This is a genomic window from Aeromonas sp. 11P, assembly GCF_051920165.1.
Lineage (GTDB): Bacteria > Pseudomonadota > Gammaproteobacteria > Enterobacterales > Aeromonadaceae > Aeromonas > Aeromonas veronii.
On sequence record NZ_JBQBDJ010000004.1, the window covers coordinates 1497991 to 1613333 of the forward strand.

Here is a 115343-nt window from a genome sequence, read left to right on the forward strand (position 1 = left end):
CTCTTCGTGAAGCAATAGAGAATAACCCAGAGCAGGGTGTTGTGTTTATCCAAAAAGCTAAAGATGGCTCAGTTATTCCTTGCAGCCCCAACAAAATACTCCTCACTGAGACCACAACACTAAAACCACACAAGAGATTATTACCTGTTGGATTCCAAACACATAGTAAAGGCAAAACTAGGGATGTCACTGACAAAGTCGACACTATGTTAGCTATTCTTCATCCAAGTGGCGCGAGTAAAGAGCCATTTCTGATCCCAACAACTAAGGCCCATGAAATTCTGACATTAATAGAAGAAGTTATTCTCATGGCTGAGGATGAAGGATACAGCTTTGATTGGCAAAGTGTGCACTCAGCTATTGATTACTTGGATAAACGTTCATCAACTCCAGGTAAAATTTGGTGCTTGTGGCTCACTGACCGTAACAACAGCCGCTTAGCTGGGGAAGGAAGTCACACACGCTATGTCGCAACACCAGATACAGCCACAACCGAAGGCAAAATAGCACGAGAAACAGCAAAAGATTCACCCATGCTAATGCTATTTAGGCAAAATGGAGATGAAGAAAGAGGTTGGAAAGGAGCTCCTTTTTATTGGCCATTACTCTGGGCCCCAGCCAACACTCCAGTTGCTATTTATGCCAATCAAACCAGTGAATAGCTGAATTAACATAAGACAAAATGAAGTAATTAGAACACCCACCTTTCTAAGCAAGCCGCAGCATAGTAAGCACATAGGAAGGTGGATGTTCTGTGTCGATATAAAGGACAAATCATAGTTGGAATGCTGCCTTATACTTACCATACCACAATATTTCCGACATCCATTTCCAATCCCCCCTACCGCCCCCTTCCCCACATCCGCCACCCCATCAAAGTCAGCATTAATACAACCCCCGGCAGCCAGACCCAGTAGAACTCGGAGAGGATCACCGCCTCACCTCGGGCGGTGAGATAGGCCTCCAGCTTGAAGGGGGCGACCCGGATCACCTGCCAGGGGGCGAAGAAACGCTCATCACGCCACGGCCAGAGCCAGCCAACCCCCTTACCGCCGGTGGTGAGGGAATCGAGCAGGCTATGGGAAAGCAGAGAGACCAGCAGAAACGACCAGATGGTGGCGGCGCTGGCCCGAAATTGGCGGTGAAACAGCATGGCCAGTGTGGGCAAGGCAAAGGCAAACAGCAGGGAGTGGGTAAAGCCGCGGTGGCCAAAGACATGGCCGTAGGCGACCCCCAGTTTGAAGGCGAGCACATCGGCATCGGGCAGCATGGCGATGGCGACCCCAGCCAGCAGCAGGCGCGGCGGGATAATCCGACTGCCAAGCCCGAGACCAAGGCAGAGGGGTACGGCAGCGTGGGTGACGATGGTGGGCATAGGATAAAGCTCCAACTGAAAACGTGAGCCTACCTTATCCCCGCTCGGTGAAGTGAAGGTGAAGTGCGCCCACTGTATTGGTTCGCTGTTAGCCAAACGCAGCGCCAATCAGCGTTGGCGCGTTAACTTGAAATGTTCATTTAACAGCGGCTGACATGCAGAACGGGATCGTGATAAGTAGTCTCTTCGATTCACATCACAGGGATAGTGGCAGCGATGAATGTACCAAAAAGCGTCGTGCGGATTGCGAGCGTTATCAGCCTTTGGTTAGTGACTGGGTGCATGGCAGAGGCCGCCTCTGCGCAGCCGCAGCAAGAGCCGTATGCGCTGATCTATAACGGGCCGGTATCTGATGGGGATAGCACCAGAGCGATTGCGGATGTGGTCAGGCTGGTGGGCTTGCCGGTCAGGTATCTCTCCAATATCGAGGCGCTGCCTGCAGCGCTCGATAATGCCAGGGTGTTTATCGTTGGCGGTACTGAGGACGATGTTGAGCCGCTCCTCAATGGGTTTACCCCGCAAGCGCGTTCGGCGTTAAAAACCTATCTACAAAACGGTGGCCGCTACCTCGGGATCTGTGGGGGTGCCTTTGTGGCATCCACCGGCTGGTCTGAAGAAGAGGGCTTTGTGCCGGCGCTGGGCCTTGTTCCTGCGACATCCGATGATTATGACGGCGACTTTAGCGCCAGGATCTTCCCGATCACCTGGCTTGGTGAAGAGCGCCAGATGTATTACCAGGCCGGCCCGCAATTTACGCCGGTGCCAAGCCCAGAGCAGGTCAAGGTTATCGCCCATTTTCAAAACCATCATATAGCCGCGCTGATCAGCTCATACGGCAAAGGCAAGGTGGCCGTTTCCGGGCCACACCCCGAAGCCCCCGAATCATGGAAAGCGAACGCGGTGGACGGCGACAAGATGGAGTCGAATATTCATTTAGCCGTTGGACTCGTCAACGAGTTGCTCTCCGAAGAGCCCGTCATCCATTCGAAGTAGTCGCGTCCCTACGCCCCTGGATTTGACCCCATTGCTCGGCCCGGAAGTCAGGCCAGCCAATCGGCAGCAATCCATAAAAAAACCACCGACCTGCAAAAGGTCGGTGGTTTTTTTATCGGTGGTAGATAACGGGTAGCCGATACGAAGCGTTCGCTACCTCAACTTTCGCCCGGGAGCGAGCACTACTCTTCCTGCTCCTCCGGTTGTCTCTCCTCACCCCGTATCTGTAGCAGCTCCTCGACCCTGGCTTGCCACTTGTCGTGGGCCTGTTTGCGCTCCTGCTGCATAAATGCTTCTCGCATGGTGTCGATTTTCTGGTCAAGTGTTTCCATCAGAGTGTCTCCTTGTATGACCGCGTAAAGACTGGCTGACGGCGCGTTGGCCAACCTGCTCCCCTAATCTGACACCGCTAATGCCGTTACTGTCCAATCAAATAATCGATTGAAAATAGGAAAGCCAATCTAAAAATTCTTTTTCATGTGTGCGCCACCACACCAGCGCAAGGGAAACAGGCCGCTCAGAGCGGAATAATCCGGCACACGGCCAACACATGATTGAGTGCAGTAGTCCCCCTTCTCAGGGGAATGGGGCGCCGTTGCCCAATCCACCCAGTGAGGGGTACCGGAAGATTTCCGGGATGTTGCTGTGCCCATGATCACACAGTCACAACTCTCGCCCTCCTCTCACCGCGCCCCCGCTTTTTATCATCTAGAGTTAGCGGGCAGTCGAAAAGCTGCTGATTTATATACATTCGCCGCCAAGAGGGATCTTTTTTCATGACCGAGCATATCGATCTGCTACCTATCAACACGGATGATGAGCAGGACGCAGGCAACCGTTACCTCTACTACACCGAAGGGGATCTGGCCCGCATTCTTGCCAATCTGGAACAGCTGCGCCACGCGGTGTTTCCGGCCGCCATCGGAGAGAGTGAAACGGGCGCCACCGTGCCCCACAACTTTCCGTCCGTCTGTCTGGTGGGGCTGGGACGCTGCGGCTCCAACATCGCGCAGGATGTCGCCTCGCTGGTCTACAACGCCCGCAGCTTTTATCTCAATGAGTTCAACAGTGAAGAGCAACGCAAGCGGGAGAAGGAGTTTGGTCCGGTAAGCTGGATCCGGCGCAATCTGCGGCTGCCAAACAACGGGGCCCGGCCGGTCTTTCTGATCGAGCCCATGGTGATGCTGGGGGATCTGGACAAGGACATCGATGGCCGCATTCGCCACTCCAATCGCAGCGGCGAAGGTGGCTCCTTGCGTGATTACGCCAAGATGCGGGTGATGGACTTGTCGGAGATCCACGCGGGAGGCGCGGGTAACGCCCCCATCCTTGGCCAGTATCTGGCCAAGATCATCCTCAACAAGAGCCCCCACTACTTCGCCAACTCCGAGTGGCAGGCCATTCATACCTATCTGGTGGACTCCTGCGGCATCAAGGCCAACCAGTCCCGCCTCTATTTCTACATCTTCAGTGCCGGGGGCGGCACCGGCTCCGGCATGGCCTCCGAGTTCGGGCTGGCCCAGCAGTACTCCTACATGAGCAAAACCTTTTCCCCCCCGTCAGAAGAGGAGGAGCACCTCTCCCTCGGGGAGCACTTTATGTTCGATCCCATCTTCACCAGCGGCATCTGCATCCTGCCCAATATCTGTGATCGGGGTATCGAGATCTCGGAAGCGCTGCACATCAACGCGGGGCGCCTGCTGTGCAAATACCTGGCCGAGGAGTGGGACTTCTCCTATCACTTCGACAATGAGCAGGCGTGCGATGCCAGCATGCTCAAGCGGATTAGGCCCTGGAATGCCATGATGCTGATCTCCAACGACATCATGCGCTACGCCGAAGAGAGCGACGATGGCGAGATCCAGCATGTTGATGTCAACACCATGGAGAAGTACGCCAACCAGTACATCTCCCAGCAGATCTTCAACATCCTCACCGCCCAGGCCGTCACCACCGACTACGACGAGAACTACTTTCGCCGGGCGGGCATCGACATCAGCGAGACCATTCGGCTCGATGCCAACGACCTCTTTATGAGTCTGGCGGGGCCGGTGGCGGTGGCGTATGCCGAGTCCATCTCACCCCCCGGCGGCCTGTTTGACAAGGAGGGCGGGCTCAATGTGGACGATCTCTTCACCCGTTCCATCGAGCTGCCCCACTTCAACAAGATGACCCAGGCCATCGAGGGGATCAGTTTGCTGCCCATCGAGGCGGGCAACTATCGGGAGTATCTGGACGACTATGTGAAAAGCGGTCATGACCCGGCCCACCTCAACGAGCTGCACTTCTTCAAGAACTGCTCCTCTGTGGTGTCGATCATCTCCCTGCCCAAGGAGTACAAGCTCTCCTATATGGATCTCAACCGGCTCAAGTCTCACCTCAACGGGCTCTTCCCCAATACCACTCTCAAGCGCTATGCGCTGGTCATCGGGGCGTCGGCCAACATCTCCCTCACCACCCTGATCGTCAAGAGCCCCTGCCTGAGCGATGACTTCCTGACCCTGATCGTGGCCTTTATCAAGCGCTGCTTTGCCAAGGATCACTATCGCTTCGATGAGCATCTGGACAAGGCGGTGATCGAGATGATCAGCAATGAGGAGTGGAACGATGCGCTGCTCGATAGCATGCTCAACGAGTTCGAGAACCCGGCCAAGATCCTCGATACCAACTGGTACGCCATCAAGCCCATGTATGAGAAGAAATATCGGGAGCTTATCCGCGAGAAAGAGAAGTTCGTCTCCATCAACGATATTCGCCTCAGCCGCGAATCGGTGAAAAAGGCGCTGCTCTATCTGAGGGAGATCTATCGCCACCGGGTCAGCAAGACCCGGATCCTCTCTCTCAACCCAAGGCTGGGGGAAGCGAACGCTCGCTAGTACCTTGCCCATAAAGCAAAGCGCCCGCCCCAGATGGGGAGGGCGCTTTTTTACTGGCGCAGCCTGGCTTTATCTCATCAGAGGGAGACAAAGATCCCGGCCAGGGTGGCACTCATCAGGTTGGCGAGGGTCGCCGCCAACACTGCCTTGAAGCCCATATTGGCCACATCGTGACGGCGTTCCGGCGCCATGGTGCCGATGGAGCCGAGCTGCACCGCAATGGAGCCCAGATTGGCGAAACCGCACAGCGCGAAGGTGATGATGATCTGGGTGTGGGCGCTCAGGCCCTCCTTGATGTTGGCAAAGTCCAGATAGGCGACGAACTCGTTCATGATCACCTTCTGACCGATGAGCGAGCCTGCCGCCATCATCTCGCTGGCAGGTATGCCAATCAGCCAGGCCACCGGGGCAAACAGATAACCCAGCAGCTGTTGCAGGGAGAGGTCGGCCCAGCCGAACCACTCGCCGACAGTGGTGAGACCGGCGTTGATCATGGTGATGACGCTGACAAAGGCCAGCAGGATAGTACCGATGGCTACGGCGATCTTCATGCCGCCCATGGCACCGCCAGCCAGCGCGTCAATGGCGTTGCTGTAGTCGCTCTTGTCGAGGGTGATCTCGGTCTGATCGCTCACCTGCTGCTGTTCCGGCACCAGCAGTTTGGCCATCAGCAGGCCACCCGGCGCCGCCATAAAGGAGGCGGCGATGAGGTATTTCAAGTCCACACCCAGACCGGCGTAACCGCCCAGCACCGAGCCCGCCACCGAGGCCATGCCGCAGGTCATCACCGCAAAGAGTTCGGAACGGGTCATACCGGCGAGGAAGGGACGAATAAGCAGCGGCGACTCACCTTGCGACAGGAAGATATTGCCGGTGGCCACCAGGGATTCGGCACGGCTGGTGCCGAGCAGGCGATGAATGGCGCCGCCCAATACCCGGATCACCCACTGCATGATGCCGAAGTGGTAGAGCACGGCGATCAGCGCGCTGATAAAGATCACCAGTGGCAGCACCCGCACGGCGAAGATAAAGCCGTTGCTGGCCAGATCGCCAAACACGAAACGGATGCCGCTGTCGGCAAAGCCGAGCAGGGCGGAGACGCCATTGCTCATGGCACCGAGCATGATTTGTCCGGGAGGGAAATAGAGTACCAGGGCAGCAAAACCGGTTTGCAGGGCGAGCGCACCCAGCACGGTTCGCCAGCGGATGGCTCGGCGGTTTTCACTCGCCAGCCAGGCGATAAACATCAGGGCCAGCATACCGACCAGACTCAATAACAGTGTCATCTTGCACCTATGAAGAGAGGAGTTTCATATGGCAAGTCTGCAGACAGGCGTCGCGGGAGATCCGGCGGGAAAGGTGCCAACCCACGCGACACGCAGACCACAAACCTACAGGTTAGTGGCGGGTCCCATCCTGGGGTCATTCACGTTCCGGGTGACAGCATGTATCGGGTGACGCCAGCGCCGTCGCAGGGGGAGATGCGGCCGGGTGGCAGGTCGGGCGGCGATGGTACAGTGATCATTGTCACAGAAAAAGCGGTAAAACGATTGGCAGCAGTAACTTTTTCAACTTGTTCACACAACGAAACAGGGCCAGCGTGACGCTGGCCCTGTTTCAATCCGTACTTGAGTACTCAGATGATTACTTGAGGCGCTTGCCGCTCGCATCCACCACCTGCTCGCCATCCTCCTTGGCGAAGGCCCCTTTTTGCTGATCGGGCAATATATCGAGCACCACTTCCGACGGACGGCACAGCTTGGTGCCAAGAGGCGTGACCACGATGGGCCGGTTGATGAGGATGGGGTGGGCCAGCATGGCATCGATCAGTTCATCATCGCTGAAACGATCTTCCGCCAGCCCGAGCGCCTCGTAGGGGGGCACGTTCTTGCGCAGCAGATCGCGCACCGGCATGCCCATGGCGGCGATCAGCGCCACCAGCTGGTCGCGGGAGGGGGGCGTCTCCAGATAGTGGATGACTGTGGGCTCGACGCCGCTGTTGCGGATCAGCGCCAGGGTGTTACGGGAGGTACCACATTCCGGGTTGTGATAGATGGTGATTGCACTCATTTGCGTGTCTCTCATTAATCAAGTGAATAGAAAATGGATAGCATCTAGTTCGCGGCCAGCTGTTAGCGGCCATCAGTTAACGGCTCAGCCCCGCTTCGTACCAGGGTTTGCTGGCGTTAACCACCCGCACCACCAGCAGCATGACCGGCACCTCGATCAGTACCCCGACCACGGTGGCGAGCGCCGCGCCGGAGTGAAAGCCGAACAGGCTGATGGCGGCGGCCACCGCCAACTCGAAGAAGTTGGATGCGCCGATCAGGGCGGAAGGACAGGCAACCGAGTGCTTCTCCCCCACCTTGCGGTTGAGCCAGTAGGCCAATCCCGAGTTGAACAGCACCTGGATCAGGATCGGCACCGCCAACAGGGCGATGACCAGCGGCTGCTCGATAATGGCGTTGCCCTGGAAGGCGAACAGCAGCACCAGAGTGAGCAGCAGGGCCGCCACCGACCAGGGCTGGATGCGGGTCATAACGCCGTCAAAATGGGCCTCTCCCTTTTTCAGCAAAGCCTTGCGCAGCAGTTGGGCGATGATGACCGGGATGACGATATAGAGCACCACAGAGGTGAGCAGGGTATCCCACGGCACTATGATGCTGGAGACTCCGAGCAGCAGCGCCACCAGCGGCGCGAAGGCAAACACCATGATGAGGTCATTCACCGCCACCTGCGACAGGGTGAAGTAGGGATCGCCGTTGGTGAGGCGGCTCCAGACAAACACCATGGCGGTGCAGGGGGCCGCCGCCAGCAGGATCAGGCCCGCTACGTAACTGTCGAGTTGATCCGCCGGCAGCCAGTCGGCAAACAGCACGCGGATAAAGAGCCAGCCGAGGAAGGCCATGGAGAAGGGTTTGACCAGCCAGTTGATAAAGAGGGTGACCCCAATCCCCTTCATGTGGCCCTTCACCTGATGCAGGGCGCCAAAGTCGATCTTGAGCAGCATGGGGATGATCATCACCCAGATCAGCAGCCCCACCGGCAGGTTGACCTTGGCCACCTCCATGGCGCCGATCGCCTTGAAGAGATCAGGCAACCCCTGCCCGAGGCCAATCCCCACCAGAATGCAGAGGGCGACCCAGGCGGTCAGATAACGTTCAAAAAAGCCGATGGCAGGCACGGCCTTGGCATCACATGTTGCAGACATCACAGCTCCCGATGCGGCGCAATTTCGCATCTTCTATTGGTTCAAAACACGGGTTTATAACAAGTAACGGCATATTCAAGCCGCCTCGGCAGCAGGCCGGGGCGGCGACTCAATGGTGCTGGCAGAGACGGCGCAGGGCATCGGGCCCCACCGGCTCCTCGGCGAGCAGCGGCACCACGGCGTAGCGGCTGGCATGTTGCTGCTCGACCGCCTCGACATAGGGCTGCTGGCGCTCAGCCCGCAGTTGCAGCAGCGGCGAGCTGACCGCGGCTTGCTGCAAGCTGTGGTTGATGAGCCAACCCCAGGGCTCGATGCCGGCCCGGCGCAGATCGGCCTGCAGATTGGCCGCCTCCTGTACCGGCGTCGGCTCGGGCAACGTCACAATCAACACCTTGGTCTGCTTGGGATCCTGCAACTGCATCATGGGGGTGGTGAAGTGCAGCCCCTTGCTTCCCATCTGGCGAGCGATCTCCCTGTGGTAGGCGCCGGTGGCGTCGAGCAGCAGCAGGGTGTGGCCGGTGGGGGCAGTATCCATCACCACGAAGCACTTGCCCGCCTCGCGAATGATGCGCGAGAAGGCCTGAAACACGGCGATCTCCTCGGTACAGGGGGAGCGCAAGTCCTCCTCCAGCAGTGCCCTCCCCTGCTCGTCCAGCGCCGCCCCCTTGGTGGCCAGCACCTGGGCGCGGTAACGCTCGGTCTCGGCGTGGGGGTCGATGCGGCTCACCTCCAGATGGGGCAAACTAGCTGCCAAGGTCTCACTCAGGTGCGCAGCGGGATCCGAGGTGGTGAGGTGCACCGGCAAACCGCGGCTCGCCAGCTCCACCGCCACGGCGGCAGCCAGGGTAGTTTTGCCCACCCCGCCCTTGCCCATCAGCATGATAAGGCCGTGACCATCGGCGGCAAGCTCGTCCACCAGCGAACTCAACTCGGGCTGGGCTTGCTTGACAGTGGACTGTACTGTCGGGGATTGGGCGGCTGTTCCCTCTGATTGCAGCAGCTGGCGCAAACTGTCGACCCCCACCAGATTGGTGGCCAGCAGCGGGATATGATCCTGCGACAGCCCCTTGATCCCCTGCGGCATCTGGGCGAGAGCCTGTTGCTCACGCTGCCAGAGCGCCATTGCCAGCGGATCTCCGGCAATGGCGCCTTCGGGGAAGAGGCCATTGATCACCAACTGCTGATTCAGCAAGCCGATGGCGGCCAGCTCCTCGTGGGTGCGAGCCACTTCCCGCAGAGTGGATTGCTGGGCCCGCGCCACCAGCACCAACCGGGTGCGGGTGGCATCAGCCAGTGCGGCGACCGCGTCGCTATACTGGCTGCGCTGCTTCTCCAGCCCCGCCAGCGGTCCGAGGCAGGAGGCATCCCCCTTGCCCTGCTCCAAAAATTCGCTCCAGGCGCCCGGCAGTTGCAGCAGCCGGATGGTGTGGCCGGTTGGGGCCGTATCAAAGACGATATGGTCATACTCGGCCAGCAGCGTTTGGTCGGTCAGCAGGGCGGTGAATTCGTCAAAGGCGGCAATCTCGGTGGTGCAGGCGCCGGAGAGCTGCTCCTCGATGCTGCGCACCACGCTCTCGGGCAACTTGCCGCGCACCGGCCCGACGATCCGCTCCCGATAAGCTTTGGCCGCCGCGGGGGGATCTATCTCCAGCGCCGACAAACCGGGCACTGCGGCGATGGTGGTGACGCGATTGCCGATCTCGGTGGCAAACACCTGCCCCACGTTGGAGGCAGGATCTGTGCTCACCAGCAGCACCCGCTTGCCAATATCACAGAGAGCCACCGCACTGGCACAGGCCAGCGAGGTCTTGCCCACCCCGCCCTTGCCGGTGAAAAAGAGAAACGGCGGTGGATTGGTCAGAAAATGGTACATAGCCTCTCCCGAATGGTGCGTCGCGACTCAGCAGCAACCACTGCCGGAGCAGCAGCCGCCCTTGACGATCCCCTTGATGGCCGCTTGCGGCGAAGGCAACCCGGCATAACGGGCCAGCTCGCTGCGGTTCGGGTAACGGCCGGTCAACACCACCTGCCCCTCCACCAGCACCAGCGGCAACCCCTCCTCCCCGGCGTGGGTCAGAAAAGCGCTGACGGCAGGTGTCTCGGCAAATTGCATCGGCTGCTGGGCCAGATTGAAACGCTCGATGGCCACTCCCTGCTCCTTGGCCCAGGCAAGGTCGGCTGCGAAGGTGACCAGTGCCTGATCAACCTCGGTACCGCAGACACCGCTGGAGCAGCAGAGGGCGGGATCAAAAATCTGAATGGAGGGCATGGCATTACTCCTTGTTGCAGCAGGGCTGCGCAGGCAGAACATGGGGGGAGCAGGCTGACTCGGCACGCATCACGCCGCACGCCTCGGGATGGCCGGCGCAGCACTCCTCGGTGAGGTAGGCGATCACATCCAGCATCAGGGGAATATTGGCGCGGTAGCGCAGAAAGCGCCCCTCCTGCTCCACCGACAGCAGACCGGTGTTGAGCATCGCCTTGAGGTGAAACGAGAGGGTATTGGGGGCAATATCGAGCTCACTGGCCAGTTCACCGGCGACTCGCCCCTCCAGCCCGGCCTTCACCAGCAGCCGCCATACATCGAGCCGGATGCCAGATGCCAGCGATTCAAAGACCTTGGTGGCCATCTCTTTGTTCATCTTCACTCCCCTTGGTGTGACCTTTCACTTCAACTATACAAGAATTATTGAAATGATCAAGATACGTACCGAATCGAAGATACGAGGTGCTGGCATCAAAGCGGGCTGACTGGAGAATCGATGAGTGAACAACCGCTGCGGACGACCAAAAAGGGCTCGTCGCAGATAAACAGACGCCCTCCAGAGGGAGGGCGTATCAGAGCGTTTGACCCGCCAGCACAGTCAGCGCTGTCGGGGCAATCAGACAAACGCGTGCCTTATTTGGCAACAGTCACCGCGTTAAAGGTGAGCAGGGCCGCCTTGTTGGCATCGCTCAGAGTCAGCTGGTTGCCGTTGATGGAGTAGGTTGCCACCTTCTCCAGTTTTTGCAGGAACTCGGTCTCTTTGTTCATGGCGTCGCCGATGCACATCATGCGAGTGGAGCCCATGGCGCCCAGCGTCAAGACACCGTCACCCTGCTTGGTGATACCGCCAAAATAGCGGTTGCAGCCGCCCTTGCCCGCCACCTTGCCGTCAACCACTTGCAGGGTGAAGGTATCGCCGGTGGCGCCTTGCAGCTGCCAGCTGGATGCTTGCAGTTGAGCCATGCTGGAACCTGTTGCCATTGCGCAGCCTCCCAGTGCCAGCGCGGCCAGCAGAGTCAGTTTCTTGTTCATGGATTCACCTCTTAATGATTAGAGCCATCAATACGGCAGCCTGTTTATCATGGCTGGCGCCCATGCCAAAGGATTTTATTGTGATCACGCTTCACTTTACTACCAGCTGGCATGTGCCATGCTTAGGCTCAGTTCCGGACCCAGGGAGGGGAAACGAATGGTCAAATCACTCATCATCACACTGCTTGCAACCTGCGCCAGCATGGCCGTACAGGCCGCCGACTGGGCAGTGGTTCAGCCGCAATCCAACCCGTCTCTCTATGTCAAAAGTTACTCGGGTGTGTTGCTCAATGGCCATAGCCATCACAGCGACAGTTTTGATCTCTGGCTGGTCAATAGCGGCTATCAATATCCGGTGGTGGATGATGTGACCCTCTTTATGGAAGCCGGCCCGGCGGTGGCGGATCAGAATCGCACATCCGGTTTCAATATGAGTTCGGGGGTACGCTACCAGCTCTCTCCGGCATTCCATATCGGCAGCCAGATCAAGCATCTCGATCTCAACAAGGCCAGCACCCTGCTGGAGCTCAACTCCAGCCTGCTGCTGACCCCCAGACTCTCCCTCACCGCCAACTACGGCGTCAGCGCCATCACTGCCGATCAGGCACTGAGTCTGGGCGTCGGCTTCAATTTCTGATGATCACAACAGCGGCGTGGCGCTCACCACCACGCCGTTGCGATCCGCATAGACATAATCCCCTTCGTGGATGGTCACCCCGGCAAAGCTGACCACAGCCCCCAGTTCTCCCAATCCCCGCTTCTCGGTCTTGACCGGACAGGCCGCCAGCGCCTTGACCCCGAGCGCCAGTGTCGCCAGGGTGCCCACATCCCGCGCCGCGCCGTGGATCAGGATCCCCTCCCACCCCTGCTCCACCGCCTTGACCGCCAGTTGATCGCCCAGCAGCGCACGGCGCAGCGAGCCACCACCGTCGATCACCATCACCTTGCCGTGACCGGGGCGGGTCACCAGATCCCGCACCAGACTGTTGTCTTCATAACAGGAGAGCGTTACGGCGCGACCATAAAAGAGAGCCTTGCCGCCAAAATCCTGAAACACCGGGTCGGCCACTTGCAGCAAGTCGCCATGTTGATCGCAGAGGTCGGGCAGGAGATCCAGCATGATTTGATTCCTTTCAGATGCATGAAGATGTTTATTCTTTCATCAACAATTGGCTCTGACAATCCAGAAAGCAGCGATATCTCCCAGACAAACTGCTGATTTATCGCTTAATACCGGCACCAGCCAGAGTTGCCCGCCTTCTATCCAGTAGATGGCGTTCTGGCCAAAGCGGGCAGCCAGTGCGCAAGCCTCTGGCAGGGGCAGCGCCACGGCGAGCGAGGACTCGCGCCAGCTTTCGTCCGGTGCGGCTCCCCACACAGGGCCAGCCATATTGACGCCCGGCATGGACTCCAGATGACGCCAAAGTGCCCGCTCGCGACGCCGGTTGCGACGATCTCCGACCCATTGGCTGGCAGGATTCCAGGCTGTAACGATGGCAAATTCAGGCCAGGAAGGCATTCCAAATGGCACTAAAAAGCAAATTTTCTTGTAGTTTTCCCACAAAATCATGTCAATCACATGTTACATTCCATTACATTTTATAGGGGCGAAAACCCGGTTAAGGCCAAGTATGATGCTGTTGTGCCACGGTTTGACCTATATCAAATCAGAGTTAAAAAGTTGCTATCTGACGGCAAAGAGTGTTGTTATGCTCCTGTTAACTGATAAAATGCGGCCACTTTCGTAATGGACGACCTTTCCAGGCTCTGCTCGACCAGACTTGTCGGGAACCTATAAGTGGCACAGGGATACTTGCCGGTACTGATGCCTAATTCGCGATATTCCGACCTGACTCTCATACCCAGGATGACGTAATAAATTTTCAGGATCAGTCAGGAAATCGGTTTGAAACGCCAAAGAGTGTTAAATTTAAGATAATTAACTGATAAGAATCTGGGAATACTCATGCAAACACCACACATTCTGATCGTCGAAGACGAGCTGGTCACACGCAATACCCTGAAAAGCATTTTTGAAGCCGAAGGCTACATCGTGCTCGAAGCCAACAACGGCGACGAAATGCACCAGGCCCTCACTTCCCACACCATCAATCTGGTGATCATGGACATCAACCTGCCGGGCAAGAACGGCCTGCTGCTGGCCCGTGAGCTGCGCGAGAACGACAACATCGCCCTGATGTTCCTGACCGGTCGTGACAACGAAGTAGACAAGATCCTGGGTCTGGAGATCGGCGCCGATGATTACATCACCAAGCCGTTCAACCCGCGCGAGCTGACCATCCGTGCCCGCAACCTGCTGAGCCGCACCATGAACGTGGCTGCCGGTGGCGAAGAGAAGAAGCTGGTTGAGCGCTACCTGTTCAACGGCTGGGCGCTGGATATCAACAGCCGCGCACTGGTCAGCCCGACTGGCGACATGTTCAAGCTGCCGCGCTCCGAGTTCCGCGCCATGCTGCACTTCTGCGAAAACCCGGGCCAGATCCAGACTCGTGCCGAACTGCTGAAGAAGATGACCGGCCGTGAGCTCAAGCCACACGACCGTACCGTTGATGTGACCATCCGTCGCATTCGCAAGCACTTCGAAAGCGTCAACGATACTCCGGAGATCATCGCCACCATCCACGGCGAAGGCTACCGTTTCTGTGGTGAGCTGGAGCAGGAATAAGCTCCCGCTACGCTGTTGATCTGAAAAGGCGCCTCGGGCGCCTTTTCTGTCTCTGCTGTTTGCCTTAAAGCTGAGAAACGGTGAGCGTGACGTCGAACGGCGCACAAGAAAGATGAAAAACAAAAAGCCCACTCGCTGGAGTGGGCTTTTTGTTTTGAAGCTGGAGCGGGCAGCGGGAATCGAACCCGCATCATCAGCTTGGAAGGCTGAGGTAATAGCCATTATACGATGCCCGCCTGGCATCTGAAATTTGGAGCGGGTGATGGGAATCGAACCCACGTATGCAGCTTGGGAAGCTACCGTTCTACCATTGAACTACACCCGCGTCAGGGCTCCTACTATATGCATTTTGCCGCCGAGCGCAATGGCGCCTTTGCCACTTTTTTCAATAAATCAATCTGTTCGGACAAGGATTGAACAGACGGTTGCTTTTTCAATCAAACATTTTCAACACAGATAATTTACAAGGTTGCCAAGGCCAAACGGCAAGGATAGTCTTGCGCCACTCGACGCGAGGATGGTGGTAATGGATAAAAAAACGCAAAAACGTCTCTATGGCTGGTTGCGCAAGCAATCGAGTCACGGTCGCCGCTGGATCACGATATCCATCGCTTTTGGCCTTGGCCAGGGCATTCTGATGGTGGCGCAAGCCTGGCTGCTGGCGACCCTGTTGCACGGCTTTATCATCGAAGGCTCCACGCCTGAGCAATCCATCACGCTCTTTATTACCCTGCTGCTGGTGACGCTTGGCAAGGCGGCACTGGCCTACGGCCGGGAAATGGCCAGTTTCAAGGCGGGCAGCGCGGTGCGCCAGACCATCCGCCAGCTGGTGCTCACTCGCTTGAGTCGCCTCGGCCCTGCCTTTATTCAGCGCCGTCCGGCCGGTAGCTGGGCCAGCCTGTTGCTGGAACAGATTGAAAACATGCAGGATTTCTTCTCCCGCTATCTGCCACAGATGGCCATCGCCGTCTTTATTCCGGTGGTCATTCTGGTGGCTGTATTCCCGGTCAACTGGGCGGCAGGTCTGATCCTGCTGGGCACTGCGCCCCTCATCCCCATCTTTATGATCCTGGTGGGTGTGGGCGCCGCCGATGCCAACCGCCGCAACTTTCAGGCGCTGGCTCGCCTCTCCGGCCACTTCCTCGATCGGCTGAAGGGGCTGCGTACCCTGCAACTCTTTATGCGTACCCAAGCAGAAGGTGACGCCATTAGCGACGCCTCGGAAGATTTTCGCGAGCGCACCATGGAAGTGCTGCGCCTGGCGTTTTTGAGCACCGCCGTGCTGGAGTTCTTCGCCGCCATCTCGGTAGCGCTGGTTGCCGTCTACTTCGGCTTCTCTTATATCGACCATCTGAACTTTGGTAGCTATGGGGTCAAGGTCACCCTCTTTACCGGTCTGTTCGTGCTGTTTCTCGCCCCCGAGTTCTACGCCCCGCTGCGGGAACTGGGTGCCCACTACCACGCCAAGGCGCAGGCCATTGGCGCTGCCGAGCAGTTGCTTGAATTCCTCGAAGCCGAGGTGAGCGAGCCGGCCGCAGGCACGGCGCCATTCCATGCCGACAGCCCGGTCAAGGTCGAAGCCAAAGGCCTTGAAGTGCTGAGCGCCGAAGGCAAGGTGCTGGTCGGCCCCATCGACTTCACCCTGGAAGCCGGTTCGCGCACCGCCCTCATCGGCGTCAGCGGCGCAGGCAAGAGCTCGCTGGTCAATGCCCTGCTCGGCTTTGCCCCCTATCGCGGTGAACTCAAGGTCAACGGGCAGGAGCTCGCCACCCTCGACATGAGCCAGTGGCGCCTGCAACTGGGCTGGCTCTCGCAAAACCCGCAGCTGTTCCACGCCTCCTTGCGCGACAACCTGCTGCTGGCCAAACCAACGGCCAGCGATGCCGAGCTGGAAGATGCCCTGAAACGGGCGCAGGCGTGGGAATTTGCCATGGAGAAGGGGCTCGACTATCCGGTCGGCGATCAGGCCGGTGGCCTCTCGGTCGGTCAGGCCCAGCGCCTCGCACTGGCGCGAACTCTGCTCAAATCAACCCAGCTGATGGTGCTAGACGAACCGACCGCCAGTCTGGACCGCCACTCCGAACGCGCCATCATGACCACCCTCGAGCAGGCGATGGCTGGCCAGACCCTGCTGATGATCACCCACCGCCTCGACCAGCTTACCAAGATGGACAAGATAATGGTGCTGGCCCGCGGCCAGCTGGTGGAGCAAGGCAGCTTCCAGCAACTTAGTTCTGGGCAGGGGCATTTTGCCCGCCTGCTCTCCCAACGTTCCGGAGGTTCTCTCGATGAGTGATCTGTTGCCGTTTCTGCGCCTCTATCGCCAACACTGGCTCAGCCTCACCATTGGTTTGCTGCTGGCGCTGGTAACCCTGGCCGCCGGCATGGGACTACTCTCCCTCTCCGGCTGGTTCCTCTCCGCCGCCGCCGTGGCAGGGATGACAGTTGCGACGACCCATGCCTTTAACTACATGACCCCTGCGGGCGGGGTGCGCTTCTTCTCCATCGTCCGTACCGCCGGTCGCTGGGGTGAGCGGGTCGTGAGCCACGATGCCACCTTCCGGGTATTGACCCGACTGCGGGTCTGGTTCTGGCAGAAACTCTCGCCGCTCTCCACCGGTACTCTGGCCGGTTTTCGCCAGGCCGATCTGCTCAACCGACTGGTGGCAGACATCGATGCGATGGACCACGTCTATCTGCGGCTGATCACCCCCATAGGCGCGGCCCTGCTCAGCACCGCCGGACTGGTCTTCTTCCTGTCGTTTTTCGACAGTCGCCTCGCCCTCACCCTGGGGGCCATTCTGCTGTTTGGCATGATTGCCCTGCCGCTGGTGTTCTACTTCCTCGGCCGTCGCCCCGGTCAGGCGCTGATTGCCGAAAAATCGACCCTGCGCACCCGGATGGTGGACTATCTGGATGGTCAGGCCGAGCTGCAGATGTTTGCCGCCGCCCCCAAGGCGCTGGTTGAGCTGCAACAAGCCGAACAGGCGCTGCTTGCCGCGCAGGCCCGGATGGCCAAGGTGAGCGGGCTGGCCAACTTCTCGGTGCAACTGCTGAGCGGCTGGACCCTGACCCTGATGCTCTGGCTGGCCGGTCATGGGGTAGCGGGTGCTGCGCCCGACCCCATCACCGCACTGATGGTCTTTGCCACCCTGGCAAGCTTTGAGGCACTGATGCCGCTGGCGGGGGCTTTCCAGCACCTCTCCACCAGCCTCACCTCGGCACGCCGCCTGAACGAGATCCTACAAGAGGCAAAAGCCCCCGTGTGGGGCGACGAACAGACCCATGCCAACGTTGGTTCGCTGCAGATCAATGACCTCTATTTTGGCTACCCCGGCAACCCTCAGCCGGTGCTGCGTGGCTGCACCCTGCAGCTGCACGCCGGTGAGAAGCTGGCGCTGCTGGGCCAGACCGGCTGCGGCAAATCGACCCTGATGGGGCTGCTGACCCGTGAGTGGAGCCCGCAGGCAGGCAAGATCCTGCTGGGTGGCAAGCCGCTCACCGACTACAGCGAAGGGGCGCTGCGCGCCTCCATCTCGGTGGTGAGCCAGCGGGTACATCTGTTTGCCGATACCTTGCGGGGCAACCTCAAACTGGCCGCCCCGACCGCCACTGACGAGCAACTGATTGCGGTGCTGACCCAGGTCGGGCTGGCCAATCTACTGGAAGATGAGGCGGGCCTCGACGCCTGGCTCGGTGACGGCGGCCGCCCCCTCTCCGGTGGCGAGCGTCGCCGTATCGGCATCGCCCGCGCCCTGCTGCACGATGCGCCGCTCTGGCTGCTGGACGAACCGACCGAAGGGCTCGACAGTCAGACCGAGCGGGAGATCATGGATCTGCTGTTCAAGCTTGGAGCAGATCGCACCTTGCTGCTCATCTCCCACCGCCTGCTGGGGATGGAACAGATGGACCGGATTGCCCTGATGGAAGAGGGACAGATCCGCCTCTGCGCCCCTCACAACGAGCTGCTGGCGGATGATTACTACCGCAGCCTCTATCAGCGACTGGCTCCGGTTTGATATCAGGCTGATGGGGGTCACACCCCGACAACAGGGCGCAAAACGGGGCTGGTCGCCGCAGGCGGCTGGCCCCTATAATGTCCCCCTCATTATTCAACAAGATGCCGACATGGAGCGCCTGCGCATTTCTACTGTCCTCATCACCGACACAAGATACGAGACGATGAAACGCCTGATCCTGATGATGCCCCTGATTGCCTCCGGCTGTGCCAACTACGCCTTCAACAGCAATCTGGATAAAGAGAACTTCGACGAATACTTCAAACCCGGTAGCGTGCGCATCTATGAACAGGATGAGCTGGCGGACCTCAACTACCTCTACCTCGGCACCATCGAGGGTGAATCCTGCCAGGCCGACGCCAACCAGCCGGTGCCCAACGCAGGTGAAGCGCGCACCCTGGCCCGCCGTCGCGCCGCCGACATGGGTGGCAACGGCGTCACCATCGACAAATGCGCCGAGTTCAGCGACACCCCGGGCTGCCTGAAACAGGTGATCTGCTACGGGCAGGCGCTGAAAGTGGCCGAAGAGAAGTAACCCGCTGTCATGGCCCTCGCTATCGTTCGCCTTGGCAGCCCGCGCCTGCCCGATGAGGGGCTGCGGATCGGCACGGTGCGCCGCCCGCCCCGCGGCGTACCCAAGAGCGAATTTGCCAGCCAGCATTGGTACGATGTCTGGTTTCCCAACCTCGCCCCCAGCAGCGAGACCATGAAGCTGGGGCAGGCAGCCGAGACACCCGCCCAGTGGGCGGCGTTTGGCAAGCAGTACAAGACCGAGATGGCGCAACCTGCCGCCAGGCACGATCTGGCGCTGCTGGCCGCCCTCTCCCACACCACCAATCTATCGGTGGGTTGTTACTGCGCGCAGGAGTCCCGCTGCCATCGCGCCATCTTGAAAGAGCTGCTGGTAGCCGCTGGGGCCGCAATCCGCTAACTCGGTGAGCGACAGCGATGGGACGGGGAATCGCGTCAGCCTCTATTCGGCAACCATCAGGCATGGATAGACAGAGAGGGCATCCCGCAGGATGCCCTCTCTCGTTATGTTCGCGCTATTGCAGCAATTTTCGACAGCAGCGGCTCGATGCACTCTCTCTTATTACAAACTGGGCTCCAGCAGCTGCTGCCGCAGCAAAGCCTCCTCGGCCTGAGTCATGGCATGTTCCGCTACCCCGGCGGCAGGCTCGATGGCCAGCCAGTGGGCAAGGTCGGCGGCGGTCTCCTCCAGCGGCCGGAAGTTCAACCCGTGGACGATGGCCGCCTCGGCGCTTATAGAGCCGTAACCGGCAAACTCCGCCTGCGCGCAGGGCAGCAGGGTGGGATAGCTCTGCCAGGGCTCGATTCCGGCCGCCAGCATGGTCGGCCAGGGCACCCAATCAGCCTCTATGGGGGAGGCAACTCCCACTCTCGCCGCCAACCGCTCGACCCAATCTGTCAGCGCAATGCCCGGTTTGACCAGATTGAAAACTCCCGTCAACTGCTGCTCGGCCGCGCGCAACACAAACTCGGCGCAGTCGCGCACATCGAGATACTGCAAGCGATCCTCGCCACTGCCCGGCAGCAACCAGGGCCCGCCCTGCTGCACCCGCTTAATCCACCAGGCCATGCGCCCGGTAGGATCATGGGGGCCACACAACACGCCCGGGCGCAGGATGCAAAGCCGCTCGCCCCAGTGGGCGCGATACTCCTGCTCGCACAACACCTTGAGGGGGCCATAGTCAGTGGGCATTTCACCTTCGGGGATAGGGTGCAGCGGCGCCGACTCATTCATCCCGGGCATTGAGAAATCGCGATAGACGCTGATGGTGGAGATAAAGATCAACCGCGCGCAGCACCCTAGCAAGGCCGCCGAGAGGCTTGCCGCCTGCTCGGGGCGATAGCAGCAGGTATCGATGACGAGATCCCACTGCAACCCGGCCCCTTGCAGGGCGCTCAGGCTCTTGTCCCTGTCGCCAGCGAGCTGCACCAGATCGCGCCAGTCCGGATGCTGGTGCAGGCCACGGTTGAACAGGGTCACTTCATGGCCCCAATCCAGTGCCAGCGCGGTAAGGTGGCGCCCCAAAAAGCCGGTGCCACCGATAATCAGCAGTTTCATCCCTCTCCCTCCCCCTTCGGCGCGAGTGCGCACATTGCATCCTGACACGCCAATGCCTCCACCCTACGCAACTTGGCGTGCGGGCACAGCCCCCGACTGGCCGGGATGGGACTGGGATCACGGCAGCGCCGTAGAAATTGGCGTAATGAGGCCAAGCCTGCGTTTTGGGGCCGCCTGTGCTAAATTGCCGGGGTTTTCAGTCAGGATCCGCCATGAAGTTCGAAATCGACACCCTCGGGATCATCCGCTCTCCCTACAAGGAGAAGTTCGCCATCCCCCGCCAGCCCGGTCTGGTCAAATCGGCCCGCGCCCGCCTCGAGCTGCTCCCCCCTTACGATCAGCCGGATGTGCTGCGCGGCATCGAGCAGTTCTCCCATCTGTGGCTCAGCTTCGTGTTTCATCAGACCATGGCGCAGGGCTGGCACCCGACGGTGCGCCCGCCGCGCCTTGGCGGCAACGAACGGGTCGGCGTCTTTGCCACTCGCTCCACCTTCCGCCCCAATCCACTCGGCCTCTCGGTGGTCGAACTGCACGGGGTCGGCCGCGAGCGGGGCAAACTGTGGCTGGAGCTGGGGGCGGTGGATCTGCTCGATGGCACCCCCATCGTCGATATCAAACCCTACATCCCCTATGCCGACAGCCTGCCGGGTGCCCGTGGCGGCTTTGCCCCCGACGCCCCCACCCCGCCACTGGCGGTGAGCTTCAGTGCCGAGGCCGAACAGCAGTTGCAACCCTGGCTTAAGGCCCATCCCGAACTGCGCCAGCTGGTGAGCGAAGTGCTGGCGCAAGATCCGCGCCCCGCCTACAAGAAGGGCAAGCCCGATGAGAAGGAGTACGGAGTGCGACTGTTTGACTGCAACGTCCGTTTTCGCATCAGCGAGCCGGATTGCGTGGTGCTGGCCATCGAGCCCGCCTGAACCTGGGCGGGCCGAAGTCACTGATGCTATTTCACACCTTCTTCACGTCACAAGGGGCTTAATGAGCCTGTAAATTGTGTGGCATTGATCAGACTATCCACCCGGTTGCCAGTGATACCATGCAGACAACAGAGGGCATCTCCTCTCTGACTGAGGTCAGCCGCAGGCTGCCGGTTGATGGCAAGCATGGCAAGCATGGCAGCCCGGCTGTTGCCGCCAATGGATATGGCCTCGCCCCGACACGCTTGAGTGCGGGGATGCAACACGGATGTGACAGCACTTCGAAGGAACAAACCTATGCTGATGAACAGTGAACAACGTTATGGCACCCTGAATATCGGGCTGCACTGGCTGACCCTGTGGGCCATGATCGCCGTCTACGCCCTGATCGAATTTCGCGACATTTTCCCCAAAGGAGACCCGGGTCGGGATCTGATGAAGGAGTGGCACTTCATGCTGGGGCTGCTGATCTTCGCACTGGTCTTTGTCAGACTGGCCCTGCGCTGGATGAGCCCGACGCCCCGTATCGTGCCCGAGCTCTCCCCCCTGATGCACAAGCTGGCCAAGCTGGCCCATATCGCCCTCTACGGCTTCCTCATTCTGACCCCGCTGTGTGGCTGGCTGTTGCTGAGCGCCGCCGGCAAGCCCATCCCCTTCTTCGGGCTTGAGCTGCCTGCCCTGCTTTCCCCAAGTCCGGATCTCAAGGGACTGATCAAGGAGGTGCACGAGACGCTGGGCAATATCGGTTACGCCCTGATCGGCCTGCACACGGTGGCGGCCCTCTATCACCACCATATTCTCAAAGACAACACCCTCACCAATATGCTGCCGCCGCGCCGCAGCTAACGGCTAACGAGGAAATGCAGAGGGGGCCATTGTGGCCCCCTCTCTGTTTTCCTGAACAGCACGCTGGCAAAGAGCATTACGCCTGCTTGGCCAGCTCCTCAGTCGGCTTGCCTTTCGGCTCGTGCGGCAGCTTTTTCACATTGCTCTTGCTCTCCGTCTGCTTGCTCTCGGACGAACTGTTTTCAGACAAGGCTTGCAACACGGGATCGGCCTTGCCGGCCACGGTGGGCTGGGACTGGCCAACAAAGTTGCCGCCTTTGCAGATGGAGAGACTGCCCCCCTTGAAAATCCCCTGCATCTTGCCGCTCTCCAGGATCTCCACCTCGGCGGAGGTACAGGTGCCTTCCAGCAGGGCATTGATGATCACGTGGGGCGCACTCACCTCCCCCTCAACGCTACCGCCCTGCATGATGTGCAGCACACCACCGATGAGCTGGATGGTGCCATTGATCTGACCGCGCACCTCCAGATCCCCCTCCACCTGCAACTCGCCCTTGAAGCGGGCACCGGCTGCAATCACGGTGGCCCCCGCCGACGCAGTAGCCTCACCACCTTTGTTTCTTCCAAACATCCGTACTCTCTCCACCAACCACACAAGCAGAACCAGCGGCATCGGCGCCACTGGCCACAGAAAACAGGGCGACCCCAGCACGTAGAGCAGCAAGGCTGCCCCCCAGCAGAGCCAGACAATATAAAGGAGGTCGCTGCGCTCACGCTGTTGCAGTCGCGCCAGCAGCCTCTCGGCCATCTCTCTCATCACATCAAACCTTTCGCAACATGACTGCCGACCAGCATGCCATCGACAACCCGGACCATGGTTAAACGACCAGTTGGCGCGAACTCTGAAGTCCCGCTGATTCAGTCCCGATACAGCCGGGATGCATTAGGATTCGAATTGACTCGAAGCGACATACACTTTCTAATTGACAGCCTGGATCCCTATGACCGCTCACATCATGAAAATTCTGTTGGTCGAAGACGACAAGCTGCTCAATCACCACCTCTCCTCTCTGCTGACCGAAGCCGACAATCAGGTCTACAGCACCGACCAGGCCGGGATTGCACTGCACTACGCCGCCGACTATCCCATTGATGTGGCCATCATCGACCTCGGTCTGCCCGATATGGACGGCCTGCAACTGATCCGGCAACTGCGCGAACGGCAGATCCCCTTCCCCATCATTGTGCTGACCGCCCGTGGCAACTGGCAGGACAAGGTCGAAGGACTGGAAGCAGGTGCTGATGACTATCTGGTCAAACCGTTCCAGAAAGATGAGCTGCTGGCCCGACTCAATGCGCTGGTGCGCCGCAGCGCCGGTTTTATCTCGCCCAGGGTGAAAGCTGGTGATTACGAGCTGGATCTCTCCCGCAAGGAGCTGACCATCGCCGGTGAAGTGGCGGTGCTCACCAGCTTTGAATACCTGATTCTGGAGTACCTGATGCGCAACGCCCGTCAGGTAGTCTCCAAGCAGCAACTGCTCGACCAGCTCTACGGCGACGGCGAAGGTGATCCCAACACCATCGAGGTGATGGTGAGCCGCCTGCGCAAGAAGCTGGATCCGGAAGGGACGATTCAACCCATCTCCACCATCCGGCGTCAGGGTTACATCTTCAACCTCTCCTGTAACTGATGCAGTTTCATCTGCCGCGCCCCATCAAGATGATCCGCAGCTCACTGCACATCAAACTGCTGCTCAGCTCGCTGCTGGTCATCGCGCTGATCATGGGGTTTGCCGTCTACGCCCTCTACCTCGGCCACGTCGAGGAGCAAACCCAGAAGGCCAGCGCCCGGATGCAGGAGAACCTGGCCAAGCTGTTTTCCTCCACCGAGCCGGATGACAAGGGGTCGAACGTCGAGCTGGGGCGGATATCACGTGGTGCGGGGGATCGCAACCTCGATACCCTGATCTGCCGCGCCGATGGCGATCTGGTCTGGTCGAGCCTCCATATGCCGGAGGTGATCAAGGCCAAACAGACCATCTGCGGCGATCTGATGAAGTATCTGGGGGGGATGGATCTCGACTACTTCTTCAAGAAGCACACCATCAAGAACGGCGAGAGCTACTTCGTCTACAGCTTGCGGTTTATCCGCAATCCCGGCAGCGGCACCACCGCCTACTATGTGGTGATGATCGACTCGGCCAAACGCTATCACGAAGAGTCCCGTACCTACCTCTACCAGACTGCCAAACAGGCGCTGCTCGCCTATATGCTGCTGGCCGGGCTGCTGCTGCTCACCACCTTCTGGAGCCTCAGCTCCCTGCGCACCATCGCCCGCCAGATCGACGATATCCGGGCTGGCAAGCGCGATGCGCTGTCAAACGAATTCGAACGGGAACTGGCACCGCTGACCGACTCGGTCAACCAACTGCTGGAGAACGAACGCCAGCAGACCCAGCGCTACCAGCACGCCCTCAACGATCTCGCCCACAGCCTGAAAACCCGGCTGGCGCTGATCCAGATCACCACTCGCGAAGTGAAGCTGGGGCGGGAGATCCACGACAACATCAACGAGCAGATCCTCACCATGGATCAGATGATCCAGTATCAGCTCAGACGGGCCGTGACCGGCCGCCAGCGCCTTGCCAGCAAGGGCACCGAGCCGGTGCCGCTGATTGAAAAACTGCTGGCCAGCCTGACCAAGGTCTATCGCCACAAGAAGCTGCAAACCCACTTCAAGTTCGACGATGACGCTCTCTTCCACGGCGAACAGGGCGACTTGATGGAGCTGATGGGCAACCTGCTCGACAACGCCTGCAAGTTTGCAATCAGCGAAGTGAAGGTGACGGTGCGCCGCCATCTCGAGCGGCTGCGTATCGAAGTGGAAGATGATGGCCCGGGTATCGACCCGGCCAAATCGGAGCAGATCTTCCAGCGCGGCGTTCGGGCTGACAGCTCGCCGGGTCAGGGCATAGGTCTGGCGGTTGTGACCGAAATCGTCCACAGCTACGGCGGCCAGATCCGGGTCGATGAATCCCCCCTCGGCGGCGCCCGCTTTACCCTGGATCTCCCCTGACAGCACGCCAGTCTGCCCCCTTGAAATCTCTCCGTTGCGGGCCCTTTAGCGGCCCGCAGCCCTTTGCTCATCAGACCACATATTGGTCGCATTCATGTCCCTCGATGTTACAATCCGGTCACAAAAAATCGGGAAAGGTAATGAAAACATGAAGATCCGAATGCTATTGCTGGCCGCCCTGCTCTGCCACGGCGCCGCACAGGCGCAAGAGAAGGCCCCCGATGGCTGGCAAGATGGCCCCATGACCCGTCTCAAGGCACAGGCCCTGCTGCAAACCCTCAACGCCACCTTGCTGAGCAACCCGAGTGCTACCGTCACCCTGCAAAACTGGTGCGCCAACCACAAGATGGCGGGCGAGCCGCGCATTCGCGCCCGGCGTGACCAGACAACACGCAAGCCAGCCGATGCCGCCACCCGTGAGCTGTTCAAGATCGGCGCCGATGAGCCGGTGGGCTATCGCCGGGTGCAGCTAACTTGCGGCGATCATATCTTCTCGGAAGCGGACAACTGGTATGTCAAAAGCCGCCTCACGCCGGAGATGAACCAGCTGCTCGACCGCAGTGACACCCCGTTCGGGCTCGCGGTCAAGGCGCTCAACTTCAGCCGCAAGACACTCTCCTCCACCCTGCTCTGGTCACCCCTGCCGGATGGCTGGGAGATGAAGATGCCCGTCATTGCCACCAGCAAGGCACCGCTGACCATCCCCGATCAGGTATTGCAGCACCGCGCCCTGCTTTCACGGGAGGATGGCACGCCGTTCAGTCTGGTGGTCGAGACCTACCGCCGGGATCTGTTCGCCTTCCCGCTGGATGCGGACAACGGTCAATAACCCGGCACTGATACTGCAAGCGGTTGTCGACATACGGATATGGCAGAATAATGGCCATCGGCAATAAGTAATATCCCTCTCGCAAGCGACCAATAAAAGAGGCCGGACTATCTCATTTCGTCCGGCCGGCTTGCTACACGGGAGAGCTTTCTGTCGGTGTTTACTCAGATAAAAGGGACGGCACCATAGCGATTTGAATAGGGATTGCCGCGCTTTGCCTTGAAAAAAAGCACCATCAGCGGGCCGATAATCGGGATTAATCCCAGCAGCAAAAACCAGCCATTGAGACCAATGTCGTGCAGACGGCGCACGCTCAATGCCCAGCAGGGCACAATAATAAAGAGACCATATACGCCCATCAGTTTGTAGCCATAATCCAGCTGCTTGGTCAGCAGTGAGAGGATGACACAAATAATGGTATTGATAAGAACGAACATCCAATATTCTTTGCGCGAGGCCCGTCCTTTGAAATCAGCAAATTTCTGAAATGCACGAAAATACCAGTTCATAAAAACTCCAGCTTCTGCGTCTATGTTGATTTTGCACGAAGGAGACAGAAATAAGCGATAGCAAAACCATCGGTATTGGTGTTGGTCGCTTGTCATAACCTGCTGCGGCCAGACAAAGATAATTGGACATTGTGATAATCAGCAAGGCAATTTGGATTATAAAATATAAAAGAACATACCCCGTTAATAGTGATTATGACCAATTAGCACCGCCAGCGGTGCCAGCTCTGGCTTTGCGCAGTGTGACAGGCCGCGGGTTTTAAAGATTTTTGATAATTTTTGATAACTTTTCATCGTGTAAACACGCACAATAAGGGCTTTGCAGCGGAGCCATAGGCAGTGCTTACGGCAGATACTGGCCCCGAAAGCCGCAAAGGGAGTTACGGTGACGAATGGCAGCGGAAGAATGGAAGCTGGAAACGGCAGCCAACAGTACGGTAACTGGATAAAAGCTACGTTGGCAGGCAAGGCTCAATAACAGCGCATGGATATCAGGGATGACCAGATGAACAAGACAGCGGCTATATTCTCCATTCTCTTAAGCATGAATCTCCATGCAGGCCAGAACCTTACGACCATTAACAGCGATGCTCATCCGGTTATCGGGGTATGGCGCCTCAATTTTGCCGATACCAGCTGTTATGAAGAGTACGACTTCAGGGCGGATGGTCGTCTCTATACCGCGTCAAATCAACAGCAGATCGAATCATCCTATATTATTGAACGCGAACCATCTGCCTCCGGATTTTACCGACTGGAAGAACATATTCTCAAAGAAAATGGTGGCAAAGACTGCCTGGATATGTCCCAGAATGAGGATACCGACTACGTCTACTATCTGAAATTTTCACCGTCGGAAGATCAGTTTTTAATCTGTCTCGATGAGAGCGATGAAGAGTGCATTGGTTATTTTATTCGCCAGTCCAGTCCGCGCCAACAAAAACTACAGCAGATAGCGGCAACCACCATGTAGCCCCTGTCTTTATGGATTCCTTTTATTTTGTGCTGGCCAGATATTTAAAATATAAAAAGAGGTTGGGTGAGTTCACAGCAAATAAAAACATCCGACCTTGATTCGATAATACATCCAACAATGTTGCCCACCAAAGAGAGAAATATGGTTGTGCTAACCGGTTATATCATTGTTCCCGCCTCCGATTTACCAGCAGTCATCGGGGAACTTGATAACCATATCCAGCTGACTAGACAGGAACATGGCTGCCTGCAGTTCGAGGTGACGCAAAGCAGGCTAAACCCCTGCCGCTTCGAGGTCTGCGAGACCTTTCGCGATCCCGCCGCCTTTGCCACCCATCAAGCCCGGGTCAAAGCCTCCCGCTGGGGGGAGATTACGGTCAATGTCGAGAGACACTATACCGTGACGGGACTTGGCGAATAGCCCTAGCCTCTCGCCTATTTTCCACCTTCGACGATTGAGAGACTTATGATCCGCCCATTATCCGCATCTGATTTCGATGCCGCAGTCGAGCTCTGGTATCAGGCCTCGGTCAAGGCACACGGCTTTATTCCCGCCGACTTCTGGCATGCGCAGCGTGCAGCGATGCGGGATATCTATCTGCCTGCCAGCGAGAGCTGGGTTTATGAGGAGCAGGGGCAGCTGGCCGGATTTATCTCTTGGCATCAGGGCTCGGTTGCCGCCCTCTTTATCACCCCGCGCTGGCAATCACAGGGGCTGGGTCGACAGCTGCTAGACCACCTCAAGTCACGGCATGAGCAACTTGAGCTCACCGTCTACGCCGAAAATGAGCAGGCGCGACGCTTTTACACCCGCAACGGCTTTCACGAGGGGGAGCAGAGAATATGCGAGCATAGCGGCCACGCCGAGATCCTCATGCAGTGGCAGCGGGGCATCTGAAGTCAAAAACAGTGGCTGATTGCTGACATGCTGCGGCAGGGCGGGCAGGCGTTGCCTTGAATGCCATGACGCCATTCTCTACAATGGCCCACTTTATATCCATTTCGGGTCATAGCCATGAGCGATACCAGCACCAAGCCGGCACTGCCGGATCACCTCTCCTGCAATCCCCGCAGCCCCCACTATGTGGCGGCCTGCTTCGAGCATCCGATCGGTATTCGCCTGAACGGCAAAGAGCGCACCGACGTCGAAGAGTACTGCATCAGCGAAGGCTGGGTGAAGATCCCCTCCCCCAAGGCGCTGGATCGCCGCGGCCAGCCCATCCTGATCAAGCTCAAGGGCACCGTCGAAGCCTATTACAGCTAATTGCAGCTGCCCGCTTCGGTTAAAAACAAGGCCACCCTCGCGGTGGCCTTGTTGTTTGCGTCGGTCAGCACGACGACAAGCTGGTCGGGTTTATACCCCCAGCCGATCGCGCAGGGTGTACCAGGCGGCGCCCGCGGCGGTGAAGGGGATGCGGAACAACCGACCACCCGGGAAGGGGTAGTGCGGCAGTTTGGCAAAGGCATCGAAGCGCTCCGCCTGACCGCTCAGCACCTCAGAGAGCAGCTTGCCCGCCAGATGGGTGCAGGTGACACCATGGCCGCTGTAGCCCTGCATGTAGTAGATGTTGGGGCCGATGCGGCCAAACTGCGGCAGGCGCGACAGAGTGAGCAGGAAGTTGCCGGTCCAGGTGTACTCCACCTTGACGTCGGCCAGCTGCGGGAAAGTCTTGAGCATCTTGGGGAGGATCAGCCGCTCGATATCCGCCGGATCCCGCGCGCCATAGACCACGCCACCGCCATAGATCAACCGGTGATCGCCGGAGGTACGGTAGTAGTCGAGCAGGTAGTTGCAATCCTCCAGACAGTAGTTCTGCGGCAAGAGTGAACGGGCCCGCTCCTCTCCCAGCACTTCGGTGGCGATCACCTGGGTGCCGCAAGGCATGCTCTTGCTGGCCAGTTCCGGCACCAGATTGCCGAGGTAGGCGTTGCCGGCCACCACGATAAAGCGTGCCTTCACCGCCCCTTTGGCGGTCTTGACCAACGCCGGCTGACCCGGAGTAATGCTGGTGACGGCGGACTGCTCGAAGATCTGCCCCCCCTGGATGCGGATCGCTTCCGCCTCCCCCAGCGCCAGATTGAGAGGGTGAATATGGCCGCCGCTCTTGTCGAGCAGGGCGCCGACGTAGCGATCGCTCGCCACCACCTCGCGCACCCCCTTGGCATCGAGCAGCTCCAGCTGCTCATTGCCCCACTTCTCCCAGCGCGCCTTCTGCGCCTTGAGCTCGTGGAACTGCTTCTCGGTCTCGGCGGCAAAGACGCCCCCCTCCTGCAGATCGCACTGGATGTTGTAGCGCTTGATCCGCTCGCGGATGATCTGGCCCCCCTCAAACAGCATGGAACCGAGCAGCCTGGCCTGATCCGGCGGGCAGTTCGCTTCTATGGTGTCAATGTCGCGGCTGTAGGAGTTGACGATCTGGCCACCGTTGCGGCCGCTGGCACCAAAGCCGACTCGTGCGGCCTCCAGCACCACCACCTTGTAGCCCTTCTCGACCAGATGCAGGGCGCTGGAGAGGCCGGTATAACCCGCCCCGATGACGCAGACATCGCACTCCAGCTGTTCGGTCAATGTCGGGTAGGGCGCGTGTTTATTGGCACTGGCTGCGTAGTAACTGTTTACATGTTCGGTCATGATCCCTGTTTCCTTACCGGTTCTGTTGCCAAACTACTGTCAGGATTAAAAGCTCGCCGGGGTGTGGGCGCTGACGATGCGGCAGGTCTGCCCCGACGGATTGCTGAAACTGTGGGGCTCGCCGGTGTCGATCACATAGCTGTCGCCCGCTTCGAGTTGATAACTCTGGCCTGCCACCGTCAGGGTTACCGACCCCTCCAGCACAGTGCCGACCTCCTCTCCCTGATGCTTGACCTGCCCGCCGGTGTCAGTGCCGGGGGGATAGGTCTCCAGCATAAAGCCGAGCTGGCGGCGGTTGTTGCCGTTGTGCACCAACTTCATCGAGACCCCCTGACTGCCCAGCTCGATAAGCTGTTCAGCCTTGATCACCACGCTGCAGGGGCGGCTCTCCTCCTCGGCGAAAAAGCGCGACAGCGGCAGGCCATAGACGGTGAGCAGCTTTTGCAACGACGCCACCGAGGGGCTCACCTTGTCCTGCTCTATCATGCAGATGGCGCCGTGGGTCAGGCCGCTCAGCTCCGCCGCCCGCCGCTGGGAGAGCCCCAGCTGGTGGCGCACTGCCGCCAGCCGCTCGCCCATGGTACGGGCACCACTCTGCGGCACCAGCTGCAGGCGAGCCTCGCTCTCACTGCTCTGTGGCCCGCTCATGGCAGGCCCCCTCTCATCTTCTGCCTGCACTCCCGCAACATGGGTCATCTCCCTCTTCCCTCTGGTTAAAATAGCGGACCAGCACCATCCCTGGCTGTTTGCGATGCTACACACTCATCGTTAATTATTTTGCACACCCCAACCATCACACCAAGCCACCGGATCGGGGTAAACTGCGCTACACAGCCCATTTTCTAGCACGCAGCACACCAACAATTCAAATATATTTAACACTTGAAAAACATTTCAGCTCAATTTATGGTCTCCCTGTGCTTATTATTTTATACGGCAGCACCACAGGATGAGCCGCATCATCGCCACCTTGCTGCCAGGTTTCACCATTGAGGCTTGCCATGTCCGCTACCAGCTCCAATCAAAGCTTGATCAAATCCCGCGCCTATATAGATGGTCAGTGGTGCGAGGCCGCCAGCGGCCGCACCTTCGAGGTCACCAATCCGGCTACCGGTGCCGTGATCACTCAGGTGCCCGACATGAATGAAGAGGATACCCGCCGCGCCATCGCGGCCGCCCATGCGGCGCAACCCGCTTGGGCAGCCCTCACCGCCAAGGAGCGCAGCAACAAGCTCTACGCCTGGTTTGCCGCCATCACCACCCACAGCGACGAGCTGGCCCGCATCATGACCTGCGAGCAGGGCAAGCCGCTGGCGGAAGCCAAGGGGGAAGTGACCTACGGCGCCAGCTTTATCCAGTGGTTCGCCGAAGAGGGCAAGCGCGCCTATGGCCGCACCATTCCGGGCTTTAGCGGCGATCGCCGGCTGGCCACCATCAAGCAGCCGGTAGGGGTGGTCGCCGCCATCACCCCGTGGAACTTCCCGATTGCCATGATCACCCGCAAGGCGGGCCCGGCGCTGGCCGCCGGTTGCACCATCGTCATCAAGCCGGCCGCCGAAACCCCGCTCTGCGCACTGGCGCTGGCGGTACTGGCCGAGCAGGCGGGGATCCCCGCCGGGGTCATCAATATCGTCACCAGCCACCAGCCGAGCGCGGTGGGCAACGAGCTGTGCAACAACCCGACTGTGCGCAAGCTCTCCTTCACCGGCTCGACCCGCATCGGCAAGCTGCTGATGCGCCAGTGCGCCGACACCATGAAGCGCCTCTCGCTGGAGCTGGGCGGCAATGCGCCCTTTATCGTCTTTGACGACGCCGATCTCGACGCCGCCGTGGCCGGGGCGCTCGCCTCCAAATACCGCAACGCCGGGCAGACCTGCGTCTGCGCCAACCGCATTCTGGTACAGGCCAGCGTCTATGACGCCTTCGTCGAGAAGCTGACTGCCGCCGTTGCCGCCTTCAAGGTGGGAGATGGCATGGCGGAGGGCACCCAGATCGGCCCGCTCATCAACCCGGCTGCCGCCAGCAAGGTGGCCGAACTGGTGCAGCAATCGGTTGCCGCCGGTGCCGAAGTGCTGCTGGGTGGAGAACCCCACCCTGCCGGCCCCCTCTTCTACCGCCCCACCATTCTCGGCAAGGTCGCCAGGGACAACCCCATCCTGCAGGAGGAGATCTTCGGCCCGGTCGCGCCGCTGGTGCGTTTCGAGAGCGAAGCCGAGGCCATCGCGCTGGCCAACGATACCCCCTATGGTCTGGCCGCCTACTTCTATGGCCGCGACATCGCCCGGGTATGGCGCGTCGCCGAGCAGCTTGAATACGGCATGGTAGGTATCAACGAGGGGATCATCTCAACCGAATTGGCCCCCTTTGGCGGCATCAAGGAGTCGGGTCTGGGTCGGGAGGGGGCAGCCGAGGGGCTGGAGGAGTATCTGGAGACCAAATACCTCTGCTTTGGCGCCATTCGCTAGAGCAATAGCAACAAAAGGCATCGCATTTACAGATGCCTTTTTGCTGCAACCCATCGTTTTGATAGATAGAGGCAGATAGAGCCGAGCAGTCTGATGGGCTGCTCGGCGAGCACGGGCGGTTTGCCGCCCGCCACCAATTCAGTCAGGGAATTTCGGGGCTGCGGCCCCTCAGGGAGGAAAGATGAGTCAATCAGAATCAAACAAGGCGTGGCAAGCGCGCCGCGAAGCGGCCGTGGTCAACGGCGTTGGTACCCTGCTGTCGGTCTTTATCGACCGCGCGCAAAATGCCGAGCTGTGGGATGTGGAGGGCAACCGCTACATCGACTTTGCCTCCGGCATCGCCGTGCTCAACACCGGCCACAACCATCCGAAAGTGGTGGCAGCGGTGCGCGAGCAGCTGGAAAAGTTCAGCCACACCTGTTTTCAGGTCACCCCGTACCCGGGCTATATCGAGCTTGCCGAAAAGCTCAACGCCCTGGTGCCCGGCCCGACTCCGAAACGCACCCTGTTTCTCTCCACCGGCGCCGAGGCGGTCGAGAACGCCATCAAGATTGCCCGCGCCCATACCGGTCGCAGCGGCACCATCGCCTTCAAGGGGGGCTTTCACGGTCGCACCATGATGGGCATGGCGCTCACCGGCAAGGTGGTGCCCTACAAGACCGGCTTTGGCCCCTTCCCGGGGGAGGTCTACCACATCCCCTTCCCCGCCGACTATCTGGGGGTGAGTGAAGAGGATGCCCTGCACGCCCTCGACCTCTGCTTCAGCGCCGACATCGAGCCCTCCCGCGTTGCCGCCATCATCATCGAGCCGGTACAGGGCGAAGGGGGCTTCTACCCCGCCTCCCCGAGCTTTATGCAGAAGCTGCGCAGCATCTGCGATCAGCACGGCATTCTGCTCATCTGCGACGAGATCCAGAGCGGCTTCTGTCGCACCGGCAAGACCTTCGCCACCGAGTATGCCGGCATCGAGCCGGACATCATGACGTTGGCCAAGAGTCTGGCGGGCGGCTTCCCCCTCTCGGCCGTGGTGGGCAAGGCAGAGATCATGAACGCAGCCAAGCCGGGCGGCCTTGGCGGCACCTATGCCGGTTCCCCCATCGCCTGTGCCGCCGCGCTGGCGGTATTGCAGGTGATCGAAGAGGAAAAACTCAACCAGAAAGCGCTGGATCAGGGTGAGCAGATCAAGGCGGGGCTGCAACGCATAGCCGAGCGTTTTGACTGCATAGGTCAAATTCGCGGACCCGGTGCCATGGTTGCCATGGAGCTGGTGAAACAGCGCAATGCCGACCAGCCCGATCCCGACCTCACCAAACGTCTGGTGGCCGAGGCGGGCAAACGGGGTCTGGTCCTGCTCTCATGCGGGGTGCGCGCAAATGTCATCCGTTTTCTCGCCCCGCTGACCGCCCCGGCGGCAGTGATTGACGAAGGGATGCAAATCCTTGAAAAATCACTGGAGGCCGCGCTGGCCTGACCAGCAGGAAAGTAACCGCTAACCTGTGCAAAAAAATGCAGTTTTGCCCCCTTTTTTTCTTGTCAAGGGGGCCCTGCAAATGCACAATGCGCCGCCACTGCAAGGACCGGTATTACCACATCTCGCCGGTCCTTTTTTGTACAGTGAACAAACCCATAAACGAGGCCGGATCACCCCCGGAAAAGATAGCGAGATTGGCAGCAATCTCCCGACACCACATTCAGTGAGGAACAACATGGGGCATCTCAATGCTTTCCGACCGGCTCTGCCCGGTGCGCGCCACCCCGGCGCCCTTGATTCCCGGGCCTCTTTCCCGGTTTCGTTGATGGAGTGTGCCGCCCCGGCACCGCGTGAGGAACAGGCATGATGAACGCCCAACCGGTTGGTCTGAAAAAGACCCTGAAACTGTGGCAGGTCGTGGTCATGGGTCTTGCCTACCTCACCCCCATGGCAGTGTTCGACACCTTCGGCATCGTTACCGAGATCACCGAAGGCCATGTCCCTACCGCCTACCTCTTTGCCCTGATCGGCATGCTGTTCACCGCCCTGAGCTACGGCCATCTGGTGCGCAAGTTCCCGTCGGCAGGCTCCGCCTATACCTATGCCCAGAAGGTGTTCCACCCCTATGTCGGCTTTATGGTGGGCTGGACCTCCCTGCTCGACTATATGTTCATGCCGATGATCAACATGCTGCTAGCCAAGATCTATCTGCAGGCGCTCTTCCCGAACGTAGAGCCCTGGACCTATATCTTCGGTCTGGCGGCGGTGATGACCGCCCTCAACCTGCGCGGCATCAAGCTGGTGGCCAACTTCAACAGCGTCATCGTCATCATGCAGTTCAGCATCATCGCCGTCTTTATCGGCCTGATCGCCTGGGGCGTGCACAATGGCGAGGGGCTGGGCACTGTGGCCAGCAGCCGTCCCTTCTTCTCCGAGCAGATCAACATCTCGCCGCTGCTGATGGGGGCCTCGATCCTCTGTCTGTCGTTCCTCGGCTTTGATGCCATCAGCACCCTGTCGGAAGAGACCCCGGACGCGGATCGGGTTATCCCCCGCGCCATCGTGCTGACGGCACTGATCGGCGGTGTGCTGTTTGTCACCACCTCCTACTTCCTGCAGCTCTTCTTCCCGGACATCTCCCGCTTCCAGCATCCGGATGCGGTGCTGCCGGAGATCGCCCTCTATGTCGGTGGCAAGCTGTTCCAGGCGGTAGTGCTGGTCTGCACCACAGTGGCGGTACTCGCCTCCGGGCTCGCCTCCCACGCCGGCGTATCGCGCCTGCTCTACGTGATGGGGCGGGACCGCGCCCTGCCGAGCCGCTTCTTCTCCTATGTGCATCCGAAGTGGCAGACTCCGGCCTGCAATGTGCTGCTGGTCGGCCTGCTCGCCCTCTCCGCCGTCTCGTTCGATCTGGAGATGGCGCTGGCCCTGATCAACTTCGGCGCCCTGGTGGCCTTCACCTTCGTCAATCTGGCGGTGATTGCCCACTTCTATGTGAAGCTCGGTCGCAACAAGAGTCTCAAGGATCATCTGGTCTATCTGCTGCTGCCGCTCTGTGGCGCCGCCTGCATCGGGGTGCTGTGGCTCAACCTTGAGCCCTCCTCCTTCGAGTTGGGTCTGATCTGGGCTGCGCTCGGTGCCATCTACCTCTTCCTGCGCCTGACGGTGTTCCGCATTCCGCTGCATACCGCAGACAAGGTGGAGATCGCCCAGTAACCGCGGCTCAACCATACCGTCATACAAAACAAGGAGCCTGCGGGCTCCTTGTTGTTTTTGCGGCGCTCTGGTTGCCAGCAGCACGGGTTGCCAGAAATGAGGTTTCTGCAGGAAGTGTGACTGATTTCAAATAACTACCCAGCCGGGCTGCTCGCCGTGCCATGGCTCAAGCCGCATCGCCCCCTATCCCCAGTCATTAATATGAATGGATATGCAATAGATCTTTTTCCACTCCACCCCCTCCCATCCCCCGCCAGCCGATAAGCTCGCTGGACTCGAGCCCGGGGGAGCTCCGCCAAATATGATCAGGATCAATGTTGAGGCGCTATGCACCCTGCAGCCCCGATTTGCCGATTTTTCATACGCCATGACAGGGTTCTCTTCCCCCCGAAAAAGGGGGAGTGGCTCGGGGACGGCTGCAGGGGGCGAGTGACCACTTACCTGCCCCGTGCGTATGCAAAAAAATGCGTGAATTAGCCCTTTTTTGCTTGTCAAGGGGGCTGACCGAATGCACAATACGCCGCCAATAAAGGACCGATGTTCACTGCGACATCGGTTTTTGTATTTTTGAAGTGCAGTACAAACCCACCACAAGAGGCCGGAACGTTTCCGGAAGTGATATTCGAGATTGCCAAACAATCTCCCGACGTTGAGAGGATAACAATGGGGCGTTTTAATGCTTTCCTGCCGGTACAGCCCGGTATGCGCCTCCCCGGCGCCCTTGATGTACAGGCTTGCGAATCCATCGTATCCCTGCGCTCGTTGCAAGCACGTGCTGCGGCACTGATTGAGGAGAAAGCGTAATGGCATCTCAAGGCGCCAAGCTGCTCAAGACCCTTACCCTGACACAAGTGATTGTGATGGGTCTGGCCTATCTGACCCCCATGGCTGTCTTCGACACCTTCGCCATCGTCGGTGACATCACCGATGGCCGGGTCGCCACCGCCTATCTGCTGGCTCTGGGTGGCATCCTGCTCACCGCTTTCAGCTACGGACATCTGGTACGCAAGTTCCCCTCTGCGGGCTCTGCCTATACCTATGCCCAGAAGGTGTTCAACCCCTACGTCGGTTTCATGGTCGGCTGGTCCTCCCTGCTCGACTATATGTTCATGCCGATGATCAACATCCTGCTGGCCAAGATCTACCTGACCGCCATGTTCCCGGGCGTCGAGCCCTGGGTGTTCATCTTCGGTCTGGTGACCGTGATGACCTTCCTGAACCTGCGCGGCATCAACTTGGTCGCCAACTTCAACGGTCTGATCGTGGTGATCCAGCTCGCCATCATCACCCTCTTTATCGGCCTGATGGCGTGGGGCATCTACCACGGCGAAGGAGCTGGCACCCTGATGAGCAGCCGTCCGTTCCACTTCGAGTCAGCACAGCTGGTACCGCTCTTTACCGGTGCCACCATCCTCTGCTTCTCGTTCCTGGGCTTTGATGGTCTGAGCTCCCTCTCCGAAGAGACTCCGAATGCCGGCAAGGTGATCCCCAAGGCGATCGTGCTGACTGCCCTTATCGGCGGCATCATCTTCGTGGTGGTCTCTTACTGCCTGCAGCTCTACTTCCCGAGCCTCGCCCGCTTCCAGCATCCGGATGCGGTACTGCCGGAGATCGCCCTCTACGTTGGCGGCACCTTCTTCCAGTCCGTGGTTCTGGTCTGCACCACGGTGGCGGTGCTGGCCTCCGGCATGGCGGCTCACGCCGGTGTCTCGCGCATCCTCTACGTGATGGGGCGTGATCGCATGATCCCGGAGCGGGTGTTTGGCTACATCCACCCGAAATACCGCACCCCGGCCATCAACGTGCTGATGGTGGGCGGTCTGGCCCTCTCCGCAGTCTCCTTTGATCTGGATACCGCGCTGGCGCTGGTCAACTTCGGCGCACTGGTGGCGTTCAGCTTCGTCAACCTGTCGGTGATCGGTCAGTTCTGGGTACGCGAGAAGCGCAACAAGACCCTCAAGGATCACGTCATCTACCTGTTGATGCCGCTGCTCGGTGCCGCCACCATCGGTGCCCTCTGGATCAACCTGGAGCAGAGCTCGCTGGAGCTGGGCCTGATCTGGGCGGGCCTCGGCGCAACCTATCTGTTCCTGCGTCTGGCGGTGTTCCGTATCCCGTTCCGTCAGTACGAAGAGGCAGCCGACGCCTGATCCTTTGCGGATAACGGATAGACAGAAGGGGAGCCATGGCTCCCCTTTTTGCTGCCGGTCTGTTGCCGGTCACACGGACTTGGACCCGGTCTGCTTACTGCTTATCCAGTACGGCGGTCGCCGCAGCCTTGAGCGGATCGCGAGCGATGGTCTTGGCATCCTGCTCCGCCTTGTGCAGCTGCTGGTTTGCCTTGTCCATCTTCTGCTGCATACCGTTGCCGCTCTCCTTGAGGTCGGCACGCTTCTCGCCCAGCAGGTCGTTGCGGCCTTTTTGCACCTCGGCTTTCACCTTCTCTTTCTCCTGCTTCACCAGCTTGCTGGTATCACAGTTGCCCTTGACTCCCAGAGTGGCATTCACCGCTTCGTTTTTGAGGGCCTTGTCGAGGTTGCAGTCGGTTTTCAACAGGCTGGCCTGTGCCCCTGCCGAGAGCAGCCCCAGCGACAGAGAGAGGATCCATGCACGCATCATCTAGTTTACTCCTGCTTGCCAATAAAGGGGCGCAGTGTAGCGATCACATTCCGGCTGACAAGGCGGCAGTGCTTTCGTCCCCCCTTTTGCCACACCAGAGCCAACCGGCTCGGTCAGCGCCTGTCGCCGCAGTTCGTCGTCATAAAAACATCATCGAAATGTCACGTTGTCATATTTCTGTCATTAACCATTGATTAAATGCGCGGGTCATCAACAACCCAAGACGGAACGACCGTCTCAAGAGGCTTTATGCAACACCATCACTCCTTGTCACAGCCGCCCGCGACCCGCGCCCTGTTCAACTGGATGAGTGTCATCGTACTGGTCTACCTGATCCTGGTTGCCGTGGGCGCCATCTCCCACGGCTTCAAAGATTTCTCCGGCGGCGCCGAGGGCGCAGCCCAGATCTTCGCCTTTGCCAACAACCCCTTTGTCGCCCTGCTGCTGGGTATTCTCGCTACCGCGCTGGTGCAATCCTCCAGCACCGTCACCTCGGTGATCGTCGGTCTGGTGGCTGGCGGCCTGCCCATCAGCATGGCCATCCCCATGGTGATGGGTGCCAACCTCGGTACCACCATCACCAACACCATCGTCTCCATGGGCCATGTGCGGGATCGTGCCGAGTTCCGCCGCGCCTTCGCCGCCGCCACCGTGCACGACTTCTTCAACCTGCTGGCGGTGTTCATCTTCCTGCCGCTGGAGCTGATGTTCGGTCTGCTGCAACACAGCGCCGAGTGGCTGGCCAACCTGCTGGTAGGCTCCGCCAACATGTCGATGAAGGGCATGGACTTCATGAAGCCGCTGACCGCACCGGCCCAGCAGCTGATTGACAGCGCCGTTGTCTTCCTGCCGGGCAAGGGTGCCGCCATCGCGACCATCATCATCGGTATCCTGCTGATCCTCGCCTGCGTCACTTATCTGGGCAAAGTGCTGCAACAGGTACTGGTTGGCCGTGCCAAAGAGGTACTGCACAAGGCGCTGGGCCGTGGCCCGCTGACCGGCATCACCTCCGGTGCGCTGGTGACCATCATGGTGCAGTCCTCCTCCACCACCACCAGCCTGATGATCCCGCTGGCTGGCGGCGGCGTGTTCAGCACCCGTCAGCTCTACCCCTTCACCCTGGGGGCCAATATCGGCACCACCATCACCGCCCTGCTGGCTGCCACCGCCATCAGCGGAGCCGGTGCCCAGCTGGCCATGACCATCGCGCTGGTCCACGTGCTGTTCAACCTCTTTGCCGTGGTGCTCATCTATGGCATCCCCTTCCTGCGTGACCTGCCGGTTCGCGCCGCCGAGGGGCTTGCCCGGGTAGGCAGCGAGAACAAGCTGCTGGCACTGGGTTATGTGGCGGGTCTCTTCTTCGCCCTGCCCGCCCTGATGATGGTGGCAGCCAAGTAAGCGTCACAACCATGACAAGGGGCGAGTCAGCGACTCGCCCCTTTTTGCGTCCAAGTCGCCGAGCTTTGCCTGCCCGCACACATCCTCCTGCCCTGTGGCTCGCCATCAGGGGCGGTGCGCGATAAGATGGCGTCCTCATTGCACTTTTTACATTTCATGGAACAGGAAAAACCGATGAAATTCATACTGATCGCGCTGCTCATCGCCGGTGTGGCCTACTACTTCTACTCCAGCAGCAACAACAAGAAGCTGGCGGCCGACAACGTGCGGATTGGCGCCGAGTTCCTCGCCAGCAACAAGGACAAACCGCTGGTAACCACCACCGCCTCCGGCCTGCAGTACGAAGTGCTGACCCCGGGCACCGGCACCGTTCACCCCACTGCCACCAGCAAGGTGAAGGTGCACTACGAGGGCAAGTTGCTGGACGGTACCGTCTTTGACAGCTCGGTTGCCCGTGGCGAGCCCATCGAATTTGGCCTCAATCAGGTGATCGCCGGCTGGACCGAAGGGGTACAGCTGATGGTGGAAGGTGAGAAGACCCGTTTCTACATCCCCGCCAACCTCGCCTACGGCGACCGCGCCGCGGGCAAAATCCCGCCGGGATCAGTCCTGATCTTTGACGTGGAGCTGTTGGGTATCCAGTAAGCGCTCCGTCACGCTCCATCAACAACAAGGCCAGCATCATGCTGGCCTTGTTGTTGATGGGAACCTCACTCCCCCTTGGCGATCCCTTCCCGGCGCGGATCCGCAGCGCCAAACCAGCCGCCAGCATTGCGCTCAACCCCCTGCAGGCCGGAGGTCTGTTCGTTCAGCACCACCTCATGTCCCCTCGCCTTCAATCCCTCGACCACCGACATGGGGGTGCGCCCCGCTTCCAGCTCGGTGGGGCCGTTGCGGCTGCCAAAGTTGGGCAGGTTGATGGCCTGTTGCAGGTTCAGGCCCCAATCCTGGGTACCGAGCAGGGTCTTGCCCACGTAGTTGATAATGGCGGAGCCCCCCGGCGAGCCCAGCGTCATGGTCAGCTCGCCGCTTGGCTTGTCAAACACCAGCAGGGGTGACATGGAGGAGCGGGGCCGCTTGCCCGGCTCCACCCGATTTGCCACCGGCAGACCGGCGGCATCCACCGAGGTGAAAGAGAAATCGGTGAGCTGGTTGTTGAGCAGGTAACCGTTGACCATCTGACGCGATCCAAAACCATCCTCGATGGAGCTGGTCATGGAGATGGCCATCCCCGCCTTGTCGACGATCGAGACATGGCTGGTAGAGGGGAGTTCCGGGGTCGCATCCTTGCCGCGCGCCAGCGCCAGTGGCGGCGTACCGGGCTTGGCAATCCCCATGGAGTGCTGACCGACAAGCTTGCCCCGCTCGGCCAGATAACCCTTGTCCAGCAACCCCTTCACCGGCACGCTGACAAAATCGCTGTCGGCGACGTACTGGTTGCGATCGGCGAAGGCCAGACGCGCCGCTTCGCTGTAGAGATGGATAGCCTCGCTGGAGGCTGCCAGTCCCCCCTCCTTCGTGGTGATCGGCTTGAGGGCCGCCATATCGCGGCTCTCCAGCATGCCGAAGATCTGGCCGAGTGCCAGGGTACCGGACGAGGGGGTGGGGAAACCGCAGATCTTGCTCTGGCGATAGTCAAAGCAGAGGCCATCCCGCAGTTTGGCCTGATAGTTGGCCAGATCGGTGGCCGCCAAAACCCCGGGGTTGGTGGGATGTTGGCGTACCTTGGCCACCATGGCATCCGCCAGCGGCCCCTGATAGAAGGCGTCCGCACCCTCTGTGGCCAGGGTACGCAGCACCTTGGTCAGCGCCGGGTTGGTCAGCCGGGTACCCGCCGTTTTGGGGCTGCCATCCGCCTGATAGAAGTAGGCTCGCGCCTGCGGATCCCGTGCCAGATAGGGATCCTTGGCCAGCAATGTGGCCAGCCGTGGACTAATCACAAATCCTTGTTCTGCCAGCGTGATGGCAGGCTCGAACAGCGCAGCCCAGGGCAACTTGCCATAACGCTGATGGGCCAGTGCCAGAGCGCGCAGGGTACCGGGAACACCGACCGAGCGGCCTCCCACCACCCCGTCATAAAACGCCAGCGGCTTGCCATCTTGCATAAACAGCTGGTCGGTGGCGGCAGCCGGCGCCGTCTCGCGGCCATCCACCGCGCTCACCTTGCGGCCATCCCACACCAGCAGCAGCGTTCCGCCACCGATCCCGGAAGATTGCGGCTCCACCAGCGTCAGCACCAGCTGCACCGCAATGGCGGCATCGACGGCACTGCCACCGGCCTTGATGATTTGGTAACCCGCATCCACCGCCAGCGGGTTGGCGGCCGCCACCATGAAGTCATGGCCCTGCCAGCCCTGCTTGTCGGTCCAGCCACTGGCGGCTTCGGGTGCGATCAGGGTCTGGGCTGGCGGGGTGTAGTGAAAGCCGTTGTCACTGGCACAACCGGCCAGCAGGGCAAGGGCGATAGCGAGCCCCAGCGGTTTGCGCAACATGACACTCTCCTTGTCTGTTTTATGACCATGAAGAGGGACTATGTCACGATTGGCGCTGGTAGCTCAAGTTATTGAACAAGATCAATATCTTACTTATCTATCAATAATGGCTATCCGTAACAGACATAAAAAAACCGCCCGAAGGCGGCTTTTACGATGGGATGGCAGAGGCCAAACAGGCGCATGTCCGGTTAGATGGACTGCTCTTCGCCACCCAGGGCGGCAAACAGCGCCGGGATAAACTGGGACAGCTCGGCGGTGACCAGCGCGAAATCCGCATCCAGACGGGCGGCCGGATCTTCGCTGGTGACGTCGTCATTCTGCTCACGCAGCTCTTCGCTGAACTTCAGGCGCTTGATGGAGAGATCATCCCCCAGCACGAAGCTAACGGTCTCGCCCCAGTTGAGGGCCAGCTTGGTCACCAGCTTGTCGTTGGCCAGGTGGTTCTTGATTTCATCCGTCATCAGATCCTGCTGCTTGCAGCGGATGATGCCGCCGTGCTCCATGGCACTGCGCAGCTCGGCTTCATCTTCCAGCGTGAAGGAGGCGGGCAGATTGCCCTCGTTCAGCCACTCGGTCATGGTGATCTCCGGCGGGTTCTTGAGGGCCACCGGCACCACCGGCAGGGAGCCGATGGATTTACGCAACAGTGCCAGCAGATCATCCGCCTTCTTGGCAGAACCTGCGTCCACCACCATCAAATTGTCGGCCGGATTGATCCAGGCGAAGGTCTGGCTGGTACGACTGAAGGCACGGGGCAGCAGGGTGTGGAGGATCTCCTCTTTCAACGCCTCCTTCTCTTTCTTCTTGAGGGCGCGTCCCTGTTCGAACTCGATCGCCTCTACCTTCTCGGCCAACATCTCCTTGACCACGGTACCGGGCAGCATCTTCTCCTCCTTGCGGGCGCAGATGAGGATGTGGCCGGAGGCAGAGTGGGTCAGAGTTGAGCCGAATTTGCCAAGGGGCTTGACCCACCCGAAACGGGAGATGTCCTGACTGCCGCAAGGGGTGAAGGCACAGGCTTCCAGCTGGGTTTCCAGCTGATCCACGGTCAGGTCAAAGGGGCGGGTAAAGCGATAAATCTGCAGGTTTTTAAACCACATGGCGTCCTCGGTCTCTAGATTGTCCGGCGGGCATTGTACTAGAGAGGCGCTTTGTGATCAGCCAATCATTCTCGCTAAATAAAGGGCGATCGACCTCACAGGGTCTCATTTATATCACCTGAGCGGTCACCAAGTTCCCCTAGACTGCGAGTTGTGCAAGTTGTTAACAAGGATGAAATTATGTTACGGCCCAGTCGCCCGGAAGACATGGAAGAGATCGTCGAAATCTGGTTGCTGGCCTCCCTGCAGGCTCACGATTTCGTCGATGCCTCCTGCTGGTGGCAGGCACAGGAGGATCTGCGTACCCGCTATCTCGATCGCGCCGCCATCTGGGTGTTTGAGGAGCGCGGCGATCTGCTCGGTTTCATGGCACTGGTGGACAACTATCTCGCCGCCCTGTTCGTGCGCCCCGACCGTCAGGGTCGCGGCGTCGGCCACGCTCTGCTGCAGGAAGCCAAGCGTCAGGGGGCGTCGCTCCACGCCAGGGTCTTCGTCGAGAATGATCAGGCGGTGCGTTTCTATCGCCGCCACGGCTTCGTCATTGAGGCCGAGGAGTCCGATCCCCTTACCGGCCACCCCCAATACCGGATGTGCTGCGAACCGGCCTGAATCGATGCCAGCCCCCTGTTTTACTTGAAAAAAGCACGGGGCATCCTCATCTTGTCCTCATCGGGTGCCACAGGCACCGTCCCTGCAACCGGGCTGCTTTCCAATGAAAATCCTCCATACCGCCGACTGGCACCTTGGCCATCAACTCCATGGTCATGACCGCCGTTTTGAACACGATGCCTTCCTAGATTGGCTGAGCGACACCCTCAAGGTGCGCGAGATCGACGCCCTGCTGGTGGCGGGCGATCTGTTTGATACCGCCAATCCGCCCGCCAGCGCCTGGCAACAACTCTACCGTTTTCTGGCGCGGCTGCGTGCCGAGATGCCCCACCTCAACATGGTGCTGATCGGCGGCAACCACGACTCCCCCTCCAAGCTGGATGCCCCCCACGAGCTGCTGCGTGCCTTTGACCTGCATCTGGTGGGCAGCATCAGCCGCGACAGTGAGGGCAAGCTCGAGACCGACCGTCTGCTGGTTCCGCTGCAAGACCGGGAGGGCAAGATCGCCGCCTGGTGCGCCGCCGTGCCGTTCCTGCGCAGCAGCGATCTGCGGGTAGAACAGCTGGCTGAGGGGCAGGACAGGCTGATCGAAGGGGTTCGACAGGTCTACGCCGAGGTGCTGGCCGAAGGGCGCGCCCGCTGCGGGGAGGCGCTGCCGCTGATCGCCATGGGCCACGCCTATCTGGCGGCGGGCCAGCTCTCGGAGCTGTCGGAGCGGCGGGTGCTCGGCGGCAACCAGCACGCCCTGCCTGCCGAACTCTTTGCCGGTGCCGACTACACGGCGCTCGGTCACCTCCATCTGGCCCAGAGCCCGGCCGACGGGGTGCACTACAGCGGCTCACCGCTGCCGCTTTCGCTCGCCGAAGCCAACTACAACCATCAGGTGCTGGAAGTGACCTTTGCAGAAGGCAAACTGGCCGGGCTGGAGCGGATCCCGGTGCCCCGCGCAGTGGAGATGATCCGCCTGCCCCAGAGCACCCTCGACGACGCGCTGAACGCCATCGCATCGCTCAAGCTGCCTGCTTGTCCACAAGAGGCACAGCCCTTCCTCGAAGTGCGGCTGCTGCTGCCCAAGCCCGAGGCCCGCATCCGCGAGCGCATTCTGGCGGCCATCGCCGACAAGCCAGTGCGGTTGGCCCGCATCAGCACCCAGTATCAGGGCTCGGGGGAAGGGCTGGCCGATGGCCGCGAGCGGCGCAGGCTCGATGAGCTCTCCCCCACCGAGGTGTTTCGCCTCTGCTATCAGCGCCAGTTTGAAGGGGAGCCCGAGGCTGGGTTGGTCGCCTCGTTTGAAGAGATCCTGGAGCAGGTGAAGGAGTCAAACCAATGAAAATCTTGTCTCTGTCAGGTGAGAATCTGGCCAGTCTGACCGGCCCCTTCACCATCGACTTTACCAAGGGGGCGCTCGGCGCCGCCGGTCTGTTTGCCATCACCGGCAATACCGGCGCGGGCAAGAGCACCCTGCTCGATGCCATTTGTCTGGCCTTATACGACGAGATGCCGCGCTTTATTGCCAATCGCAAGAACGTGGCCGAAGTGGGCCGCATGGATGACGAGGAGAAACTCAAGGCCAACGACGTGCGCGGCATTCTCAGTCGCGGCCACGCCAGCGGTTTTGCCGAGGTGCAGTTTCGCGGCTGTGATGGCCGCATCTGGCTGGCCCGCTGGGCGGTGCGCCGGGCGCGAAACCGCTCGGAGGGGCGTTTTCAGGCGCAGGAGCGAACCCTGACCGATGTGGAGTCCGGGCAGGTCTTCTCCGGCAGCAAACGGGAACTGCAGGATCGCATCGACGAGCTGGTGGGTCTCTCCTGGGAGCAGTTCCGCCGCGCGGTGATCCTGCCGCAGGGGGAATTTGCCGCCTTCCTCAAATCGGACGCCAACGAGCGCTCCGCCCTGCTCGAACGGATGACCGGCACCGAGCTCTACTCCGCCATCTCCATCCAGACCTATGAACGGGCGCGGGAAGAGCAGCAGAAGCTGGCCACCATCGCCCAGCGCCTCGGCGACGTGGCGCTGATGGACGAAGCGACCCGCGAGCATTGGGTAAGCCAGCAGGTGAGCCTCTCCACCACCCTCAAACATGAACAACAACAACAGCTGCTGATGCAGGACTTGCGCGATCTCAATAGCCGCATTGCCGCCCAGCTGCAGGGCTGCGCCGAGGGGCAAGCGGCGCTCGATGCCGCCCTGCAGGCCCACGGCGCCGCGGCCCCCGAGCGCGAGGAGTTTGCCCGTGCCGAGCAAGCCCAGGTGGCCCGCGCCGATCACGACGAGCTGACCCGCCTCACTCTTGAGGTGCAGCAGCAGGAGAAGGTGATCGCCGAGCTGGGGCCGGAACTTGCCAAACTTGAGGAGCAGACCCAGCAGAGCGCGCTGACCGAACAGCAGTTGCTGGCAGAGAAGATCGCCGCCGAGCGGGAATGGGGTGCCCTGCAACCCGAACTCAAGCGGGCGCAGGAGCTGGACACCCGCATCCGGGAAAAAGTGCAGCAGTTGCAGAAGATCCAGCAGGAGGGGGCGCAGGAACGAGAAGTGCAGCTCACGCTGGAGCAGGGCTGGCGCGAGCAGAGCCGACAGGTGGAGCTGCTCAAGCAGCAGCACCAGCAGTGGGGGCTCTGGCTCGAAGAGCACAAGGAGCTGGCACCGGTTGCCCGCCAGTGGCAGCCCCTGCTCACCGCCATGCAGGATTGGGCCGAGGATGCCGACAAGCTGCAGCAACTGCTCATCCTGCGGGATCACAAGCTGCGCGCCCTGCAACAGTTGCAGCGCCAGCTGGAGCAAGGCCAGCAAGAGCGCGACTACTGGCAACATGAACAAGCTCGGTTGCAAGAGCAACAGAACGAGTTGCAGGAGCAGCAGTGGGAGAGCCGCCTCGCCAAGGCGCAGGAGCAGTGGCAGCAACAGACCGAACAGCTGGGCCAGCTCCGCCAGCTGCTGGAGCTGGCCGATTATGGCCGCAACCACGGCGAACAACATGGCCGCTTGCAGCAGGAGATTGCCCAGCTGGAGCAGGCGCTGGGCAAGCTCGCCACCCTTGGCGAAGAGCTGGCCCCCGCCCGCGAGCGGCTCGCCCTGCAGCGGGACGAGGCGCGCCATGCGCTGGAGCAGTCCCGTGCCATCGCCAGCTTCGAGCAGTATCGCCATATCCTGAGCGATGGCGAACCTTGCCCGCTGTGCGGTTCCGGGGAGCACCCCTACAGCCAGAGCCAACCACAAGTGGCGGGGATCCTAGGTCAGCTGGCGGAGCGGGTCAGAAGCCTCGAACTCGAATGGGATCGGCTCAATCATCAATACATCCAGTGCGAGAGCGAGCGTCAGGAGCTGGCCCGCCAGCTGGCGGTGCGTCAGCAACATCTGCCGGAGCTGGAAACCCGCGCCGAGCAGTTGACCCAGCGCTGGCAACAGCTGGGGGGCGATACCCTGCTGGGTCATCCGCTGCCGCTGCGCCAAAGCCCCATTGAGTGGAACGAGCTGATGAGCACCCTGCTTGGCCGTGGCCAGGCGCTGGAGCAGGGGCTGGCCCGGAGCCAGCAGCAGCTGCGTCAGGCCCAGCTTGGCCAACAACAGCTGCAAGGGGTGCGTCAACAACTGAGCCAACTGGCTGCCCAGCACCAGCAGTTTGACCAGCAGTGGCAAGAGGCCGACCGCCAGCGCATCGCGCTGGAAGGGGAAGTGAAGGGGATGGGCGAGCAGGAGGCGACCCTGCGCCAGCGCCTCGAGCAAGGCGCCCACCGCCTCGATGAGCAGATGGGCGGCCAACCGTGGCGCCAATGGCTCGGCAGCCAGCAGTGGCACGAGTGGCAGCGGGCCTGCGAAGCCTGGCTGCACGGCCAGAGCGAGTGGGAGCGGCTGGCCAGCGAGATCGCCAGCCTCACCCCTGCCCTGAGCGCCCAGGAGGCTCGCCTGCAGACCCAGCGCGAACTGCTGCACAAACTCGAGCGGGACTACAAGGAGCACGAGCAGCAGCGTCAGGGGCTGCTCACCAGCCGCGCCGCCTGTCTGGGTGGCGAGGAGATCCCGCTGGTCGAGAGCCGCTGGCAACAGCGGCTGCAACAGCTCGCCAGCGAACTGGAGCTGATGCAAAGCAGCGCTCGTGCTCTGCGGGAGCGGCAGACCGAACTCAAAACCCGCCTCACTCATGTGGAGCAGGAAAAGCAGACCAGCAGCCGCCGCAAGCGGGAGGTGCTGGGGCGCTGGGCTGCCCATGCCAGCACCCTCGGCATTGCCGAGTATGACCTTCGCCGCCTGCTCGCCATCAGCCCCGATGAACTCAAGGCTCGCCGCACTGCCCTGCAAGGGCTGGAAGATGCCCTTGGCGAGGCGCGCACCCGCCTTACCGAGCGGCAACGGGCGCTGGCACTGGAGGAGAGCAAGCGGGATCGCTATCGCGAGCATCACCCCGAGCTGGCTGCCCTGCCGGATGCAGAGCTGAGCGATCAGCTGGCGGCACTCGATGCCCGTTGTCGCGCCCTTGAAGAGCAGCTGTTCGAGTGCAAGAGCAAGCTGGCACAGGCCGAAGCAGCTGCCCTCAAGGCGGGCAGCCTGCAACAGGAGCTGGCCGCCCAGCAGGCAGTGGCCGACCACTGGCAGCAGCTGTGCGATCTGATCGGGCAGGCCAACGGCGCCAAGTTCCGCACCTTCGCCCAGAGCCTCACCCTCGAGCGTCTGCTGCTGGAGGCCAACGCCCAGCTCGCCGAGCTGTCGCCGCGCTATCGGCTGGAGCGGGTACCCGGCACCGATCTGGCGCTGCAAGTGGTGGATCTCGACATGGGGGATGAGGTGCGCTCGGTGGACTCCCTCTCCGGTGGCGAGAGTTTTCTGGTGTCGCTGGCGCTGGCGCTGGCCCTCTCCAGCCTCTCGTCACGGCAGACCCAGGTCGAGTCGCTGTTTATTGACGAAGGGTTTGGCACCCTGGATCCGGACAGTCTGGACCTGGCGCTCGCCAGCCTCGACTCCCTGCAGGCCGCCGGTCGCCAGATCGGGGTCATCTCCCACGTCCAGACCCTGGTGGAGCGGATCGGCGTGCAGATCAGGGTCGAAGCCCTCGGCGGCGGCGAGAGCCGGGTAGTGGTTCCCTGAGAGCCTTCGGCTCAATCACCAGTACCATCGGTCCACCACGCTGTAAATAACAAGACCCCGCCAATTGGCGGGGTCTTGCTGAGAGGCTATCAACCGAAGCGGTATGCGCCCATATAGAGGCTGCCACCATCCCAGCTCTCGTGCAGCCGGGTTGGTGCCACACCATCGGCCGCCCCCAACGCCACAAAGAGCGGGCGCAGGTGGTCATCGTGGGGATGGGACTCCACCGCTCCGGGGGCCTGCTGGCGATAGTCGAGCAGCGCCAGCCGATCCTCGTCGGCCATCTTCTGCTCCAGCCAGTCGACAAACTGGCTGGCCCACTCCGGCACTGGCGAGCCTTCCGGCGCCAGCGCCCGCAGGTTGTGGGTGATGGCCCCGGAGGCGAGGATGCCAATCCTCTGACTGCGCAGTGCCCCCAACACCTCGCCCAGTTGCCACAATTGGGCCGGAGTGAAGCTCGCGGGAATGGAGATCTGCACCAGCGGGATCTCGCTGTTTGGGTCGATCAGGGAGAGTGGTGACCAGACCCCGTGATCCAGCTCGCGCCGCACCGGGGTGGCGGTCAGTCCGGCCAGTGCCAGCTGGTCGCTCACCCCTTGTTGCAGCCACTCGGGGCTACTGGCAGGCCAGCGCATCCGGTAGAGGGGCTCTGGAAAGCCGTAAAAGTCGTACATTAGCGCCGGTTTGGGCTCGACGTTGATCTGCAGCTCGCGGCTGAACCAGTGGGCGGAGATGACCACCAGCCCCTTGAGCTCACCCAGACGCAGGGTTCGCAGAAAGCGGGTGGCGGGTTGCTCACGCAGCACCAGATCCGGTGCGCCGTGAGAGATAAACCAGACGGGGGCGAGGGACATAAAGCGGACTCCAACAAAGTATCAGGGGGCGATACCGGAGGGGATATCGCTGTTGGAATCGATTATCCTCCCGCCATGAAAGGTGGACAATCCAGCAAGATAGATAAGAACTATCAACTAATGGTTGATAATTTCACGCCTTCACGACCGGTAAGCAGCAATAAATATCAAGGCTGCGGCGCATCCGGCTGCGGTCGGGCTGCACGAAACGCCATCCGGGTCGCTGCACTGTGATCCTGCCACTCTCGCCACGCCAATCCCTCGGCGGCCGCCTCCCCTTTCACCGGATGGGAGAAGATCGCCAGCAGACCGGCATTATCAGGCCAGTAGCGGGCTGGCAGCGTCTGAACCAGCAGCAAGGCGGCGCCCAGCAAGAGCAGAGCCCATCCGGTTTCATGGCTGTTTTTCATCCCGGCCTCCTTCACCCGTGCGCCAATGAACTAACATTTTTGCGCAAGCCGGTGACAAGACGGTGACAGCGGACGGGTGGTCATTTTACAACATCTGAACCTCAACCCGGCCAAACAACCACAGATGGCAACATTTGTATCCCTTCAGCCCGAACCTGTGACCGTATGCTCTAAAATGTGACTCACAGGAAAACGTTATCCCTGAAAAGAAAACGTTATCTGGTCAAAACGTTGTTTCTGGATCATAAAAAGATTCCAAAAACTGGTGTATATTGCTCGGCGGAAATTCCTTAACCATGAAGATTGACATGAAAAAGACCAAAATTGTCTGCACCATCGGTCCGAAGACCGAATCCAAAGAAATGCTGGCCAAAATGCTGGACGCTGGCATGAACGTCATGCGCCTGAACTTCTCCCACGGTGACTACGCCGAGCACGGCAGCCGCATCAGCAACCTGCGCGCTGTGATGGCCGAGACCGGCAAGCACGCAGCTATCCTGCTGGACACCAAGGGTCCGGAAATCCGTACCATGAAGCTGGAAGGCGGCAACGACGTCGCGCTGGTCGCTGGCCAGACTTTCACCTTCACCACCGACCAGACTGTGGTTGGCAACAAAGACAAAGTGGCCGTGACCTATGCAGGTTTCGCCAACGATCTGCGCGTCGGCAACCGCATCCTGGTTGATGACGGCCTGATCGGTCTGGACGTTATCGAAATCACCGAGCGCGAAGTTATCTGTAAAGTGCTGAACAACGGTGATCTGGGCGAGAACAAAGGCGTTAACCTGCCGGGCGTCTCCATCAAGCTGCCGGCCCTGGCCGAGAAAGATAAGCGCGACCTGATCTTTGGTTGCGAGCAAGGCGTTGATTTCGTTGCTGCTTCTTTCATCCGCAAGAAAGAAGACGTTCTGGAAATCCGTGAGCACCTGAAAGCCCACGGTGGCGAGAACATCCAGATCATCTCCAAGATCGAAAACCAGGAAGGTCTGGACAACTTCGACGAGATCCTGGCTGTTTCCGACGGCATCATGGTTGCTCGTGGCGACATGGGTGTAGAGATCCCGGTTGAAGAAGTTATCTTCGCCCAGAAGATGATCATCGCCAAGTGCAACAAAGCCCGCAAAGTGGTTATCACTGCCACCCAGATGCTGGACTCCATGATCAAGAACCCGCGTCCGACCCGCGCCGAAGCTGGTGACGTGGCCAACGCCATCCTGGACGGTACCGACGCAGTGATGCTGTCCGGTGAATCCGCCAAGGGTAAGTACCCGCTGGAAGCCGTGACCATCATGGCCACCATCTGCGAGCGTACCGATGCCGTGATGCCGTCCAACCTGTCTGCTGCCAACGACAGCAACAAGCTGCGCATCACCGAAGCCGTATGTAAAGGCGCCGTAGAGACCTCCGAGAAGCTGGACGCCCCGCTGATCGTGGTTGCTACCGAAGGCGGCAAATCTGCCAAGGCCATTCGCAAGTACTTCCCGAAAGCCTGGATCCTGGCTATCACCACCAACAAGAAGACTGCTGCACAGCTGGTTCTGACCAAGGGTGTGGTTGCTCACGTGGTTGACAGCATCGCCTCTACCGACGATTTCTATCGCATCGGTAAAGAAGCCGCGCTGGAAATCGGCATGGGTCTGAAAGGTGACGTGGTTGTGATGGTCTCCGGTGCTCTGGTACCGAGCGGCACCACCAACACCGCTTCTGTTCACGTTCTTTAATCAGAGCTGAACGAGTTGAAAACGGCGCCTGCGGGCGCCGTTTTTTTTGTCCCTCCCCCCTGCTTACCTGACAAGCCCGGTGTTAGAATCCACGCGAATTTAATCTATGCGGGAAATCTCCCGAATATCGCGTAATAACCCGGAAGTTATATGCCCTCAATACGTTTTAAAAGAGTCTCGGCCACCCTGTTGCCGCTGCTCTGTCTCCTCGCCAGCCTCTGCGTCCCGCAAGCCATGGCGCAAGATGTCCCCTCTCGCAACGCAGTTCAGCGAGCGCTGGATGGTCTGGGTAAATCAGAGACCCTGACCGTCAGTCAGCAAGCGGATCAGAAGTTGCTGACCGAAACCCTCGCCCTGCTCGACAGCATCGACAAGGAAGAGGCCAAGGCCAAGACCCAGGCCCAGCGGATCCGCAACCTGCCCACCGAACTCAGAGAGATCAGCGCCAAGCTCGATGCCCTGACCAAGGGCAAGAGTGCCGAGCAGATCAAGAGCGAATACGCCAGCATGAGTCTGGCGGAGCTCGACAGCCGTCAGCCGGAAGTGCTGGCCAACATGCAGGCGGCCCAGGAGGCCCTCGGCGCCATCGGCAGCCAGCTCACCAGCTTGCAGACCCTGCCGGAGCGGGCCCAGGCCAGCATGAGCCGTGCCTACCAGCGCAGTCAGGAGATCCGTACCCGCCTCAACGCCGGTGAAAGCGTCTCCAGCGCCGAGAAGATGAAGCTCGGTGCCGAGCTGGCCCTGCTCGACCTGCAACTGGCCCACCTGCAAAAGGAGCTGGATAACCGTACCAGCATGCAGGATCTGGCGATCAAGCAGCGCGACTACCAGAGTGCCCGTCTCGCCAGCGAAGAGCAGAAACTGCAGCTGTTGCAGGATCAGAGCAGCGCCAAGCGCCTCGGCGACACCGAAAAAACCGCCGAGCAGACCGGTGAACTGGTGGCGACCGAAGACAGCCCGCTGGTGCAAAAAGAGCAGGAACTCAACCACCAGCTCAGCCAGCAGCTGATCGGTGCCACCACCAGCCTCAACTCGCTGGTCCAGAAAAACCTGCAAGCCAAGAGCTGGCTGGAGCGCGGCATCCAGACCGAACGCAACCTCAATGAACAGGTGCAGATGCTCAAGGGCAATCTGCTGCTGTCGCGCATCCTCTATCAGCTCTATCAGCAGCTGGAAGCGGCACCCACCATCGCCGTCAAAAACCTGGAAGAGCAGATTGCCGACCTGCATCTGGCCCAGTTTGAACTGAGCCAGCAGCGTGACCAGCTGTTCCAGAAGAACCTCTATCTGGACAATCTGATCGCCGGCAGCAAGGATCCGGTGACCGAGGAGGACAAGGAGAGCCTTGCCAAGCTGCTCGATACCCGCATCAATCTGCTCGATCAGCTCAACCGCCAACTCGACAGCCAGCTCACCAACGCCATCAGCCTGCAGCTGACCCAGCAACAACTGGCGCGGGTCTATGCCTCTATCGAATTTACCCTGCAGCAACACATCTTCTGGGTAAGCAGCAACAAGCCCATCGACAGCAAGTGGTTTATCAGCTGGCCCGCCCAGGCCTATAAACAGGCCTCCGACTGGGTATTGAAACCGGACTGGAAACGCTGGCGCGAAGAGCTGCTGGGGATCTCCCTGCTCGCCTTCCCGCTGCTGCTGATCGGCGGCCTGCTGGTCTGGAAGCGTCCGGCGCTGGTTGAGCGCGAGAAGAAGATCACCAAGGACCTTGGCCGTTTCCGTCAGGACAGCCAGTGGCACACCCCGCGCGCCCTGCTCTATACCGTGCTGCAACGCCTGCCGGGCAGCATGTTCATTCTGGCTGGCGGTCTGCTGCTGACCTACTGCGGTCTGCTCAGTCCCAAGCTGATGTTCCAGATCACCCTGAACCTCGCCCTCGGTTATCTGGTGTTCAGCGTCTATCTGGCCGTGATGCGCCCGGGCGGCATCGCCGAGACCCACTTCCGGATCCCGAAAGCGGAGCTGCAGGCCAAGCGCAACAGCATGCGCTACATCTGGTTGCCACTGCTGCCGCTCATCATGCTCGCGACCAAGGCGGTAGTTGAACCCTCCACCTTGGGCAACGACGTGATCGGCCAGGCCATGACCCTGACCCTGCTGGGGCTGGCCGCCTATCTGGTGTTCCCCATCTCCCGCGCCCGCATCAAGGGCGAGGCGAGCATGCAGAAGTCGCTGATCGCCATCGCTCTGGCGCTGGCGCCGGTGGCGCTGATCGTGCTGGCCGTGCTCGGTTACTACTACACCGCGCTGAAGCTGACCGGTCGCCTGATCGAATCCTTCTACCTCATCATCATCTGGAGCCTGGTCTACCGCACCGCCCTGCGTGGCCTGGAGCTGGCAGCCCGTCGTCTGGCCTACCGCCGTGCGGTGGCCAAGCGTGAGCACAAATCTTCGGAAGATGCGGAAGGTGGCGAGTCCATCGAAGAGCAGCCCATGGATCTGGAGGATGTCAGCCAGCAGTCCCTGCGTCTGACCCGTACCGTGCTGATGCTGATCTTCGGCGTCGCCTTCTACTGGCTCTGGTCCGATCTGGTCGCGGTATTCTCTTACCTCGACAGCATGGTGCTGTGGCACCGCAGTGAAGGCACCGGCGCCAACGCCGTGCTCTTCCCCATCAGCCTGAGTGACGTGCTGATCGGCTTCCTGCTGCTCGGCGGTGCATGGTCACTGGCGCGCAACCTGCCGGGCTTGCTGGAGGTGCTGGTGCTCTCCAAGCTCAACCTGGCTCAGGGTACCGCCTACGCCATCACCACCATGCTCAACTACGTGCTGATCGGCTTTGGCTCCCTGACCGCTCTCTCCATGATGGGCGTGCAGTGGGACAAGCTGCAGTGGGTTGCTGGTGGTCTGTCAGTCGGTATCGGTTTCGGCATGAAGGAGATCCTCTCCAACTTCGTCTCCGGCATCATCATCCTGTTCGAGCGTCCGGTGCGGATCGGTGACACCGTCACCATCGGCTCCTTCTCCGGTACCGTCTCGCGGATCCGCATTCGCGCCACCACCCTGACCGACTTCGACCGCAAAGAGGTGATCATCCCCAACCAGCAACTGATGACAGAACGGCTCATCAACTGGTCGCTGAGTGACACCGTCACCCGGGTGATCGTACGGGTGGGCGTGGCGTATGGCTCGGATCTGGAACTGACCCGCACCCTGCTCAAACAGGCGGCCGACGAAAACAGTCGGGTACTGAAAGATCCGGCCCCCATCGTCTACTTCCTCACCTTTGGCGCCAGCACCCTGGATCACGAGCTGCGCTTCTTCGTGAGCGAACTGGGGGATCGCAACCCGGCGGTGGACGAGTTGAACCGCAAGATAGACCAGCTGTTCCGCGAGAACGGCATCGAGATCGCCTTCAACCAGATGGATGTCTACATCAAGAACATGCAGGGCGAAGAGCAGAAGGTGGAGTCCAACTCCGCCGCTCTGCCGCCGCCCGCGGAAGATGGCAAGCAGCCAGCCTGATAGCGAACTGCATTAATCTGATAGCAACAGCCGCTCACCCAGGTGAGCGGCTTTTTTATGCCAGTTTATGGCGATAGAGACAGTTCCCCATTGCCAGCATGGCTGGCCGCCGCACAACAGGCAGCCATCACCCTTGATAAAATATAAAGAGAAATAAAACCATAAAAACAATAACTTAAGTCACCAAGCAACTGACTACTTGGATCAACCCCATGCTCTTCTCCCCTCACCACTTACCCCATACCGCGCTCGCTCCGGCTCCCGGACTTTTATAACTTTTTTTAATTTTATTTGAGTGTCCTCTTCATCCTGACCATTGCAAAGTGGCGCCATTCCAGTGCCGGGCCCTGTGACCACCACCCGGCTGACATCGACTTGCTCATTTGATAATTGAAAGGATCCGAGAGATGAAACACTCCTTGATGGTAATGGGAATAGCCGCCTGTCTTGCATTGAGTGGCTGCCAGAATATGGATACCAAGAAAGTCCTGATAGGTGCAGCTGCGCTGGGGGCCATCGGCGCCGCTGGCTATTACGCCGGGAAAAAGCACAGCGATAACAAACACGAGCATGATGGCCAGCATGACGATAGCGATGACCAGCATATGGCCACCAGCAAGATGCCCCGTTACTGCTCGGGGGAAGCAGCCAGCAAATTCCATGTCTCCCCGCGCGATATCACCACCGAGTCGGCAGAAGAGAGTGGCCACAGATACAAGGTCTATGGCCAGTACGAGACCGACGATGATGCTGTCGACTTTACCTGCACCTTCAATCACGACGGTCGCTTCCTCTCGGTCGTTCGCAGCTGATTGGCCAGCGGTTACAGCCAATCACCACAGCCTCCCCATACAGGACACTCACGATGAAACAGCAACGCAGCATGATCGCCAGCCTCATTGCGCTGGCCCAGACACGGATACCGGATGACATGCCTGCGTTCTGCCACGCCTTTGCCATCAAACCGGAAGATACGCTTTATCTGCCACCTTCCGAGCGCGTGAAGATTTGGTGACCACCAGCCCGAAAAGCTCCAGCAGATGGATCTCCTCCACCTGAGCTGAAGATGACCGACACAGGAAGTGTCTGTTTTACCCTGTCTGGTTTTTCCCGACCCACAGGTGCCTGACCATGTGGGCTTTTTTGATCTTATTGCCCCTCCCCCCCCTGCCCAACCAGCTTTCACCCGGCACCGTCGCAGCAAGCCACACCGACTCTTTTTCGCGTTTGCCATTGGCTGAAAAACCGGCGGAGGAACCGCTATAAATCGGTTTACCACCAAACAGGTCTGACCTATGGTAAAGCATGTAAAAGATGCATCGTGGAGCCGCTTTTCCTATGAATGACCGAGAACTGCAACAGATCCTGTTTCGCTCCTTCGATGTGATCCCGCTGCCTATTCTGGTGTCAGAATCCATTGCCCGTCACGATGACTGCTCACCCGACATGATCCCGCAGCGGCGCCACCGCTTCCTGAATAAAGCCTTCATTGAGCAACTGGGCTACAGCCTTGACGATCTGCCGGACATGGCCTCCTGGTTTCAGGTCGCCTACCCGGATGAAGGGTATCGCCGCACCATCATCGACTCCTGGCACTCCCAGGTGGAACAGAGCTTGTCGCAAGGGCTAGAGGTCGCCGAGATGCCTGCGCTGATCCGCTGCAAGAGCGGTCAGTCGCGCTGGTTTATCGTCACTGCCCAGCTGGGAGCCGATGCCATCCCGGATGGCCATATCGTCACCTTTCGCGATATCCACGACCTGCAATGCATGGTGGAGGAGGTGAGCCGCCTATCCTGCACCGATCCGCTAACCGAACTGACCAACCGGCGTGGCGCCCAGCAACAGTTGCAGGCCCTTTGGTTGCAAGGTGAGCCCCTCTCGGTGGTGCTGGGAGATATCGACCATTTCAAACAGGTCAATGACCGCTACGGCCACCCTGCGGGTGATGCCGCGCTCTGCGCCGTCGCCCACGCCATGGCGAGCCTGCTGTTGCCGGGAGAGAGTCTGGCCCGTTGGGGTGGAGAGGAGTTCCTGCTGATCCTGCCTGGTTGCGATATTGAACAGGCGGCACGGCGCGCCGAACAGCTGCGCCAGCATGTCAGTACCACCCGCTTGCCATGGCAGGGGAAGCAGCTATCCCTCACCATCAGTCTGGGGTGTGCCAGCATGAAGGGACAGGAGGGCATCGACTATCTGCTGATGATGGCAGACCGGGCCCTTTATCAGGCCAAGGATCAGGGCCGTAACCGGGTTGTCATCTCGACGGAATAGAGTGGTAACCAGAATGGAAAGCCGACTCGCGGCCATAAAAAAACCGAAGCACAAGGCTTCGGTTTTTTACTGCGCAACTGGCGTGAGCCAGCCGGGCATTACTTCTTGATACGGATAACCGGGGTCTCGCCCACAGTCACGGCACCAGTCATTTTGATCAGCTCTTTGATCTCGTCCATGTTGGAGATGACAACCGGAGTCAGGGTAGACTTGGCTTTCGCTTCCAGAACGGCCAGATCGAACTCGATGATGGTGTCGCCACGCTTGACCTGTTGACCTTCCTGAGCGATACGCTTGAAGCCTTCACCTTTCAGTTCAACGGTGTCGATACCGAAGTGAACGAACAGCTCGATACCGGAGTCGGATTCCAGAGAGAACGCGTGGTTGGTCTCGAAAATCTTGCCGATGGTACCATCGCACGGCGCAACCATCTTGTTGCCAGCCGGCTTGATGGCGATACCGTCACCAACGATCTTCTCGGCGAAGACAACGTCAGGCACATCTTCGATCGGCACGATTTCGCCAGACAGCGGAGCAAAGATTTCGATGCCGCCGGTGTCAGAGCTATCGTCGGAAACCAGTTTCTTCAGTTTATCAAACAGACCCATATAAAGCTCCTAGAGATGATTTGTCGCTGTTTGCAGCCGATCTTAGCAGACTGCTTTCTGCTTAATAAAGTTATCTACGCACGCTTCGATTTCAGCAGCGGTGGCAAAGCTCAGTGCTTGATCAGCCATTGCCTTCACATCTTCGAAGTTGGTGTTGCGGATAAGCTTCTTGATACGCGGTACAGAGATGGCGCTCATGGAGAACTCATCCAGACCCATACCCAGCAGCAGCAGGGTAGCGCGCTCGTCACCAGCCAGTTCACCACACATACCGGTCCACTTGCCTTCGGCGTGGGACGCATCGATAACCATCTTGATCAGGGTCAGGACGGAGGGTGACAGCGGGTTGTACATGGCGGAGATCATCTCGTTACCACGATCGACAGCCAGAGTGTACTGGGTCAGGTCGTTGGTACCGATACTGAAGAAATCCACTTCCTTGGCCAGATGATGAGCCATCACGGCAGCGGCCGGGGTCTCGATCATGATACCCACTTCGATGGATTCATCAAAGGCTTTGCCTTCGGCACGCAGTTCGGCTTTCAGCGTCTCTACGGTAGCTTTCAGGCTACGAAACTCTTCGACAGAGATGATCATCGGGAACATGATGCGCAGTTTGCCGAAGGCAGACGCACGCAGAATGGCCCGCAGCTGAGCGTGCATGATGTCTTCGCGGTCGAAGAAAATACGCACGGCACGCCAGCCCAGGAAGGGGTTCATCTCTTTCGGGAAATTCATGTACGGCAGCTCTTTGTCGCCGCCAATGTCCATGGTACGCACGATGATCGGCTGATCCGGCATCGCTTCGGCCACTTCTTTGTAGGCTTTGAACTGCTCTTCTTCGGTCGGCAGCGCGTCACGGTCCATGAACAGGAACTCGGTACGGTACAGACCCACGCCTTCGGCGCCATTGCGGATGGCACCTTCGGTATCCTTGACGGTACCGATGTTGGCGCACACTTCGACCTGGTGACCATCCAGCGTGATGGCAGGCAGATCTTTCAGCTTGGCCAGCTCATCTTTCTCGGCCTGGAACTGAGCCTGGAACTTCTTGGCTTCGGTCAGCTGTTCAGCAGTCGGATTGATGATGATCTGGTTGTTGATCGCATCCAGCACCAGCATGTCACCATTCTTGACGCGCTCGGTGATGTCGTTGGTGCCTACCACGGCCGGCAGCTCCAGAGAGCGGGCCATGATGGAAGTGTGAGAGGTACGGCCACCGATATCGGTGACAAAACCCAGCACATATTTCAGGTTGATCTGAGCGGTTTCAGACGGGGTCAGGTCTTTGGCGACCAAGATCACCTCTTCGTCGATGGTGCTCAGGTTGACAACGGCGATGCCCAGTACGTTCTTGACCAGACGGGTACCGATGTCACGGAAGTCGGTAGCGCGTTCGCGCAGATAAGGGTCATCCAGCTCGGCCATCATCTTGGCGTACTGTTCGATCACCTCATAGATGGCTTTGTCAGCGGAAGCCTTGTTGTCTTTGATGAAGGATTTGATATCCCCTTCCAGCTCCTCATCTTCGAGCAGCATGATGTGGCCTTCGAAGATGGCCTCTTTTTCCTCACCGAAGGTACGACCGGCCATCTCTTTGATGGCTTCCAGCTGGGCAGCTGACTTGGTACGAGCTTCGAGGAAACGGTTGATCTCGGCATCAATCTGATCAGCAGAGATTTTGCCCTGATTGATAACGATTTCATCTTCTTTAAGAAGAAGCGCCTTACCGAATGCGATACCGGGGGACGCAAGAATGCCAGATATCATAATCCTTCCTATTAAAACGACTGTGGGGGAGGAATCTAAAGCTGGATTACTCCAGCTCGTCCATCAGGGCAACCAGCTTCTCAACAGCTTGCTGAGCATCCGGACCATCAGCCTGGATAGTTACGTTGGTACCCTTGGTCAGGCCCAGGGTCTGCAGCTTGAACAGGCTCTTGGCGCTGGCGGACTTGCCACCGGAGACCACAGTGATCTCGCTTTGGAATTCTTTGGCTTCTTTCACGAACTGAGCTGCCGGACGGGTGTGCAGGCCGTTTTCAGCAGTAATAACAACAGACTTCTCGTACATGGTTTCACCCCATATTATTGATATTTTTTGGTGGATTGGTCGTTTTTGAAGCAACCTGACCCACCGTGTCAGTATGGATATGTTGTAAAGTAACGAAAGCAGACCCGCAATGGTTTAATCCAGGTCAAGTTTCTGTGCAGTAATCGGCGCGCTGGTTGGCAATTTTCAGTTATTGGGCTACAAGCCGCATCAGGACTGGCCTGAAATTATTTTATAACGAAAAATAACACTTTGTTACTTTGTGATACCCAGCCAGCAAACACCGCGTGACGCCGCACAGGATATGAGATTTAGAGCGGAATGTCTGCTTTTTTTCTCACTCCGGAACTTGTTATTTTACCCCAAAAAATAAGGATCAAGTGACACTAACAGGGGTTGAGTCTAGCCCATAAAGAAGCGGCGCTCCTGGGAGCGCCGCTGTTTTGAAAGATTCCGATCAGTTACTGCTGCAGTTCCTGCTCGCTGAACACCCCGGCAAACAGGGCGCTGGAGAGGTAACGCTCCGCCGCGCTCGGCAGGATGACCACAATGGTTTTACCCGCAAATTCCGGCAGATCGGCCAGACGGCTGGCAGCCACCACCGCAGCACCGGAGCTGATACCGGCCAGGATCCCCTCTTCCTCCATCAGAAGGCGGGCCATTTCGATGGCTTCGTCACTGGTCACCTTCTCCACCCGATCGATGAGGGAGAGGTCGAGGTTGCCCGGGATAAAGCCGGCGCCGATCCCCTGGATCTTGTGGGGACCCGGTTTGATCTCTTCCCCGGCCAACTTCTGACTGATGACCGGCGACTCGGCCGGTTCGACCGCGACAGAGACCACCGCCTTGCCTTTAGTCTGCTTCAGATAGCGGGAGACCCCGGTAATGGTGCCGCCGGTACCGACCCCGGCCACGAACACATCCACTTCGCCGTCAGTGGCATCCCAAATCTCGGGGCCTGTGGTCTTTTCGTGGATCTCCGGGTTGGCCGGGTTTTCAAACTGTTGCAGCAACACATACTTGCCCGGCTCGGATTCGAGGATCTCGTTGGCCTTGGCAATGGCCCCCTTCATGCCGAGGGGCCCTTCGGTCAGCACCAGATTGGCACCGAGTGCCTTGAGCAGCTTGCGGCGCTCCAGACTCATGGTGGCTGGCATGGTCAGGGTGATGGGATAGCCGCGAGCTGCCGCGACAAAGGCCAGAGCAATACCCGTGTTGCCGCTGGTGGGCTCGATGATCTCCTTACCCTTGGTCAGGATGCCGCGCTTCTCGGCATCCCAGATCAGGTTGGCACCGATCCGGCACTTGACGCTGAAGCTGGGGTTACGGCTCTCGATCTTGGCCAGCACGCGGCCTTTGGTAACACGGTTGAGACGAACCAGCGGGGTGTGACCGATAGTCTGGCTGTTGTCCTCAAAAATTTTGCTCATGGTGCTATCCCTGTGTTTGTTACGACGATGAAACAAGATTACCCTGTGGTTTCTGAATGAGAAGTGACTATTCGTTATAACCATATGGTATTACAACATATAGAACTTATTCTCTCTGGCCCCTGACTCCGGGCGCCAATCGTCAAAGGAACCGACGTTATGGGATTTTCAGGAAGCAGCCAGTATCTCGCCTCCGATGCATTGAAGATGGCGGTCAATGCCGCCATCACCCTCGAAAAACCGCTGCTGATCAAAGGTGAGCCAGGCACCGGCAAGACGGTACTGGCGGAAGCGGTCGCCGACCATCTCGGCACAGACCTGATTGCCTGGCATATCAAGTCCACCACCAAGGCCCAGCAGGGGCTCTACGAATATGATGCGGTGGCCCGGCTACGCGACTCCCAGCTCGGCGACCCCAGAGTGGCCGATATCAGCCACTACATTCGTAAAGGCAAGTTGTGGCAGGCCTTCAGCGCCGAGCAGCGACCTGTGCTGCTGATCGACGAGATCGACAAAGCCGACATCGAATTCCCCAACGATCTGCTGCTGGAGCTGGATCGGATGGAGTTCGATGTCTACGAGACCGGCGAGCGAGTCAAGGCGCGCCAGCGTCCGGTGGTCATCATCACCTCCAACAACGAAAAAGAGCTGCCGGATGCCTTCCTGCGCCGCTGTTTCTTCCACTACATCCGCTTCCCCGACAAGGCCGAGATGCAGGCCATCGTCAAACTCCACTACCCCGACCTCAAGGAGAGCCTGCTCGGTGAAGCGATGGACCTCTTCTTCGAGCTACGCGAGGTAGAGGGGCTGCGCAAGAAGCCCTCCACCTCGGAACTCTTGGACTGGATCCGCCTGCTCTTGGCCGACGATATCGCCCCCGAGGCGATGCGCGCCCGCGAGCCCGGCAAGCTGGTGCCCGCGCTATATGGCGCCCTGCTCAAGACCGAGCAGGACCTGCATCTCTTCGAGAAGCTCGCCTTTTTGGCCCGGCGCGGCAGCTGACCCATGCTGATCGACTTTTTTACCCACCTGCGCCGCCACAAGCTCCCCTGCAGCCTGCGCGAGCTGCTGGACTTGCACGCCGCACTGGCGGCCCGACTGGTCGCTGTCGATATGGACGAGTTCTACCAGCTCTCCCGCTGTCTGCTGGTAAAAGACGAGGCCCACTACGATCGCTTCGATCGCGCCTTCGCCGAATACTACGAGGGACTGGAAGCCATCCCCCTGCTGCCGGAGAGCCTGCCCGAGGAGTGGCTGCGCAAGGAGTTCGAACGGCTGTTGAGCCCAGAGGAGAAGGCGTTGCTCAAATCCCTCGGCGGACTCGACAAGCTGCTTGAAACCCTTAACCAGCGGCTGAACGAGCAGAAAGAGCGCCACGCCGGCGGCAGAAAATGGGTGGGGACTGGTGGCAGCAGCCCGTTTGGCCACGGCGGTTTTCACCCTGAGGGCGTTCGCATGGGTGGAGAGGGGCAGCACGGCAAGGCGGCCAAGGTGTGGGAAGCCCGTCACTATCGCAACTTCAGCGACGACTCACCGCTCGGCCAGCGCGCCATCCAGCTGGCATTGCGCAAGCTCAGACGCTGGGTGCGCAAAGGTAATCCCGACGAACTGGATCTCGACGACACAATAAAAAGTTCTGCCCGCCAGGGCTGGCTCGATGTGAAGCTGCGGCCCGAGCGCCACAACGGGGTCAAACTATTGGTTTTCTTCGATGTGGGAGGCTCCATGGATGCCCATGTGGCCGAGGTACAGCGCCTCTTCTCGGCTCTACGCCACGAGTTCAAGCATCTGGAGTACTTCTATTTTCACAACTGCCTCTACGACTTCGTCTGGAAAGATAACGCCCGCCGTTTTGAGGAGCGGTTCGATACCCTGCGGCTACTGCGCACCTACGGCAGCGACTACCGGGTGATCCTGGTGGGGGATGCCACCATGGGCCCCTACGAGATCACCTGGCCCGGCGGCAGCGTCGAGCAGTGGAACGAGGAGTCGGGTCAGGTGTGGCTTACCCGCTTACAGCAGCACTTTCCCAAACTGGTGTGGATCAACCCCACCCCGCGGCGGGAGTGGCTCTGGCATCCCTCCATCAAACTGATGAATGACGTGGTTGGTGGACGGATGCATCCGCTGACCCTGGCGGGTCTCGCTGCGGCGATCGACCAGCTGTAACCCTCTCTACCCTATAAACCGACAAGCCGGGAACGCACCCGGCGAGGAGCAAAGATGACCTCTATCGTGATCAGTGGCTCAGGCCTCTATACCCCACCCTTTGCCGTCAGCAATGAAGAGCTGGTGGCCGCCTTCAACCAGTATGTGGATCTCTACAACGAGGAGAACGCCTCCGCCATCGACGCCGGCCAGCTCCCCGCCAAGCAGCACTCCAGCTGCGAGTTCATCGAGAAGGCGTCCGGCATCAAGAGCCGTTATCTGGTGAGCCGCGAAGGGGTGCTCAACCCCGACATCATGCAGCCGCTGCTGGCGGAGCGACCCGACGAGATGCCCTCCATCATGGTGGAGATGGCAGTAGCCGCCGCAGAGCAGGCGCTGATCGCCGCCGGTCGCGAGCCGGGGGAGATCGATTTGGTGATAGTGGCCGCCTCCAACATGCCGCGCCCCTATCCGGCACTGGCCATCGAGCTGCAGCACTATCTGGGGGCGAGCGGCATGGCCTTTGACATGAACGTGGCCTGCTCCTCCGCCACCTTCGGCATCAAGACGGCAGCAGACATGCTGGCGGCAGGCACAGCCAACGTGGCGCTGGTGGTCAATCCGGAGATCTGCTCGGGGCACCTCAATTTTCGCGATCGTGATAGTCACTTTATCTTCGGCGATGCCTGCACCGCAGTGCTGCTGGAGCGGGAGGCCGATTGCAAGGTGGCCAATCCGTGGCAGCTGGTAGCCAGCAAGCTGGTGACCCAATACTCCAACAACATCCGCAACAACTTCGGCTTTCTGAACCGGCTGAGCCCGCGTACCCGCTACAGTGACGACAAGCTGTTTCGCCAGCGGGGGCGCAAGGTGTTCAAGGAGGTGTTGCCGCTGGTGTGCGACCAGATTGCCAACCAGCTCGATGAGCAGGGCTGGCCCGCCGAGAGCCTGAACCGGCTCTGGCTCCATCAGGCCAACCTCACCATGAACCAGTTCATCGGCCGCAAACTGCTCGGCCACGATGCCAGCCAGCAGGAGGCGCCGGTCATTCTTGATAGCTATGGTAATACCAGCTCGGCGGGTTCCATCATCGCGTTTCATCTGTACAATCGCGACCTTCCTGCGGGGGCTCGCGGCGTACTGTGCTCCTTTGGCGCTGGCTACTCCATCGGTAGCCTGCTGCTGCGGCGCCTGTAATGGCGGGCCTCCCGCCGACATAACAATAACCAGCAACATGGGTGGAAATATGCAGAGGATCACGGGGCGCTGCGCCCTGCACTACGGGGTAACCCTGTCACTATTTTGTCTCTATGGCTGGCAGGTTTGCCCGTTTCTCGAGAGTCTCACCCTGCCCCAGTTGCTGGGGCCGACCTTGGTGACGTTCGCCATCATGTTCGCCGTGCGCAACCGGCTGCTCTCAAGGCGGCCCCTGCCGCGCAACGAGCTGAACGGGTTCGGCCTGGAGGTGGGTTTCTACCTGCAGGGGGCGCTGCTGCTCTCGGGCTACAACGCACTGGCCCACGACTTTCCGCTGGAGAGTCACCTCAAGGTGCTCCTGGGGATGACCACCCTCGGCTTTCTGGTGGCGGCCGATCTGACCCTGGAGCGGGATTGGAATCGGGCCAGAGCACGGCAAGCCGAGCAGAGCCTGGCACTGAGCCACCCGCTGGCCATGCCGCTGCCACGCAAGTTTACCCTCTTTACCCTGGCGACCCTCACCCTGCTGGGGGGCGTCTTCTTCTTGCTGTTCAACAAGGATCTGGAGTGGCTGGTGACGGTGGAGCGCAGCCTGCCGAGGGTCGATGCTCAGCACTACATCCTGTGGGAGATCGCCTTCGTGATGACGGTGACCTTCTGTTATCTCGCCCTCATTATTCACGGTTATGGTCGCAATCTCGGCCTATCCCTGCGCCAGCAGACCAGCACCATGGCCAGAGTGCAGTGCGGTGACTTCGACGCCCGGGTGCCGGTCACCCGGGATGACGAGTTTGGCCTTATCGCCGCCAGCACCAATCAGATGATCGGTGAGCTGAAATCCCGCAGCGACGAGCTCAACCTGACCCGCGACGTGGCCATCCTTGGCCTCGCCTCGCTGGCGGAGACCCGGGACAACGAGACTGGCGCCCATATCATTCGCACCCAGCACTACGTCAAGGCGCTGGCGCAATACCTCAGTCGCAGCGATTGGGATCGCTATCCGCTCGATGACGCCACCATCGACCTGCTGTTCAAGTCGGCTCCTCTGCACGATGTGGGCAAGGTGGGCATTCCCGATGCCATCCTGCTCAAACCGGGCAAGCTGACCGACGAGGAGTTCGCCATCATGAAGCGTCATCCGCAGATCGGCGCCGATGCGCTGGCGAGTGCCGAGGCGCAGCTGGGCTCCAACTCCTTCTTGCGGCTGGCACGGGAGATCTCCCTCACCCACCACGAGAAGTGGGATGGCAGCGGCTATCCGGCAGGGCTGGCGGGTGAGGACATTCCTCTCTCCGGGCGCTTGATGGCGGTGGCGGATGTCTACGATGCGCTCATCTCGAAACGGGTCTACAAACCGGCTTTCAGCCATGAGGAAGCGAAGGAGATCATCGTGAAGGGGAGCGGCAGCCATTTTGATCCCGGCATTGTCGCGGCGTTTCTCGCCTGCGAGGCACAGTTCAGGGAGATTGCCGCGCAGTTTCAGGATCACCACTGAGCAAGCACATCCCGACCAGCTTGCCGTGATGGCTGACAGGGCAACCGGCGTCATAAATTGTACACAAACAGGTCTGACCATAGCCGATTCAGCGCCATGCTGACGGCCTTTGCCACGCCGCGCCCATATTGATATTTCCCTTTATTTACAGCTATTTTTTGTCATTTTGTGATCCGGATTCGTGCCAATGACGCAACCGGGATCACAAGATGGCAGGAAAAGGCCGCAATTTGCCCTCCGGCGCCAATGATGGCTTCCAATGAAAGCGAGGTTTGCTATCATCCGGAGACATTTTTCATCTGTCGCCGGCTACAAAAGAATACCCTCATGTACACACAGTTCTTCGGCCTCTCGGAACACCCGTTTTCCATCTCGCCCAATCCCAAGTACCTCTATATGAGCGAGCGCCACGGCGAAGCCCTTGCTCATCTCAACTATGGATTGCAGGATGGCGGCGGCTTTGTGCTGCTGACCGGCGAAGTGGGCACCGGCAAAACCACAGTCTCCCGCTGCCTGCTGCAACAGCTGCCCGCCGAAACCGAGATCGCTTATATCCTCAACCCCTCCCTGACCGAACGGGATTTGCTGGCTGCCATCTGCGACGAGTTTCAACTCCCCTATCCCGAAGATGCCGGGATCAAGCGGCTGTTCGACCTTATTCGCGATCACCTGCTGGCCAACCTGGCGGCAGGCAAGCGCAGCGTGGTACTGGTGGATGAGGCGCAGCACCTGCTACCCGGTGTACTGGAGCAGCTGCGTCTGCTCACCAACCTCGAAACCGACGAACGAAAACTGCTGCAAGTGGTGCTGATCGGCCAGCCCGAGCTGCAACAGATGCTGCGCCAACCCCTGCTGCGTCAGCTGGCCCAGCGCATTACCGCCCGCTATCACCTGCTGCCGCTCTCTCACAGCGATGTGGATGCCTACGTCCGCTTCCGGCTGCAAGTTGCAGGCTGCGTACAACCCATCTTCACCCCTCGCGCCATCAAGACGCTTCATCGCCTGAGTGGCGGCATCCCCCGTTTCATCAACCTCATCTGCGATCGCGCCCTGATCGCCGCTTTCGCCCGTGGTAGCTACAAGATTGTCCACAGCGATATCAGCCAGGCTGCCTTCGAGGTCAATGGCGTTCGGGACGAAGGAAGCTGGGCCTCCGGTCTGATGGTGACGCTGGCGGGCGCCCTGCTGGTGGCCGCAGGCTGGTGGGGTTGGCAATTTTTCGGCGTGTTCCCCACCCGTCCGGTGGTCAAGGTCGAGGTGCCGGTCACCATCGACGAGACCGCCGAGCAGCAGGAGCAGCTGACCGAGGCGATCAATCAGGCCATCGACCCCGACAGCGCCATGCAGAATCTCTATCGGGTCTGGGGTTATGAACCGGAACCGTTCGAGGCAACCTGTGACAATGCCCCCCGTGCCGGTCTGCGCTGTCAGGAGGGAGAGGCAAGCCTCGACGAGCTGCGCGCCCTGCAGTATCCCGCCATGATCACGCTCACTGACCAGACTGGCGGCCTCTACTATGCGACCCTGGTCAATCTGGGGCCGAACAAGGCCAGCCTGATGATCGGTGACCAGAGCTGGCAGGTGGATCGCCAGTGGCTCAGCGACAACTGGGGCGGCAGCTACACCCTGCTCTGGCGCATGCCGAAAGGGGGCGTCAGCCTGATCGCCAGCAATGCCGGTCAGACCCAGATCCAGTGGCTCGACAACGCCTTGAGCCGTGCGCTGCAACAACCCGAGCGCAAGGTGCGCCGTTTCGATGGCGAGCTCAAGAACAAGCTGCAGCAGTTCCAGCGAGATCAGGGGCTCACCCCTGATGGCATCGCGGGCAGCAACACCCTGCTGCGTCTCAACGCCCTCTCCGGTGAACCCATGCCCAGATTGGAGGAGGCCTCCTGATGTCTACCCTGCTCAAGGCGCTGCGCCGTGCGCAGCAACCGCAACTCTCCGCCCATATTCCGGCCATGGGCTTGCCCATGCCCCGGGAAGAGGAGCGCAGCCCACGCCGCATCGGCTGGCTGCTGGCTCCCCTGGCCTTGCTGCTGGGGGCGGGCGCCAACTATGGCTGGCATCTAATCCACCTGCGCCCCATCGAGGAGAAGGTGGAGGTGAAAGAGGTGATCACTCCGCCCTTCGTGCGGGTCGAACCCAAGGCGATGGTGACCCGTCCACTACCGCCCCCCCTGCCGGAGCCGGTGGTACAACCCAGAGCAGTGGCCAAAAACGAGGGGACCAGTCAGGGGAATACCCCCGCGCTGAGTCTGGCCGAGCAGCTGATGAAAGCCCTCAATGAAACCCCATTGCAGGAGACGCCACACGCCACCGGCCAGAACAACGTGCAACCGGCCCAGTTGATGGCGCTGGGCTCGGCACCCCAATCGGTGCGCCAGCAGGTACCGCAATTGAGCTATGGCTCTCATGTATTCTCCTCCAACCCCGCCAAGCGGGCCGTGGTGCTCAATGGCCGGGAATACCGGGAGGGGAGCGAAATCGCCCCGGGAGTCGTGCTCGCTACCATCGACCAGCAATACATAGTGCTGCAGGTCGCCGGACAGAGCGTGACCCTCAAGGCGCTGCAGGATTGGCGAGGGTGAGTACGCACCGAGCCCTGATGTTCGCAGGCAAGCAGGATGCACCTCACCTGAGTGCCACTTTTGTGAGCATTCAAAGGTTTACGGTGTGATGAAATATCCATTTTTACGGTTTGGTGCGCCCGGACCCGTTGTGTCACAGCCACCGGCCGTACACAATACGCAGCCGCCCCAGAGCCTGGAATTTGTTGATTAATATGACGCTACGATTCAGGGATGACATCTTGACCATGCTGCTGGCCCAGTGCCGACGGCTTCCCATGACCAGAGTCACCCAGGTGGCCTTTCTGGCGCTGCTGATCATGCTGGCCCAGCAGAGCGCCGCCCTCACCTGGCGTCTGCTCACCCTGGCAAGCCCGCAAACCAGCCAACCGTGGCAACCCTCCGCCGTGGCGGTCAACGGCCAGAGCAACCCGCGCCTTGAACTGGGCGAGGTGAGCCGACTGGCGCTGTTTGGCAAGGCGATCCCCAAAGCACAGGCCAAAGCCGCCGTGGCTGCCAATGCGCCGCGTACCCAGCTCAATGCCCAGCTCAACGGGGTGCTGGCCAGCTCTGATCCCGCCAAATCCATCGCCATCATCGCCATGTCCGGCATCCAGAACTCCTATGGGGTCGGTGACATGATTGACGGCACCCAGGCACGGATCCGGCAAGTCTATCCGGATCGGGTGATCATCGAGCGGGATGGCCGCGACGAGACCCTGATGCTGGATGGCGAGGAGTATGGCAAACCGCTGCCGCAGACCAACACAGCCCCCCTTGGTTCCCTGCGCAGCGAGCTGATGGCCGATCCGGGCAAGATCACCGATTACCTCAATATTTCACCGGTTCAGGTGGATGGCCGCATGACCGGTTATCGCCTCAATCCGGGCAGCAATCCTGAGTTTTTCAACCAGAGCGGGCTGCAGGCCAATGACCTGGCCATCAGCATCAACGGGCTGGATTTACGGGACAACATGCAAGCCATGCAGGCGATGCAGCAGATGGCTGGCGCAACGGAAATGACAGTGACCGTCGAGCGACAGGGCGAACAGTTCGACATCTATGTGCGCTTGTCAGAATAATGATTTGGAGTCGTACCAATAATGACCACTAAAGGGAAAAGCTGGCGTCTGGCCACTATCGCAGCGGCACTGATGATGGCGGGCTCAGCCTGGGCCACCGAATACTCTGCCAGTTTCAAGAACGCCGACATTGAAGAGTTCATCAATACGGTGGGCAAGAACCTCAATAAAACCATCATCATAGAGCCATCGGTGCGCGGCAAGATCAACGTGCGCAGCTACGACCTGCTCAATGAGGAGCAGTACTACCAGTTCTTCCTGAGCGTGCTCGACGTCTACGGCTTTGCCGTGGTGCCGATGGACAACGGGGTGCTCAAGGTGCTGCGTTCGCGGGATGCCAAGACCTCCGCCATTCCGGTGGTGGATGGTAGCAACCCGGGCATGGGCGACGAGATGGTGACCCGGGTCGTGCCGGTGCGCAACGTCTCGGTCCGTGAACTGGCGCCGCTGCTGCGCCAGCTCAACGACAACGCCGGCGGTGGCAACGTGGTGCACTACGAGCCCTCCAATGTGCTGCTGATCACCGGCCGCGCCGCCGTGGTCAACCGCTTGGTGGAAGTGGTGAACCGGGTCGACCGCGCAGGCGATCAGGATGTGGACATCATCAAGCTCAAGTTTGCCTCGGCGGGTGAAATGGTGCGGCTGGTAACCAATCTCAACAAGGATGGCAACCCCCAGGGCGGCACTGCCTCCCTGCTGCTCTCCCCCAAGGTGGTGGCCGACGAGCGCACCAACTCTGTGGTGGTGAGTGGTGAGCCGAAAGCGCGCGCCCGCATCATCCAGATGGTGCGCCAGCTCGACCGCGATCTGCAAAGCCAGGGTAACACCCGGGTCTTCTACCTCAAATATGGCAAGGCCAAAGACATGGTCGAGGTGCTCAAGGGCGTCAGCTCCAGCATCGAGGCCGACAAGAAGGGCGGCGGCGCAACCACAGGTGGCGCCAGCATCGGCGGTGGCAAGCTGGCCATCTCAGCCGACGAGACCACCAATGCGCTGGTCATCACCGCCCAGCCGGACGTGATGTCCGAACTGGAGCAGGTGGTGGCCAAGCTCGATATCCGCCGCGCCCAGGTGCTGGTGGAGGCGATCATCGTCGAGATGCAGGATGGCGACGGCCTCACCCTTGGCGTCCAGTGGGGCAATGCCAACGGCGGCGGCACCCAGTTCACCAACTCAGGTCTGCCTATCGGTGGCGCGATCGCCGCCGGTAAGGATTACCAAGATGGCAAGACCGACACCGCAGCCAATCTGCTGAAAGAGTTCAACGGCATGGCCGCCGGTTTCTATCACGGCGACTGGGCCATGCTGGCCACGGCGCTGGCCTCCAATACCAAGAACGATATTCTCTCCACCCCGAGTAGTCACCATGGACAACAAGGAGGCCTCCTTCAACGTCGGTCAGGAGGTCCCGGTCCAGAGCGGTTCGCAAAGCTCCACCACCAGCGATCAGGTGTTCAACACCATAGAGCGCAAGACGGTGGGCACCAAGCTGGTGGTCACGCCGCAAATCAACGAAGGGGATTCGGTGCTGCTCAACATTGAGCAGGAGGTCTCCAGTGTCGCCCAGACCCAGGCGACCGGCACTGCCAACCTTGGCCCCACCTTCGACACCCGTACCGTCAAGAACGCGGTACTGGTCAAAAGCGGCGAAACCGTGGTGCTGGGCGGTTTGATGGACGAACAGACCAAGGAGCAGGTCTCCAAGGTGCCCTTGCTTGGCGATATTCCGGTGCTGGGCTATCTGTTCCGCTCCACCTCCAACACCACCTCCAAGCGCAACCTGATGGTCTTTATCCGGCCAACCATCTTGCGTGATGCGGATGTCTATACCGGTGTCTCCAGCAACAAATACAGCCTGTTCCGCGCCGAGCAGCTCAATGCCGCCTCGCAGGAGGGGTATCTCACCTCCCCCGCCCGTCAGGTATTGCCTGCCTATGGCCAGGATGTGATGGTGTCGCCCGAGCTGCAAAAAGAGATCCAGAAGCAGATCAACGAGATGCGGAGCAGACAGCAAAGCACTGTCGAGACCACCACCCCGTTTGTGCAGAGTAAGCCCTGATGAGTGCCTACCATCTGGATGGAAGCGCCGGGCCTGCGCCACTGCCCGAGCTCCCCTTTGTCTTTGCCCGCAATTTCGGGGTGATCCTGATTGAGCGGGAGGGCGCCCCCGTGCTGCAGTGCCGCCCCGGTGTCACCCCGCAGGCCCTGCTGGAGGTGCGGCGGGTCGCGGGTTGCAGCTTCGCGGTGGAGCAGCTCGATAACGAAGCCTTCGAAGAGCTGCTGATGGCCCACTACCAGCGCGACTCCTCCGAGGCGCGCCAGCTGATGGAAGATCTCGGCAACGAGATGGACTTCTTCGCCTTGGCCGAAGAGCTGCCGCAAAGTGAAGATCTGCTGGATGCCGATGACGACGCCCCCATCATTCGCCTCATCAACGCCATGTTGAGCGAGGCGATCAAGGAGGAGGCCTCCGATATCCATATCGAGACCTTCGAGCGGGCGCTGGTGATTCGTTTTCGCATCGACGGGGTACTGCGGGAGATCCTGCGCCCCCATCGCAAGCTGGCATCGCTCCTGGTCTCGCGGATCAAGGTGATGTCACGAATGGATATCGCCGAGAAGCGGGTACCGCAGGATGGCCGTATCTCGTTGCGTATCGGCGGCCGCGCCGTCGACGTGCGGGTCTCCACCATGCCGTCCAGCTACGGCGAGCGGGTGGTACTGCGTCTGCTCGACAAAAACAACGTGCGCCTCGAGCTCAAGCAGCTGGGGATGACCGCGGCCAACCGCACCATCATCAGCGAGCTTATTCGCAAGCCCCACGGCATTATTCTGGTCACCGGCCCGACCGGTTCCGGTAAATCCACCACCCTCTATGCGGCGCTGTCTGAAATCAACTCGCGGGATCGCAACATCCTGACGGTGGAAGACCCTATCGAATATGACCTCGAAGGGGTGGGCCAGACCCAGGTCAACACCAAGGTGGACATGACCTTCGCCCGCGGCCTGCGCGCCATCTTGCGTCAGGATCCGGATGTGGTGATGGTGGGGGAAATTCGAGATCTGGAAACCGCCCAGATTGCGGTGCAGGCGTCGCTGACCGGTCACCTGGTGATGTCGACCCTGCACACCAACACCGCCATCGGCGCCATCACCCGCATGCGGGACATGGGGATCGAGCCCTTCCTGCTCTCCTCGTCGCTCTTGGCGGTACTGGCCCAGCGGCTGGTGCGCACCCTCTGCCCCGATTGCCGCGCCCCGCGTCCCATCACCGAGCAGGAGCGCCTCGCCATGGGCATCGAGCTGGCCCCCGACCAGCAGGTGTGGCGTCCGGTCGGGTGCGAGCTGTGCAACCACACCGGCTACCGTGGCCGGACCGGCATCCACGAGCTGGTGGTGATCGACGAAGCGGTGCGTGAAGCCATTCACAGTGCCAGCGGTGAGCTCGCCATCGAGCGGCTGATCCGCGGCCACACCCCCAGCATCCGCCGTGACGGCATCGACAAGGTCCTCAAGGGGCAAACCAGCCTCGAAGAGGTGCTGCGCGTGACCCGGGAAGATTGAGATGGCGGCATTCGAATACAAGGCCCTCGACAACAAGGGACGCAGCAAGAGCGGCGTAATGGAGGGCGACTCGGCCCGTCAGGTGCGCCAGCTGCTGCGCGAACAGGGGCTCACTCCCCTCGAGGTGAACGAGACCACCGAGAAGGCGAAACGGGAAGCGACCCGCTTCGCCCTGTTTCGTCGTGGTGCCAGCACTGCCGAGCTGGCCCTGATCACTCGCCAGCTGGCCACTCTGGTGGGCGCCGGTCTCACCATCGAAGAGGCACTCAAGGCAGTGGCCGAGCAGTGCGAAAAGGCGCACTTGCGCTCTCTGGTGGCGACCGTGCGCAGCAAAGTGGTGGAAGGCTATTCGCTGGCCGACTCGCTGGGGGCTTTTCCACATGTATTCGACCAGCTGTTTCGCTCCATGGTGGCGGCCGGTGAAAAATCGGGCCATCTGGAGAAGGTGCTCAACCGCCTTGCCGACTACACCGAGCAGCGCCAGCACATGCGCACCAAGCTGCTGCAGGCGATGATCTACCCTATCGTGCTCACCTGCGTCGCCATCGGGGTTATCTCGATCCTGCTTACCGCCGTGGTGCCCAAGGTGGTGGCCCAGTTTGAACACATGGGTCAGCAGTTGCCGGGCACCACCCGTTTTCTCATCGGCACCAGCGAACTGATGCAGGCCTATGGCCTCTGGTTCCTGCTGCTGATCTTCCTTGGCAGCTTTGTCTGGCGCTGGTGGCTCACCGATGAAAAGCGTCGCCGACGCTGGCATCAGGTGCTGCTCGGCCTGCCGGTGATTGGCCGAGTCAGTCGCGGTCTCAACACCGCCCGCTTCGCTCGCACTTTAAGCATCCTCAACGCCAGTGCGGTGCCGCTGCTGGAGGGGATGAAAATCTCCGGCGAAGTGCTCTCCAACGACTTTGCCAGAATGCGCATTCTTGAAGCCGCCGAACGGGTGCGCGAGGGGACCAGTCTGCGCAAGTCGCTGACCGAGACCAAGATTTTCCCGCCCATGATGCTGCACATGATCGCCTCCGGCGAGCAGAGCGGCGAGCTCGACAGTATGCTGGAGCGGGCGGCAGACAACCAGGATCGGGAGTTTGAATCCCAGGTCAATATCGCCCTCGGGGTGTTCGAACCCATGCTGGTGGTCTCCATGGCCGGGGTGGTGCTGTTTATCGTGATGTCGATCCTGCAGCCGATCCTCGAGCTCAACAATATGGTGAATATGTAAGTTTCCGGCGTTCGATAGCCCCGCTGGCGGCCCGTCGAACCCACCCAGTGATCACTCTCTGATGGGCTATCCCATCTCATTCGTTACGGAGCAACTCATGAACAAACGTCGTCAATCCGGTTTTACCCTGCTGGAAGTCATGGTGGTCATCGTGATCTTGGGCATTCTGGCCAGTCTGGTGGTGCCCAACCTGATGGGCAACAAGGAAAAGGCTGACCAGCAGAAAGCGGTCTCCGACATCGTGGCGCTGGAAAATGCCCTCGACATGTACAAGCTGGACAACAACCGCTACCCGACCACCGAACAGGGTCTGGACGCACTGGTGACCAAACCCTCCATCGACCCGGCGCCGCGCAGCTACCGCGATGGCGGCTACATCAAGCGCCTGCCGCAAGACCCCTGGGGCAACCCGTATCAACTGCTGAGCCCGGGCCAGTACGGCAAGATCGACATCTTCTCCATGGGTCTGGATGGCGAAGCCGGTACCGATGACGACATCGGCAACTGGAACCTGAAGGATTTCCAATAAGTGATATGTCGCCACCGCACTCCTTGTGAGCTGACTGCATGAAGCGATCTCTCTCCTTTCATCGCCAATCCGGCTTTACTCTGCTGGAAGTGTTGCTGGTCGCCATGCTGATGGGGCTGGTGGCTACCGCCGTCACCCTCAGCATGGGAGGCGCCAGAGGGGATCGGGAGCTGGACAAGCAGGCGCGCCGCCTGATGGCGACCCTGCAGCTGGCGCAGGAGTATGCGGTGATGGATGGTCGGCTGGTGGGCATTCGTATCGAGGATAACGGCTGGCAGTTTATGCAGCGTCAGGCCAAGGATCGCAAGTGGCTGGCCCTGACTGGCGACAAGCAACTTGGGCCGGTGCAACTGGCCGAGAACATGACGCTGGCGCTGGAGCTGGAAGGCTTTGGCTGGCAGCCGGACTCCGACGAGAAAACCGAACAGAAGCGCGACGAGAAGGAGCGCACGCCGCAGTTGCTCATCTTCCCAGGCGGCGAGCTGAGCCCGTTCGTGCTCACCTTCACCCAGCAGGATGAGGATGCCCGCTACACCCGCATCGTAAGGGGGACGAGTTCGGCCGCCTCACCCTGCTCACCGGCGATGAAGATGAAGAGGTGAGCGAGTGAACGCCCGCGGTATGACGTTATTTGAGAAAGGAGTGATGGTGGCGCCACCTCTGTGCCAACAACATGTGCAACGGGTGGCACGATGAACGCACGGGGCATGACATTACTAGAAGTGATGGTGGCGCTGGCGGTCTTTGCCATCGCGGGTCTGGCGGTAATGAAAACCGCCAGCGAGCACCTCTCTGCCCTCAACTATCTGGAGCAGAAGACACTCGCCACCTGGGTGGTAGAGAACCAGCTGGTGCAACAGAAGCTCGAGAACAAGTGGCCTGGTGACAGCTGGGTGGAAGGGGATGAGCAGATGGCGGGCAGCACCTGGTACTGGCGCTATCGCGGCGTCGCCACCGCCGACAACAACTTCCGGGCGCTCGATATGGAAGTGCGTACCGAGGCCAAGGCCGAGAACCCGGTCGCCATGATGCGGACCTATATCAGCCGATGACCCAGCTATCAGCCCGCACGCCTCGCCCCGTCCGCCATGCCGGTTTTACCCTGCTCGAAATGCTGGTGGCCATCGCCATCTTCGCGACTCTCAGCATGGGCGCCTATCAGGTGCTGCAGGGGGTGCTCACCAGCGACGAGGTGGCCAAGCGCAAGGAGGCCCGCCTCAACGAATTGCAGCTCGCCTTCACCCTGCTGGAGCGAGACATCACCCAGATGGTGCCGCGCAGCGGTCGCATCGAGGGGGAGAACAACAAGGTGCTGCTGGCGGCTTCCCGGTTCGGCCAGCAGAGCGATGACTGGGGCATGGCCTTTATGCGCAGCGGCTGGCTCAACCCGGACGGCATGCTGCCCCGCTCCCATCTGCAACGGGTCGGCTGGCGCCTCAAGGATCAGAAGCTGGAGCGCCTGAGCTATTTATATCCGGATCCGGTGATCGGCACCGAGCCGCGCATCCAGCCGGTGCTGACAGGGGTCACGGCATTTCGCCTCTACTTCTTCGACAAGGGCAACTGGAAAGAGGAGTGGAGCCAGCGCAGCGTGCTGCCCCACGGGCTGGCAGTGGAGCTGGATCTGGAAGATTACGGCACCATTCGCCGTCAATTCCTGATTGGTGCCGGTGGCCAGCGCGCCGAAGAGAATAGCCAGAGCAGCAACCCCGACCAAGGTGGCAACAACAACGGGAACAACGGCGGCAACGGCAATACCAATGGCGGTAATGGTGACAGCCAGAACGGAGGGGACGCCAATGCGGGCTAATCTCGCCGCTCCCGGTCGCCAGCGCGGCATGGCGCTGCTGGTGGTGCTGCTGATCCTCTCGGTAATGGTGATCATCGCCAGCAATATGAGCGGCCGCCTGCAGCTTGAGCTGCGCCGCACCGCCAACATCACCACAGGCAAACAGGCGTGGTGGTATGCCCTCTCGGCAGAAGCGCTGGTAAGCAAGGTGCTGACGCAGGATTTCAAGGACAACCCCGAGGTGGTTAACCTCAGCCAGAACTGGGCTCGCAAGAACACTGTGTTTCCGGTGGATGATGGCCAGCTCAAGGGCGAGGTGACCGACCTGCAATCCTGCTTCAACCTCAACAGCCTGAGCGTGGCCTTCAAGGCGGGGAGCGGCGAGGAGCTGGCGCAGCAGCCCTATCCGGTGCAGGTGTTTCGCGAACTGCTCAAGCAGCTGGCGATGGATGATTACGAGGCGGCCCAGCTCACCGATGCCATCCGTGACTGGACCGACAAGGATACGGTGCTGGTCTCCAGCCTTGGCGCAGAGGATGCCTATTACGAGGGGCTCAAGCCACCCTACCTCACCGCCAACCAGTGGATGCTGGGCAAGGATGAGCTGCGGGCGGTGCGCGGGGTGACGGCCAGGGTCTATGCCAGACTGGCCCCCTACGTCTGCGCCCTGCCCAACGACAAGTTGAAGATCAATATCAATACCCTTGCCCCCCAGCGCCCCGAGCTGCTGGTCGCCCTCTATCTGGGCAAAATAGGGCTGGATGATGCAAAACGGGTATTGAACGAGCGACCGCAGAAAGGGTGGAAAGAGAGCAAGCTGATGACGGACTTGCTCGCCCCGCCCGATACGGTCAAAGGACTGAAAGAGGCGCTGGTTGTGAAAAGCGACTTCTTCGAAGCCCGCATGGTGGCGGAAGTGGGCGATAACCGGGCCTGGCTCGAGACCCTGTTCCAGCGGGGCAAGGACAATAAACTGGTCATGCTGCGCCGCCTCAGTAGCGGCGCCGAATAAACCGCGCACCTGCAGGCCATCGCCTGCGGGTACGAGAGATGTTGGATGCAGCCTGCGGGCTGCGCACCGGTGGCCATGGCGCACAACGCCCTTTGCAAACCGGTATCGCAGGAGAGAGATGCGTGAGCGAAAGTCTGGTCATCCGACTGGGGACCAATAAACAACAACCCGTGGCCTGGCTGGTCTGGTCGAGTCAGGAGCAGGAGATCATCGCCTCTGGCACCCTGCCCTCGGCCGATGCCCTGAGCGAGCTGCAGGAGCGGGCCGGTGGCCGCCCCGTGGTCACGCTAGTGCCGGGCAGCGATCTGATCTTCCGGCGCGTCACCCTGCCGGGTCGCTACAACCGCCAGTCGGCAGCGGCCCTTCCCTACCTGCTGGAGGAGCAGATCGCCTCCGATGTGGACGAGCTCCATCTGGTGGTGCTGGCCCACGAAGGTCAACAGGTCGACCTGATGGCGGTGGATCGGCAGAAGATGGGCGAGTGGCTCGGCTGGCTCGATGCCGCTGGCCTCAAGAGCCTGCAACTGCTGCCCGATGTGCTGGCGTTGCCACAGGCCGCGGATGGCTGGTCTGCCCTGCAACTCGGCAATGAGTGGCTGGTACGCCAGGGCCCCTGTCAGGGGATCGTCGCCGACGAGCCGCTGCTGGATATCTTACTGGCGACTGAAGCCGAGCCAGTCACCATCCACAGCCACACCCCGGTGCCCGCCATTGCCGCCGCCAACTGGCAAGCGGCGGAGCCCGAACTCCCCATGCTGCTGCTGGCCAAAGGGGCCCTCACCTGCCGAGCCAACCTGCTGACCGGCCCCTACCGGCCGCAGACCGAATATGCCCGCTACTGGTTGCAGTGGCGCAAGGTAGCCATTACCGCGGGTCTGTTGCTGCTGGTGGCCCTCGGCCAGCGCGGGGTGCAGCTCTATCAGCTCACCGAGCAGGACAAGGCGCTGAAAGCGGAGATCCGCGCCGTCTATACCCGCATCTTCCCGGGGGAGAGCCGCATCGTGAACGTGCGCAGCCAGATGAACCAGCATCTGCAACAGATGGGACAAGCCCCGCAAAACGGCGTGCTGCTGATGCTCACCGAGCTGGCCCCCACCTTTGCCGAAGTACCCGGCCTCAAGCCGCAGGTGATGCGCTTTGATGCCAGTCGCCGCGAGCTGCGGCTGCAGGTGACCGCCCCCGGCTTCGCCGAGATCGAGCGGTTCCGCGAGCTGGCCGGCAAGCAATTCGAGGTACAGCAAGGCGAGGTGCGCAGCACCGAGGGCAAGGTAGAGGGCGCACTGGTGCTCAAGGGTAAATCATCATGATGGAAAAATTGCAGAGCTGGTGGCACGGCATCACTGCACGGGAACAGCGGCTGGTGGTCGCGGGTGGCGTTCTGCTGCTGGTCGGTCTCTTCTACTGGAGCGTCTGGCAGCCCATCGCCAACCGCATCGCAGAGCGGGAGCGGCAGGTGCAAAACCAGCAGCAGACCCTCGCCTGGCTTAAGGAGAAGGGGGAAGAGGTGCTAGCCATGCAGGGTGGCTCGGGTCGCCAGATCGACACCAGCGGCACCCTGGAAGGGGTGGTCAACCGCACCGCCTTCAACCACAAGATCAAGATTGCCCGGCTGCAACCCCAGGCGCAGGAGCTGCAAGTGTGGATCGACACTGTCCAGTTCGATGACTTGCTGCTCTGGCTCTCCACTCTGGTGGAGCAGCACGGTATTCAGGTTCAAATCATCGAGATCGCCCGCGAGGATCTGGCCCCGGGTCTGGTCAAGGTCAGACGTTTGCAGTTGAGTCGTCCACAATGAAAAAACGCATCCTGATTGCCAGCCTGTTTCTGGCCGCCTATCTGGTCTTCCTGCTGGCCACCCTGCCCGCGGCACTGGTGGCTCGCCATCTGCCGCTGCCTGCCAACATTGCCAACCTGCTGAAACTGGAAGGGGTGAGCGGCACCCTCTGGAGTGGCCAGATTGCCCGACTGCAATATGCCAGCGAATCGGTGAACCAACTGCGCTGGGATCTCAACGGCTGGTCGCTGCTGCGCTTCGCCCCCGAAGTGGCCATACGCTTTGGCGATCGCAACGGGCTGAACGGTCAGGGCGTTGTCGGCTGGAATGGCTCTGCCTTCGGCCGGGACCTGACCCTCAACGCTCCCGCCCCCTGGTTGCTGAGCCGGGTGCCGATGCGCCTGCCGATCCCGATCACCGTCAGCGGCCAGCTGCAGCTCAAAGTGGAGCAATTTGCCCAGGGCAACCCCTGGTGTGACAACCTCTACGGCAACCTCGACTGGTACAACGCCAGCGCCGATACCCCGGCGGGCAAGCTGGATCTGGCCGACCCCGAGCTGAAACTCACCTGCCTCGACTCCAGACTGGTGGCCGAACTCAAGCAGGGCTCGGATGCGGTGCAGACCATGGGTCGCCTCGAGCTGCAAGCCAATGGCCAATACCTGTTCCAGGGCACCCTGAAACCGGGCCCCGAACTGCCGCCACAGATGCAGCAAGGACTCCCCTTCCTCGGCCAGCCCGACAGTCAGGGCCGCTTCCCCCTGCGCTATCAGGGGCGGATCTAACCCCATCCCCCACCGACCCCGGAGACACTCCGGGGTCGGTTCCCCCTCCCCTTTGTGACCTCACCTCTCACTGTACTGACTGCCTCAGCCCTCACTCATTCAGCACTCACTTAGCGCAATAACCTCTGCAAGGCACCTGTTTACCCTCTCCTTCAACCCGCTCTGTGCGGCAAAAGCCCGCCTCCCTCGTCAATCCATTTGCCGTAAATGGTCAATGAGCGCACACCTTGCTCAAAAAGTGGCAACTCGCCACAGCTAAATTAAATATCAATAAGATTGCATCATTTGATAAATGTGAGCTGTCACCCGTTATTGATCTTTTCCAACCACATTACAGCCGCCCACAAAAGCATAAAAATAACTATCTGAAAAATAACGATTAAAAAAGAGAACCATCCTCTTCACGCCCCATTCAATCTCATTTCCTTTGTGCCAATCCATCAGAAATGTGAGCGACGGCAAAACAACAGGTCAACCATAAACTATTGATAAAAACATCGAAATACCAGATGGAACCCAGAGGCCGATACAATGAAGTCAACTGGAGATGATTGATGTGTCTTGATAACACAACAGGCAACCATCTCGACCGATCTGTTCATTTGGTTTTCAAGCGTTGAGGGAAGGGTTATGGAAAAGAAGCGTATCTACCTGTTTTGCTCTGCCGGAATGTCCACTTCACTGCTGGTTTCAAAGATGAAGGCCCAGGCGGAAAAATATGATGTGCCGGTGCTGATCGATGCCTATCCGGAGACCCTGGCTGGCGAGAAGGGACAGGATGCCGATCTGGTGCTGCTGGGCCCGCAAATCGCCTACATGCTGCCGGAGATCCAGCAGCAACTGCCGGGCAAGCCGGTCGAGGTGATCGACACCCTGCTCTACGGCAAGGTCGATGGCCTCGGCGTACTGAAGGCGGCGGTCGCCTCCATCAAGAAGAGCCTCGCGCAGTAAGGAGATCCCTGTGAGCAACATCATCGCATCGTTGGAGAAGGTCATACTGCCCATAGCCGTCAAGCTGGGCAAACAACCTCATGTCAACGCAATCAAGAACGGTTTTATCAAGCTGATGCCCCTGACGCTGGTCGGGGCCATGTTCGTGCTCATCAACAACGTCTTTCTGAGCTTTGGCGAAGGCTCCTTCTTCTACTCCATCGGCGTGCGGATCGATCCCGCCACCATCGCCACCCTGGATGGCCTCAAGAGCATCGGCGGCAACGTCTATAACGGCACCCTGGGGATCATGTCCCTGATGGCCCCCTTCTTTATTGGTCTGGCACTGGCCGAAGAGCGCAAGACCGACCCACTGGCCTCCGGTTTGCTGTCGGTGGCAGCCTTTATGACCGTCACGCCGTTCAGCGTGGGCGACGCCTATGCGGTCGGCGCCAACTGGCTGGGCGGAGCCAACATCATCTCCGGCATGCTGATCGGTATCGCCGTGGCCGAAATGTTCGCCTTTATCGTCCGTCGCAACTGGGTGATCACCCTGCCTGACAGCGTGCCGGCCTCGGTCTCCCGCTCCTTCTCGGCTTTGATCCCGGGCTTTATCATCCTCTCCATCATGGGGGTGCTCTCCTACCTGCTGAACAATGCCGGTACCAACTTCCACCAGCTGATCATGGACAGCATCTCCACCCCGCTGGCCAACATGGGGGGACTGGTGGGCTGGGTCTATGTGATCTTCTCCTCCTTCCTCTGGTTCTTCGGTGTACACGGCATGCTGGCGCTCACTGCGCTGGAGTCTGGCGTACTTTTCCCCTTCGCCCTGGAAAACGTAGCCCTCTACAACCAGTACGGTTCGGTCGAAGCGGCGCTGGAGGCAGGCAAGCAGTTCCACTTCTGGGCCAAGCCGATCACCGACTCCTTCGTCTTCCTCGGCGGCACCGGTGCCACGCTGGGCCTCATCATCGCCATCTTTATGGTCTCCCGTCGCGATGACTACCGTCAGGTCGCCAAGCTGGGTCTGCCCTCCGGCATGTTCCAGATCAACGAGCCCATTCTGTTCGGCTTGCCGGTCATCATGAACCCCATCCTGCTGGTGCCCTTCATCCTGGTGCACCCGGTACTGATGGGGATCACCATGGCCGCCTACTACGCCGGGATCATCCCGCCCATCACCAACATAGCGCCATGGACCATGCCGACCGGCCTGGGGGCCTTCTTCAACACCAACGGCAGCGTGGCTGCCTTCTGTCTGGCGATATTCAACCTTGGCGTCGCGACCATGATGTATATCCCCTTCGTGCTGATTGCCAACAAAGCGCAGAACGTCATCGATGAAGAAGAGGAGAGCGAAGAGGATATCGCTCTGGCTCTGAAGTTCTGATAACAGCCATTCCAATGACAGCAAGGGAGGAGCAAAACTCCTCCCCTAACAGCCTGGAGAAGTAACCCATGCAGTATCGTTTTCCGGATAACTTCTGGTGGGGCAGCGCCAGCTCGGCCCCGCAGATGGAAGGCGCCGCCAACCGCGGTGGCAAATCCGCCAATATCTTTGACTACTGGTTCTCCATCGAGCCACAGCGTTTCCACAACGGGGTCGGCCCGACCGACACCTCCACCTTCTATGACAACTTCGAGAGCGACATCAAGCTGCTCAAGCAGCTGGGGCACAACAGTTTTCGCACCTCCATCTCCTGGTCACGGCTGATCCCGGACGGGGTGGGCGAAATCAACCAGGAGGCGGTCAGCTTCTACAACGCCGTCTTCGATCGGCTGCTGGCCGAGGGGATCACCCCGCTTATCAACCTCTACCACTTCGACATGCCGATGTGCATGCAGGAGCGTGGCGGCTGGGAGAGCCGGGAAGTGGTGGCCGCCTATGTGCGCTACGCCACCCGCTGCTTCGACCTGTTTGGCGGTCGCATCAAGCACTGGTTCACCTTCAACGAGCCAATTGTGCCGGTCGAGTGTGGCTACCTTGGCCACTACCACTACCCCTGCGTGGTCGATTTTGGCCGGGCGGCCACCGTCGCCTACCACACCGCGCTGGCCCATGCCGGTGCCGTGCAGGCCTATCGCGCCTGTCAGCATGATGGCGAGATCGGCATCATCCTCAACCTGAGCCCGACCTATCCCCGCTCACAGGATCCGGCTGATCTCGCCGCCTCCCGCATCGCGGATCTGCTGCTCAACAAGAGCTTCCTCGATCCGGCCCTGAAGGGGAGCTACGACCCCGAGCTGGTTGCCCTGCTGGCGCAGTACGACTTGCTGCCGCAGATCGAAGAGGGTGACAAGGCGCTGCTCGCCGCCGGCAAGGTGGATATCCTCGGCATCAACTACTACCAGCCGCGCCGGGTCAAGGCCAAAGAGGTGGCGTGGCAGGGTGTACCGCGCACGCCGGAAGATCTGTTCGACTACTACGAGATGCCGGGCCGCAAGATGAACCCCCACCGCGGCTGGGAGATTTACGAAAAAGGGGTCTACGACATCCTCACCGACCTGCGAGTCAACTACGGCAACCTGCCCTGCTACATCTCGGAAAACGGCATGGGGGTCGAGGGGGAAGAGCGCTTTATCGGTCCCGAGGGTCGGGTGGAGGATGACTACCGCATCCAGTTCATTCGCGAGCACCTCCAGTGGCTGCATCGCGCACTGGAAGAGGGCAGCGCCTGTCGCGGCTATCACCTGTGGACCTTTATCGACAACTGGTCGTGGCTCAACGCCTACAAGAACCGTTACGGCTTCGTCCGCCTCGATCTGGAGAGCCAGCAGCGCACCATCAAGAAGAGCGGCTACTGGTTTGCCGAGGTCGCGCGCAACCATGGTTTTAATTAACGGCTTCGACTAACGGTTTCAATCAACGCATTTACGTAAGGAACGACACATGTTCGATCTGGACAACATCACTGAAGAGGCCACCACCAGCAACGATCTGGAAGAGGTGGTAATGGGGCTCATCATCAACTCCGGGCAGGCCCGCAGTCTCGCCTACACCGCACTGAAAAAGGCCAAGGAGGGGGATCTGGCCGCCGCTCACCAGCTGATGGCCCAATCCCGCGAGGCGCTCAATGCCGCCCATCTGGTGCAGACCCAGCTGATCGAGGACGATCAGGGGGAAGGCAAGATCCCGGTCACCCTGGTGCTGGTCCATGCCCAAGATCACCTGATGACCTCCATGCTGGCCCGTGAGCTGATCAGCGAGCTGATCGAGCTGCACGAAAAGCTGCAGAACCAATAACCTCCGGACGGGGCGAGAGGCCCCGTCATCGGCCCGCAGATCAGGAAGCGACTCATGAGCGTTAAAACAATCCGGGAAACCGAACTGTTTAACAACAAACCATTCCACATGTTCATCTACAACAAGCAGGTGAGCGGAACCGGTTTGCACCAGCACGACTACTACGAGTTCACCCTGGTACTGACCGGTCGTTACTATCAGGAGGTCAACGGCAAGCGGGTACTGCTGGAGCGGGGGGATGTGGTGTTTATCCCGCTCGGCTCCCGCCACCAGAGCTTCTACGAGTTCGGCACCACCCGCATCTTCAACGTCGGGATCACCCGTACCTATTTTGACGAGCACTTCAAATACCTGCTGCCGGAACACTTCGTCGCCTCACAGGCCTATGCGCTCAAGAGCGAGTTCCTCAGCTACATCGAGTCGGTGCTGGTCTCACCGGGCTTTAGGGAAGAGGCGCTGACCGAATTTCTCGAAGTGGTGACCTACGCGGTGATGAACCGGCTGCGTCACTACAAGGACACCTCCGCCAGCGATGATCTTCCGCTCTGGCTCCACGAAACCGTGGAGCGGATGCACGATCGCCCCCTCTTTGCCGAGGATGCGCTGGCCAACATGGTCTCCCTCTGTGGCAAGAGCCAGGAGTATCTGACCCGGGCCACCCGGCGTTACTACAACAAGACGCCGATGCAGATCATCAACGAGATCCGGATCAACTACGCCAAGATGCAGCTGGAGGTGACCAACAACTCGGTGGCCGATATCGCCTTCGAGACCGGCTACAACGACGTCAGCCTCTTTATCAAAAACTTCAAGAAGCTCACCTCGTTTACCCCGGGCAGTTACCGCAAATATCTCTACCCGAAATTTGAAAGCCCGGCCTGATGCCGGCAGTGAATGCCATGTAAATAGAACAGATTGCAATACCGAGCACCGAACATGACCAGCCCCTGCCACAGGCGGCTGCGGCCCCTCTCACCCTGATGACAGAGCGGCCACCATCAAACCGATAAAGATCGATGAAGAGGGATTTATGAGCGAGAAGATCAAGGTAGTCACCATAGGCGGCGGCAGCAGCTACACCCCCGAGCTGGTCGACGGTTTCATCAAGCGCTATGCCGAGCTGCCCATCAGCGAACTATGGCTGGTGGATATTCCCGCTGGCGAAGAGAAACTGAACATCATTTTCGACCTCTGCCAGCGGATGATCCGTCAGGCAGGCATCCCCATGACCCTGCACAAAACCCTGGATCGCCGCGAGGCACTGGTGGGCGCCCACTTCGTCACCACCCAGCTGCGGGTCGGTCAGTTGCAGGCGCGAGAGAAGGATGAGCGCATCCCGCTCAGTCACGGCATGCTGGGGCAGGAGACCAACGGCGCAGGCGGCCTGTTCAAGGGGCTGCGCACCATTCCGGTCATCTTCGACATCATCCGCGACGTCGAAGAGCTTTGCCCGGATGCCTGGCTGATTAACTTCACCAATCCGGCCGGCATGGTGACCGAAGCGGTGCGCCGTCATACCAATTTCCGCCGCTTTATCGGGGTGTGCAACATTCCGGTCGGCATGCAGATGTTTGTGCGCGATGCCCTCCAGCTCACCGAGCGGGATCACCTCTCGATGGACTTGTTCGGCCTCAACCATCTGGTCTTTATCGGCGATGTGCTGGTCAACGGCGAATCGCGCTTTGACGAACTGCTGGAAGGGGTCGCCGATGGCAGCCTGACCCGCGCCAGCTCGGTCAAAAACATCTTCGATCTGCCGTTCGACCCCGGCTTTATCCGCGGTCTGCGCCTGCTCCCCTGCTCCTACCTGCGTTACTACTTCAAGGAGAAAGAGATGCTGGGGATCGAGATGGGCGAGTTCTACAAGGGCGGCGCCCGGGCTCAAGTCGTGCAGCAGGTCGAGAAGAAGCTGTTCGAGCTCTACCAGAACCCCGCGCTGTGCGAAAAGCCCAAGGAGCTGGAGCTGCGTGGCGGCGCCTATTACTCCGATGCAGCCTGCGAGGTGATCAGCGCCATCTACAACGACAAGCAGAGCGAGCACTACGTCATCGTGCCCCATCAAGGCCATGTCACCAATATCCCGGCCGACTGGACGGTAGAGATGAGCTGCCTGATCGGGCGTGATGGCGCCATTCCCCATCCGCGCCTCACCCGCTTTGACGACAAGGTGAACGGGCTGGTACATCTCATCAAGAGCTTCGAGATCGCCGCCGCCAAGGCCGCCATCAGCGGCGACTTCGATGACCTGCTGCTGGCGATGAACCTCAACCCGCTGATCCACTCCGACAACGATGCCCGCATCGTCGCCCGCGAGCTGTTGCTGGCCCACCGCGAACACCTGCCCAACTTCGCCGCCGCCATCGACGCCCTCGCCTGAGGCCAGCACGCCCCGCCCGAACCGGCGGGGCGCTTAACCGCAAGGGAACCCTCATGAGCAAGAGATTGATCATCAACGCCGACGATTTCGGCCTCTGCCGCGCCCAGAACTACGGCATCATAGAGGCGTTTGAACACGGGGTCGTCAGCTCCACCACTGCGATTGTCACCTCCCCCGCCATCGAACACGCCGCCTGGCTGGCCGGGCGCTTTCCCGAGCTGCCAGTCGGGCTGCACTTTATGCTCAGCTGGGGCAAACCGCTCACGCCGCTCACTTCACTGGTGAACGAGCAGGGCGAGCTCAACAAGGGGATCTGGCACAAGAGCGAGGCGGGAGAGCTGGATCTGGCCGAGATATCCGGCGAGCTGGCGAGTCAGTATCAGCGCTTTGTCGCGATCTTCGGCAGAAAGCCGACCCATATCGACAGCCACCACCATGTTCATATGCTACCGACTATCTACCCGCTGGTGGAGGCTTTCGCCAAGACGCATGGACTGCCCCTGCGCATCGACCGGAGTGAAGTCGCCCGCCACGGCCTGACCGTCACCCACTCGCAAAGCTGCGATCGGTTCGACGACCGCTTCTACGGCGAGCAACTGACCCGGGCCGACCTGCTGCAACTGCTCGATGAAGCCAGTGAAGAAGGTGCCAATTCTCTTGAGATCATGTGCCACCCCTCCTTTATCGATCTGGAGATGCAGGACAGCTCCTACTGCCAGCCCCGCCTCAACGAACTGGCGATCCTGACCGACCAGTCCCTGCCCGCCCTGATCGCGGAGCGCGGCTACCGCCTTACCAGCTATCGGGAGTGGCAACCGTAATAGTGATGACAGGGGAGCCGGTACGGGGCCAGGGAGTGGCCTGTGCTTTTGTGACGGGGCTGGTAAATTCACTGCTGCGTCACATTTGAGTGAGGTATATCCTTGTATATTCTGCATATTTCCTTCACAACCTGCCTGATTGGGCAAACGCCGTGATCCTTCCCCCAGTGACCTTTCAGCATGGAGCATGTCACATGAAAATCACCCCTATCGCCATCGCATTGCTGGCGGCAAGTTCGGCCAATGCCGCAAGCCCCGCCAAACCCACCGCCCAGACCATTTATCTCGGTGGCGATATCGTTACCGTCAATGATGCGGCGCCGACGGCGCAGGCGCTGGCCGTCAAAAATGGCCGCATTCTGGCGCTGGGCAGTGAGGCCGACATTCTCAAGCTGCGTGATGAAGGAACCCGGGTGGTCGACCTGCAGGGCAAGACCCTGATCCCGGGCTTTATCGATGCCCATGGTCACGTATTCAACACCGGGATCCAGGCGCTTTCGGCCAACCTGCTGGCCCCGCCTGATGGCACCGTGACCGGTATCGCGGACCTGCAGCAGGCGCTGCGAAACTGGGTCGCCAAGCCGCAAAACAAGGCGCACGGGATCATCCTGGGTTTCGGTTATGACGACTCCCAGCTCAAGGAAAAACGCCACCCCACTCGTCAGGAGCTGGATGCCGTATCACAAGAGCTCCCGGTGCTCATCATTCACCAGTCGGGTCACCTTGCGACACTCAATAGCAAGGCACTGGCGCTGGCCGGATTCGGCCCGGACAGCAAGGAGCCGGAAGGGGGCAAGATCCGCCGTGAAGAGGACGGCAAGACCCCGAACGGCGTTCTGGAGGAGACCGCCTTCTTCGGCGCCTTGCTGCCGATGTTCGCCAACTTGAACGACAGGGAAAACGAGGCAATTTTCAAGGCAGGCATGACACTCTATGCCAGCTTCGGTTACACCACGGCTCAGGAGGGACGCGCCTCTACCTCCGCCGTCAAGACCATGTACCAGCTGGCCCAAAAAGAGAAGCTGCCCCTCGACGTGGCGGCCTATCCCGACATCCAGATCGCGCGGGACGTTATCGCCCCGCCTTACTACGCCCAGAAGTACATGAACGGTTTTCGGGTCGCCGGGGCCAAGCTCAATCTTGATGGCTCCCCCCAGGGCAAGACTGCCTGGCTGACCCAGCCCTATTTCGTTCCTCCTGCCGGACAAAAGGCCGATTACAAGGGCTATCCCAGCATGAGCGACGAGCAGGCCGCCCACTACATCGAACTGGCCCAGCGCAATGGCTGGCAGCTGCTCACCCACGTCAACGGTGATGCGGCCATCGATCAGCTGATCAAGGGGATTGAGGCCAGCGAGAAGCAACATGGCAAACCGGATCGCGGCTTCGTTGCCATCCATGCCCAGACCGCCCGCAAGGATCAGGTCGCCTCATTCCAGCGACTCGGCATCTTCCCCTCCTTCTTCCCGATGCACACCTTTTACTGGGGGGACTGGCACAGTGATTCCGTGCTCGGCAAGGAGCGGGCGCAGCATATCTCCCCCACCGGATGGGCGCGCGAACTGGGGATGATCTTCACCTCCCACCACGACTCCCCGGTGGCGCTGCCTGATGCCATGCGGGTCTATTATGCGACCGTCAACCGGATCAGCCGTACCGGACGCCCCATCGGGCCGGATCAACGGGTCTCCGCTCTGGATGGACTGAAGGCACAGACCCTGTGGGCGGCGACCCAATACAAGGAGGAACACGACAAGGGTTCTCTGGAGGTCGGCAAGCTGGCAGACCTGGTGGTGCTCTCGGCCAATCCGCTCAAGGTCAAACCCGAGACCTTGGCCGATATCCGGATCGAAGAGACGATAAAGGAGGGGGTCTCCGTCTATCGGCGTGACGGGCAGAGCGCTCAGGAGTCGACAGGCTGTACGGAATCTACACGCTGCAGTGCGGTAGCCACGACAGCCATTGTGGCAGCAGGCCTATTGCATCATCAGCCACACTAGACCCCATGGCCTGACGCCTTCCAGCGTTGGGCCATGCCTTTAGCGCCAAAATGCAGATACAAAAAAGCCCAAGCGGGTGACCGCTTGGGCTTTCTCTTTGAATATGGCGGAGGAGGTGGGATTTGAACCCACGGATGGTCGCCCATCGCCGGTTTTCAAGACCGGTGCATTCAGCCGCTCTGCCACCCCTCCGAACGGCGTGCATACTACGCTAAGCCCTTGTTCATATGCAATACATATTTCCTGTGGGATAGTGTGCGGGAGCAAAATGGCAGGTGGCTTGAAATTGTTCCTCGTCATCCCTATTTGTTCTACATACAATGCGTAAACATGCAGTAACAAACAGCGATCACGAGACGGCTGCTCGCTGTCTCACCCGGACATCAAGAGGACACCCAAGATGGATACCCGTTCTATCTACACTGGCACCCAAAGTGCCGTACGCGATACCAACAAGGTGCTGCGTAACACCTATATGCTGCTCTCCCTCACTCTGGGCTTCTCTGCCGTGGTGGCGGGGGTCGCTACCGTGATGAACATGCCGCCGCTGCACTGGGCCGTGTTCCTGATCGGCGTCTACGGTCTGATGTTCCTGACCGAGAAGAATCGCAACAACGGCATGGGGCTGGTCTTCACCTTCGCCCTGACCGGTCTGCTGGGCTATAGCCTGGGCCCCATCATCAACATGTACATGAACAATGGTGGTGGCGAGATCGTGATGACCGCCCTTGGCGGCACCGCGCTCACCTTCTTCGGTCTGTCGGCCTATGCCCTTACTACCAAGCGTGACCTCTCTTTCATCGGCGGCATGCTGTTCGTCGGTTTCTGGGTACTGCTGGTGGCCATGATTGCCAACATCTTCCTGCAGATGAGCGCCCTGAGCCTGGCTCTGTCCGCCATGTTCATGCTCTTCTCCTCCGGTGCCATCCTGCTGACTACCCAGCAGATCGTGCGCGGCGGCGAGACCAACTACATCTCTGCCACCGTCACCCTGTATGTCTCCATCTACAACATTTTCCTGAGCCTGCTGAGCCTGCTTGGCGGCAACCGCAACTAATCAAAAACCCCGCTTCGGCGGGGTTTTTATTGGCTCCTGTTTCTGTCAGGATAAGTTGCAAATCAAGGATATGATGCGAAGCGGCCCTGATCCAAATCAGGGCCGCTTCTCGCTTGGCGGGGTAACATCCTGCCCTCGTTTCGTTCAAGGGTTGTTCCTGTTTCATGCCGATGGATCTCTCTGGCCTGCTGCGCCGACTGCTGACCGATAGTCACATCTACTTCGCCCTAAAGGTGCTGCTGGCCATTCTCGGTCTGCTCGCCTTCACCCTGGCCACAGGCAATATCCAGCTCACCGTGCTGCTCTCCCTCGGGGTAGTGGCAGGTGCCATCGCCGAAACCGATGACAGCCTGTGGGGACGCCTCAAGAACCTCGCCATGACGCTGATTTGTTTCATGTTTGCGTCCCTGTGCGTGCAGTATCTCTACCCCACCCCCTGGCTGTTTGCCATCGGGCTCGCCAGCTCCACCTTTATCTTCGTGATGGTGGGGGCGCTCGGGGCCCGCTACGCCACCATCAGCTTCGGCTCGCTGCTCATCGCCATTTACACCATGCTGGGGGCCGCCAAGGCGCCGGATCTCTTCTACCAACCGCTGGCCCTCGGCGCTGGCGCCCTCTGGTACGGGCTGGTCTCGTTTATCTGGCTCTGGCTGCTGCCCTACAAAACCCTGCACGAGCAGCTGGCCCAGAGCTACTTCGCCCTTGGCCGCTACCTGCTGGAAAAGTCCCGCTTCTTCCCGGCGGACGAGCACGGCGCTCAGGCCATTCGCCACAATCTGGCCCAGCTCAACATCAATCTGGTGAGCGCGCTGACCCTCACCAAATCGGCCCTCAACGCCCGCCTGAGCCGCCGCCATCCGGCGAGCCCAGAGCTTGCCAGCCTGCTGCGCCTCTATCTGCTGGCGCTGGAAATTCACGAGCGTGCCACCTCCAGTCACTACCCCTACAGCCGGCTGGAAGCGGAGCTCAAACAGGGCATCGTACTGGAAGGATTTCAGGAGGTGTTCCTGCAACTCTCCGAGGCGTGCCAGCGGCTCGGTTACGCCATTCTGGTCCACAAGCCCTACGCCCATAACAAGCGCATCCACTGGACGCTGGAGGCCCTCGGCGATCAGCTGGAGTTCACCAATCTCAAGCAGCACTACCCGAAAACCCTGCTGACGCCGATGAAGTTCCTGCGCCGCAATCTGGCCAGCATCAACCAGCTGCTCGGCAGCGCCGAAGTGCTGCAAAACCCCGAGCAGCCGGAGCAAGAGCTGCCCGCATTGGCGCGCCCACCCCGCCTGCCGCTGCTGACCCAGCTCAAGCAGCACCTCACCTTGCACTCCATGGTGTTTCGCCACGCGCTGCGCCTATCCTTGGGGCTGGTGATTGGCTACGGCATACTGCAAGCCTTTGATCTGGAAAAGGGCTATTGGATTTTGCTGACCGTGCTGTTTGTCTGCCAGCCCAGCTACAGCGCCACCCGCCGCCGACTGGTGCAGCGGATGCTCGGCACCTTCGCGGGTATTCTGGTGGGCATTCCGGTGCTCTGGCTCTTCCCCGAGCTGCACGTCCAGCTGGTGGTGATGGGGCTGGCCGCTTTCCTCTTCTTTACCCAGGTGCGCAACAACTACAGCGCTGCGGTCTGCTTTATCACCCTCTACGTGCTGATGGCGTTCAACCTGCTCGATGGCATCGGCTTTGCGATCCTCGGGCCGCGGCTGCTCGATACCCTGCTCGGCTGCCTCATCTCTTACGGGCTGGTGGCCTGGCTCTGGCCGGACTGGCAGTACAAACGGCTACCAACGCTTATCGCCAATTCGCTCTCGGCCAACGCCCGCTACCTCTCGGCGGTGCTGGCAAGCCTCAAGCAGCAGCGGGACGAGTCCATCGACTATCGGGTGGCGCGCAAAAGCGCCCATCTGGCGGACAGCGAGCTGGCCACCGCCTGGCAGAGCATGCTGGTGGAGCCGCAAAAGCGCCGCCGCTTCCTCGATCTCTGCTTTACCCTCACCTGGCGCAACCACGCCCTGCTCTCCTACATCTCGGCGCTGGGAGCCCATCGCGACAAGCTGGAGGCCATCAGCGGGCTGGATGAGGTACGCCACCACATCTGCCACACCCTGGAGCAGGCCGCCGGTCATCTGGCGGGCAACCCCTCCAGCTCCATCGGTGGTCAGTGTCCCATTCTTTGCACGGACAGCAGTCCCGACAGCAGCGAGGAGCAACTGATGCTGACTCAGCAGCTCAACCTCATTAGCGAGCTGGCGGATCAGCTGCTGCATCTGGCCAACGAGAGCCGGTTGCTCACCGGGGATCAAGGCGCTACCATGCCCGCCCAATCCTGATAGCCCCATTAGCGAGGAGCCCCCATGTCTGCGTCCGAAAAACATCAGCTGGAATTCAACGGCCAACTCATCGAGACCGATGCCAAGGGCTATCTGCTCAACAGCAACGACTGGAGCGAGGAGCTGGCGCTGGTGCTGGCAGCGCAGGAGGGGATCACGCTTGAGGAGCCGCACTGGGAAGTGGTGCGCTTTGTGCGTGCCTTCTATCTGGAGTTCAACACCTCCCCCGCCATCCGCGCGCTGGTCAAGGCGATGGAAAAACAGTACGGCCCCGAGAAGGGCAACAGCCGCTACCTCTACAAGCTGTTCCCGGAAGGGCCCGCCAAGCAGGCGACCAAGATTGGCGGCCTGCCCAAACCGGTGAAGTGCATCTGATCCCATGCATCTCATCCCATAACAACGGGGGGCCGCAACTGCGGCCCCCCGTTGTGTTTGGTGCGCTATCTTCGCGCACCTCCCATTCATATATCTCAGGCTTCCGCCAGCCTTAACTCCGCTTGTCAGCCAGCGCCACCAACTGCTCCGCCAGCCAATGACCGTGCAGGTAGGAGGTAATCAGCTCGCTATCGGCCTTGCCCGATTCAATCTGTTGATACCAGTGCTCCAGCATGGCAGCAAAGCCGCGCTGGGCCAGCACCGGCTGCCAGTCGTTGGGGGCTAGCGCCTGCGCTGTCTTGTCGCGGGCGATGCTGCCGCGGGTGCAGTTCTCAAGGTGCAGGGAGAGATTGTCGCCGTAGGCATCGATGCGCTCCTCGGTGATCCCGGCGCTGCGGTTCATGCTGCCGCTGATGGCGCGATCGCCGCTCTGCCAGCTGACGCTGACCCCGGCCAACAGGCTGTTGTCCTTCATATCCGGTCGCAATACCGCATGGAACTCCCCATCCGGCGTGCCGCCATAGAAGCAGAGGCTGTCGAGCACATGGATAAAGTCGTCGAACATAAAATCCCGCGCCTTGCCCGGCAGGGCGAAGCGGTGCTTTTGCCAGTTCAGCTCGGTGATCGGCCGGGCGCGCGCCTCGGCCATGGCGGGCAGATAGCGGCGGTTAAAGCCGGTAAAGAGGGCGCAATCTTGCGCGATGGCGAGGTTGGCCAGCGCCTCGGCCTCGGCCAGATTGTCGCACAGGGGCTTGTCGACAAAGGTGGGGATCCCTGCGCGCAGACACTGCTCGGCCAGCTCGCGGTGAACGACGGTTGCGGCGTGGATCATCACGGCGTCGGGGCGGCTGGCCAGCATGGCCGCCACATCGGTAAAGCACTCGGCGACCCGATACTGGCGGGCCAGCTTTTCCAGCACAGATGGATTGCGGGTGCAGAGCAGCGGGGTGACCCGCTCGTCGCTCGCCAGCAGCGGCAGATAGGCTTTCTGGGCGATATCCCCCAGACCAATCATGGCAATGCGCATCTCAACTCCTTTTCACTCGATAACGGGACAAGCGGATAACTGCCCGCACCATCTCAGGATTTGTCCCGCAGATCCAGCCTGCCGTTAGCAAACTGGCTGGCGTGTGCAGCTCTCGGCAAACGGTGGCGTTATCTGGGCATAGCAAGATCGCAGACCAACTTGATTACCTCGGCCAGCCACTCGATGGCGAGATTGCCCTGACTTTTGCGGTGTCTGCCGACCACCACCTCGAACGGCTGCGGCGCTCCGGCCAGCTCCAGCACGCGAAAATCGCCGAGGGCGGCGATGGCCGACGGAATGCAGGCCGCCACGTCATTGACCGACATAAAGGCTTGCAGCGAGGTGTAACAGGGGAGCGTCGCCACCGCCGCGCTGGCAACCTGCTGCGGGCTCTTCTGCCCTTCGAAATTGCCGACGCTGTTGGCGAACTGCACAAAGGGGATGGCCGCCATATCCTGCGGAGTCTTGTCCGGAAGATATCGGGAGTCGCGGCGCAGCACGCAACAGTAGTGATCCCGGCGCAGGGTGGCGCGCAGCAACCCCGGGTCGAGATAGGCATCAAAACCAATCACCAGATCGACCTCGCCGCTGGCCAGCGCCTCCAGATGCGCTTCGGCCTGAAAGTCCACCACATCGAGCCGGATGGAGGGCGCCTGAGTGCGCAGGGCGCTCGCCAGCCTTGGGATAATGGCGAGCTGGGCATACTCGTTGGCCATCACCCTGAAGGTGCGCTCGCTGCTGGCGGGATCGAAGGGAGCAGCCACAAAGACCCCGTCGATATCGGCCAGGATCTGCTCGAACCTGGCGGCCAGCTCGCAGGCGTAATCGGTCGGCTGCAATCCGGCGCTCTGGCGGATAAACAGCTCGGCGGGAAAGAGATCGCGCAGCTTTTTCAGATGGCTGCTCACCCCCTGTTGGGAGATCTCCAGCAGCTCGGCCACCCGCGACACACTCTTGTATCTGACCAGCAGCACCAGCACCCTCATCTGCCTGATATCGATCTTCTCCACTCTCACCTCACCAATTTCAGTTGTATCACATACAAATTACCAATGATTTACATTGTATCAGTGGCCCTCTAACCTTGCAGCTCTTCCAGCAAAGCGAGGTTAACGATGAAGACAGTCATTCTGATTGGTGCTCAGGGGAAAATGGGGCAAGCCGCCCTCAGTGGTCTGGGCAAGCACAAAGTGATTACCGCCAGCCGCTCCGGAGAAGGGTGTGATTTTCAGGTGGATATCACCAGCCGAGAGTCCATCGAGCGGCTCTACCAAAACGTGGGCTCCTTCGATGCGGTGGTCAATACCGCAGGATTTTGCGAATACGCCCCCTTTGGCGAGATGAGCGACGAGCAGTGGCAAACCACCATCCAGAGCAAGCTGATGGGGCAGATCAATCTGGTCAATATCGGCCTCAACTACATCAATCAGGGGGGCTCCTTCACCCTGATCTCCGGCATCCTCAATATCAAGCCGATCCCGCTGGCCATTGCCGATGCCACCACCAGCGGCGCCATCGATACCTTTGTCCAGTGCGTGGCCCACGAGCTGCCCCGCGGCATTCGCATCAATGTGGTCAACCCGACCGTACTGGAAGAGGCGTGGGACGTATATGGCGAGATGATGCCGGGCTTCCAGCCGGTGCCGGGCGCTCTGGTCGGCAAGGCGTTTGAGCGCTCCGTCGATGGCTTTATTAGCGGCCAGGTGCTCTATGTCGATGCCTAATCCCATTCAGGCCTGACCCCAATGCTTTGGTAATTCCTTGTCGATGTTTTTCCTCTTCCCCGAAAGCGCCAGCTCTCGGGGCTTTTTGTATGACGGGGACAAAGCCGCACAGAAGATAGAAAAAAAGGAAGGAAGCCGAGACTTCCTTCCTTTTGGCTTGCGCAGCGCGCCTGTGACTCAGTTGATCTTGCCCATTTCAACGGCAAAGCTGGTCGCCAGCTGGGCAAACTTGAGAGCGTGGCCAGCCGAGGGATCCGAGTTTTGCAACGTATCCTGCGCCGTGTGGATCCTGGGGTTGTATTCGCTAAAGCGTGACTCGAACGGCATGGCGGCGGGGTAGCCCTGATTGTGCCAGGAGGCGTGATCCGAGCAACCATAACCACAGCTGTCATAGCCATAGCTGACTTGCGGCAGGTAGGCATCGATCAGCTGGGTGAGGTAGCCGGTCAGCCCCTTGTCGGTGTAGTCGGTCATAAAGACGATGTCGTTCGCCGAGCCCTTGTAGTTGGTCATGTCCAGCTGGAGCGCGGCCAATACTTTGGTGTTGGCCGCCTTGTAGCGGCTGGCGATATCCTTGGAGCCCCGCAAGCCCACCTCCTCCGCCGCATAGCCGATAAATTGCAGGGTGCGCTCCGGCTGGCGGCCCTGTTCGGTGATGACCCGCAGCACCTCGGTCAGGGTGGCGATGCCGGAGGCGTCATCATCGGCGCCGGGGGCCAGTGTCTTGCTGTTGGGGGCCGAGCCGGCGGTGGAATCGAGATGGCCACCGAGCACCACCACTTCGTCCGGATAGCGGCTTCCCTTGAGGGTCAGCACCACCGATTGTTGCGGGTAGCCGCTATGTTTGACACGGCTGACGCTGGCCCATGGCAGGGTGCTGCCGAGGCTCTGCCACTGGCTGGCCACCCAGTCGGCGGATTGCGTGCCGGTAGTGGTGGTGTAGTAGCGGTTGCGCCAGCCGGATAGCTTGCTGATGGTGCTGGCGATATTGCCTTGATCCAGATGGGGCAGCAGCCGGTTGACACTGGCCCCCTGGGTCAACGGCGGTGCGCTGAACAGGTTTTGGCTGAGGGGCTGGGCCATGCTCTGCAGCGCATCGGCCAGGGTCGTGTGCACCACATAGCCACCGCAGCGCTGGTGCCCTTCGTGCATCAGGTGCGAGAGGGAGCCAAGCTCGCTTGCCTCAATCTGGGCCAGCTGGACGGGCGCCCCGCTGGCACTGAACAGGGGGGAGAGCTTGGCATTGACCTGCTTGAGTTCAACCCCGCTATCGGCCCCAATGGTGATCCACACGGGCGCCCCCGCCTGAACGGCAAGGGGAATCAGGGGGAGCAAAAGGGCTGCAGTCATCGCTTTCATGTCGGATCCTTCCGGTTATGGTTAACAGTAAGCAGGCTTAATGGGCCTCATAGGAATACCAACCTAGTCTAGGCACTCACTGCTGTCAAAAAGGTGGATGTCCCGAAAAAAGGGCGCTTATTAGCGGCTAGGTGCTCTATGTCGATGCCTGCTCCCGTTCAGGCCTGACCCAATGCCTTTGTAATGCCTTGTCGATGTTTTTCCTCTTCCCCGACAGTGCCAGCTCTCGGGGCTTTTGCATGGCGGGGGCCAAAGCTGCAACAGAATGGGTTTCGTATTGAGCCCATTTTGGCTAACATGCCGCACTTCACGAAACGACAAGGGCAAGGACGCGATGAGCAACAAGACACTGCAATCTCTCTTTCACTACAAACGCTGGGCCGATGGCGAACTGCTGGATGCGATCGCCACACTCGATGCGCAGCAATATGGCGAGGCACACCACGCCTGCCTCAGGATCTTCAACCATATCCATGTGGTCGATGCCATCTTCCAGGCCAATCTGCTGGGGGAACGCCACGACTTTACCGCCACTAATACGCCGGAGACACCGACCCTCACCGCCCTGCGCAGCGCAGTCACCAAGCTGGATAACTGGCTGGTGGATTACGTCACGTCGCTGAGCCAACAAGAGGGGACAACCCCGCTCTCGTTTCGCTTTGTCGATGGTGACAAGGGGCAGATGAGCCGCGATGAAATGCTGCTCCATCTGGTGACTCATGGCGGCTATCACAGGGGAGCCATCGGGCGGATTCTGGTGCAGTGCGGCATCACGCCGCCGCGCGATACCCTGACCACCTTTTTGCATCGCAGCGAGCCCGGGCGGAGGGGTGATGCGCCTCTGGCAGAGGGCGGGACCCGCCCATGATACGCGCCTGCCTGCGGCTCACACCGCTGCTGCTGATTTGGCTACTAAGCGGCTGTGCTGCCGCCATCGATCACTACGCGGGGCGCTTTCGCAACACCCTTGTATCGGGGGAAACCCGCGCGACCATTCGCGCCGAGCTGGGCGAGCCCCAGCATTGCCAGCAGGCCGCCTTTCTGACCGAGGATAAGGTGCAGGGCTGCGATCGCTTTACCGTGCTCGGCAAGATCCACAAGCGCGCTGACGGCAATGGCCAGGCCACGGCGAGCGCCGTGACATTGGGGCTGGGGGAGCTGATCCTGGTGCCGATGACAGTAGCTGGGGTCGCGGCGGACTATACCCAGCGCCACACCATTACCGTCTATTACGATCGGGACGATCACTACCTGTTTCACACCCTGCAAAACGCCAAGGGGCAGGAGGTAAGACAATAAGGCCCCATCCCAAACGCGCTCACTGACCACTCAGCCGTGACCGGCGCAGTGGTTGGTTGAGCCTCTATTGCCCTCCCTATAACCATCCTCTCTCCCCTCCCCTTGCTTACTGCTTTATCAGAAGTCATCAGCCTGTCATCTGGCTGACATCCCGCGGTCATTTTCAAGTCATAGAGTTTTTCACTTATTTTTCATATGGATAGATAAGGAACATCATGACTTTCCCGCGCTCTTCTTATGTGGCTGTTGCCGTCTCGCTGGTCTTGCTTGGCGGCTGCCAGTCAGAGAACGAATCGTCTGCCGACAGCCAGGGCAAAACTGCCTACCAATACAGCACCAAAGCGGTCTACAGCCCGCAACAGCAGGCGGAGAGCTACGAGCCAGCGCCTCAGGGGTTCAGCCCGGTCTTTACCGAGATGGTGGCGCGCCACGGCTCGCGCTCCCTCTCCAGCCCGAAATATGACGTGCTGACCAAGCTGGTCTGGGAAGAGGCGCAGCGTCAGGGGGCGCTCACCCCCCTCGGGCAGGGGCTGGGAGGCAAGGTCGATCTGGTGACAGCCGCCAACCAGAAGCTGGGCTATGGCCTGCTCTCGGCGCTGGGCAAGGAGGAGCACGCTAATCTCGCCACCCGGCTGGCGGCGCGGCTGCCGACCCTGCTCAACAGCAGCGAGCCCCACTGCATCAAGGTGGTCACCTCGGGCAAGGACAGGGCCAACGAAAGCGCCTTCTACTTTATGGAGAGCCTCAAGCGCAACGTGAGCTATGTCAGCGACTCGGCGCAGTGCTACCTCACGCAAGATGACCCCTCGAAGATCGACAAAAAGCTGGTCAACAAGTTCGAGCTCTACTTCCACAAGACCACGCCCGAGGGGGATTACGCCCGCTACCTGCCCGCCTATGAGAGCTACCAGCGCTTTATCGGCGACGAAGATGCCGCAATCGCCCCGGCCCCCGAGCTGGCCAGGGCGCTGGATCAGCTTAAAAACCTGAGCAAGACCAAAGAGATGGCCCGCAGCATGCTGGAGCGTATCTACAGCAAGGGCTTTGTCGACTATCTGGCGGGCGGCGTCGAGTTTGTCGCCGTCAACCCGGAGGATGGCGGCATGACCTATGTGCGCGACGAAGTGGATGCCGCCCTGATGCTCTACAACCTCTTTATCATCGGCCCCGGCATGATCCGCGAAGCGCAGGCACAGGGCAGCGAGCCCTGGGCGCTGGAGCAGTTCCTCACTCCGGAGGAGTCGGCCTGGTTCTCCTACCTCTCCGATGCGGAAGATTTCTACGAGAAGGGGCCGAGCTTTACCAACCAGAGCGCCCCCTACGCCATTGCCCAGCCGCTGCTCGACGGCCTGTTTGGCGAGGTGCAGCGTCAGGTGGTAGAAGGCGAGCAGAGCCGACGGGCCACCCTGCGCTTTGCCCACGCCGAAGCCATTATCCCCCTCGCCGCCCTGATGAAGCTGGAAGGGAGCCGTCAGGGGGCCAGTGCGGATCAGCTGTTCAGCCAGCAGAACAACGAGTGGCGCGGCGGCTGGGTCTCTCCCTATACCGCCAATATTCAGTGGGATATCTACCAGAACGGGCAGCGGCAGGTGCTGGTCAAGATGCTCTACAACGAAAAGGAGATCGCCTTTAAAACCGGCTGCCAGCCCTACCAGAGCGGCAGCCACTACTACGACTTCGAGGAGCTCAAGCGCTGCTACGGCTATAACGGCTAACCCCTAGCGCACCGGATATGGCAATCACAAGGGGCGACCAGCAGGTCGCCCCAATTCACACCCCTTCCCTGCTTGCCAAAGCGGGATATGGCGATAAAGCCGCCTTCCAGTTCCATTTGCTGATCAAGCGCAAAAAATGATTAATTTCTGACGGTTATATCACTTAAAGGCTCGCCTCGGCAGTTTCGTTTGGCTTACCATGGCCATTCAGAACCTGTTGAACTGCGATGGGTTGCTGCCATCGCTGGTCAAGGGAGCATATTGGAAGCTGTAATCCACGGGCGGTAGCGTATTTTCATTTCGTAGGTTGGCGCAGAGCGCAGCGAAGCCCAACAGGTGAGTATTATTGCGCAACCAAAGTGGGATGAGCATGGAGGCAGCAGTTCGGTAAAGCAAATTCCAGTTACATTTTTCAGTATACTAGTTGGGCTTCACTTCGTTCAGCACAACCTATTTTTTAGCCCAACATGCGGAATAATTGAAATAAATATATTGACCCAAGTGAGGACATTGTTTAAGGTTTACTAGCACGAGCGTATCGCTCTGTATGCTGCACCCGATATAAACGCCAATAGTATCAGCCCTGTTCACAGGGCGCCTGCTTTAGCAGGCTTTTCGCCGGCTCACCCTCCGCCGTCTCCAAAAGAGACTGTAGCCTGCGGTAATTGGCATTGGTTCGAAAAGAGATGGCAGAAGCTATTGGTTTTCGGGGTAGGCATCATCTCTTTTTATCCCCTAGAGCTATGGGGCAACCATGTCAATTTTACAGTATATGAATGAAAATCAACCTATTCAGGCTCCCATAAAGCCGACCCTCAAGACTTCCAAGAAAATATCCTCTCCAGAAAACCTACTAGTTGCATTAGGTTTGAGTGCATCTGAACTCAATTGTGCACTTTATATGACATCTGCAGAACGGTACACAGCTAAAAAAGTTCCAAAGAGCAGTGGAGGAGAAAGAATAGTTCATATACCTCACCCTTTAATAAAAAAAATACAACGCAGAATAAATAATCGTGTCCTTTCAAAAATTGTTGTTTGGCCATATTACTTGTTCGGTTCTGTTCCATCAGACATTGATGTCCTCTATGAAGAGGCTATCCTAAAACGTGACTATATAAGCTGTGCTCAGCAACATTGCAAAGCAAAAAGTATATTGAAATATGATATTGAAAACTTTTTTGATAATATACACTATGATTTAGTCTATGATATTTTCTTTAACTTTTTTAAATTTGATTGTGATACGGCTAGAATACTCAGTGACTTATGCTGCATTGATAGCGAAGATGGTTCTCATATAGTTCAGGGGGCTCCAACATCAAGCTATTTAGCGTGCTTGTGTTTATGGAATATTGAGCATGATATAGTACAGCGCCTAAAAAGAAAGAATTTAATTTATACTAGATTGGTTGATGATATTACGGTCTCATCAAAGATATATGACTATAATTTTGAAAATGCAAAAAAAAGCATTGAGGATATGATTCATGAGAAAGACTTTCCAATAAACAAAGCTAAATCAAAGACTTTGAGTACATCCAGTGAACCACTATTAGTCCATGGTTTAAGAGTTAATTTTCATACCCCACGGCTGCCATCTGATGAGGTAGGAAGAATTAGGGCATCCGTAAAAAATGTAGAGCTAAGAGCTGCAACTAATAATTTTAGAACCAGTAAAGCATACCGAAAAGCATTTGAACGATGTTTGGGAAGAGTGCATAAACTAGCTCGTGTAGGTCACAACGCACACACGAAACTAAGAGACCGGCTACTGAAAATTCAACCTCTCCCATCTCAAAGAGATATTGACCGAGTCAAGCACAATGTGACACGTTTAGAGATATTAGCTGCGAATGGTTGTGATGATCTCAAATATTCACGTTCATATTATATAAGCATGTACATTCTCAACATTATAAACAGAACGGAAAGATATAAACCTTTAGTTTCCGAATTAAGGGCTCGATTACATGCGATAGCTCCAAGCAAGGAAGTTGGAGGGACATACTTTGACTAAAAAAAACCTTAACACGTTTCTTTTAATTATTTTTATTGTTGCTGGACTAGTATTAATTCTTTTTTTGTGTTCAGCTTCCACTATCGTATACCAAGATTTGCGTCATAAAGATTTTTGTTTTTCTTCTGAGTGCTATACTTTTGCTTTTAAAAAAATAGAGCCTGCAACTCAAATACTATTGGCAGGTGGTTGGTTTTTAACTCTTTTTGGTACCTTAGGTGGCGCGCTAATAGCATTAACTAGTTATCTTACTGGTATTAAACATAATGCTTTTAATAACCATCTTAGCCATATTAGATTGTTCTCTGATTTTGTAAATGCTGAGCTAATAAAACATTCAGGCATATCCAAAAACAAAATTGACGTTTTTCACTGGTATGATCTCATATTCCCAAATTCATCAGATGGGAACATGAGTATATCTCAAGGTTATCATAATCAAATTAATGATATTAAGCAGGAAATTGTCACTTCGAACAATATAGTTGCAGAAAAAGCCAATATTTACATGATTGACCATCAAAAAAGAATGCTGCCTAAACTTGAAGGTGTTTTTGGTATAAAATTGGATATTTTGCCAAAAAATGATTATATAAGGGTTGAAGAAGAGATTTTTATATTCATAGACAAAGTAAATAAAACATTTACTAAGAATCCAATTTCATTATCAGGCCAAAAACGTTTATACACTTAGAAATGAAAAGGCGACCATCCGGTCGCCTTTTTTATTTCTATCGCTTTCCAATCAGGGAATATTACCGAGCCGGTCGCTTGGCACCATTCCCTTTGGCCGCTGGCTTGCCGCCTTGAGCTGCGGGTTTGGCACCTGGCTTGGAGGAACCTGCGCGGGTCGGGGTTTTCCCCTTATGGGCGGGTTTTCCGGCAGGTTTGCTTTTACCTGCATTCTGGCCCGCACTCTTGCCTTCGCCCTGTGCGGCCGGTTTGCCGTTAGCCGCGCCTTTGTGCAGCTGGGAGCCCACCGGCTTGCCGCCGGTCGGCTTGTTGCCAGCGCCGTTGCCGCGCTGATGGGCAATGTTACTGTGGCGAGTCAGGGCCGGTTTCAGCCCCTTGCCGCTGGCGGCGCGCTCGTTGCGTCCTTCCGCAGGCACCAGACAGCCGGGGCCACTGCCAATCAGGTGGCCCTTGCCCATGGCGAGCAGGGCTTCGCGGATCATCGGCCAGCCAGCGGGGTCGTGGTAGCGCAGCAGCGCCTTGTGCAGGCGGCGACGGCGCTCGCCCTTGGCAACAAACACATCGCCACCGGTGCGGCTCACCTTGTTTAACGGGTTTTTCTCCGTGTAATACATGGTGGTGGCGTTGGCGAGCGGCGACGGGTAGAAGTTCTGCACCTGATCGAGCTTGAAGCGGTTCTCTTTGACCCAGAGCGCCAGATTGATCATGTCTTCATCCGTGGTGCCCGGGTGGGCAGAGATAAAGTAGGGGATCAGGTACTGCTGCTTGCCCGCCTCTTTGGAGTATTTGTCGAACAGCTCCTTGAACTGGTAGTAGCTGCCCATGCCCGGCTTCATCATCTTGGAGAGTGGCCCCTCCTCGGTGTGTTCCGGCGCAATCTTGAGGTAGCCGCCGACGTGGTACTTGGCCAGCTCCTTGATATAGCGGGGATCTTCCACCGCGATGTCGTATCGCACGCCGGATGCGATGAGGATCTTCTTGATCCCCTTGAGGTCGCGCGCCTTGCGATAGAGGTTGATGGTCGGGCTGTGGTCAGTGTCCATGTGCGGGCAGATGGTGGGCCAGACACAGGAGGCGCGACGGCAGGTCTGCTCGGCCTTGGGGCTCTTGCAGCGCAGCTTGTACATGTTGGCGGTGGGGCCGCCGAGATCCGAAATGACGCCGGTAAAGCCCGGCACCTTGTCGCGGATATCTTCGATCTCTTTGAGGATCGACTCTTCCGAGCGGCTCTGGATAATGCGCCCTTCGTGCTCGGTGATGGAGCAGAAGGAGCAGCCGCCAAAGCAGCCGCGCATGATGTTGACCGAGGTCTTGATCATGTCGAAGGCCGGGATCTTCTCCTTGCCATAGGCCGGGTGCGGCACCCGCTGGTAGGGCAGGCCGAATACGCCGTCCATCTCCTCGGTTTCGAGGGGGAAGGCGGGCGGGTTGACCCAGACGATGCGATCGCCGTGGGCCTGCGACAGGGCGCGGGCACAGCCGGGGTTGGTCTCGTGGTGCAGAATGCGCGAGGCGTGGGCGTAGAGCACCTTGTCCTCTTTGACCCGCTCGAACGCCGGCAGCTTCACATAGGTTTTTTCCCACGGCTTGGGTTTGGCCGGCTGCACCAGCACGGGTTTGGCCTCCTGCGCGGCCGGTGCCGCTTCGGTCGCATCATCCGCGCAGGGCGCCCCTTCCATATAGGGGTTGGGGATGGGATCGATGCGGCCAATCTGGTCGAGCTTGCTCGAATCCACCCCTTTCCAGCCCGGCAGCGGCTCCTTGCGGATAACGGCGGTGCCGCGAATATCCTGCATGGTGTCGATGGTCTCCCCCGCTGCGATGCGGTGGGCCACCTCCACCAGCGGCCGCTCGGCGTTGCCGTAGATGAGGATATCGGCCTTGGCATCGAGCAGGATGGAGCGGCGGATGGTCTCGGACCAGTAGTCGTAGTGGGCGATGCGGCGCAGGGAAGCCTCGATGCCGCCGATGACGACGGGGACCTCCTTGAAGGCCTCCTTGCAGCGCTGGGTATAGACCAGAGTCGCGCGATCCGGTCGCTTGCCACCCACATCCCCCGGGGTGTAGGCGTCGTCGTGGCGCAGCTTTTTGTCGGAGGTGTAGCGGTTGATCATGGAGTCCATGTTGCCCGCGGTGACCCCGAAGAAGAGGTTCGGTTTGCCCAGACGCATAAAGTCATCCTTCGATGACCAGTCCGGCTGGGCGATGATGCCGACCCGAAAGCCCTGCGCCTCCAGCATGCGGCCGATGACCGCCATGCCAAAGCTCGGGTGATCCACGTAGGCATCCCCCGTCACCAGAATGACGTCGCAGCTATCCCAACCGAGCTTGTCCATCTCTTTGCGGGACATGGGCAGGAAGGGCGCCGTGCCGTAGCACTCGGCCCAATAGCGGGGATAGGAGAAAAGGTTGGGTACCGGCTGCATTTTGAACACCTGGAAAAATTCGGGTCGCGCATTATACCGATTGCGGCCAAGGGGAGCGATGGCTTTTTGTCCCTATAGATCCCGCGGAATAGGCCGCCGCCCGCAATAGCAAGGGCGCCCGCAGGCGCCCTTGTGATGATGAGGCTGATAACCGGCCCCCGTCAGGATTGAGGTCAGAGCGCCGGAGGCTGTGACTCCCCTGCCCCCTTGGCGGCCAGCGCTTCGTCTACCTGTTGATCCCGCGCCCCTGTCATGCCGGCGTGACGGGCGATCAGATGGTAGATGGCGGGCACCACCAGCAGGGTAACCAGAGTTGCCAACGACAATCCGAAGAAGACCACGGTCCCCACCGCCATCCGGCTCTCGTAGCCTGCCCCCATGGAGAGCATCAGCGGCACAGCGCCGATAATGGCGGTGAGCGAAGTCATCAGGATGGGGCGCAAGCGGCGCACCGAGCCTGCGATGATCGCCTCCTCGAACCCTTCGCCGCGCTGGCGCAGCTGGTTGATGAACTCGACGATGAGGATGCCGTTCTTGGTCACCATGCCGATCAGCATGATCATCCCGATCTGGCTGTAGATGCTCATCTCCTGCCCCGTCAGCCAGAGGCCTAGCAGACCACCGAAGATGCCGAGTGGCACCGTCACCATCACCACCGCCGGGGTCAGGGTGCTCTCGAACTGGGCCACCAGCACCAGATAGACCACCAGCAGGGCGAGGCCAAAGACCAGCACCATCTCCCCCTGATTGTCACGGTAATCCTTGGAATCACCGGCGTAATCCACCGTCATGCCGGTAGGCAGGTTGGCGTTGGCCCAGCCATCGAGGAAATCGAGGGCCTCCCCCAGGGTGTGGTCGGGGTGCACGTCGGCGGTCAGGGTAATCGCTTTTTGCCGCTGGTAGTGGTTGAGGCGGTTGGCGGTCGCCACCTGCTTGACAGTGGCCAGAGTCGAGAGACTGACCATCTCGCCGTTGGCGGCCTTTAGATAGATGCGACCGAGATCCGAGATGCCGTTGAACTCGGTCTGATTGCCGCGCAGGTAGACGTCATACTCCTCGCCCCTGTCCACATAGGTGGTCTTGCTCGCCCCGCCCAGCAAGGTCTGCAAGCTGTTGGCCACGGTGGAGACCGGAATGCCGAGCTGGCTGGCGCTGTCGCGATTGATGGTCACCTGCAGCTCCGGGGTCTTCTCGGCGTAGTCGAGATCCGGGCTCAGCATCAGGCCGCTGCCCTGCGCCGCCTGTTGCAGCGCCAATCCTTGCTGGTAGAGCTCGGCATAGTCGTTACCCTGCAGCACGAACTGCACCGGCGCGGTGGAGCCACCCCGGAAGCCGGGCTGGAAGGTGCGGATCATCACATCGGGAATGCCGGAGAGCTTGGCACCCAGCGAGCGGGAGAACTCGGTGGCGGTGATGTCGCGCTCGGCCCAGTCGGTGAGCTGGATGATCACCATACCGGTCTGATCGCCGCCACGGCCAAAGGCGGGGGTACTGAAGCTCAGCGCCTGCACCACCCCTTTGCCCAGCATCGGCATGATGGCGGACTCCACCTGCTGCATGTTGCGCTTCATCCGCTCGATGCTGGTCCCCTCTGCCCCCTTGACGAAGACATAGATGACGCCGCGATCCTCGGTCGGGGTAAGGCTGGTCGGCAGTTGGGTAAAGAGGGCACCGATACCGCCCAGACAGAGCAGCAGCACCAGCGGCGTCCAGCGGGAGCGACGCAGCATCCACGCCAGCAGGTGGCGATAGTGCCCCTCCAGCCAGCCCAGCCCGCGGTCGAGCCCGGCGGTGAGCCGGTTCGGTTTATCCAGCGGGCGCATCAGCCAGGAGCCCATGGCCGGAGTCAGGGTCAGCGCCACCAGCGAGGAGCAGAGCACCGCAAGCGAAAGCAGAATCGCAAACTCGGTAAAGAGCCGCCCCACCATGCCATCCATAAAGGCGATGGGGACAAACACCATCACCAGCACGGCGGTGGTGGCGATCACCGCAAAGCCCACCTCGCGGGTGCCGTGCCAAGCGGCCAGCAGCGGCGGTTCACCCCGCTGCAGATGGTGGTGGATGTTCTCCACCACCACGATGGCGTCATCCACTACCAGACCGATGGCGAGAATAAGGGCCAGCAGGGTGATGAGGTTGATGGAAAAACCGAAATACCAGGCGCCGATAAAGGCAGAAATAAGCGACACCGGCACCGTAATGGCCGGAATGAGCGTGGTGCGCCCCTGCCCGAGGAACAGATAGAGCACCGCCACCACCAGCACGGCGCAGATGGCCAGGGTCTCGTACACCTCGTCGATGGCCTGCTTGATAAAGATGGTGGAGTCGTAATCCACCTCGAGCTTGGCCCCCTCCGGCAGGAAGCGCTGCATCTCGCCAAGTTTCTTCTCGATCCCCTGCGCCACCGCCAGCGGGTTGGCGGTGGACTGGGCGACGATACCGATACCCAGACTCTCTTTGCCGTTGCGCTGATAGGCGCTGTCTTCGTTCTTGGCTCCCACCTCCACATCGGCGATATCGGCCAGATAGACGCTCTGGCCGTTGGCGGCGGTGGTGACTTGCAGTTGCTGGAAATCTTCCGCTGTGTGGTAGAGACGGGCGATCTGCACCGCCATGGTCATGGAGTTGTTGCGGATCTCGCCACCCGGCAGCTCGATATTCTCCCGCTTGAGGGCCTCTTCCACATCGCTCACCGTGATGCCTCGGGCCGCCATGTCGGCCGGGCGCAGCCGCACATACATCACCTGGGTGAGATCGCCGGAGAGCGCCACTTCGCTCACGCCATCCACCAGACTCAGGGGGTCAACCAGCACGCGGTTGGCGTAGTCGGTCATGGCGGTGCGATCCATCTGGCTGCTGCTGAAGTTGAGCCAGATCGCCACATCGCCGTTGCCGCTGTCCTTGGTCACCAGCGGCTCGTCCACATCATCGGGCAGCCGGGGCCGAGCGCGGGAGAGGGCATCGCGCACATCGGAGATCCCCTCCACCATGTTCCAGCCGAGCTTGAACTCGACGGTGATCATCGAACGCCCCTTGCGGGTCATGGAGTTGATGTTCTTGATGCCACTGATGCCGGAGAGCTGATCCTCGATGGGCTTGGTGACCTGACTCTCCATCACCGAAGGGGCCGCCCCCTCATAGGTGGTGGTGATGGAGACCGACGGGATCTGCACATCGGGCATCTCCCGCACCGTCAATTTGCTGAAGGCGACCAGACCAAACACGGTGAGCAGGGCGCTGAGCACCACCGCCACCAGCGGGCGGCGAACTGAGATATCGGAGAGCCACATCAGCCGTTCACCTCGGCCAGATCACGCACCTGCACCCCATCACGCAGATTGACCAGCCCCTCGACCACGATGCGATCGCCGACCTTCAGCCCCTCGGTGACCCAGACGGTCTCCCCTTCGGTCTCGCCGAGCACCACAGGCACCCGCTTGACCCGGCCATCGGCCTCGAGACGGTAAACAAAACGCTGCTCACCGGCATACTCCACCGACTGGGCGGGGATCAGGGTGAGCTGCTGGGCAGGCAACGCCAGCTCCACATTGAGCAGCATGCCCGGACGCAACTGGCCGTTGCCATTGGGGATCATCACCCGCGCCTTGATGTTCTGGGTATCGTTGGAGACGCGGCTGTCGAGGGTGGTCAAGGTGCCGCTGAAGTGCTGATCCGGCCAGGCAGTACTGGTGGCGGTGACCGCCATGCCCGGTCGCAGCAGGGAGAGGTAACGCTCCGGCACCGCCAGATCGAGACGCAGTTTGTCGAGTTCATCCAGATGCAGCAGGGTGTCGCCACTGTTGACCAACGCCCCTTCGCTGAGATCAATCAGGCTCACGGTACCGGCAAAGGGCGCCTGCAAGGTACGCAGGGAGAGCTCGTAACGGGCGGCATCGAGGCGTGCCTGCACCTGGGCCACGGTGGCCTCCTGCCCCTCCAGCTCGGATTGGGTCACGGCGCCACGGGCCACCAGCTTGCGCATATCCCCCAGCTTGCGGTTCTCGTCACGCAGACTGGCGCTCTGCTCGGCCAGCTCCGCCTGCTGCTTGCCCGCATCCAGCGCGATCAGGGTATCCCCTTTCGCCACGCTCTGGCCAGATTGCACCGCAATCTTGACGATGCGACCGGTCACTTCGGGGCTGATGATGACGGAACGATTGGCTGCCAACTTGCCCACCAGCTTGAGGGTCGGCTCGGCCAGACTCTGTTTGACGGTTTGAGTGCGGATATTGACCTGTCTGGTCGGTGCTTTGGCGGCGGGTTCGCTGTGACGCAGCGCCCAGACGCCGGCAACCACGATTAGAAGAAGGCCCAAGCCGAGCCAGATACGCATTTTCATCGAACAGTCCATGAAGAGTGAAAGGGTAAATCCAGATTGGGGCCATTTTAGCCCCAGACTATGCCGTGACTATGTATAAATGTGACAAAACGTAACAAGAGCGGGGTAAGCTCACTCTGTTTCAGGTCGCGCCGTTTGTTTTCACGCCACATCGCATACACTAACGACAATTTCCTTCGCAACCCGACTGACTGCCTATGCCCAAAACGTCTGACCCCCGCTTTCTCACACGTCTGACCTGGCTGCTGTTCGCTTTGGTCATCCTGCTGGTTGGTCTGACCTTGCGGCAAAACCTGAAACAGATAGAAAACCTCTACCAGACCGATACCCTCAACAGCGCCATTCACCTGCGGGATCAGTTCAAGCAAACCGAAACCTTTCTCGAAGCGATGCGTGGTCAGGCCGAAGAGCGACTGCGCAGCGATCCCCAGTCGGTACTCACCCGCCAGCTCTATCGCCATCTTCAACAGCTGCCGGGTGTGGGACTGGTGCTCGACCACCTCCCCGCCGACTTGCCTGCAGGGCTGGCAGGCAACCTCACCGGTGACGGGCCGCTGCCATCCCCCGGCAGTGCGCGGGAAGCGCAACTTCATTTGGCGCTGAGCCTCTCCCCCTTGCTGGCCACCGCCAGCCAGCGCCTTGGCAAGGAGATCGCCTGGGTCTACTTCACCGGCGTGGACAACTTTATCTATCTCTATCCCTGGATCCCCTCCAGTCAGTTTCGCTTTACCCGCAGCATCTATGACAAGCACTACTGGCAGGATGCGCTAATGTCGCCCAACCCCAGCCGGGACACCATTATCTCCCGCCCCTACGAAGACTTCGCCGGACTGGGCACCATGGTCACCATGTCACAGCCTCTCTACAAGGACGGCTCACTGGTGGGGATGATCAGCATGGATATCCTGCTCTCCCGCTTGCAGTTGCAACTCGATCGGCTGACGCCAGCGTTGGGGGAGTATCTACTGCTCAATCAGTACCATCAGGTGCTGGCCAGCAGTACCCCGCAGCCAGAGATCCCCCGGGATCTTGCTCCCACAGCACACTACCAGTGGCGAGAGGGGGCATTGCAACTGACTCTTGCAGTCCCCGATACCCCGTTGCGGCTAGTTCACAGTGTCACTCTGCTGCCACTGGCATGGGCCCTTGCCTGCCAGTCCGCACCGACCCTGCTTGCCATTCTCTTTATGCTGCTGGCCGCCCTCTCCAACCTGAGATCCCATCGTCTCAACCAGCGGCTCAATTACCTCTCCTGCCACGACGCCCTCACCGGTGCCTTCAATCGCCACTATCTGGTGCTGCTGGAACAGACGGGCGATCTGGCCCGGCTGCAAGCGGGGATCCTGATGTTCGATGCGGATCACTTCAAACGGGTCAATGACAACTTCGGCCATGCCGTCGGCGATATGGTGCTGATCCGGCTGGTGCAGATCTGCCAGCAGCAGCTTAGGCCCACTGATCGCCTGATCCGCTGGGGAGGCGAAGAGTTTCTGCTGCTGATTGGCCGCAGTAACGCCGCACAGATCGGCGAACTGGCGGAGCGGCTGAGAAAAGCGGTGGCAGATCACGACTGGGCCGCCATCGAACCCGGGCTGGAGGTCACCATCAGCCTCGGCTATCTGCCCCACCAGGAGAACCTTCCCCTGCACGAAGCGGTACGCCGCGCCGATGTGGCGCTCTATCAGGCCAAGGCCAACGGTCGCAACCGCAGCGAAAGATGGCAGGGTGACGCCTCCTGACTCTCGGAGTAAGCTGACCCCTCAACCCCTTTTTGGAGGACTGTCGTGCCACGTAAACCCCGCGTTGGGCTCGCTCTCGGGAGCGGCGCCGCCAGAGGATGGGCCCATATCGGCGTCATCCGCGCCCTTGAACGTCTCGGCATCAAACCGGATTTGATCGCTGGCTGCTCCATCGGCAGCTTTGTCGGTGCCGCCTATGCCGCCGGAGAACTGGATCGGCTGGAAACCTGGGTGCGCGGCTTTACCCGCCTGCAGGTGGTCAGCCTGCTCGACCCGGCCCTCTCCGGCGGGCTGTTTCGCGGCGAAAAGGTATTTGGCCTTGCCGCCAGCCATCTGGGGGATCCCGATCTCGAGAATCTGCCTATCCCCTTCGCCTGCATCGCCACCGAGCTCGATACCGGCCGCGAAATCTGGCTGCAACAGGGCCCGCTGCGCCAGTCGGTGCGCGCCTCCTGCGGCATGCCGGGGATCCTCACCCCGACCCGGGTCAACGACCGCTGGCTGGTCGATGGCGCCGTGGTCAATCCGGTGCCCATCTCGCTGGCCCGCGCCATGGGGGCCGAGGTGGTGATTGCGGTCAACCTCAACACCGATATGCACCAACCTTGGACCGACGAGCCGGATCAACCCGGCAGCGGCGGTCTGCTCAGCCAGTGGCTCAATCGCGGTGAATCCGCGCCAGCCACCCCGGGTCTGTGGAGCGTGATGAGTGGCTCCATCAACATCATGCAGGAGCGCATCACCCGCGCTCGGATGGCCGGTGACCCGCCGGAGATCCAGCTCTGCCCGCGCCTTGGCAGCTTCTCCATCATGGATTTTCATCGCGCCAGCGATGCCATCAACGAGGGGGAAGCCTGCGTCGAGCGCAACCTCGATCAGCTCAAGGATGAACTGGGCCGCCTCGGGTTGCTGGGCAGTTAGTTGTCGACATGCTGCGGTTTACACATGAAAAAAAGCGCCATTCGGCGCTTTTTTTCGACTTCCTTATCCGGTCACTCCTTACGGTAGAAGAGCAACCCGAGCAGAATCACCCCCACAGAGACCAACAGATAGAGCCCCAGACTGGGATTGGTGATACCGCCATACAGAATGATGAGCGCGCCCAGGGTGGCACAGGTCGGGATCACAAACCGCTTTATCCAGCCCAACTCGGTAAAGGTGCGCATGTACCAGACATAGAGGAACAGATAGAGGCCATAAATCAGCACGATCGGCATCTCGTCCAGGGCGATGTAACGACCGAATGTCTCGTTGATGCTGCAGTACCACAGCACCGAGTAGATCACCGACAACAGCGCTGCCGCGAGGGCCGAGTTGATTGGCATGTGGTGATGTGGTTCGATACGGCTCATCCACTTGGGGGCTGGCCCCTGATTGCGGATCGCCAGCGAGTAGGGAATGCGCATGGTCGCCAACACCAGACCATTGAGGGTGCCAAGGCAGGAGATAATCACGAACACGGTCAAAATGGTCGAGGCAGTCCCGCCAAACAGGCTGGTTGTCGCGAGATTTACCGCGTTATCCCCTTGCGCCACTATCTCGTCCGTCGGCAAGACACTGGCGATCCCCAGAAAATAGGTGACGTAGACCACAAAGACTATCAGGGTGCCAATCACCAGCGCTCTGGGCAGATTTTTCTTGGAATCGCGAATTTCGCTGTTGATGGTCACGGCAGCAATCCACCCCTCATAAGCGAAGGCGGTGGCAACCACGGCCGTAGCCAGAGTGCCTCCGGTGCTTCCTATCCCATCCATTGCCTGCACAAAGTTGGTCACGGTGACACCATTGAGCAAGCCTGAAATGGTGCCCACAATGGCCACCAGGATCAGCGGGATCAACTTGATCAGGGTAGAGCCCACTTGCAGCTTGCCCGCCAGGACCGGGGTATAGAAGTTGATCAGATAGGTGACCGTCATATAGACAGCCGCCAGTATCCAGGTCGCACCAGAGTTGGTCGGATTATCACTACCGAGCAAGATCATGGTGTACAGAGCGGCGACCCAGGCAAGGATGGAGGAAAGAGGGGCGTAATAGAGTACGCCTTTGAACCACCCCACCAGATAACCAAACATTTTGCCGTATGCCGCTTCGGCATAATCGACGATACCGTTGGACTTTTCGATCCGCTGGGCAAACTCGGCAAACACCAGCGCGCCGAAGATCATCGAAAATGCCCCCAGCGCCCATGCCAGCAGCGCAATAGCCAGATTACCGCCAGTCAGACGCAGTACATCATCGGCCTTGAAGAAGACACCGGAGCCGATCACCACGCCGACCACCATCGCAATGGCAGTCATCAGGCCATAGCGTTTATCCAACTCATTACTGCTCATACCCATACTCCATACCGATTGCTCATATCATCCTGAATGTAATAGTGTTCGGGTGGCCAGATACCACCAGGGGCCCACTTTTCGGGGCCGCTTATTCTCGTTGGCCTGCATGGATAATTCAAAGCCTGTTAGATCAAAATATCGATCGGCAACCCAAAAAAAATACCGCCCGAAGGCGGCATTTCTATTCACATCGATGATCACGCCTTGGCGAGGTCATCCGGGCCAATCTGGCCGATTTCGGCGACTTTCTTGTCTGCCAGCAGCCAGAGGGTGAACTTGTGCAGATCCGGGTGGTGCGCCAGGGCAACCAGG

Annotated in this window: 100 protein-coding genes, 3 tRNA genes and 3 pseudogenes (2 of these 106 only partly in view); 70 read left to right on the forward strand and 36 right to left on the reverse strand. The window is 59.7% G+C overall.

Translation table 11 applies throughout. The annotated features are described in order from the left end of the window. Positions 1–662 carry the end of a Z1 domain-containing protein gene (locus tag ACTG1P_RS06815; RefSeq protein ID WP_440000832.1) on the forward strand. 1510 nt of this gene lie to the left of the window's left edge, so the window shows 662 of its 2172 coding nt (coding positions 1511–2172); its start codon lies off the left edge, out of view; its stop codon occupies positions 660–662. A gap of 179 nt (positions 663–841) precedes the next feature. Here ACTG1P_RS06815 and ACTG1P_RS06820 read toward each other — a convergent pair whose 3' ends face one another. Then, the gene (locus ACTG1P_RS06820) at positions 842–1375 is read right to left on the reverse strand and encodes a metal-dependent hydrolase (protein ID WP_440000833.1); all 534 of its coding nucleotides are present in this window, start codon (positions 1373–1375) and stop codon (positions 842–844) included. Positions 1376–1591: 216 nt separating this feature from the next. Between ACTG1P_RS06820 and ACTG1P_RS06825 the strand changes: the two genes are divergently transcribed. After that, positions 1592–2368, forward strand: a complete 777-nt coding sequence (locus ACTG1P_RS06825; RefSeq protein WP_440000834.1) for a BPL-N domain-containing protein — start codon at positions 1592–1594, stop codon at positions 2366–2368. 182 nt (positions 2369–2550) lie between these two features. Here the strand turns inward: ACTG1P_RS06825 and ACTG1P_RS06830 are convergent, their stop codons facing one another. Continuing rightward, positions 2551–2700, reverse strand: coding sequence for a hypothetical protein (locus tag ACTG1P_RS06830; protein WP_005338159.1), 150 nt, complete (start codon positions 2698–2700; stop codon positions 2551–2553). A 444-nt stretch (positions 2701–3144) separates the two neighbouring features. On the opposite strand from ACTG1P_RS06830, the gene ACTG1P_RS06835 reads away from it, so the two are divergent. Further along, positions 3145–5244: a hypothetical protein gene (locus ACTG1P_RS06835; protein WP_440000835.1), complete on the forward strand. Its 2100-nt coding sequence runs from the start codon at positions 3145–3147 to the stop codon at positions 5242–5244. A gap of 77 nt (positions 5245–5321) precedes the next feature. On the opposite strand, the gene ACTG1P_RS06840 is transcribed toward ACTG1P_RS06835, so the two are convergent. The 7 genes from ACTG1P_RS06840 to ACTG1P_RS06870 all read right to left on the reverse strand — a co-directional run bounded on the left by ACTG1P_RS06840 (position 5322) and on the right by ACTG1P_RS06870 (position 11753). Continuing rightward, on the reverse strand, positions 5322–6530 hold the full coding sequence (locus ACTG1P_RS06840; protein ID WP_440000836.1) for a NupC/NupG family nucleoside CNT transporter: 1209 nt from the start codon (positions 6528–6530) through the stop codon (positions 5322–5324). 358 nt (positions 6531–6888) lie between these two features. Further along, entirely contained in the window at positions 6889–7314 is a 426-nt protein-coding gene (gene arsC, locus ACTG1P_RS06845) for a glutaredoxin-dependent arsenate reductase (protein ID WP_440000837.1), read from the reverse strand. 76 nt (positions 7315–7390) lie between these two features. Next, positions 7391–8455: an ACR3 family arsenite efflux transporter gene (arsB, locus tag ACTG1P_RS06850; protein WP_005338173.1), complete on the reverse strand. Its 1065-nt coding sequence runs from the start codon at positions 8453–8455 to the stop codon at positions 7391–7393. A gap of 109 nt (positions 8456–8564) precedes the next feature. Next, positions 8565–10328, reverse strand: coding sequence for an arsenical pump-driving ATPase (gene arsA, locus ACTG1P_RS06855; RefSeq protein WP_440000838.1), 1764 nt, complete (start codon positions 10326–10328; stop codon positions 8565–8567). A gap of 27 nt (positions 10329–10355) precedes the next feature. Beyond that, complete coding sequence (gene arsD / locus ACTG1P_RS06860; protein WP_440000840.1) at positions 10356–10724, reverse strand: arsenite efflux transporter metallochaperone ArsD; 369 nt, start codon at positions 10722–10724, stop codon at positions 10356–10358. A 4-nt stretch (positions 10725–10728) separates the two neighbouring features. Continuing rightward, positions 10729–11097: an ArsR/SmtB family transcription factor gene (locus tag ACTG1P_RS06865; protein WP_005338181.1), complete on the reverse strand. Its 369-nt coding sequence runs from the start codon at positions 11095–11097 to the stop codon at positions 10729–10731. 257 nt (positions 11098–11354) lie between these two features. After that, positions 11355–11753: an META domain-containing protein gene (locus tag ACTG1P_RS06870; protein WP_440000841.1), complete on the reverse strand. Its 399-nt coding sequence runs from the start codon at positions 11751–11753 to the stop codon at positions 11355–11357. 157 nt (positions 11754–11910) lie between these two features. Between ACTG1P_RS06870 and ACTG1P_RS06875 the strand changes: the two genes are divergently transcribed. Continuing rightward, positions 11911–12390 (forward strand): hypothetical protein, encoded by a 480-nt coding sequence (locus ACTG1P_RS06875; protein ID WP_440000842.1) that lies wholly within the window; start codon positions 11911–11913, stop codon positions 12388–12390. Between the two features lie 3 nt (positions 12391–12393). Here the strand turns inward: ACTG1P_RS06875 and ACTG1P_RS06880 are convergent, their stop codons facing one another. Together ACTG1P_RS06880 and ACTG1P_RS06885 are read right to left on the reverse strand one after the other, a co-directional pair. Next, on the reverse strand, positions 12394–12873 hold the full coding sequence (locus ACTG1P_RS06880; protein WP_118854119.1) for a putative 4-hydroxy-4-methyl-2-oxoglutarate aldolase: 480 nt from the start codon (positions 12871–12873) through the stop codon (positions 12394–12396). Positions 12874–12915: 42 nt separating this feature from the next. Beyond that, complete coding sequence (locus ACTG1P_RS06885) at positions 12916–13323, reverse strand: DUF3293 domain-containing protein (RefSeq protein WP_440002287.1); 408 nt, start codon at positions 13321–13323, stop codon at positions 12916–12918. Between the two features lie 396 nt (positions 13324–13719). Between ACTG1P_RS06885 and arcA the strand changes: the two genes are divergently transcribed. After that, positions 13720–14439, forward strand: coding sequence for a two-component system response regulator ArcA (gene arcA, locus ACTG1P_RS06890; protein ID WP_005338193.1), 720 nt, complete (start codon positions 13720–13722; stop codon positions 14437–14439). 161 nt (positions 14440–14600) lie between these two features. On the opposite strand, the gene ACTG1P_RS06895 is transcribed toward arcA, so the two are convergent. Together ACTG1P_RS06895 and ACTG1P_RS06900 are read right to left on the reverse strand one after the other, a co-directional pair. Next, positions 14601–14675 (reverse strand) — tRNA-Gly (locus ACTG1P_RS06895). Positions 14676–14690: 15 nt separating this feature from the next. After that, positions 14691–14764 (reverse strand) — tRNA-Gly (locus tag ACTG1P_RS06900). A 201-nt stretch (positions 14765–14965) separates the two neighbouring features. Here ACTG1P_RS06900 and cydD point away from each other — a divergent pair. From cydD to ACTG1P_RS06920, 4 genes are all read left to right on the forward strand, one after another. Further along, the gene (cydD, locus tag ACTG1P_RS06905; RefSeq protein WP_440000843.1) at positions 14966–16735 is read left to right on the forward strand and encodes a heme ABC transporter permease/ATP-binding protein CydD; all 1770 of its coding nucleotides are present in this window, start codon (positions 14966–14968) and stop codon (positions 16733–16735) included. Next, positions 16728–18458: a heme ABC transporter ATP-binding protein/permease CydC gene (gene cydC, locus ACTG1P_RS06910; protein ID WP_440000844.1), complete on the forward strand. Its 1731-nt coding sequence runs from the start codon at positions 16728–16730 to the stop codon at positions 18456–18458. The genes cydD and cydC overlap by 8 nt, the downstream gene beginning before the upstream one ends. A 163-nt stretch (positions 18459–18621) precedes the next feature. After that, positions 18622–18993: an Rcs stress response system protein RcsF gene (gene rcsF / locus ACTG1P_RS06915; RefSeq protein WP_013723982.1), complete on the forward strand. Its 372-nt coding sequence runs from the start codon at positions 18622–18624 to the stop codon at positions 18991–18993. Positions 18994–19002: 9 nt separating this feature from the next. Continuing rightward, entirely contained in the window at positions 19003–19389 is a 387-nt protein-coding gene (locus ACTG1P_RS06920; protein WP_429024583.1) for a DUF488 domain-containing protein, read from the forward strand. Between the two features lie 162 nt (positions 19390–19551). Here ACTG1P_RS06920 and ACTG1P_RS06925 read toward each other — a convergent pair whose 3' ends face one another. After that, on the reverse strand, positions 19552–20547 hold the full coding sequence (locus tag ACTG1P_RS06925; protein ID WP_440000845.1) for an NAD-dependent epimerase/dehydratase family protein: 996 nt from the start codon (positions 20545–20547) through the stop codon (positions 19552–19554). A 212-nt stretch (positions 20548–20759) separates the two neighbouring features. Here ACTG1P_RS06925 and tsaA point away from each other — a divergent pair, with 212 nt between their 5' ends. Next, a complete protein-coding gene (tsaA, locus tag ACTG1P_RS06930; RefSeq protein WP_440000846.1) occupies positions 20760–21464 on the forward strand; it encodes a tRNA (N6-threonylcarbamoyladenosine(37)-N6)-methyltransferase TrmO in 705 nt (234 codons plus the stop codon). 297 nt (positions 21465–21761) lie between these two features. Beyond that, on the forward strand, positions 21762–22310 hold the full coding sequence (locus tag ACTG1P_RS06935; protein ID WP_440000847.1) for a cytochrome b: 549 nt from the start codon (positions 21762–21764) through the stop codon (positions 22308–22310). A 76-nt stretch (positions 22311–22386) separates the two neighbouring features. Here the strand turns inward: ACTG1P_RS06935 and ACTG1P_RS06940 are convergent, their stop codons facing one another. Further along, positions 22387–23067, reverse strand: a complete 681-nt coding sequence (locus ACTG1P_RS06940; RefSeq protein ID WP_440000848.1) for a bactofilin family protein — start codon at positions 23065–23067, stop codon at positions 22387–22389. Between the two features lie 199 nt (positions 23068–23266). Here ACTG1P_RS06940 and ACTG1P_RS06945 point away from each other — a divergent pair, with 199 nt between their 5' ends. From ACTG1P_RS06945 to ACTG1P_RS06955, 3 genes are all read left to right on the forward strand, one after another. Then, a complete protein-coding gene (locus ACTG1P_RS06945) occupies positions 23267–23941 on the forward strand; it encodes a response regulator transcription factor (RefSeq protein WP_041201856.1) in 675 nt (224 codons plus the stop codon). Then, a complete protein-coding gene (locus ACTG1P_RS06950) occupies positions 23941–25326 on the forward strand; it encodes an ATP-binding protein (protein WP_069556490.1) in 1386 nt (461 codons plus the stop codon). Before ACTG1P_RS06945 ends, ACTG1P_RS06950 begins: the two co-directional genes overlap by 1 nt. A 148-nt stretch (positions 25327–25474) precedes the next feature. Next, a complete protein-coding gene (locus tag ACTG1P_RS06955) occupies positions 25475–26155 on the forward strand; it encodes a hypothetical protein (protein ID WP_440000849.1) in 681 nt (226 codons plus the stop codon). Between the two features lie 164 nt (positions 26156–26319). Here the strand turns inward: ACTG1P_RS06955 and ACTG1P_RS06960 are convergent, their stop codons facing one another. Continuing rightward, complete coding sequence (locus ACTG1P_RS06960) at positions 26320–26664, reverse strand: DUF805 domain-containing protein (RefSeq protein WP_278172633.1); 345 nt, start codon at positions 26662–26664, stop codon at positions 26320–26322. 505 nt (positions 26665–27169) lie between these two features. Between ACTG1P_RS06960 and ACTG1P_RS06965 the strand changes: the two genes are divergently transcribed. The 4 genes from ACTG1P_RS06965 (at position 27170) to ACTG1P_RS06980 (ending at position 28903) form a co-directional block, all read left to right on the forward strand. Then, on the forward strand, positions 27170–27637 hold the full coding sequence (locus tag ACTG1P_RS06965; RefSeq protein ID WP_440000850.1) for a hypothetical protein: 468 nt from the start codon (positions 27170–27172) through the stop codon (positions 27635–27637). Between the two features lie 144 nt (positions 27638–27781). Further along, positions 27782–28060 (forward strand): putative quinol monooxygenase, encoded by a 279-nt coding sequence (locus ACTG1P_RS06970; RefSeq protein ID WP_440000851.1) that lies wholly within the window; start codon positions 27782–27784, stop codon positions 28058–28060. Between the two features lie 45 nt (positions 28061–28105). Further along, positions 28106–28537: an N-acetyltransferase gene (locus tag ACTG1P_RS06975; RefSeq protein ID WP_440000852.1), complete on the forward strand. Its 432-nt coding sequence runs from the start codon at positions 28106–28108 to the stop codon at positions 28535–28537. A 117-nt stretch (positions 28538–28654) separates the two neighbouring features. Then, a complete protein-coding gene (locus tag ACTG1P_RS06980) occupies positions 28655–28903 on the forward strand; it encodes a DUF3297 family protein (RefSeq protein WP_005347440.1) in 249 nt (82 codons plus the stop codon). 90 nt (positions 28904–28993) lie between these two features. Here ACTG1P_RS06980 and ACTG1P_RS06985 read toward each other — a convergent pair whose 3' ends face one another. Together ACTG1P_RS06985 and puuR are read right to left on the reverse strand one after the other, a co-directional pair. Then, a complete protein-coding gene (locus ACTG1P_RS06985; protein ID WP_219278104.1) occupies positions 28994–30271 on the reverse strand; it encodes an NAD(P)/FAD-dependent oxidoreductase in 1278 nt (425 codons plus the stop codon). 45 nt (positions 30272–30316) lie between these two features. Next, complete coding sequence (puuR, locus tag ACTG1P_RS06990) at positions 30317–30919, reverse strand: HTH-type transcriptional regulator PuuR (RefSeq protein ID WP_041208438.1); 603 nt, start codon at positions 30917–30919, stop codon at positions 30317–30319. Positions 30920–31272: 353 nt separating this feature from the next. Between puuR and ACTG1P_RS06995 the strand changes: the two genes are divergently transcribed. The 5 genes from ACTG1P_RS06995 (at position 31273) to ACTG1P_RS07015 (ending at position 38073) form a co-directional block, all read left to right on the forward strand. Continuing rightward, on the forward strand, positions 31273–32736 hold the full coding sequence (locus tag ACTG1P_RS06995) for an NAD-dependent succinate-semialdehyde dehydrogenase (RefSeq protein WP_440000853.1): 1464 nt from the start codon (positions 31273–31275) through the stop codon (positions 32734–32736). 181 nt (positions 32737–32917) lie between these two features. Then, a complete protein-coding gene (gabT, locus tag ACTG1P_RS07000; RefSeq protein ID WP_440000854.1) occupies positions 32918–34207 on the forward strand; it encodes a 4-aminobutyrate--2-oxoglutarate transaminase in 1290 nt (429 codons plus the stop codon). 366 nt (positions 34208–34573) lie between these two features. Further along, positions 34574–35923 carry an APC family permease gene (locus ACTG1P_RS07005; RefSeq protein WP_440002288.1) on the forward strand — a complete coding sequence of 450 codons (1350 nt, stop codon included), beginning with the start codon at positions 34574–34576 and terminating at the stop codon, positions 35921–35923. Positions 35924–36460: 537 nt separating this feature from the next. Then, positions 36461–36727 (forward strand): hypothetical protein, encoded by a 267-nt coding sequence (locus tag ACTG1P_RS07010; protein WP_021230505.1) that lies wholly within the window; start codon positions 36461–36463, stop codon positions 36725–36727. After that, positions 36727–38073, forward strand: coding sequence for an APC family permease (locus ACTG1P_RS07015; protein WP_236294823.1), 1347 nt, complete (start codon positions 36727–36729; stop codon positions 38071–38073). Before ACTG1P_RS07010 ends, ACTG1P_RS07015 begins: the two co-directional genes overlap by 1 nt. Before the next feature lie 94 nt (positions 38074–38167). Here ACTG1P_RS07015 and ACTG1P_RS07020 read toward each other — a convergent pair whose 3' ends face one another. Next, the gene (locus ACTG1P_RS07020; RefSeq protein ID WP_005359057.1) at positions 38168–38542 is read right to left on the reverse strand and encodes a hypothetical protein; all 375 of its coding nucleotides are present in this window, start codon (positions 38540–38542) and stop codon (positions 38168–38170) included. Positions 38543–38791: 249 nt separating this feature from the next. On the opposite strand from ACTG1P_RS07020, the gene ACTG1P_RS07025 reads away from it, so the two are divergent. Then, positions 38792–39940, forward strand: coding sequence for a Na/Pi cotransporter family protein (locus ACTG1P_RS07025; RefSeq protein WP_440000855.1), 1149 nt, complete (start codon positions 38792–38794; stop codon positions 39938–39940). A 174-nt stretch (positions 39941–40114) separates the two neighbouring features. Then, positions 40115–40585, forward strand: coding sequence for an FKBP-type peptidyl-prolyl cis-trans isomerase (locus ACTG1P_RS07030; RefSeq protein WP_005338245.1), 471 nt, complete (start codon positions 40115–40117; stop codon positions 40583–40585). Between the two features lie 65 nt (positions 40586–40650). Here ACTG1P_RS07030 and ggt read toward each other — a convergent pair whose 3' ends face one another. Next, entirely contained in the window at positions 40651–42432 is a 1782-nt protein-coding gene (gene ggt, locus ACTG1P_RS07035) for a gamma-glutamyltransferase (RefSeq protein ID WP_440000856.1), read from the reverse strand. Positions 42433–42623: 191 nt separating this feature from the next. Then, on the reverse strand, positions 42624–43535 hold the full coding sequence (rdgC, locus tag ACTG1P_RS07040) for a recombination-associated protein RdgC (protein ID WP_005347467.1): 912 nt from the start codon (positions 43533–43535) through the stop codon (positions 42624–42626). Positions 43536–43715: 180 nt separating this feature from the next. Here rdgC and ACTG1P_RS07045 point away from each other — a divergent pair, with 180 nt between their 5' ends. From ACTG1P_RS07045 to ACTG1P_RS07055, 3 genes are all read left to right on the forward strand, one after another. After that, entirely contained in the window at positions 43716–44144 is a 429-nt protein-coding gene (locus ACTG1P_RS07045) for a GNAT family N-acetyltransferase (protein ID WP_005338252.1), read from the forward strand. A 103-nt stretch (positions 44145–44247) separates the two neighbouring features. Then, positions 44248–45474, forward strand: a complete 1227-nt coding sequence (locus tag ACTG1P_RS07050; RefSeq protein ID WP_440000857.1) for an exonuclease SbcCD subunit D C-terminal domain-containing protein — start codon at positions 44248–44250, stop codon at positions 45472–45474. Further along, the gene (locus ACTG1P_RS07055; protein ID WP_440000858.1) at positions 45471–49223 is read left to right on the forward strand and encodes an AAA family ATPase; all 3753 of its coding nucleotides are present in this window, start codon (positions 45471–45473) and stop codon (positions 49221–49223) included. Before ACTG1P_RS07050 ends, ACTG1P_RS07055 begins: the two co-directional genes overlap by 4 nt. An 89-nt stretch (positions 49224–49312) precedes the next feature. Here ACTG1P_RS07055 and ACTG1P_RS07060 read toward each other — a convergent pair whose 3' ends face one another. Together ACTG1P_RS07060 and ACTG1P_RS07065 are read right to left on the reverse strand one after the other, a co-directional pair. Continuing rightward, positions 49313–50077 (reverse strand): DODA-type extradiol aromatic ring-opening family dioxygenase, encoded by a 765-nt coding sequence (locus tag ACTG1P_RS07060; protein ID WP_440000860.1) that lies wholly within the window; start codon positions 50075–50077, stop codon positions 49313–49315. 167 nt (positions 50078–50244) lie between these two features. Continuing rightward, positions 50245–50487 carry a hypothetical protein gene (locus ACTG1P_RS07065; protein ID WP_440000861.1) on the reverse strand — a complete coding sequence of 81 codons (243 nt, stop codon included), beginning with the start codon at positions 50485–50487 and terminating at the stop codon, positions 50245–50247. Between the two features lie 308 nt (positions 50488–50795). On the opposite strand from ACTG1P_RS07065, the gene pykF reads away from it, so the two are divergent. The 5 genes from pykF to ACTG1P_RS07090 all read left to right on the forward strand — a co-directional run bounded on the left by pykF (position 50796) and on the right by ACTG1P_RS07090 (position 57959). After that, complete coding sequence (pykF, locus tag ACTG1P_RS07070) at positions 50796–52208, forward strand: pyruvate kinase PykF (RefSeq protein ID WP_031227651.1); 1413 nt, start codon at positions 50796–50798, stop codon at positions 52206–52208. A gap of 150 nt (positions 52209–52358) precedes the next feature. Next, positions 52359–55688, forward strand: a complete 3330-nt coding sequence (gene mscK, locus ACTG1P_RS07075) for a mechanosensitive channel MscK (RefSeq protein WP_440000862.1) — start codon at positions 52359–52361, stop codon at positions 55686–55688. Positions 55689–56095: 407 nt separating this feature from the next. Continuing rightward, a complete protein-coding gene (locus ACTG1P_RS07080) occupies positions 56096–56500 on the forward strand; it encodes a hypothetical protein (RefSeq protein ID WP_236368501.1) in 405 nt (134 codons plus the stop codon). A gap of 53 nt (positions 56501–56553) precedes the next feature. Next, a complete protein-coding gene (locus tag ACTG1P_RS07085) occupies positions 56554–56703 on the forward strand; it encodes a hypothetical protein (RefSeq protein WP_440000863.1) in 150 nt (49 codons plus the stop codon). Between the two features lie 323 nt (positions 56704–57026). Continuing rightward, positions 57027–57959 carry a GGDEF domain-containing protein gene (locus tag ACTG1P_RS07090; protein ID WP_440000864.1) on the forward strand — a complete coding sequence of 311 codons (933 nt, stop codon included), beginning with the start codon at positions 57027–57029 and terminating at the stop codon, positions 57957–57959. A 98-nt stretch (positions 57960–58057) separates the two neighbouring features. Here ACTG1P_RS07090 and crr read toward each other — a convergent pair whose 3' ends face one another. The 4 genes from crr to cysK all read right to left on the reverse strand — a co-directional run bounded on the left by crr (position 58058) and on the right by cysK (position 62050). After that, on the reverse strand, positions 58058–58567 hold the full coding sequence (gene crr, locus ACTG1P_RS07095) for a PTS glucose transporter subunit IIA (protein ID WP_005338264.1): 510 nt from the start codon (positions 58565–58567) through the stop codon (positions 58058–58060). 42 nt (positions 58568–58609) lie between these two features. After that, on the reverse strand, positions 58610–60337 hold the full coding sequence (gene ptsI / locus ACTG1P_RS07100; RefSeq protein WP_005350061.1) for a phosphoenolpyruvate-protein phosphotransferase PtsI: 1728 nt from the start codon (positions 60335–60337) through the stop codon (positions 58610–58612). Between the two features lie 46 nt (positions 60338–60383). Further along, positions 60384–60641 (reverse strand): HPr family phosphocarrier protein, encoded by a 258-nt coding sequence (locus ACTG1P_RS07105; RefSeq protein ID WP_005338266.1) that lies wholly within the window; start codon positions 60639–60641, stop codon positions 60384–60386. Positions 60642–61081: 440 nt separating this feature from the next. After that, on the reverse strand, positions 61082–62050 hold the full coding sequence (gene cysK, locus ACTG1P_RS07110; RefSeq protein ID WP_440000865.1) for a cysteine synthase A: 969 nt from the start codon (positions 62048–62050) through the stop codon (positions 61082–61084). 159 nt (positions 62051–62209) lie between these two features. Between cysK and ACTG1P_RS07115 the strand changes: the two genes are divergently transcribed. The 26 genes and pseudogenes from ACTG1P_RS07115 to ACTG1P_RS07240 all read left to right on the forward strand — a co-directional run bounded on the left by ACTG1P_RS07115 (position 62210) and on the right by ACTG1P_RS07240 (position 90592). Beyond that, on the forward strand, positions 62210–63052 hold the full coding sequence (locus tag ACTG1P_RS07115; protein ID WP_013723987.1) for an AAA family ATPase: 843 nt from the start codon (positions 62210–62212) through the stop codon (positions 63050–63052). Between the two features lie 3 nt (positions 63053–63055). After that, positions 63056–64219, forward strand: coding sequence for a vWA domain-containing protein (locus ACTG1P_RS07120; RefSeq protein ID WP_440000866.1), 1164 nt, complete (start codon positions 63056–63058; stop codon positions 64217–64219). 54 nt (positions 64220–64273) lie between these two features. Then, positions 64274–65395 carry a beta-ketoacyl-ACP synthase III gene (locus ACTG1P_RS07125; RefSeq protein WP_440000867.1) on the forward strand — a complete coding sequence of 374 codons (1122 nt, stop codon included), beginning with the start codon at positions 64274–64276 and terminating at the stop codon, positions 65393–65395. Positions 65396–65444: 49 nt separating this feature from the next. After that, a complete protein-coding gene (locus ACTG1P_RS07130) occupies positions 65445–66890 on the forward strand; it encodes an HD domain-containing phosphohydrolase (RefSeq protein WP_440000868.1) in 1446 nt (481 codons plus the stop codon). Positions 66891–67217: 327 nt separating this feature from the next. Next, complete coding sequence (locus ACTG1P_RS07135; RefSeq protein WP_040065846.1) at positions 67218–68786, forward strand: ExeA family protein; 1569 nt, start codon at positions 67218–67220, stop codon at positions 68784–68786. Further along, positions 68786–69481: a GspB family T2SS assembly factor variant ExeB gene (exeB, locus tag ACTG1P_RS07140; RefSeq protein ID WP_323923973.1), complete on the forward strand. Its 696-nt coding sequence runs from the start codon at positions 68786–68788 to the stop codon at positions 69479–69481. The genes ACTG1P_RS07135 and exeB overlap by 1 nt, the downstream gene beginning before the upstream one ends. Before the next feature lie 221 nt (positions 69482–69702). Then, positions 69703–70542 carry a GspC family type II secretion system variant ExeC gene (gene exeC / locus ACTG1P_RS07145; protein ID WP_414627619.1) on the forward strand — a complete coding sequence of 280 codons (840 nt, stop codon included), beginning with the start codon at positions 69703–69705 and terminating at the stop codon, positions 70540–70542. Between the two features lie 21 nt (positions 70543–70563). After that, a pseudogene (gene exeD / locus ACTG1P_RS07150) lies at positions 70564–72601 on the forward strand (GspD family T2SS secretin variant ExeD). Beyond that, complete coding sequence (gene exeE, locus ACTG1P_RS07155) at positions 72601–74106, forward strand: GspE family T2SS ATPase variant ExeE (RefSeq protein ID WP_075115638.1); 1506 nt, start codon at positions 72601–72603, stop codon at positions 74104–74106. Before exeD ends, exeE begins: the two are co-directional and overlap by 1 nt. Position 74107: 1 nt before the next feature. Further along, entirely contained in the window at positions 74108–75328 is a 1221-nt protein-coding gene (gene exeF / locus ACTG1P_RS07160) for a GspF family T2SS innner membrane protein variant ExeF (RefSeq protein WP_005338296.1), read from the forward strand. A gap of 97 nt (positions 75329–75425) precedes the next feature. Next, on the forward strand, positions 75426–75857 hold the full coding sequence (gene exeG, locus ACTG1P_RS07165) for a GspG family T2SS major pseudopilin variant ExeG (protein ID WP_421205431.1): 432 nt from the start codon (positions 75426–75428) through the stop codon (positions 75855–75857). A gap of 38 nt (positions 75858–75895) precedes the next feature. Beyond that, positions 75896–76467, forward strand: a pseudogene (gene exeH / locus ACTG1P_RS07170) (GspH family T2SS minor pseudopilin variant ExeH). Positions 76468–76549: 82 nt separating this feature from the next. Next, entirely contained in the window at positions 76550–76909 is a 360-nt protein-coding gene (exeI, locus tag ACTG1P_RS07175; protein WP_005338301.1) for a GspI family T2SS minor pseudopilin variant ExeI, read from the forward strand. Continuing rightward, a pseudogene (gene gspJ, locus ACTG1P_RS07180) lies at positions 76906–77553 on the forward strand (type II secretion system minor pseudopilin GspJ); the annotation flags it as partial. The gene exeI and the pseudogene gspJ, both read left to right, overlap by 4 nt. Before the next feature lie 103 nt (positions 77554–77656). Continuing rightward, the gene (gene exeK / locus ACTG1P_RS07185) at positions 77657–78658 is read left to right on the forward strand and encodes a GspK family T2SS minor pseudopilin variant ExeK (protein WP_440000869.1); all 1002 of its coding nucleotides are present in this window, start codon (positions 77657–77659) and stop codon (positions 78656–78658) included. Between the two features lie 122 nt (positions 78659–78780). Continuing rightward, positions 78781–79965 carry a GspL family type II secretion system protein ExeL gene (gene exeL / locus ACTG1P_RS07190; protein WP_440000870.1) on the forward strand — a complete coding sequence of 395 codons (1185 nt, stop codon included), beginning with the start codon at positions 78781–78783 and terminating at the stop codon, positions 79963–79965. After that, on the forward strand, positions 79962–80453 hold the full coding sequence (exeM, locus tag ACTG1P_RS07195; protein WP_005338305.1) for a GspM family type II secretion system protein ExeM: 492 nt from the start codon (positions 79962–79964) through the stop codon (positions 80451–80453). The genes exeL and exeM overlap by 4 nt, the downstream gene beginning before the upstream one ends. Beyond that, positions 80450–81217, forward strand: coding sequence for a GspN family type II secretion system protein ExeN (gene exeN, locus ACTG1P_RS07200; protein ID WP_440000872.1), 768 nt, complete (start codon positions 80450–80452; stop codon positions 81215–81217). The genes exeM and exeN overlap by 4 nt, the downstream gene beginning before the upstream one ends. 630 nt (positions 81218–81847) lie before the next feature. Continuing rightward, positions 81848–82168, forward strand: coding sequence for a PTS sugar transporter subunit IIB (locus tag ACTG1P_RS07205; RefSeq protein ID WP_005350034.1), 321 nt, complete (start codon positions 81848–81850; stop codon positions 82166–82168). A 10-nt stretch (positions 82169–82178) separates the two neighbouring features. After that, positions 82179–83540, forward strand: a complete 1362-nt coding sequence (gene chbC, locus ACTG1P_RS07210; RefSeq protein ID WP_440000873.1) for a PTS N,N'-diacetylchitobiose transporter subunit IIC — start codon at positions 82179–82181, stop codon at positions 83538–83540. Positions 83541–83608: 68 nt separating this feature from the next. Beyond that, positions 83609–84991: a glycoside hydrolase family 1 protein gene (locus ACTG1P_RS07215; protein WP_440000874.1), complete on the forward strand. Its 1383-nt coding sequence runs from the start codon at positions 83609–83611 to the stop codon at positions 84989–84991. Between the two features lie 49 nt (positions 84992–85040). Beyond that, positions 85041–85394, forward strand: a complete 354-nt coding sequence (gene chbA / locus ACTG1P_RS07220; protein ID WP_005350025.1) for a PTS N,N'-diacetylchitobiose transporter subunit IIA — start codon at positions 85041–85043, stop codon at positions 85392–85394. 54 nt (positions 85395–85448) lie between these two features. Then, positions 85449–86276 (forward strand): transcriptional regulator ChbR, encoded by an 828-nt coding sequence (gene chbR, locus ACTG1P_RS07225; protein ID WP_139732581.1) that lies wholly within the window; start codon positions 85449–85451, stop codon positions 86274–86276. A gap of 148 nt (positions 86277–86424) precedes the next feature. Further along, on the forward strand, positions 86425–87771 hold the full coding sequence (locus ACTG1P_RS07230) for a 6-phospho-beta-glucosidase (protein ID WP_197929201.1): 1347 nt from the start codon (positions 86425–86427) through the stop codon (positions 87769–87771). A 53-nt stretch (positions 87772–87824) separates the two neighbouring features. After that, a complete protein-coding gene (chbG, locus tag ACTG1P_RS07235; RefSeq protein ID WP_440000875.1) occupies positions 87825–88592 on the forward strand; it encodes a chitin disaccharide deacetylase in 768 nt (255 codons plus the stop codon). A 194-nt stretch (positions 88593–88786) separates the two neighbouring features. Then, on the forward strand, positions 88787–90592 hold the full coding sequence (locus ACTG1P_RS07240; protein ID WP_440000876.1) for an amidohydrolase: 1806 nt from the start codon (positions 88787–88789) through the stop codon (positions 90590–90592). 104 nt (positions 90593–90696) lie between these two features. Here ACTG1P_RS07240 and ACTG1P_RS07245 read toward each other — a convergent pair. Beyond that, positions 90697–90784: transfer RNA gene (locus tag ACTG1P_RS07245), tRNA-Ser, on the reverse strand. Positions 90785–90992: 208 nt separating this feature from the next. Here ACTG1P_RS07245 and ACTG1P_RS07250 point away from each other — a divergent pair. The 3 genes from ACTG1P_RS07250 to ACTG1P_RS07260 all read left to right on the forward strand — a co-directional run bounded on the left by ACTG1P_RS07250 (position 90993) and on the right by ACTG1P_RS07260 (position 94354). After that, complete coding sequence (locus ACTG1P_RS07250; protein WP_005338308.1) at positions 90993–91649, forward strand: Bax inhibitor-1/YccA family protein; 657 nt, start codon at positions 90993–90995, stop codon at positions 91647–91649. Positions 91650–91813: 164 nt separating this feature from the next. Next, positions 91814–93979, forward strand: coding sequence for a YccS family putative transporter (yccS, locus tag ACTG1P_RS07255; protein WP_139478746.1), 2166 nt, complete (start codon positions 91814–91816; stop codon positions 93977–93979). 24 nt (positions 93980–94003) lie between these two features. Next, a complete protein-coding gene (locus ACTG1P_RS07260) occupies positions 94004–94354 on the forward strand; it encodes a TusE/DsrC/DsvC family sulfur relay protein (protein ID WP_019446869.1) in 351 nt (116 codons plus the stop codon). Positions 94355–94466: 112 nt separating this feature from the next. On the opposite strand, the gene ACTG1P_RS07265 is transcribed toward ACTG1P_RS07260, so the two are convergent. Together ACTG1P_RS07265 and ACTG1P_RS07270 are read right to left on the reverse strand one after the other, a co-directional pair. Continuing rightward, the gene (locus tag ACTG1P_RS07265; protein ID WP_440000877.1) at positions 94467–95381 is read right to left on the reverse strand and encodes a Gfo/Idh/MocA family protein; all 915 of its coding nucleotides are present in this window, start codon (positions 95379–95381) and stop codon (positions 94467–94469) included. 128 nt (positions 95382–95509) lie between these two features. Continuing rightward, complete coding sequence (locus tag ACTG1P_RS07270; RefSeq protein WP_440000878.1) at positions 95510–96391, reverse strand: LysR family transcriptional regulator; 882 nt, start codon at positions 96389–96391, stop codon at positions 95510–95512. Positions 96392–96496: 105 nt separating this feature from the next. Between ACTG1P_RS07270 and ACTG1P_RS07275 the strand changes: the two genes are divergently transcribed. Further along, positions 96497–97105: a short chain dehydrogenase gene (locus tag ACTG1P_RS07275; RefSeq protein WP_005347588.1), complete on the forward strand. Its 609-nt coding sequence runs from the start codon at positions 96497–96499 to the stop codon at positions 97103–97105. Between the two features lie 177 nt (positions 97106–97282). Here the strand turns inward: ACTG1P_RS07275 and ACTG1P_RS07280 are convergent, their stop codons facing one another. Continuing rightward, positions 97283–98464 carry a M28 family metallopeptidase gene (locus tag ACTG1P_RS07280; protein WP_440000879.1) on the reverse strand — a complete coding sequence of 394 codons (1182 nt, stop codon included), beginning with the start codon at positions 98462–98464 and terminating at the stop codon, positions 97283–97285. A 334-nt stretch (positions 98465–98798) separates the two neighbouring features. On the opposite strand from ACTG1P_RS07280, the gene ACTG1P_RS07285 reads away from it, so the two are divergent. From ACTG1P_RS07285 to ACTG1P_RS07305, 5 genes are all read left to right on the forward strand, one after another. After that, positions 98799–99332 (forward strand): DinB family protein, encoded by a 534-nt coding sequence (locus ACTG1P_RS07285; RefSeq protein WP_440000880.1) that lies wholly within the window; start codon positions 98799–98801, stop codon positions 99330–99332. Continuing rightward, on the forward strand, positions 99329–99763 hold the full coding sequence (locus tag ACTG1P_RS07290; protein WP_064337011.1) for a hypothetical protein: 435 nt from the start codon (positions 99329–99331) through the stop codon (positions 99761–99763). The genes ACTG1P_RS07285 and ACTG1P_RS07290 overlap by 4 nt, the downstream gene beginning before the upstream one ends. 215 nt (positions 99764–99978) lie before the next feature. Beyond that, entirely contained in the window at positions 99979–101478 is a 1500-nt protein-coding gene (locus tag ACTG1P_RS07295) for a histidine-type phosphatase (protein ID WP_440000881.1), read from the forward strand. A gap of 754 nt (positions 101479–102232) precedes the next feature. Continuing rightward, on the forward strand, positions 102233–103498 hold the full coding sequence (locus tag ACTG1P_RS07300) for a reverse transcriptase family protein (RefSeq protein ID WP_440000882.1): 1266 nt from the start codon (positions 102233–102235) through the stop codon (positions 103496–103498). Then, entirely contained in the window at positions 103491–104192 is a 702-nt protein-coding gene (locus ACTG1P_RS07305) for a retron Ec48 family effector membrane protein (protein ID WP_139732588.1), read from the forward strand. The genes ACTG1P_RS07300 and ACTG1P_RS07305 overlap by 8 nt, the downstream gene beginning before the upstream one ends. A 61-nt stretch (positions 104193–104253) precedes the next feature. Here ACTG1P_RS07305 and ACTG1P_RS07310 read toward each other — a convergent pair whose 3' ends face one another. The 3 genes from ACTG1P_RS07310 to ACTG1P_RS07320 form a co-directional block, all read right to left on the reverse strand. Beyond that, a complete protein-coding gene (locus tag ACTG1P_RS07310; RefSeq protein WP_440000883.1) occupies positions 104254–106617 on the reverse strand; it encodes a YgiQ family radical SAM protein in 2364 nt (787 codons plus the stop codon). Between the two features lie 173 nt (positions 106618–106790). Beyond that, positions 106791–109907: an efflux RND transporter permease subunit gene (locus tag ACTG1P_RS07315; RefSeq protein ID WP_440000884.1), complete on the reverse strand. Its 3117-nt coding sequence runs from the start codon at positions 109905–109907 to the stop codon at positions 106791–106793. Then, complete coding sequence (locus tag ACTG1P_RS07320) at positions 109907–110956, reverse strand: efflux RND transporter periplasmic adaptor subunit (protein WP_440000885.1); 1050 nt, start codon at positions 110954–110956, stop codon at positions 109907–109909. The genes ACTG1P_RS07315 and ACTG1P_RS07320 overlap by 1 nt, the downstream gene beginning before the upstream one ends. Before the next feature lie 197 nt (positions 110957–111153). Between ACTG1P_RS07320 and ACTG1P_RS07325 the strand changes: the two genes are divergently transcribed. Then, positions 111154–112695, forward strand: a complete 1542-nt coding sequence (locus ACTG1P_RS07325; protein ID WP_440000886.1) for a sensor domain-containing diguanylate cyclase — start codon at positions 111154–111156, stop codon at positions 112693–112695. Between the two features lie 45 nt (positions 112696–112740). Beyond that, positions 112741–113616 carry a patatin-like phospholipase family protein gene (locus tag ACTG1P_RS07330; protein ID WP_108613353.1) on the forward strand — a complete coding sequence of 292 codons (876 nt, stop codon included), beginning with the start codon at positions 112741–112743 and terminating at the stop codon, positions 113614–113616. A gap of 71 nt (positions 113617–113687) precedes the next feature. Here the strand turns inward: ACTG1P_RS07330 and ACTG1P_RS07335 are convergent, their stop codons facing one another. Continuing rightward, a complete protein-coding gene (locus ACTG1P_RS07335; RefSeq protein WP_440000887.1) occupies positions 113688–115028 on the reverse strand; it encodes an APC family permease in 1341 nt (446 codons plus the stop codon). 200 nt (positions 115029–115228) lie between these two features. After that, positions 115229–115343, reverse strand: partial view of a helix-turn-helix domain-containing protein gene (locus tag ACTG1P_RS07340; protein ID WP_005338367.1) — the end only. Its footprint extends 152 nt past the window's final position; 115 of the gene's 267 nt are visible here — the last part of the coding sequence; the start codon falls outside the window, past its right edge — the gene reads right to left on this strand; it ends in the stop codon at positions 115229–115231.

Excerpts from the sequence above, each read along its gene's own strand:
- ACTG1P_RS06820 (WP_440000833.1), bottom strand. The coding sequence starts at position 1,375 with ATGCCCACCATCGTCACCCACGCTGCCGTACCCCTCTGCCTTGGTCTC.
- ACTG1P_RS06825 (WP_440000834.1), top strand. The coding sequence starts at position 1,592 with ATGAATGTACCAAAAAGCGTCGTGCGGATTGCGAGCGTTATCAGCCTT.
- ACTG1P_RS06830 (WP_005338159.1), bottom strand. The coding sequence starts at position 2,700 with ATGGAAACACTTGACCAGAAAATCGACACCATGCGAGAAGCATTTATG.
- ACTG1P_RS06835 (WP_440000835.1), top strand. The coding sequence starts at position 3,145 with ATGACCGAGCATATCGATCTGCTACCTATCAACACGGATGATGAGCAG.
- ACTG1P_RS06840 (WP_440000836.1), bottom strand. The coding sequence starts at position 6,530 with ATGACACTGTTATTGAGTCTGGTCGGTATGCTGGCCCTGATGTTTATC.
- arsC (WP_440000837.1), bottom strand. The coding sequence starts at position 7,314 with ATGAGTGCAATCACCATCTATCACAACCCGGAATGTGGTACCTCCCGT.
- arsB (WP_005338173.1), bottom strand. The coding sequence starts at position 8,455 with ATGTCTGCAACATGTGATGCCAAGGCCGTGCCTGCCATCGGCTTTTTT.
- arsA (WP_440000838.1), bottom strand. The coding sequence starts at position 10,328 with ATGTACCATTTTCTGACCAATCCACCGCCGTTTCTCTTTTTCACCGGC.
- arsD (WP_440000840.1), bottom strand. The coding sequence starts at position 10,724 with ATGCCCTCCATTCAGATTTTTGATCCCGCCCTCTGCTGCTCCAGCGGT.
- ACTG1P_RS06865 (WP_005338181.1), bottom strand. The coding sequence starts at position 11,097 with ATGAACAAAGAGATGGCCACCAAGGTCTTTGAATCGCTGGCATCTGGC.
- ACTG1P_RS06870 (WP_440000841.1), bottom strand. The coding sequence starts at position 11,753 with ATGAACAAGAAACTGACTCTGCTGGCCGCGCTGGCACTGGGAGGCTGC.
- ACTG1P_RS06875 (WP_440000842.1), top strand. The coding sequence starts at position 11,911 with ATGGTCAAATCACTCATCATCACACTGCTTGCAACCTGCGCCAGCATG.
- ACTG1P_RS06880 (WP_118854119.1), bottom strand. The coding sequence starts at position 12,873 with ATGCTGGATCTCCTGCCCGACCTCTGCGATCAACATGGCGACTTGCTG.
- ACTG1P_RS06885 (WP_440002287.1), bottom strand. The coding sequence starts at position 13,323 with ATGATTTTGTGGGAAAACTACAAGAAAATTTGCTTTTTAGTGCCATTT.
- arcA (WP_005338193.1), top strand. The coding sequence starts at position 13,720 with ATGCAAACACCACACATTCTGATCGTCGAAGACGAGCTGGTCACACGC.
- cydD (WP_440000843.1), top strand. The coding sequence starts at position 14,966 with ATGGATAAAAAAACGCAAAAACGTCTCTATGGCTGGTTGCGCAAGCAA.
- cydC (WP_440000844.1), top strand. The coding sequence starts at position 16,728 with ATGAGTGATCTGTTGCCGTTTCTGCGCCTCTATCGCCAACACTGGCTC.
- rcsF (WP_013723982.1), top strand. The coding sequence starts at position 18,622 with ATGAAACGCCTGATCCTGATGATGCCCCTGATTGCCTCCGGCTGTGCC.
- ACTG1P_RS06920 (WP_429024583.1), top strand. The coding sequence starts at position 19,003 with ATGGCCCTCGCTATCGTTCGCCTTGGCAGCCCGCGCCTGCCCGATGAG.
- ACTG1P_RS06925 (WP_440000845.1), bottom strand. The coding sequence starts at position 20,547 with ATGAAACTGCTGATTATCGGTGGCACCGGCTTTTTGGGGCGCCACCTT.
- tsaA (WP_440000846.1), top strand. The coding sequence starts at position 20,760 with ATGAAGTTCGAAATCGACACCCTCGGGATCATCCGCTCTCCCTACAAG.
- ACTG1P_RS06935 (WP_440000847.1), top strand. The coding sequence starts at position 21,762 with ATGCTGATGAACAGTGAACAACGTTATGGCACCCTGAATATCGGGCTG.
- ACTG1P_RS06940 (WP_440000848.1), bottom strand. The coding sequence starts at position 23,067 with ATGAGAGAGATGGCCGAGAGGCTGCTGGCGCGACTGCAACAGCGTGAG.
- ACTG1P_RS06945 (WP_041201856.1), top strand. The coding sequence starts at position 23,267 with ATGAAAATTCTGTTGGTCGAAGACGACAAGCTGCTCAATCACCACCTC.
- ACTG1P_RS06950 (WP_069556490.1), top strand. The coding sequence starts at position 23,941 with ATGCAGTTTCATCTGCCGCGCCCCATCAAGATGATCCGCAGCTCACTG.
- ACTG1P_RS06955 (WP_440000849.1), top strand. The coding sequence starts at position 25,475 with ATGAAGATCCGAATGCTATTGCTGGCCGCCCTGCTCTGCCACGGCGCC.
- ACTG1P_RS06960 (WP_278172633.1), bottom strand. The coding sequence starts at position 26,664 with ATGAACTGGTATTTTCGTGCATTTCAGAAATTTGCTGATTTCAAAGGA.
- ACTG1P_RS06965 (WP_440000850.1), top strand. The coding sequence starts at position 27,170 with ATGAACAAGACAGCGGCTATATTCTCCATTCTCTTAAGCATGAATCTC.
- ACTG1P_RS06970 (WP_440000851.1), top strand. The coding sequence starts at position 27,782 with ATGGTTGTGCTAACCGGTTATATCATTGTTCCCGCCTCCGATTTACCA.
- ACTG1P_RS06975 (WP_440000852.1), top strand. The coding sequence starts at position 28,106 with ATGATCCGCCCATTATCCGCATCTGATTTCGATGCCGCAGTCGAGCTC.
- ACTG1P_RS06980 (WP_005347440.1), top strand. The coding sequence starts at position 28,655 with ATGAGCGATACCAGCACCAAGCCGGCACTGCCGGATCACCTCTCCTGC.
- ACTG1P_RS06985 (WP_219278104.1), bottom strand. The coding sequence starts at position 30,271 with ATGACCGAACATGTAAACAGTTACTACGCAGCCAGTGCCAATAAACAC.
- puuR (WP_041208438.1), bottom strand. The coding sequence starts at position 30,919 with ATGAGCGGGCCACAGAGCAGTGAGAGCGAGGCTCGCCTGCAGCTGGTG.
- ACTG1P_RS06995 (WP_440000853.1), top strand. The coding sequence starts at position 31,273 with ATGTCCGCTACCAGCTCCAATCAAAGCTTGATCAAATCCCGCGCCTAT.
- gabT (WP_440000854.1), top strand. The coding sequence starts at position 32,918 with ATGAGTCAATCAGAATCAAACAAGGCGTGGCAAGCGCGCCGCGAAGCG.
- ACTG1P_RS07005 (WP_440002288.1), top strand. The coding sequence starts at position 34,574 with ATGAACGCCCAACCGGTTGGTCTGAAAAAGACCCTGAAACTGTGGCAG.
- ACTG1P_RS07010 (WP_021230505.1), top strand. The coding sequence starts at position 36,461 with ATGTTCACTGCGACATCGGTTTTTGTATTTTTGAAGTGCAGTACAAAC.
- ACTG1P_RS07015 (WP_236294823.1), top strand. The coding sequence starts at position 36,727 with ATGGCATCTCAAGGCGCCAAGCTGCTCAAGACCCTTACCCTGACACAA.
- ACTG1P_RS07020 (WP_005359057.1), bottom strand. The coding sequence starts at position 38,542 with ATGATGCGTGCATGGATCCTCTCTCTGTCGCTGGGGCTGCTCTCGGCA.
- ACTG1P_RS07025 (WP_440000855.1), top strand. The coding sequence starts at position 38,792 with ATGCAACACCATCACTCCTTGTCACAGCCGCCCGCGACCCGCGCCCTG.
- ACTG1P_RS07030 (WP_005338245.1), top strand. The coding sequence starts at position 40,115 with ATGAAATTCATACTGATCGCGCTGCTCATCGCCGGTGTGGCCTACTAC.
- ggt (WP_440000856.1), bottom strand. The coding sequence starts at position 42,432 with ATGTTGCGCAAACCGCTGGGGCTCGCTATCGCCCTTGCCCTGCTGGCC.
- rdgC (WP_005347467.1), bottom strand. The coding sequence starts at position 43,535 with ATGTGGTTTAAAAACCTGCAGATTTATCGCTTTACCCGCCCCTTTGAC.
- ACTG1P_RS07045 (WP_005338252.1), top strand. The coding sequence starts at position 43,716 with ATGTTACGGCCCAGTCGCCCGGAAGACATGGAAGAGATCGTCGAAATC.
- ACTG1P_RS07050 (WP_440000857.1), top strand. The coding sequence starts at position 44,248 with ATGAAAATCCTCCATACCGCCGACTGGCACCTTGGCCATCAACTCCAT.
- ACTG1P_RS07055 (WP_440000858.1), top strand. The coding sequence starts at position 45,471 with ATGAAAATCTTGTCTCTGTCAGGTGAGAATCTGGCCAGTCTGACCGGC.
- ACTG1P_RS07060 (WP_440000860.1), bottom strand. The coding sequence starts at position 50,077 with ATGTCCCTCGCCCCCGTCTGGTTTATCTCTCACGGCGCACCGGATCTG.
- ACTG1P_RS07065 (WP_440000861.1), bottom strand. The coding sequence starts at position 50,487 with ATGAAAAACAGCCATGAAACCGGATGGGCTCTGCTCTTGCTGGGCGCC.
- pykF (WP_031227651.1), top strand. The coding sequence starts at position 50,796 with ATGAAAAAGACCAAAATTGTCTGCACCATCGGTCCGAAGACCGAATCC.
- mscK (WP_440000862.1), top strand. The coding sequence starts at position 52,359 with ATGCCCTCAATACGTTTTAAAAGAGTCTCGGCCACCCTGTTGCCGCTG.
- ACTG1P_RS07080 (WP_236368501.1), top strand. The coding sequence starts at position 56,096 with ATGAAACACTCCTTGATGGTAATGGGAATAGCCGCCTGTCTTGCATTG.
- ACTG1P_RS07085 (WP_440000863.1), top strand. The coding sequence starts at position 56,554 with ATGAAACAGCAACGCAGCATGATCGCCAGCCTCATTGCGCTGGCCCAG.
- ACTG1P_RS07090 (WP_440000864.1), top strand. The coding sequence starts at position 57,027 with ATGAATGACCGAGAACTGCAACAGATCCTGTTTCGCTCCTTCGATGTG.
- crr (WP_005338264.1), bottom strand. The coding sequence starts at position 58,567 with ATGGGTCTGTTTGATAAACTGAAGAAACTGGTTTCCGACGATAGCTCT.
- ptsI (WP_005350061.1), bottom strand. The coding sequence starts at position 60,337 with ATGATATCTGGCATTCTTGCGTCCCCCGGTATCGCATTCGGTAAGGCG.
- ACTG1P_RS07105 (WP_005338266.1), bottom strand. The coding sequence starts at position 60,641 with ATGTACGAGAAGTCTGTTGTTATTACTGCTGAAAACGGCCTGCACACC.
- cysK (WP_440000865.1), bottom strand. The coding sequence starts at position 62,050 with ATGAGCAAAATTTTTGAGGACAACAGCCAGACTATCGGTCACACCCCG.
- ACTG1P_RS07115 (WP_013723987.1), top strand. The coding sequence starts at position 62,210 with ATGGGATTTTCAGGAAGCAGCCAGTATCTCGCCTCCGATGCATTGAAG.
- ACTG1P_RS07120 (WP_440000866.1), top strand. The coding sequence starts at position 63,056 with ATGCTGATCGACTTTTTTACCCACCTGCGCCGCCACAAGCTCCCCTGC.
- ACTG1P_RS07125 (WP_440000867.1), top strand. The coding sequence starts at position 64,274 with ATGACCTCTATCGTGATCAGTGGCTCAGGCCTCTATACCCCACCCTTT.
- ACTG1P_RS07130 (WP_440000868.1), top strand. The coding sequence starts at position 65,445 with ATGCAGAGGATCACGGGGCGCTGCGCCCTGCACTACGGGGTAACCCTG.
- ACTG1P_RS07135 (WP_040065846.1), top strand. The coding sequence starts at position 67,218 with ATGTACACACAGTTCTTCGGCCTCTCGGAACACCCGTTTTCCATCTCG.
- exeB (WP_323923973.1), top strand. The coding sequence starts at position 68,786 with ATGTCTACCCTGCTCAAGGCGCTGCGCCGTGCGCAGCAACCGCAACTC.
- exeE (WP_075115638.1), top strand. The coding sequence starts at position 72,601 with ATGAGTGCCTACCATCTGGATGGAAGCGCCGGGCCTGCGCCACTGCCC.
- exeF (WP_005338296.1), top strand. The coding sequence starts at position 74,108 with ATGGCGGCATTCGAATACAAGGCCCTCGACAACAAGGGACGCAGCAAG.
- exeG (WP_421205431.1), top strand. The coding sequence starts at position 75,426 with ATGAACAAACGTCGTCAATCCGGTTTTACCCTGCTGGAAGTCATGGTG.
- exeI (WP_005338301.1), top strand. The coding sequence starts at position 76,550 with ATGAACGCACGGGGCATGACATTACTAGAAGTGATGGTGGCGCTGGCG.
- exeK (WP_440000869.1), top strand. The coding sequence starts at position 77,657 with ATGCGGGCTAATCTCGCCGCTCCCGGTCGCCAGCGCGGCATGGCGCTG.
- exeM (WP_005338305.1), top strand. The coding sequence starts at position 79,962 with ATGATGGAAAAATTGCAGAGCTGGTGGCACGGCATCACTGCACGGGAA.
- exeN (WP_440000872.1), top strand. The coding sequence starts at position 80,450 with ATGAAAAAACGCATCCTGATTGCCAGCCTGTTTCTGGCCGCCTATCTG.
- ACTG1P_RS07205 (WP_005350034.1), top strand. The coding sequence starts at position 81,848 with ATGGAAAAGAAGCGTATCTACCTGTTTTGCTCTGCCGGAATGTCCACT.
- ACTG1P_RS07215 (WP_440000874.1), top strand. The coding sequence starts at position 83,609 with ATGCAGTATCGTTTTCCGGATAACTTCTGGTGGGGCAGCGCCAGCTCG.
- chbA (WP_005350025.1), top strand. The coding sequence starts at position 85,041 with ATGTTCGATCTGGACAACATCACTGAAGAGGCCACCACCAGCAACGAT.
- chbR (WP_139732581.1), top strand. The coding sequence starts at position 85,449 with ATGAGCGTTAAAACAATCCGGGAAACCGAACTGTTTAACAACAAACCA.
- ACTG1P_RS07230 (WP_197929201.1), top strand. The coding sequence starts at position 86,425 with ATGAGCGAGAAGATCAAGGTAGTCACCATAGGCGGCGGCAGCAGCTAC.
- chbG (WP_440000875.1), top strand. The coding sequence starts at position 87,825 with ATGAGCAAGAGATTGATCATCAACGCCGACGATTTCGGCCTCTGCCGC.
- ACTG1P_RS07240 (WP_440000876.1), top strand. The coding sequence starts at position 88,787 with ATGAAAATCACCCCTATCGCCATCGCATTGCTGGCGGCAAGTTCGGCC.
- ACTG1P_RS07250 (WP_005338308.1), top strand. The coding sequence starts at position 90,993 with ATGGATACCCGTTCTATCTACACTGGCACCCAAAGTGCCGTACGCGAT.
- yccS (WP_139478746.1), top strand. The coding sequence starts at position 91,814 with ATGCCGATGGATCTCTCTGGCCTGCTGCGCCGACTGCTGACCGATAGT.
- ACTG1P_RS07260 (WP_019446869.1), top strand. The coding sequence starts at position 94,004 with ATGTCTGCGTCCGAAAAACATCAGCTGGAATTCAACGGCCAACTCATC.
- ACTG1P_RS07265 (WP_440000877.1), bottom strand. The coding sequence starts at position 95,381 with ATGCGCATTGCCATGATTGGTCTGGGGGATATCGCCCAGAAAGCCTAT.
- ACTG1P_RS07275 (WP_005347588.1), top strand. The coding sequence starts at position 96,497 with ATGAAGACAGTCATTCTGATTGGTGCTCAGGGGAAAATGGGGCAAGCC.
- ACTG1P_RS07280 (WP_440000879.1), bottom strand. The coding sequence starts at position 98,464 with ATGAAAGCGATGACTGCAGCCCTTTTGCTCCCCCTGATTCCCCTTGCC.
- ACTG1P_RS07285 (WP_440000880.1), top strand. The coding sequence starts at position 98,799 with ATGAGCAACAAGACACTGCAATCTCTCTTTCACTACAAACGCTGGGCC.
- ACTG1P_RS07290 (WP_064337011.1), top strand. The coding sequence starts at position 99,329 with ATGATACGCGCCTGCCTGCGGCTCACACCGCTGCTGCTGATTTGGCTA.
- ACTG1P_RS07295 (WP_440000881.1), top strand. The coding sequence starts at position 99,979 with ATGACTTTCCCGCGCTCTTCTTATGTGGCTGTTGCCGTCTCGCTGGTC.
- ACTG1P_RS07300 (WP_440000882.1), top strand. The coding sequence starts at position 102,233 with ATGTCAATTTTACAGTATATGAATGAAAATCAACCTATTCAGGCTCCC.
- ACTG1P_RS07310 (WP_440000883.1), bottom strand. The coding sequence starts at position 106,617 with ATGCAGCCGGTACCCAACCTTTTCTCCTATCCCCGCTATTGGGCCGAG.
- ACTG1P_RS07315 (WP_440000884.1), bottom strand. The coding sequence starts at position 109,907 with ATGTGGCTCTCCGATATCTCAGTTCGCCGCCCGCTGGTGGCGGTGGTG.
- ACTG1P_RS07320 (WP_440000885.1), bottom strand. The coding sequence starts at position 110,956 with ATGAAAATGCGTATCTGGCTCGGCTTGGGCCTTCTTCTAATCGTGGTT.
- ACTG1P_RS07325 (WP_440000886.1), top strand. The coding sequence starts at position 111,154 with ATGCCCAAAACGTCTGACCCCCGCTTTCTCACACGTCTGACCTGGCTG.
- ACTG1P_RS07335 (WP_440000887.1), bottom strand. The coding sequence starts at position 115,028 with ATGAGCAGTAATGAGTTGGATAAACGCTATGGCCTGATGACTGCCATT.